Genomic DNA, 110,658 nt, shown 5'->3' on the forward strand with positions numbered 1-110,658 from the left:
GGGTGCCGGCGGGCTATCCGTTCCGCCGGCCCCACTTCTCTAATGTCGTCGTGCCTGGCGCTCAGGCGTAGGTGACCGGCAGCTCCTTGATGCCGTTGATCCAGGCGTGACGCAGGCGGCGCGGGGCGCCGTTGGGCTTCAGGTCGGGCATCCGGTCGGCGATCACGTCGAACATGATCCGCACCTCCATCCGGGCCAGGTTGGCGCCGATGCAGTAGTGGGCGCCGTGGCCGCCGAAGGCGAGGTGGGGGTTGTGCTCGCGGGTGATGTCGAAGGTGTCGGGGTCGTCGAAGACGTCCTCGTCGTGGTTGCCCGAGGCGTAGTAGAGCCCGACGCGCTGCCCGGCCTTGACGAGCTGACCGCCGACCTCTACGTCGTTGATCGCGGTGCGGTGGAAGACGGTCACCGGGGTTGCCCAGCGAATCACCTCGTCGACCATCGTGTCGGGGCGCTCGTTCTTCCACAGCTCCCACTGGTCGGGGTTCTCGAAGAAGGCCTGCATGCCGTGGGAGATCGCGTTGCGGGTGGTCTCGTTGCCCGCGACGGCGAGCAGGATGACGAAGAAACCGAACTCGTCATCGCCCAGCGCGCCGCCCTCCAGCTCGGCGTTGACGAGCTTGGAGATGATGTCGTCCTTGGGGTCCGCCTTGCGCTCGGCGGCCAGCGTCATCGCGTACGTCAGGATCTCGATGGAGGCGGCCTCGGGATCCGCGTTGTAGTCCGGGTCGTCGTAGGCGAGCATCTGGTTGGACCAGTCGAAGAGCTTGCGCCGGTCCTCCTGCGGGACGCCGAGGAGCTCGGCGATCGCCTGGAGCGGGAGCTCGGCAGCGACCTCGGCGACGAAGTCGCCCTCGCCCTTGGCCAGCGCATCGTCGACGATGCTGTTGGCCCGCTCGACCAGACGATCCTTGAGAGCGTTGATCGCACGCGGGGTGAAGCCACGGCTGATGATCTGGCGCAGCTTGGTGTGGTCGGGAGCGTCATGGTGGATCAGCATCGCGCGCTGCAGCTCGACCTGCTCGCGGGTCATGTCCGGCGCGAACCGGATGATGACGCCGTTCTCGTTGGTGCTGAAGTTCTCGCTGTCCTTGGAGACGGCGAGGATGTCCTCGTGCTTGCTGACCGCCCAGAAGCCGGTGTCGAGGAACCCTGCTCGCGCCTCGGGCTTCTGCTCGATCCAGAAGACCGGAGCCGTACGCCGCAGCTCCATGAACTCCTGGAGCGGGACGCGCTCCTCGTTGAGCACGGGATCAGTCGGATCGAAATCCACGGGGAGAGCGGTCACGGGTGTGCTCCTTCGAGGTCTTTTCTGTAACACGTTCTAGTTTATGTTCACACAGTGCCCAGGATCACACAAGGGTTGCGCCAAACGAGAACACGTTCTACTTTGGAACAATCGAGTGTAACCGGTGTCGCGTCATCAGGCGTGACGGTGCGCGCCCGCGCACCAGCGACTTGTCGAAACCCCCGAAGAGCGAGGTTCCATGGGCACGCCCGTCATCGTCGAAGCCGTCCGTACCCCCATCGGCAAGCGCAAGGGCTGGCTCGCGGGCCTGCACCCGGGCGTCCTGCTCGGCGCCGCCCAGGTCGAGGTGCTCAAGCGCGCCGGTCTCGACCCTGACCTGGTGGATCAGGTCATCGGCGGCTGCGTCTCCCAGGCCGGCGAGCAGTCCAACAACATGGTCCGCCGTGCCTGGCTCCACGCGGGCCTGCCGATCCACACCGGCTCCACCGTCATCGACGCGCAGTGCTCCTCGGCCCAGCAGGCCACGCACCTGATCAACGCGATGATCGCCTCCGACCAGATCAAGGTCGGCATCGCCTGCGGCATCGAGTCGATGTCACGCATCCCGCTGGGCGCCAACGTGCCCAAGGGCGCCGGCGATCCACGTCCCGAAGACTGGAACATCGATCTGCCCAACCAGTTCGAGGGCGCCGACCGGATCGTGAAGAACCGTGGGTTCTCCCGCAACGAGGTCGACGAGTTCGGTCTGTGGTCGCAGGTCAAGGCTCGCCAGGCGCGCGACGCCGGTCACTTCAAGAGCCAGATCTTCGCCGTCGAAGCCCCCATGCTCGACGACGAGGGCAAGCCCACCGGAGAGATACGCACCGTCACCGAGGACCAGGGCATCCGCGACACCTCGCTCGAGAAGCTGGCCGGGCTCAGCCCGGTGCTCGAGGGCGGCACCCACACCGCCGGCACCTCCTCGCAGATCTCCGACGGCGCCTCGGCGCTGCTGCTCATGGACTCCGCGGTCGCCGCCTCGCTGGGCCTGAAGGCTCGGGCACGGATCGTGACGTCCAACCTGGTCGGCTCGGATCCCTACTACCACCTCGACGGCCCCGTCCAGGCGACCGAGAAGGCGCTGAAGGACACCGGGATGACAATCGGCGACATCGACATCGCCGAGGTCAACGAGGCCTTCGCCGGCGTGGTCATGTCGTGGGCCGCGGTGCACCAGGTCCCCGAGGAGAAGATCAACGTCAACGGCGGCGCGATCGCCCTCGGCCACCCCGTCGGCTCCACCGGCACCCGGCTGCTCACCGCCGCGCTGCACGAGCTCGAGCGTCGCGACGCGAGCACCGCCCTGGTCTCGATGTGCGCCGGCGGCGCTCAGGCCACCGCCACGATCATCGAGAGGATCTGATCGTGCCCAAGTCCAAAGTCACCGAGGCCGAGTACGTCGTCGTCGGCGCCGGCTCGGCCGGCTGTGCCGTCGCCGGCCGCTTGGCGGCGGCGGGGAAGTCGGTCATCCTGCTCGAGGCCGGGAAGAACGACAGGCGCAACTACCTGGTGACCAAGCCAGGCATGATCGGCCCCCTCCACGCCGAGCCGCGGCTGAAGAAGCTCGTCGACTGGGGCTACCACACGGTCCCCCAGCAGCACGCCCGCAACCGCGAGCTCCCCCAGCCGCGCGGCAAGGTGCTCGGCGGCTCCTTCTCCATCAACGGCCTGCTGTGGGTCCGGGGCAACCGGGCCAACTACGACGCCTGGGCGGCCGAGGGCAACACCGGCTGGGACGCGGACTCGGTCAACGAGGCGTACCGGCGGGTCGAGGACTACGAGGGCGGTGGCTCCGACTACCGCGGCACGGGCGGGCCGATCAAGGTCATGAAGCACCCGCGGCCGACCGAGGCGTCCCTCTCCTTCCAGCGCGCCGCCGCCGAGACCCTCGACGTGAAGGTGCTCGACGACTACAACGGCGCCGAGCAGGAGGGCGTCTCGACGTTCCAGCAGAGCGCGATCGACGGCCTGCGCTACTCGGCCTCGCGGGGCTACCTCCACGACCAGGAACTGCCGAGCCTGACCACGCTGACCCAGGTGCACGTCTCGAGGATCCTGATCGAGAACGGCCGGGCGAGGGGCGTCGAGATCCTCACCAGACAGGGTCCGCAGACGATCTCGGCGACCCAGGAGGTCATCGTCTCCGCGGGCGTCTTCGGCTCCGCGCAGCTGCTGATGCTCTCCGGAATCGGTCATTCCGCCCACCTCGCCGAGCACGGGATCACCGCGATCCACGAGCTGCCGGTCGGCGACAACCTGCACGACCACATGTTCGTGCCGACCACCTGGGAGATGCCGACCGCGCTGCACCACGGCACCGCCGGCTACTTCGGCAAGGCGGTCCTCAAGGAGCAGACGGTCGGTCGGTCGATCCTCGGCCACACCGTCTTCGAGACGGTCGGCTTCGTCCGCACCTCGCTGGCCACCGACGTACCCGACCTGCAGCTGCACGTGCTCCCCTGGGCCTATCCCTCCCCCAACCAGGACGCGCCGATCCGCCACGAGGTCGATCCGCGGGCGGCCCTGACGGTGATGTCGTCGCTGATCTACCCGCGCTCACGCGGGACGCTGCGGCTGCGTAACGCGGACCCGACCGCCGAGCCGCTGATCGACTTCAACTACCTCGCCGAGCCCGACGACAAGCGCGTCCTGCTCGAGGGCGTGGAGATGATCCGCGAGATCATGGCCTCCCCGGCATTCGGCGACCAGGTCAAGTCGGAGATCCATCCCGGCAAGGCGATCGACGCAGAGGCGATGAAGGACGAGGTCACCAACCGCGCGACCTCGATCTACCACGGTGTCGGCTCCTGCCGGATGGGCGTCGACGAGCGGGCCGTGGTCGACCCGCAGCTCCGCGTACGCGGCATCGACGGCCTCCGCGTCGCCGACGCCTCGATCATGCCGTCGATCATCGGCGGCAACACCAACGCTCCCGCGGTCATGATCGGTGACCGTTGCGCAACCTTCGTCCTTGACGAAAATCTGTAGAGCCGTCCTCGACAACCGCTGATCGGAAGCAGACATGAGCACTGACACCGCGAAGACAGCAGACGTACGCCGCCCCGACTGGATCACCGAGGAGCTGCTGGCCGAGCTGGTCTCCCGGGTCCCGTCCTCGACGGGTGCGTCCTGGAAGCTGACCGAGGTCTACACCGGTGAGGTGCTGGTGGCGCTGCCGCAGTCCTCGCCGGCAGACGTGGAGCGGGCCGCCGAAGCCGGCCGGGCTGCCCAGCAGGCGTGGGCGGCGACCCCGCTCCGGGAGCGACTGGCCGTCTTCAAGCGCGCCCACGAGCTGATCCTGCGCAACCAGCACAAGATCGCCGACCTCATCCAGGCCGAGTCGGGCAAAGCCCGCCGGATCGCGTTCGAGGAGGTCTGCGACCCGCCGATGGTGATCTCGCACTACCTCAAGCGGGCGCCGAAGCTGCTCAAGGACAAGAAGCGCCCGGGCGTGATGCCGGTGCTGTCCAGCTCGATCGAGCGCCACCCGCCGCGAGGCCTGGTCGGGATCATCGCGCCGTGGAACTTCCCGTTCGCGACCGGTCTCTCCGACGCGATCCCGGCGCTCATGGCCGGCAACGCGGTGCTCCTCAAGCCCGACAACAAGACGGCGCTCTCGCCGCTGTTCGGGATCTCTCTGCTCGAGGAGGCGGGCCTGCCCAAGGGCCTGTTCCAGGTGGTCTGCGGCGAGGGACCGGACGTGGGCCCGACGATGCTCGACAACGTCGACTACGCGATGTTCACCGGCTCGACCGCGACCGGCCGGTTGATCGGCGAGCAGGCGGGGCGCAACCTGATCGGCGCCTGCCTCGAGCTCGGCGGCAAGAACCCGATGATCGTCCTCGACGACGCCGACATCGACGAGACCGTCGGCGGCTCGATGTTCGCCGTCTTCGGCAACACCGGCCAGATCTGCATGCACATCGAGCGGATCTACATCCCCGAGGCGATGTACGACGAGTTCCGCGACAAGTTCGTGGCCGCCGTCGAAAGGATGCGGATCGAGGCGGCGTACGCCTTCGGGCCCGACCTCGGGGCGCTGGTCTCCCCCGACCATCTGGCGCGGGTGCAGTCGCACGTCGAGGACGCGGTCGCGAAGGGCGCCACCGTGCTGACCGGCGGCAAGGCGCGTCCCGACATCGGGCCGACCTTCTTCGAGCCCACCATCCTGGAGGGCACCACGAAGGAGATGCTCCACGGGGTGACCGAGACGTTCGGGCCGGTGGTCTCGCTGCACCGCTACTCGACCCTCGAGGAGGCGATCGAGCTGGCCAACGACACCGACTACGGGCTCAACGCCTCGGTGTGGACCACGAACTTCAAGCGCGCCCAACAGGTCGCGGCGCGGATCGAGTCGGGCAACGTCAACATCAACGACGGCCTCGCCACCGCGTACGCCTCGAAGTCGACCCCGTCGGGCGGCATGAAGCAGTCCGGAGTCGGTGCCCGCCACGGCGACCAGGGACTGCTGAAGTACACCGAGACCCAGAACGTCGCCACCCTGAAGAAGCAGGTCATGGGGCCGCAGGGCAAGCAGACCTTCGACGACTACGCCAAGCAGATGCAGGCGTCGCTACGCTGGATGCGGAAGCTCCACATCCGTTGACGCCCGTCTCCCGCTATGCCGAGCTGACCCGGGAGGAGCTCGCCGAGGTCGTCCGCGAGCTCCTCCTGATCGGCCAGCTGATCGACCGCTCCGGGATGGCGTGGTGCATCTCCGCCTTCGGGCGCGAGGAGATGCTCCGGATCGCGATCGTCGAGTGGGCCGCCGCCTCGCCGATCTACACCCGGCGGATGCAGACCGCGCTGGGCTACGCGTCGGCGGTGCCCGGGCAGGGCGACGTACCGACGATCTTCAAGGGCCTCCAGCTCGACATCGGCGCGCCCCCGCAGTTCATGGACTTCCGCTACACCGTCCACGACGCCCGCCACGGTGAGTTCCACCTCGACCACTGCGGCGCGCTGATGGACGTGGAGCCGATGGGCGAGGAGTACGTCCGCGGGATGTGCCACGACATCGAGGATCCGACGTTCGACGCCACCGCGATCGCGACCCACCCTCGGGCCCAGGTGCGTCCGGTCCACCGGCCGCCGCGGACGCCGGCCGACCGCACCCCCCACTGCCGCTGGACGGTGACCATCGACGACGCCCATCCCGAGGCGGTGGCGATCCCCGAGCTGGCCGTCAACGAGCGCTCCCGCGCGGCCGGGCTCGAGCTCGCGCCGATCGATCCGTCCGAGGACGGCGCGGCCGACTACGCCGGACCACTGGTCTCCGACCTCGACCTGGCCGGTTTCTCCCACTCGGCGCTGGTGCGCATCGCCGACGAGGTGTGCCTGCAGATGGCGCTGCTCGACCGCGGCTTCACCCTCGCGCTGGAGTCCCGGGTGACCTCGCCCGAGCAGCTCCTCGAGATCCGCCGCAAGCAGCTGGTCGGGGTCGCCGGCATCGCCGGCGCGCGCCTCGCCCGGGCGCTCTCGCTGCCGCCTGACACCAAGGGCGCCCTGCGGCTGCTCGCGCTCCATCCGATGCTCAACCCCGCTGCGTACGTCTCTGTCGAGGTGGAGGCCGACGCGCTGACCGTCCGCCCTTCGGCGGCCGACGAGGACGGTGCCTGGGTCTCGCTGATCGGGCCGGAATGGTCTGTTCCGCTCCGGGTCGCGGTGCAGGCTCTCGACCCTCATCTCGACGTCGAGGTCCGGTCCATTGGAGACGCGGTCGATGGCGGCTGGCGGGTCGAGATCGTACGCCGCACCGAACCCGCTCCCGAGGCCGACGAGGTCGCGGTGGTGAGGTTCAGCACCGGCGCGGACTTCGCCTTCGAGCCGCGCCGGTCGCTGCCGATCACGCCCGTCTGAGGTTCAGCGGCGGCGCAGCGCGAGGACCGGGATCACCCGGTCGGTCTTCGCCTCGTACTCGCCGAAACCAGGGCTCATCGCCTTGAAGCGATCCCAGGCGGCGTCGCGCTCGGCGCCGGTCAGCTCGGTCACCTCGACCTCAACGACCCCTTCGTCGGGCGTCTCGATCTTGGTCTCCGGGTGAGCCAGCAGGTTGTGGTACCACGCCGGATTCTCGGGCGCGCCGGCCTTCGAGGCGGCGATCAGCCAGGTGTCGGGATCCGGGTGGAGGTTGGCCACCGGCGAGACCCTCTCGGTGCCGGTCTTGGCGCCGGTGTGGTGCACGAGCACGAGCCCGCGCCCGAACGGCACCGAGGTGACGTTGCCGTCGTTCGAGCGGAACTCGTCGATGATCGACTGGTTCCAGTCCTTGTAGTCGCTGCCTGACATGGAGTGCCTTTCCCCCGAGGAATCGGTTTTCACCCACTCTCGCAGACCTCCCCAACGAGCACCGGTCAAACCGAACGCCGAGTCGGCTCGTCCTGACCGAAATCCCTGCCGAGTCGGCTCGTCATGACGCGCCGACTCGGCGTTGTTTTCTGTCAGGATGCGCCGGCTCGACCTGGGGGGCGGGTCAGACTCGGGCCAGAGCCGCGATGCGGACCTGCTCCTCCCGGTCGGTCACCTTCGCGCGCGGCCGGCCGATCTCCTTGCCGGACTCGCACTCGTGGGTGTCGAGCGTGTTCCAGCCGGTCTGGTCGACGATGACCACGCCTCGCTCGGCGAGGAGATCGTCGAGGGGCTCTCCGGTGGGGTCGGCGAGCGAGCCGGCGGCGTAGTCATCCAGGAGGGTGCGTACGGTCTCGGCGGCGCAGGCGCGGTTGGTGCCGATCACGCCGCTGGGACCACGCTTCGCCCAGCCCGCGGTGTAGGTGGCCTCGGCACCGATCACCCGGCCGGCCTCGTTCGGGAACCGGCCGGTGCCCGCCTCCGTCGGGACACCGTCGACCCCTGCGGAGCGGTAGCCCGTGGCCCTGACCACCAGCCCGGCCTCGACCTCCTCGCCGCTGTCGAAGCGCACCCCGGCAACGGTCTCCGTGCCGAGGATCTCGGTGGGCGTGAGGCCGAAACGGAGGACGAGCCGCTTCGCGGCGTCGCTACGCGGCCGGGTGGCCAGGTCGCGCAGCAGGTCGGCCTTCTGGAGCGCCCCGAAGGTGGCGGCATTGCGTTCGGTCGCGTCCGTCTCGGTCGGCAGAGCGGTCAGGTCCGCCTCGTCGACGACGACGTCGATGCCTGGGGCGTCGGCCAGTGCCCGCAGCTCGGGGCTGGTGAAGGCGGCGTGCTCGGCACCCCGGCGGGCGGTGACGACGACCTCGCGGATGCCGCTGGCCGCCAGGGCCGAGAGCGCGACCGGAGCCAGGTCGGAGGCCGTCAGAGCCGCCTCGTCGGCCAGCAGCAGCCTGGCCAGGTCGAGGGCGACGTTGCCGTTGCCGATGACGACGGCCCGCTCGTGCGCGAGCGGGAAGGTGAGCTCGGCACGGTCGGGATGACCGTTGTACCAGCCGACGAGCTCCGCCGCGGAGGTCGAGCCCGGCAGCTCCTCCCCCGGCAGGCCGAGGCTGCGGCCCTCGCAGGCGCCGGTGGTGTAGACGACCGCGTGGTGGGCGCCGAGGAGCTCCTCATGGGTGACGTCGCGCCCGATCTCGACGTTGTAGCGCGTCCGTACCCGGCGGTGGCGTGCCGTCTTCGCGAAGCCGGCGACGATCTCCTTGGTGTCCAGGTGGTCCGGCGCGACGCCGTAGCGGACCAGACCGTAGGGGGTCGCGAGCCGGTCGATGACGGTGATCTCGACGTCGCAGCGGCGGGTGGCGGCGAGCTCCTCCGCGACGTACCAACCGGCCGGGCCGGCTCCGACCACGGCCACCTTGAGCGGCCCGCCCGGGATCTTCGGGCCCGGCGACGGCAGCGGCGCGGGCTCCTCCTGCTCGCCGGTGAACTCGAAGAAGGCGGCGTTGATGTCGACGTAGGGCGCGAACGCGTCCGGGACCTCGTAGTCCGGGTAGATCGCGTTGACCGGACAGGCGTCCTCGCAGGCTCCGCAGTCGATGCACTCGTCGGGGTGGACGTAGAGCATCTCGGCGGCGCCGAAGCCCGGCTCGTCGGGTCCGGGGTGGATGCAGTCGACGGGGCAGACCTCCACGCAGGAGGCGTCGTTGCAGCACGACTGGGTGATGACGTACGTCATGAGCGCTGAGCCTTTCCCTGGGCCTCTTTCTCGGCCTTCCTCCGGGCCTTCCCGATGGTCTCCTCGACCACCGTGTTCATCCTGGCACCGTTCGGCCAGCCCGCGTAGTGACTCAGGAACACCACGATCTCGCGCAGCTCGTCCTCGGAGAGCTCGCCGTTGGCGTACGCCGCGGGGATCTGGATCCCGAGCACGTCCGCGGCACCCTGGCCTGCGAGCAGGCCGATAAGCAAGAGCCGGCGGTCGCGGGTGGTCAGGCCCGGGCGCTGCCAGATGTCCCCGAAGAGATGGTCGGCGGTGTAGCGGAAGAAGTCGCCCTCGCCGTCGGCCATGTCGAAGCCGTAGACCTCCTCCATCTTGCGCAGGCCTCGGGCGCGCTGCTCGGGGAGGTCGGCGAACTTGTCGGTGTCGTCGTTCATGATTCCGTGTTCCTCGTTCAGTCCTTGGGGAGCCCGAGCCCGGGTGCCAGCCGGTCGAGGGCGAGTCGGGCGAGCGGCACCTCGACGCCGAGCTCTTCAGCGAGCTCGATCGCGAAGCCGAGATCCTTCTCCCCCAGCGCGACCACGTGGCCGAAGACGCTGTGCCAGAAGTCGTCGGGAGCAATCGGGGCGGTGGTGTCGCGGTAGAGGATCGCGCCCGGTCCGCCGGTGATCGCGTCGGTGTGGCGTACGACCTCACCGAGCGCCACCAGATCGAGCCCGGCCGCCTCGGCGAGCCGCTGGGCCTCGGTGGCGGCGGTGAAGGAGGCGAAGTGGAGCAGGTTGCGGGCCAGCTTGAACCTCGTCCCGGCGCCGACCGGGCCGGCATGGACCACCTTGGAGCCCATCGCGGTCAGGACCGGGCCGGCCGCAGCGTACGCCTCCGGGGTGCCGCCCACGAGGATGGCCAGGGTGCCTTCGGCGGCTCCCATCGGGCCGCCGGAGACGGGGGCGTCGAGCACGTTCACCCCGTGCGGCTCGGCGGTCTCGGCCAGCTCGGCCGGCGTCTCCGGGGCGACGGTCGAGTGCACCAGGACCGTCAGCGGGTCGTGCCCAGGACGGTCACCGACGGACGTGAGCACCTCGGCGAGCACCTCGCGCACCTGGTCGTCTTCGCGCACCATCACGCTGAGTACGTCGACGGCCGAGGCCAGCTCGGCGACCGAGCCCGCCGCCTTCGCACCGGCGGCACCGAGCTCGGCGACGGGCTCCTCGGCGATGTCGTGCACCCACAGCTCGATCCCGTCCGTGCGGGCGAGCTGGAGCGCCATCGGCTTGCCGATGTTGCCGAGGCCGATGAACCCCGCACGTGTCCTGGGCGCCGCGGTCACAGTCGGAACGTCCCGCCGCCGTCGACGGCGATGATCTGGCCGGAGATCCACGCGGAGTCCTCGGAGAGGAGGAACTTCGCGGTTCCGACCATGTCCTCGGTGGTGCCGAGGCGCTTGATCGCCATGCCCTTCGTCATCTCTCGCGCCGCGTCGCCGGCCTGGACTCGCGTCGCCTCGGTGTCGGTCGGCCCCGGCGCGATCGCGTTGACCCGGATGTTCATCCCGCCGAGCTCATGGGCGAGCTGCTGGGTCAGCCCGTTGATGCCGACCTTGGCCAGTCCGTAGAAGCCGGAGTAGAGGTAGGCCGCGGTGGAGGACTGGTTGACGATCGCCCCGCCGCCCCGCTTCTGCATCGCCGGGTAGACGGCGCGGGTCATCACCAGCGCACCGTTGAGGTTCACGCTCATGAACCTCTCGTAGTAGTCCCAGTCGACGGTGATCAGCAGGTCGAAGGCCATGTCGCCGTAGATCGCGGCGTTGTTGACCAGCCCGTCGATCCCGCCGTACGCCTCGGTCGTCTCTTCCACCAGCGCGGCCGCCGACGCGTGGTCGGAGACGTCGCAGCGTACGAACCGGGCGACTCCGCCCGCCGCCTCGATCTCCTTGGCGACCTGCTGCCCCTTCTCCTCGTTCAGGTCGGCGACGACGACGGCGGCCCCCTCGGCGGCCAGCCCCTTCGCGTACGCCTCACCGATCCCCTGCGCCGCCCCGGTGACGACGATGACCTTGTTCTCGAACCTCATCCGTCCGTCCTCTCCCGCGCCGAGTCGGCGCATCCTGACATCAGTCCCTGTCGAGTCGGCGCGTCATGACGAGCCGACTCGGCGTCGGTTTTCGTCAGGATGAGCCGGGTCGGCTTCATGCGGGCTCCGCGATGAGCTTCGTCTCGAGGTACTCCTCGAAGCCTTCGACACCCATCTCCCGGCCGAGGCCGGACTGCTTGTAGCCGCCGAACGGCGCATCGGGGCCGAACCACTGGCCGCCGTTGACGCCGATGGTGCCGGTGCGGATGCGGGCGGCCACCGACTTCGCGCGCTCCAGCGACCCCGACTCCACGGAGCCGGAGAGGCCGTAGGGCGAGTCGTTGGCGATGCGTACGGCATCGTCGTCGCCGTCGTGCGGGATCACCGTGAGCACGGGGCCGAAGATCTCCTCGCGGGCGACGCGGGCAGTGTTGTCGAGGCCTGCGACGACGGTGGGCTGGATCCAGAAGCCGCCGGCGAGGTCGCCGTCCTGGACCCCCACGGCTCCGCCGGTGGCAATGCGGCCACCCTCCTCCTCGGCGAGCGCGAGGTAGCCGAGGATCCGGTCACGCTGGACCGCGGAGATCACCGGTCCGCAGATCGTGCCGGCATCGGCCGGGTCGCCCGCGCCGAGCGACGACATCGTCGCGGCGGCCGCCTCGACGGCCGCTTCGTAGGACTCCCGAGGCACCAGCAGCCGGGTGGTCAGGGCACAGCCCTGACCCGCGTGAACGGCCACCGAGAAGGCCGCCATCGAGGCGGCGGCGGCGATGTCGGCGTCGTCGAGGACGATCGCCGCGGACTTGCCACCGAGCTCGAGGAAGACCTTCTTCAGGCTGGGCGCAGCGGCCGCCATGATCGCTCGCCCGGTGGCCGTCGACCCGGTGAAGGAGACCAGGTCGACCCGCGGGTCCTCGGCCAGCATCGCGGCCACCCGGTTGTCGCGCGGGGTGACGACGTTGAAGACGCCCGGCGGCAGATCGGTGTGCTCGGCCGCCAGCCGGCCCAGCTCCGCGGCCAGCCACGGCGTGTCCGGGGCGGGCTTGAGGATCACCGTGTTGCCCGCCGCGAGCGCCGGGCCGATCTTGGCCAGGTTGATCTGGTTGGGGAAGTTCCACGGTGTGATCGCCGCGACGACCCCGACGGCCTCACGCCGCACGGTCCGCCGCGACGAGATGCCCATCGTGACCCCGATGCCGAGGTCGCGTTCCCACTCGAAGGACTCGGCCAGGTCGATCGTCCACTTCAACGTCTCGACCGGGGTGTCGAACTGCGGCCCGGAGACCAGGAACGCGGGCGCGCCGACCTCGGCGGTGGTCAGTTCACGCAGCGCCTCGGCGTTATCGAGGAGCGCCTGGTGGAGCTGGCGCAGGCACCGGACCCGCAGCGCCACGTCGGTCGACCAGTCGGTCTCGTCGAAGGCCTTGCGGGCGGCGGCGATGGCGGCGTCCATGTCCTGGGCCGTCGAGTCGGGCGCGCGCCCGATCTCCCGCCCCGTGGCGGGGTTGAGAATCGCATAGGTCTCGCCGGATGCGGCCGCGCCGAGCTTGCCGTCGACGAGCTGCTGGGCGGCTGGGTTGGTGGGGTTTCGGGTCGTCACACGGGCTCCTGGGTCACGAAGTTCCCGGCCGCGACGGGCGGCGGCCAGACGGTCGAGGGCAGGTCGGCGAGGCGGTAGTGGCCGGGCTGCTCCATGCCGTTCAGCGACATCCGCTCCAGCAGCCCGGCGGTGGCCTTCTTGGCCTTGACGATGTCGAGGAAGGTGGTCGCGGTGGACCCCAGGTCGAACCAGTCCCGCTGCCAGGCGAACTCCAGCCCGTCGCCGTCGGGCCGCGGTGCGACCCCGAACCAGGAGCCACCGATCCCGAGGATCTCGTACTCCTCGCCGGTCGTGTCGTCGACGATCCCGGCCCGCTGCCGCCAGAAGCCGATCACCATGGCGTTGACGTCGTCGATGACCGTCGCCTGGTAGTCGTAGTGCCAGCCCTCGAGCCCGGCCATCTCGGTCCCGAGCGCCCACTCCCGGATCTGCTCGCGGCCCACGGCCATGAAGTGCTCGTCGGGGGTGTACATCCAGCCGTACGTCGCGTCCTCGGCGTACACGTCGGCGAGCGGCGACCAGTTGCCGTCGGCCTCCGCCTTCCGGTTGAGGTCGAGCCAGTGAGCCCAGAACCTCTCGATCTCGGCGCGGTCCATTCAGTCCTCCAGGGTGAGAGCGAAAGCGGGGCAGTACTTCACGGCCGCACGCGCGGCGGGGAGCTGCTCCTCGGACGGTTCGGTGATGCGTACGACCACCTGGTAGCTGTCGTCGTCGAAGCCGAAGAGCTCCGGGGCCTCGGCGAGACACTCCTGATGCCCCTGGCAGAGCCCGAGGTCGGCTGTCAGCTTCATGCTCTGCCACCACCCACGGGCCGCCGCCGGTAGCGCACACGGCATGGCTGCTGGAGCTGAATCACCATCTTGGTGAAGTCGTCGGCGTACGACTCCAGCGGCTGCGCCGCCTCGAACGAGTAGTCGCGCAGGATGACCGAGAAGATCGCCTTCATCTGCATCATCGCGAACGCGTTGCCGACGCAGCGGTGCTTGCCGGCGCCGAACGGGATCCAGGTCCAGCGGTTCTGCATGTCCTCCTGGCGCGGGTCGATGTAGCGGCTCGGGTCGAAGGAGTCCGCCTTCGGGAAGTCGGCCTCGATCCGGTTGGAGACCCGTGGCGACGCGGCGAGCAGGGTGCCGGCCGGGATGGTCTCGCCGAGCAGCTCGAAGTCCTCGCGCACCAGCCGCATCAGGATGATCAGCGGAGGGTGCAGCCGCAGCGTCTCCTTCAGCGCCGCCTCGAGCACCGGGATGGAGCGCAGCGCTTGGAAGGACACCTCGCTGCCGTCCGCGTAGAGCTCGTCCAACTCGCCGACGACGTCGGCCATCACCGACGGGTTCCGCAGCAGCTCGATCATCGCCCACGACGCGGTGCCGGAGGAGGTGTGGTGGCCGGCGAACATCATCGAGATGAAGACGCCGGTGATGGTGTCCGTGTCCATGTCGATCGAGATGAGCACGTCGAGGAGGTCGCGCTCCTCGCGAGCGACCTTGCCCCGCGCGACCCGCTTGTCGATGATCGCCTGGACCAGCGCGACGAGCTTGTCGCGGGCGGCATCGCGCATCCGGAAGCTCTCGATGTCGGCGTAGGCGTCGACGTACGCGATCGCGTCCGTGCCGTGCTCCAGCTCGTGATAGTGCTGGGCGAAGGACGAGTCGAGCTCCTCACGGAACGGCTTCCCGACCAGGCACGCCGAGGTGGTGTAGATGGTCAGCTCGGCGAAGAAGTCGAGCAGGTCGATCTCTCCCTCCTCGCCCCAGCCGGCAATCATCCGGCGGATCTCGGCCTCGATCGTCTGCGCGTGTCCGCGCATCATGTCGCCGCGCAGCGCCTGGTTCTTCAGCATCTGCTGTCGCTCCTCCGGAGAGGCGTCGAAGACGACGCCCTTGCCGAAGATCGGCGTCATGAACGGGTACGCCGCCGCCTGGTCGAGCACGTCGTCGGGCGCTCGGAAGAACGCCTCGTTGGCCTCGGCACCGGTGACCAGGACGACGTCCTTGTCGGCGAGGCGAAAGCGCCCGAGGTCACCGCACTCCTCGCGGACACGGGAGAACAGCGAGATCGGGTCGACCCGCATCTCGGGCAGGTGCCCGGTGCCGCGGATGATCTCGGGGACGCTCGGGTCCTGGTCGTCCAGGACGGTGGAGACGGTGGGGATCGTCATCGTGCCTCCTGCACAGGGGCTTCGGGGTTGACGTCGATGGTGCTGATGTGGACCCCGCGCTTGGCGGTCACGACCGACGTGATCGCGTCGGCCAGCGCCCGGGCCTTGAGGAAGTGCGGATGGCGGGCGAGGCCCCACCTGACCCACTGCTCCAGCACGAACCCGCCGAGCTCGGCGGGCCACTCGTTGCCGATGTCGGAGTGGGTGGGACCGGGTCGCACGATCGAGGCCCGGACCCCGGTGCCCTCGAGCTCCATCTGGAGCGCGTTGACCATGCCTTCCAGACCCCACTTGGAGGCTGCGTACGCTCCCATGAACGGTCGCGGCTTGAGCGCCACGTCGGAGGAGAGGAAGACCAGGTCGCCGCGCCGCCGCTCGATCATCCCGGGCCCGAAGGCGCGCAGGATCCGGTGGGCGCCGAGCAGATTGATGTCGACCTGGCCGCCGAAGGTCTCCGTGGAGACGTCGACGGTCGCGCCCGGATGGGTGACGCCGGCGTTGCTGACCACGACCTCGATCTCGCCCAGGTCGGCGACCGCCTTCGCGGCGAACTCGGCGACCGACTCGTCCGAGGTCACATCCAGCGGGTGGGCGACCGCCTCTCCCCCGTAGGCCCGGATCGCGGCCGCGATCTCCTCGACCCGGTCGAGCCGCCGGGCGCCGAGCGCGACCGGGAAACCGGCGGTCGCCAGCGCCTTCGCGGTCTCCGCGCCGATCCCGGAGGAGGCGCCGGTGATCACGGCCGGACGGCGGTCGGGCTGTGCGTACTTCATGCGTCCTCCAGGAATGCTGACCGAGGTAGCTCGGCGAATGCGTACTGACCTCGCGGAACTCCACGAAGTCGGTGGCTGCCGACCGAGTTACCTCGATGAGCATCCGCCCCGCTCATCGCGCCCTCCAGGTGAAGGTGACAGGCAGCTCGGCGAACCCGCGCACGCTGGTCGAATGGACCCGGACCGCGCGCTCGCGATGGACCTCGAACCCGGACGTACGCCGCACGAGCTCCGCCAGCACGACCCGGGCCTCGAGCCGGGCCAGGTTGGCGCCGAGGCAGAAGTGCCGGCCGACGCCGAAGCTCATGATCCGGCCGAGCTCGTCGGACGGGCGATGGATGTCGAAGACGTCCGGGGCGGTGAAGACGCGCTCGTCGCGGTTGGCCGAGCCCAGCAGGACGAGCAGCTTCGACCCGGCCGGGACGACCTGGCCGTGGAGCTCGACGTCCTCGGCGACGTAGCGCGCCAGCATCTGGCTGGAGGTGTCGTGCCGCAGGGTCTCCTCGATCCACGAGCCCACCGGCGCGGTGTCCTCGGGTTCGGCGAAGACCTCGGCGAGCTGTGAGGGGTGGGCGCCGAGGTGGAAGAGCGCGTTGCCGAGCAGCTTGGTGGTGGTCTCGTTGCCGGCCACGACCATCAGGAACAGGAACGCGATCACCTCGTGGTCGAGCAGCCGGTCGCCGTCGACCTCGGCCTCGACGAGTGCCGAGGTGAGGTCATCGCTGGGCTGCTTGCGCCGCTGCGCGACCATCTCGGCGTAGTAGCCGATCAGCTCGAGCGCGGCCGTCATCCCGGCCTCCGGCACGTCGCGTACGCCGTCCTCCCGGTGCACCACCAGGTCGGCCAGGCGGCGCACCTCGTCGCGGTCGGCGACGGGGACGCCCATCATCTCCGAGATGACGTCCATCGGGAGCTTGCCGGCGAGCTCCGCGATCCAGTCCGCCTCGCCGGTCTCGGCGCAGGTCGCGATCAGCGCGTCGAGGTAGTGGTCGGCGAGCGCCTGGATCTGCGGGGTGAGCTCGCGTACGCGGCGCGGCGTGAAGCCGGCCGAGACCAGCTTGCGCAGCCGGGTCTGCTCCTTGCCGTCCAGGGCCAGGAAGGACATCACCCGGTGGGCGTCGGCGTTCCAGGCGCTGGCGTCGAGCGAGACCCCCATCCGGTTGGAGAAGGTGACGTCGTTCTTCACCGCGGCGTGGACGTCGGCATGCCGGGAGAGCGCCCAGAAGTCGTCGGAGGCGTTGTAGTAGAGCGGCGCCTCGTCCCGCAGCCGGGCATAGACCGGGTAGGGGTCCTCGTGGAAGTCGTAGTCGTAGGGGTCGAAGATCTCGGTCGTCGCGCTGGTCATCTCACTCTTTCCCGACGATCACGGCGACGACCGGGGCGAGCCGGTCGGCCATCTCGTCGTAGGTCATCAGGCCCATGCCCGCCTGCAGCAGCGCGCCGGAGAAGGCGAGCAGCAGGGCTTCCCGCTCCGCCTCGACAGCACCGTCGCCGAGCGCCGCCTCGAACCGGGCGGCGAACTCGGCTCCGATCCGCAGCCGCAGCCGCTCGACATCGGCATCGCTGCCCAGCAGCGCCGGCGTGACCGCCGCGGCGAGCGCAGGCTCCTCAGCGATCCGGGTCGTCAGGCTGCGTACGGCCGCCTGCACCCGCTCCGCGCGGGACCCGGTCTCCTCGACCGCCGGCGCCTCGGCCAGGTGGCGCCAGAAGAGCTCGGCGAAGAGATGGTTCTTGGAGGCGAGGTAGGTGTAGGCCGTGGCCGGGGAGACCCCGGCCCGGGCGGCGACCGAACGGACGGTGAGTGCCTCGTGCCCGACCTCGCGCAGCTCCGCCAGACCTGCCGCGAATACTCGCTCGACCGTCTCCGTCTGGCGGGTGCTCGTTGCGCTGGACACGTGTCCAGATTAGAACACGTTCTCGTTTCGGGCAAGGGGTGAAGGCGACCGAATCGGGGTACCGCACCAACATGTCGAGAACAGACGTGCTGGGCGAGGAGCTCCAGCGACAACGCGACGTCCTCAAGCTGGTCGGTGCGACCTTGAAGGCCGCCGAGATCCCGTTCGCACTCGCCGGCGGGTACGCGGTGTGGACCCGAGGCGGGCCGGAGAGCACCCACGACGTGGACTTCGTACTCCCCGAGGAGTGCGTCGAGGACGCCGTGCGCGCACTGGTCCTGAACGGGATGGATCCGGTCGGCGCCCCGGAGGACTGGCTGGTGAAGGTCGGGCGCGACACCGTGGTCGTCGACCTGATCCACCGACTCCCGACCGGCCCCGTCGACGACGAGCTGCTGGCTCGGTGCACCGACCTGCCGGTCGACTCCGTCACCATGCCCGTGATGTCCGGGACCGACCTGCTCATCTCGCGGATGCTCGCCCTGAGCGAGCACGCCTGCGACCTCTCCCCGATTCTCGGCGCCGCCCGCGCCCTGCGCGAGCAGATCGACTGGCGGCTGGTGCGACAGGAGGCGAAGCGGAGCCCCTTCGCACAGACCGCGATCTGTCTGCTCGACGCGCTCGCCATCATGGAAGGAAGCAGTATGGGAGGCGACGATGGCTGACCCGATTCGCGTGGCAGCAGTCGGTGACGTACATCTGGCCGACGACCTGCGCGGCCGCTACGCGCCGCTGCTCACCGACATCTCCGAGGAGGCCGATGCGCTGCTGGTCGCCGGAGACCTCACCCAGCACGGGACGGTCGAGGAGGCGGAGGCGTTCGCCGACGAGTTCGACGCCGCCGACGTACCGGTCCTCGTCGTGCTCGGCAACCACGACTACCACTCCGGCGCCGAGCGCGACATCGTCCACCTGCTGCAGGACCGCGGGGTGACCGTCCTCGAGGGCACCTCGACCACCGTCGAGACCGATGCCGGCCGCCTCGGCGTCGCCGGCATCAAGGGCTTCTGCCTCGGCTTCGTCGGCCGGTGCGCGGCCGACTTCGGCGAACCCGAGATGAAGGCCTTCACCGGGCATGGCATCGAGACCGCCAGCCTGCTGCGTCAGGCACTCGACGACCTCGCCACCGAGGAGCCGGACGTCACGGTCGCGTTGTCACACTTCGCCCCCGTCGACGACACGCTGATCGGCGAGCCGAAGGAGATCTGGCCGTTCCTCGGCAACTACCGGCTCGGCGAGGCGATCGACGAGACGGGAGTGGACCTGGCGCTCCACGGCCACGCCCACGCCGGACGCGAGAAGGGTCTCACCCCGGCCGGGGTGCCCGTACGAAACGTCGCCCAGCCCGTCATCCAGGCAGCGTTCCGTGTCTACGACGTCGTCCCCAGGAGGTCGGCATGAACGAGCAGCAGACGCGAGATCTCGAGCGCGCGATCGCGACCGACCCGCGCACCCACGAGCTGGGCATCCGGCTCCAGGTACGCGGTGACCACCTCGTCGCCTCCGGCGAGGTGGCCTCCGAGGAGCGCCGCGCGACGGTCCTCGAGGTCATCAGGGAGCACGACCCCGGGATCGACATCGTCGACTACATCGTGCTCAGCGCCGAGCCCGGGCCGGGCGGACCGCAGCACGAGCAGATAGACCCACCACGAAGGAGCTGATCTTCGATGAACGGCACCATCGTCGCGGTCGTGATCGGGGTGATCCTGTTCTGGAGCGTCCTGACCCTCATCGCCGCGCTCCTCGACCGGCGCCGCGGCCGCCAGATCGAGGACGACCTGACCGAGATGGAGCGCACGTACCATCTCGACGGCAGCGACCGGTACGGGAGCTTCGACCAGCGAGCCCCCGGAGCCCACCGAGCGCGCTGAGCCCGCTCAGGCCCCGGGCGGAAGCCTGGTGAAGTCGGGCTCGCGGCCCTCGGCGAAGGCGACGAGCGCCTCGATGTTGGCGGGCCCGCCGAGCAGCTCGGCGAACTTGGCATTCTCGAGCTCCCGGGCGGCCTCGATCCCGGAGCGCAGCGACGCGGTCATCGTCTCCTTGACCGCGACCAGGCTGCTGATCGGCCTCGCGGCGAGCGTGGCGGCGTGGCCCCAGGCGACCTTGAGGAGCTCCTCGGGCTCGGTGACCCGCCAGACGAGCCCCATCTCGTGGGCCTCCTCGGCGCTGCACCACTCCCCCGACATCAGCATCCAGGCGGCGTTCTGGCGTCCGATCAGCCGCGGGAACAGGAAGCTGGAGGCCGCCTCCGGCGCGACCCCGAGCGTGGTGAACGGTGTCTTGAACCTAGCCTTCGTCGAGGCGAGGACAAGGTCGGCGAAGCCCAGGAGCGTCACGCCGATGCCCAGACCCAGTCCGTTGACGGCGACGACCAGCGGCTTGGAGAACGCCGCCAGGGAATCGACCAGCCCGATGAACCCGTGGGCGGCGCTCTCGTCGCCACCCGAGGCGGTCTCCTTCATCTCGACGAGATCGGTGCCCGCCGAGAAAGCACGGCCGTTCCCGGTCAGCAGCACGACGGCCACCTCCGGGTCCTCGTCGGCCTCGCGCAGCGCCTCGGCCAGGGCGACGTAGAGCGCCTGGCTGAACGCATTGAGCTGGTCGGGACGGTTGAGGGTGAGCGTACGGACGCGGGCGCGGTCCTGGCTCAGCAGCAGGTCGGACATGCGGGGGTCTCCTATCGACCCAGGATCAGGTCGGCGGCACGCTCACCGATCATGATCGAGGGCGCGTTGGTGTTGCCGCCGGTGATCGAGGGCATCACGCTCGCGTCGGCGACGCGCAGGCCGTCGATGCCCAGCACCCGCAGAGACGGGTCGACCACCGCGCGCTCGTCCGACCCCATCCGGCAGGTGCCGACGCCGTGGTAGACGCTGTGCACGATGTTGGGCAGCAGCTCGCGGGTCGCCTCCGGGGTGGCGTACGACGGGCCGGGCGAGATCTCGCCCTGGTTGTCGCCGAGACCCACCATCATCTCGCGCACCTTCGCGATCCCGTCGAGGAGCACCTCGGCGTCCTTGCCCGACTTCAGGTACGCCGGGTCGAGCAGCGGGTGCGCGAGCGGGTCGGCGCTGGCCAGGCGTACGGTGCCCCGGCTCTCGGGGTAGATCAGCGTCGGCAGGATGCACAGGCCGGGCTTGCTCGTCGGCGGCCGGATGGCCTTCTCGCCGTCCTGGTTCGGGAACGGGTAGACCCAGTAGAGGACGTGCAGCTGCAGGTCGGGGACCTGACCGGCCAGGGCGCTGCGTACGAAGCCGAAGGCCTCGAACTGCGAGCCGGCCGCCCAGCCCTTGCGGGTGAGCCGCGACTTCGCGAACCCGGCGGCGAAGTAGGCGGGCGTGGGCCGCCGCAGCGCCGAGTCCATCCGGAACGAGACCGGCACGAAGAGGTGGTCGTGGAAGTTGTCGCCGACCGGGAGGTCCGCGTGGACCTGGATGCCGTGGTCGCGGAGGTGGTCGGAATGACCGATTCCGGAGAGCATCAGCAGGTGCGGCGAGCCGTAGACGCCGGCGGCCACGATGACCTCGCGCGAGGCTTTGATGGTCTGCTTGTCGCCGTCGGCGCCGACCACCTCGACACCGGTCGCGCGCGAGCCCTCGATGCGTACGCGAGTGACCTGCGCCTTGGTCAGGACCAGCAGGTTGTCCAGCGGGTCTTCGCGCAGGTAGGCCTTCGACGCGGAGTATCTGCGTCCCTCGGACGCAGAAAGCTGGACGACGCCGACGCCCTCCTGCTCCTTGCCGTTGTAGTCGTCGAGCGCGCTGACCCCGAGCCGCTTGGGCGCCTCGTCGAGCCAGGTCTGCGCGGCCGGGGTGAGGTCCTTCTGGTAGCGCACCTTGACCGGCCCACCCTGGCCGCGGAACTCGTCCGCTCCGCCCTCGAAGTCCTCCATCCGCTTGAACGCCGGCAGCACGTCGTCGTAGGACCATCCGGTCGCGCCGTCGGCCGCCCAGTCGTCGAAGTTCTGGCGGTTGCCGCGCACCCAGAGCATGCCGTTGATCGAGGACGAGCCGCCCAGCACCTTGCCGCGGGTCATCGGGATGACCCGGTCGAGGGCGGCGCTCTGCGGGACCGACTTGTAGCCCCAGTCGACCAGCTTCTTCAGCTGTGGCGTGGAGAGCATCGCGGCGACCGCGCCGGGGAGCTCGAGGAGGTTCTTGATCCCGAAGGCGGTGTCCTTGGTGCCCGCCTCGATCACGATCACGCTGGCACCGCTCTCGGCCAGCCTGCGGGCGGTGGCGCAGCCCGCACTCCCGGCGCCTACGACGATGTAGTCGGCTTCCATGTTCACTTCTCTCTCCCGGCGATCCCTTCCGCAAAGACTAGAACACGTTCTACTGTTGTGTCATGCGCCACGGCATCGTCCTGTTCACCTCGGACCGCGGCATCGCGCCCGCCGAGCTCGCCTCCGCCGCCGAGGAGCGCGGTTTCGACACGTTCTACGTGCCCGAGCACACCCACATCCCGGTGCGCCGCGACGCCCTACACCCCACCGGCGGCACCGAGCTCCCCGACGACCGCTACCTGCGTACGCTCGACCCCTGGGTCACGCTCGGGACCTGCGCCGCGGTGACCTCGCGGATCGGGCTCTCCACCGCTGTCGCGCTGCCGGTCGAGTCCGACCCGATCACGCTCGCCAAGACGATCGCGACCCTCGACCACCTCTCCGGCGGCCGGGTCTCGCTGGGAGTCGGGTTCGGCTGGAACACCGACGAGCTCGCCGACCACGGCATCCCGGGCGACCGCAAGCGCACCGCGCTGAAGGAGTACCTGGAGGCGATGCGGGCGCTGTGGACCGAGGAGGAGGCGGCCTATGCGGGCGAGTTCGTCTCCTTCGGCCCGTCGTGGGCCTACCCGAAGCCACCGCAGGGCCGGATCCCGACGATCGTCGGCGCCGGCGGCGGCCCCAAGACGCTGCGCTGGATCGCCCGCAACGCCGAGGGCTGGATGTCGACCCCGACCGAGGCCGGCATCGGCGACAAGGTCAAGACGTTGCAGGACGAGTGGGAGTCGGCGGGGCGCGAGGGCAAGCCCGAGGTCCGCGTCCTCGTCGCGAATCGGCCCACCCCCGACGATCTGGCCGAGTGGTCGGTGGCCGACGAGCTGATCTGGGGCGTCCCCGACACCGAGCCGGCCGGCGTGCTCACCTACCTCGACAAGCTCGCGGGCAGGCTCGACCTCGGCTGATCAGCCCAGCCGCTCGCGCAGGAAGCCGACGATCCGCGCCAGGCCGGCTCGCGAGGCCGGCGAGATGCCCGGCAGAGTGAGATAGGCATGGGTCGCCAGCCGCGGGCGGTGAACGGCGACCTCCACCCCAGCCGTACGCAGAGCGTCGGCGTAGCGCTCGGCGTGCGAGCGCATCGGGTCGAACCGCGCGGTGAGCACCAGGGCGGCCGGCAGACCCGCATGGGACCGCGCTCGCAGCGGCGAGACCGACCACTCCTCGGCGAGTGACACGTCGTTGCCGAGGTAGTGCTCCACGATCCCGCCCAGTCCCGGGCCACGCAGGCCCACGAGATCGACGAGCGGATAGATCAGCACCTGGCCGCGGATCCGAGACTCACCCTCGTCCCGGGCGCGCACCGCCAGGACCGCGGCCAGCGTGCCGCCGGCGCTGTCGCCCAGCACGGCGATCCTCGTCGCATCGGCGCCGAGCTCGTCGGCGTTCGCCACGACCCACGTCAGCACGGCCCAGCAGTCCTCGACCGCCGCCGGATAGGGATGCTCCGGGGCGAGCCGGTAGGCCGGCGCGACCACGATCGCCCCGGTGCGGGCCGCGATCCGGCCGGCCATCCAGCGCGACTGCTCGGGCGATCCCCAGCACCAGCCGCCGCCATGGAAGGCCAGCACGATCGGCCGCAGCCCGGCCGAGCGGGCTCGCGGGACGTGGACCCGGAGCCGGATCTCACCGGCCCAGGCCTCGTGCACCACCACCCCCGGGTCGTCAGCTCCGAACACCCAGGTCAGGCGGCGGTTCGCCAACAGCGCCGCCCGCCGCTCGCGCAGCTCCACCATCCCGTCCACACCGCGATCCTGCACCTCGGCGGCGGTCTTCGTCATGACGTACGGCCGACCGGTGGTCGAACGTCACCGCACAGCTCACGCAGAGACCACCCAGAATAGAACACGTTCTACTATGATCGGCCCATGAGTGACATCAGCGACATCGAGCAGCTCAAGTACCGCTACATGCGCCTCCTCGACACCAAGCAGTGGGACGAGTTCGCCACCTGCTTCAGCGACGACGCCACCGCCGACTATGGCGGGATCACCTTCAGCTCACCCCGCGAGCTGGTCGACTACATGCGCACCAACCTGCCCGCGGAGATCATCACGATGCACACCGTCCACCACCCCGAGATCACCGTCGTCGACGGGGAGGCCACTGGTTGCTGGTATCTCCACGACAAGGTCTTCGCCCCCGCCTTCGATTTCGCCCTCGAGGGTGCCGCCTTCTACGAGGACCGCTACGTCCGTACGCCGCAGGGCTGGCGCATCGCCCACACCGGCTACCAGCGCACCTGGGAGCTCACCACCAGCCTGAAGGACCAGCCCAGCGCCAAGCTCAAGGGTGCCGGTGGGCCCACCACCCACCCCTGAGAAATGGCGGTAGGTTCGGCATCATGCGGATCGCCTTCGGAAGCGACGACGAGAACGAGACGACCAGGGCCGTGCTCGCCGAGCTGCGGGAGCGTGGGGACGTCGAGGTCATCGAGACCGACTCCTGGCCCGACCTCGGCGCCGGCATCGGCCGGGCGGTCGTCGAAGGCCGCGCCGACGTCGGCGTGGTGATGTGCTGGACCGGCACCGGCACGGCGATCGCCGCCAACAAGGTCGCCGGCGTACGCGCCGCCCTCGCCTGGGAGCCCTGGATCGCGCGCAACGCGCGCCTGTGGAACGACGCCAACGTCTTGGCGATGAGCCTCAAGCGCCTCGCCCCCGACGTCGCCGTAGAGGTCACCCGGGCATTCCTCGACGAGACCGAGCCGGATCCCGACGAAGCCGCCGCGATCAGACGTCTCGGCGAGCTGTGAGCGCCGCGTCGGACACTCGGTCAGCAGCAGGCGCAGCCGCTGTCGCAGCCGTCGTGGTCGTCGAGGCGCGCCCCGGCCGGTGAGCAGCAGACGTCGCCGCGCCAGGCGTTGACACCCTCCCCCACCGCCAGGGCGGCGATGACGAGCGCGGCTGCCGAATCCGCCCACCACCAGCCCAGGACGCTGTTGGCGAGCAGCCCCAGAAGCAGTGCGGCGGACATGTAGCTGCACAGCAGCATCTGCTTGGAGTCGGCCACGGCGGAGTGGGAGCCGAGCTCGTTGCCGGTACGGCGCTGGATCCAGGAGGCGGCGGGCATGACGAGCAGGCTCAGCGCGGCGATGCCGATGCCGAGACCGGAGTGGTCGGCAGCATGCCCGGCGATCAGGCTGGTGACCGCGTCGTAGGAGACGAAGGCGGCCAGGCCGAAGAAGGAGAAGGCGATGATCCGCAGCGCGGTCTTCTCGCGGGCCTCGGGATCGCGGCCGGCGAACTGCCAGGCGACCGCGAGGGCGGAGGAGACCTCGATGACCGAGTCGAGACCGAAGCCGAGCAGTGCCGCCGAGCCGGCGATCGCTCCGGCCGCGATCGCCACCACCGCCTCGATCACGTTGTAGGCGATGGTGAAGGCGACCAGGAGGCGGACCCGTCGCACCAGGACAGCTCTGCGGGACGGATCGGGGCCCGAGACCGGCGACGGTTCTTCCTCGCGTCGGCCGATGACATGGATCGGAAGCTCGGAGCTCACCAGTTCACCTCATGGCACTGCCGGGTCGGGGCGGTCTCGGTCTGAAGGGTGGCGTGCTCGATCTGGTGCCGGGTGGCGAGCGCGGTCTGCGCCTCGGCCAGCACGGTTTGGGCATCGGTGCCCGCATCCAGGACGAGATGCGCGGTGGCGACGTGCATCCCGGAGGTCAACGTCCACACGTGCAGGTCGTGGACGTTGTCCACGCCCGGGACCGCTTCGAGGTCGGCGACGACCTGGTCGACCTCCATGCCCTCGGGGACGTGCTGGCCGAGGACCGCCAGGACCTGACGGCCCAGTGCAACGGCGCGTACGGCGACGAAGACCCCGATCGCGACGGCGACGGCGGTGTCCCACAACGGCTGCCCGGTGGCGGCGACGAGCAGCCCGGCCACGATGACGCCGACGCTTCCGGCGGCGTCGGCGACGACCTCGAAGTAGGCGCCCTTGAGGTTGAGCGACTCGCTGGCGCCCGCGCGCAGGAGCAGCATCGAGACCAGGTTGATGACCAGGCCGATCGCGCCGACCACGAGCATCGCACCGGTCTGGACCTCGGACCCCTCGCCGATGCGGCCGATCGCCTCGAGCACGACGTAGACCGCGACCCCGAGCATCACCAGGACGGTCAGGCCGGAGGCGAACACCTCGACCCGGTAGGAGCCGTAGGTGCGGCGACCGGTGGTGTCGGCGCGGGTGGCGATCCGGGTCGCGACCAGCGCCGCGCCCAGTGCGACGACGTCCGCGGTCATGTGCCCGGCGTCGGAGATCAGTGCCAACGACCCCGACCACAGGCCTGCGACGAGCTCGACGATCAGGAACGCCGCCACCATGGCGAAGGTGACGGCCAGTCGCCACCGGTGCCTGCCGCCGGCGTGGCCCACAGCGGCGCTGTGCCCGTGTCCGTGTCCGTGGCCCATCAGCAGCAGCCCTGCTCGGCGGAGTCGCGGCACGCTTCCGGGTCGGTGACCAGGATCAGGTCGTGCAGGTCAGCCAGCGCATGCGCGAGGCGACTGTCGGCGAGCTCGTAGCGCGTCCGCCTGCCCTCGGGGACGGCGACGACCAGGCCGCAGCCGCGCAGGCAGGCCAGGTGGTTCGACATCGACTGACGGGTCACGCCCAGCGACTCGGACAGCTCGGCCGGATAGGCCGGCCCCTCGCGCAGCTGCATCAGGACCCGGGCTCGGGTGGCGTCGGAGAGGGCGTGCCCGAACCGGGCGAGCGCGTCGAGGGACGAGGCGGTGGCGGTGACCATGCCGTGACAGTACATCGAAACATGTATTCAGCAAAAGCTGAACCATGCAGGGATCGGTCAGTCCAGCTCCCGGTAGTTGCTGCGGAAGAACAGCAGCGGCTCGGTGGCGGCGCCCTCCTCGAGGTCCAGGACGCGGCCGACGACGAGATAGTGGTCGCCCTCCTCGTGGACCGAGTGGACCGCGCAGTCGAGATAGCCGACGGCGCCGTCGAGGTGCGGGTCACCGTGGTGGGCCGACGGGGTCCAGGAGATGTCGGCGTACTTGTCCGCGGCGCGCGAGGCGAACTGGTTCGAGACCGCCTCCTGACCGGCCGCGAGGATGTTGACCGAGAAGTGCCCGGCGCGACGGATCCGGGCCCAGGCGCGCGAGGACTTGGTCGGCGCGAAGAGGATCAGCGGCGGCCGCAGCGACACCGAGGAGAACGACTGGCAGGTCATCCCGACCGGGCCTTCCGCGGTCTGCGCCGCGATCACGGTGACCCCGGAGGCGAACCGGCCCAGCACCGTACGGAACCGGGCGTCCGCCTCCGCGTCGGCAGGGGTCTCAGGTGGAGACGGTGGCGCTTCGAAGTCGAAGCGACCGTGGAAGGACTCGATCAGCTCCGGATGCGGCCAGCTCTCGGCGGCATCGGGAGACATCCCATCAGGCACCTCTATACGCATACCCGATCACTGGCCTACGCCGAAGTCGTGACCCCAGTACGAGACGGCCGTGGACTCCCGGGCGACCCACTTCTGGTCGTCGACCTGCAGTCCCTCGGTGCCGAACTCGATGTCGAAACCACCCGGCGACTTCACGTAGAAGGAGACCATCTCGTCGTTCATGTGCCGCCCGAGCGTCGCCGAGAGCTTCGCGCCGTACTTCTTCACCCGCTCCAGCGCCCGGCCGACGTCGTCGAGCTTGTCGACCTCGAGCATGATGTGGACGCACTTGGAGTCGTTGGGGAACGGCAGGAACGCCAGCGAGTGGTGACGCGGGTTGATCCCGAGGAAGCGCAGCCAGATCTTGGTGCCGGGCTCCTTGCCGGCGAACTCGCCGGGCATGCTCATCGAGTCGCGCAGCCGGAACCCGAGCGTGTCGCGGTAGAACTCCAGCGCCTCGACGTCGTCGGAGACCGGGATCACCACGTGGCCCATCCCCTGCTCGCCGGTCACGAAGGTGTGGCCGTAGGGGGAGACCGCGGGGCGTCGCTCGTAGGTGATGCCGTGGAAGAGCTCGAAGACGTTGTCGAAGGGGTCGCGGAAGCGCAGCATCTCCTGCACCCGCCGCTCGGCGAGCTCCTCGGGGGACCCGTCCTCCACCTCGACGCCGGACTTCTCCAGGTGCTCCCGGGCCTGCGCCAGCGCGGTGTGGTCGGCGACCTCCCAGCCGACGCAGCTGAGCTGGTCCACCTCGCCCGGCTCGATCACCATCCGGGCCGAGACCTCGTCGATGCGGTAGTAGAGGTGCTCCGGGTTCGGGCCCTTCGCCTCGATCAGACCGAGGACCTTGCCGGCGAACGTACGCCACGCCTCCAGGTCGGTGCTGGTGACGCGTACGTACCCCATGGACTTGATGTCGATCATGCTGTGCCCTCTCGTGGGACCGAACGCTCCTTGTGCCTCTTCAAGAACGAGACCGCGATCTCGCGGAACTCGTCGGCGGCCTCGATCTGTGCCCAGTGCCCACAGCGCGGAAAGACATGCAACTGCGCCTTCGGAATCAGCTTCAGGGCGGGGAACGCTCCGTCGAGCGGGTTGACCCGGTCCTCACGACCCCAGGTGAGCAGGGTGTGGTGCTTGAGCCGGTGCGCCTCGCGCCACAGCATGCCGTCCTCGGCGGTCTCGGGGTTGTAGAACGACCACCCCATCGACGCCATCGCCTCACGCGCGCCGGGTGCGGTCGCGTCGGCGAACCGCTCCTCGACCAGCTCGTCGGTGACCAGCTTCTGATCGACGACCATGGTCGAGATGAACGCCTTGAGCGCCTCCCGGGTGGGGTCGCCGGAGAAGTCCATCAGGCGTTGTACGCCCTCGGTGGGATCGGCATGGAAGAGGTTGAGCGAGAGCCCGCCCGGCCCCATCAGCACCAGCCGCCCCACCCGGTCGGGATAGGTCAGCGCGATCCGCATGGCCGTCCCGCCGCCGAGCGAGTTGCCCAGCAGGTGCACCTTCTCCAGGCCCAGCTCGTCGAGCAGCGCGATCACCGCATCGCCGGCGAAGCGGTAGTAGTTGCCCACCACCTCCGGCTTGTCGGAGGCGCCGAAACCCGGCTGGTCGACCAGGATCGTGCGGAAGTCGGCCGCGAAGCCCTCGAGCGCCGAGCCGAAGTTGGACCACGACGAGGCCCCGGGACCCCCGCCGTGAAGCATCACCAGCGGTAGCCGGTCGTCCCCACCTGAACCCAGGTCGTAGTAGCGCAGCGAGATCTCGCCCGCGGCCTCGGTCTTGATCGCGACGTCGTGAGCGACGTCCTCTTTCACCAGTGCCATCAGTACATCCCCGGGTCGACCTTGTGCCCGAACTCGGAGGCGCCGTACATCTGCAGCGCCCGCTCGGGATCGTTGGCGGCATGGACACGGCCCGCGTGGGCATCGCGCCAGGCGCGCTGGAGCGGGGTGCCGTTGGCCAGTGCCCGGCCGCCGGAGGCCTCGAAGAGCAGGTCGATCGCGTCGATCGCGCGCTGGGTGCCGAGGACCTGGTCACGGCGGATCCGCAACCGCTGGGTGATCGGGATCTTCTCGCCGCGGGCGACGTAGGCCTGCTGCTCGCGGATGTTGCTCATCAGCAGCGCCCAGGCGGCGTCGATATCGGAGGAGGCGGTCGCCACGCGCACGGCGGCGAAGGGGTCCAAGGATGCCTTCTCCCCGTAGGAGGCGCGGACCCGGTTCTGCTGCATGGTCACGTGCTCCTCGTAGGCGCCGCGGGCCATGCCGATGATCGGCGTGGTGATCGTGGTGGTGAAGAGCGAGTGGAACTGCAGCTTGTAGAGGTCACCGGTGTTGACCGCCTGCCCGGGACCCTTGCAGCGTCCGGTCTCGGCCATCGAGAGCGTGAAGGTCTCCGGGATGAAGACGTCCTCGACCACGATGTCGTTGGAGCCGGTGCCGGCCAGGCCGACGACGTTCCAGACGTCGACGATCTCGTAGCGCTCGCGAGGCACCAGGAACGTACGGAAGTCGACGACCTGGCCCTCGTCGTTGAAGACGAGGCCGCCGAGCAGCACCCAGGTGGCATGAGCGCAGCCGGAGGAGAACGACCACCGGCCGGAGAGCGTGAAGCCGCCCTCGGTGATCGCCGCCTTGCCCATCGGCGCGTAGGACGAAGAGACCCGGGTGTCGGGGTCCTCACCCCAGACCGCCTGCTGGGCCTCGTCGTCGAAGAGCGCGATCTGCCAGGGGTGGACACCCAGGACGCTGGAGACCCAGCCCGTCGACCCGCACGCCGAGGCGATGTCGCGCACACAGGTGTAGAAGTCGACCGGGTCCGCCTCGAGACCGCCGAACCGGGCCGGCTGCAGCAGCTTGAAGAAGCCGACCTCCTCCAGCTCCTTGACGCTCGACTCCGGCACGACCCGGAGACGCTCGGTCTCCTCGGCGCGCTCCCTGATCGTGGGCAGCAGGTCCTGCACCCCGTCCCTGACGGTCTGTGCGTCCTTGTGGGGGCGCTGTGTCGGTTCGCTCACCGCTCTGCCTTCCTGCATGGTGTCCCAATGTCCTCGGACGGCGCGGTTCGTGCGCTGCCGATGGATCAATACTAGAACACGTTTCAGTTTTGTCGAGTCCCCGGGCGTGTTTCGTCGACTGTCGTCTATGGTAGAACGTGTTTCAGTTCTGGGACAGTCGAAGCTGAGGGAGCACCATGGGACAGACCGACGAGACGTACGACGTCGTGGTCGTGGGCGCCGGGGGCGCCGGGATGACCGCCGCGCTCGCGGCCGCCCGCCGCCACGGACTCGAGACCGTCGTCATCGAGAAGAGCGCCTACTTCGGCGGGTCGACGTCGCGCTCGGGCGGCGGGGTCTGGATCCCGCGCAACCACGCCCTCGAGGCGGCCCACCAGAAGGACTCCCCCGAGGCCGCCAGCCTCTACCTCGAGTCGATCGTCGGCGACGTCGTGCCCAGCGACCGGCGCGAGACGTTCCTGGACCGCGGCCCGGAGGTGCTCTCCTTCGTCTGCGAGAAGACGCCGGTGCGGTTCAACTGGGTCCCGGACTACGCCGACTACCGCCCCGAGGCCCCCGGCGGTCGCGGCGCCGGCCGCTCCGTCGAGCCGGCCCCACTCGATGCCCGGGTGATCGGCGAGGAGGTCTCGCGGCTGCATCCGCCCTATACGAAGTCGCCGGCCAACATGGTCGTGACCCAGGCCGACTTCCGCAAGATCAGCCTCGGCATGCGCACGATCAAGGGCCCGATCACGATGGTCAAGATCGCGGTCGCGCGGATCCTCGCCGGACTCCTCGGGAAGAAGATGTACGCCATGGGCGCGGCGCTCGCGATCGGGCTGCGCAAGGGGCTCCTGGATGCCGGCGTCGAGATCCGCTACCAGACCGAGCTCGTCGGCCTGATCACCGAGGGCGGCCGCGTCGTCGGCGTCGAGGTGCGCCATGGGGAGTCCGGTCCGACGACGGTGATCCGGGCCCGGCGCGGCGTGATCCTCGGCTCGGGCGGGTTCGAGCGCAACCTGGAGATGCGGGAGAAGTACCTGCCCGCGCCGACCTCGGTCGAGTGGACCACCGGTGCCTTCTCCAATACCGGCGGCGGGATCCTCGCCGGGATCGCGGCCGGTGCTGACACCGACCTGATGGACGAGTCCTGGTGGGGTCCGACGATCCCGTTCCCCGGGCGGCCGTGGTTCGCGCTCGCCGAGCGCAACCTGCCGGGGTCGATCATCGTCAACGGCGCCGGCAAGCGGTTCATGAACGAGGCGCTCCCCTACGTCGAGGCCGTCCACGAGATCTACAAGGGTCACGAGACCGGCGTCTCGCACGTCCCGGCCTGGCTGGTCTTCGACCAGCGCTACCGCAACCGCTACATCTTCGCCGGCCTCGGCCCCGGGCAGCCGTTCCCGGGCCGTTGGCTCAAGAGCGGCGTGGTGGTGAAGGCCGCCACGGTGGAGGCGCTGGCCGAGAAGATCGCGGTGCCGGTCGACCGCCTGCGCGAGACGCTGACCCGGTTCAACGCCTTCGCCCAATCCGGCGTCGACGAGGACTTCCACCGCGGCGAGTCGACCTACGACAAGTACTACTCCGACCCCACCGTCAAGCCGAACTGCTCGCTCAACGTCATCGACCAGGCGCCGTTCTACGCCGTCAAGATGGCTCCCGGCGACCTCGGCACCAAGGGTGGTCTGGTCACCGACAAGCGGGCCCGGGTCCTGCGACCGGACGGCTCCGTGATCGAGGGCCTGTACGCCGCCGGCAACGTCTCGTCCGCCGTCATGGGCCGCACCTACGCCGGCCCCGGCGCCACCATCGGCCCCGCCCTGGTCTTCGGCTATCTGGCCGCCGAGGACTGCGCCCTGAAGGCTGTCTCACCCGAGGAGGGCAACTGATGCCCATCGACCCGACCAAGGCCATCGGCGCGGAGCTCCCGTCCCAGTCGTTCTCGTGGACCTCGTCCGACGTGCTGCTCTACCACCTGGGCATCGGCGCCGGCTCACGTCCCGGCGACGCCACAGACCCGGCTGCGCTGCGCTACACGCTCGACTCCGACGCCCTGACGGTGCTGCCGTCCTTCGGGGTCGTGGCGCCGACCTTCCACGTCACCGAGCCGCCCTCGCTCGACCTGCCGGGCTGCGACATCGACCTCGCCTCGGTGCTCCACGGCTCCCAGGAGATCCACGTCGACGGCCCGATCCCCACCTCGGGAGAAGCCGTCGTCTCGACCCGGATCGCCGAGGTCTGGGACAAGGGCAAGGCCGCCGTCATCGTCCAGGAGGGCGTCGCCACGACCCCGTCCGGAGATCCGTTGTGGACGGTCAGGAGCTCGATCTTCGTACGCGGGGAGGGTGGCTTCGGCGGCGAGCGCGGGCCGTCGACGTCGCTGCCGGTTCCCGACCGCGCACCGGATGCCGTGGGTGCGTACGACGTCACCGAACAGCAGGCGCTGCTCTACCGGCTGTGCGGCGACCGCAACCCGCTGCACGCCGACCCCGCGTTCGCCACGAAGGCCGGCTTCCCGAAGCCGATCCTGCACGGGCTGTGCTCCTACGGGATCGTGCTGCGCGAGGCGACCGGCCTTCTCCTGGACGGCGACGCGACCCGGGTCGCCGGGTTCGGGGCGAGGTTCGCCGGGATCGTCTTCCCCGGCGAGACGATCTCCATCGAGGCGTGGGACGAAGAGCCGAGGATCCTGGTCAAGGCCACGATCTCGTCGACCGATCCGGCCCGTGACGGCGCCCCGGTGCTCGCCGACTGCTACTTGGAGGTGCGATGAGCCGCGCGACTTGTAACACGCTGTTCGTAGTACTACTCGCCCTATTGGAACGACCGGATAGTGCTACGAACGACGTGTTACACGGGAGGACGGCATGAGCGGCGGCACGGCACTGCCCGACGTACTCTCCCCTGCCGACGTCGATGAGCGCTTCGGTGGCTGGTCGGAGGAGACCGACGTGATCGTGGTCGGCTTCGGCGTGGCGGGCGGGGCCGCGGCGCTGGAGGCGGTCCGGGCGGGCGCCCGCACGATCCTCCTGGAGCGGGCCGCAGAGCCCGGCGGCACCTCGGCGATGGCCGGTGGCCACTTCTACCTCGGCGGCGGCACCGCGGTGCAGAAGGCGACCGGGATCGAGGACTCCGCCGAGGAGATGTTCACGTACATCCACGCCGTCTCCAAGGAGCCCGAGGACGACAAGATCCGGGCCTACTGCGACGACTCGGTGGAGCACTTCGACTGGCTCGAGGCGCTCGGCTTCGAGTTCGAGCGCACCTTCTGGCCGGGCAAGGCCGTAATCCAGCCCGGCACCGAGGGGCTCATGTACACCGGCAACGAGAAGGTCCACCCGTTCCGCGACCTCGCCGTCCCGGCGCCGCGCGGCCACAAGGTGCCGGTCCCGGGTGACACCGGCGGCGCGAAGCTGGTGGTCGACCGGATGGCCGACCGGCTGGCCGAGACGTCGGCGGTGGTCCGCTACGAGACCGGTGCCGCCAACCTGGTGATGGAGGGCGACCGGGTCGTCGGCCTGGCCTGGCGCCGGTTCGAGGAGCGTGGCGCGATCCGGGCCAAGGCGGTGATCCTTGCCGCCGGCGGGTTCGTCGGCAACGCCGACATGGTCGCCGAGCACACGCCCCGGCTCGGCGAGAAGCTCTTCCCGCTGGCATCCACCTACGACGACGGCCTCGGACTGCGCCTGGGCGCCTCCGCGGGCGGCCGCTGGCGGTTCATGGACGAGCCGTTCCAGACCGCGCCGTTCTACCCGCCCTCGATCCTGCTCACCGGGATCATCGTCAACAAGCACGGCAAGCGGTTCGTGGCCGAGGACTCCTACCACGCACGTACGGCCGCCTTCGTCATGGAGCAGCCGGACTCGGCCGCGTTCCTGATCGTCGACTCGGCGCACATCGAGCACCCGAAGATGCCGCTGTGCCCGTTCATCGACGGCTGGGAGACGGTCGAGGAGATGGCGGCCGGCCTGGGCGTACCCTTCGACGCCCTGAACGCGACGCTGACCTCCTACAACACCCATGCCACCGACGGCGAGGATCCCGAGCTCCACAAGGCACCGGAGTGGACCGAGCCGCAGGACACCGGCCCATGGGGCGCCTACGACCTCTCCCTCGGCAAGGCGATGTACGCCGGGTTCACCATGGGTGGTCTGGCGACCACCGTCGAAGGAGAGGTACGCCGCGAGGACGGCTCCGCGATCGCTGGCCTGTACGCCGCCGGTGCCTGTGCGGCCAACCTCGCCCAGGACGCCAAGGGCTACGCCTCCGGCATGCAGCTCGGCGACGGCTCCTACTTCGGCCGCCGCGCCGGGCGACATGCCGCCGGGCTGGACTGACCGGCATGGGTGACGGGCCTCACAACCTCGGCGCGTCCGGCGAGACCGATCGCCGGGCGACGCCGGGTTCCGGCTAGTCTTTGCAGACGCGTATCAAGCGGACTGTTGCCATATCACATATCTCTTCAGAGGTGAATGGCTTCGGTAAAAATTGGGACTTCGTACCCTACGCGCGTCGTGAGCCGGGCTGGTTATGTATACGCGACGCCACGGGCATCGCCGGTGTGGCCCTCCCGACGCGTCCGCAGGCCATCGTCCCCACTCGACGCCTGTCGCCGAACTAGCCGAAAGGAATCCCCATGTTCGACTTCCGGAGCCCGGCCGGCCTCATGGTCATCGCCGCCCTGGTTGTCATCACGCTCGTGGTGGTCGGCGCAATCGCCGGCAACAGCCCTTCCTGATCCTGACGCCGAGCTTCCCGACCAGGAAGCCGCAGGCCCCGGCTCGATGAGCCGGGGCCGCGTACGTCTCACGGTCGATCGTCCCGCTCAGCGGGTGAAGACCGCCACCGTCCGGGCAGGCACCGTGAAGCTGCCCGAGCCCGCCTCGAACGTGGCCGTCTTCACGACCTCGTCCGAGCCCTCGGCCTGGATCGGGTGCAGGCGGTAGCCGGCGCCCTCGGCGTCCTTCACCGTCTGCTGCCGCGTCGTCGTGGTCGCGTTGAAGACGACCACGAGGTCACCGAGGCGCATGGTGATCACACCCGGCGTCTCGTCCTTCCCCGAGAGCGGGAACGCGAGCTTCTCCTGGACCTGACCGGTGGTGGACAGGTGGAAGGCCGGCTCGTCCGTACGGATCCTCAGCAGGTCCTGGTAGGCGGCCGAGGCACCATCGATCTCCGAGCAGCCCGGCGCCGAGGTCGAGGCCAGCAGCGGCTTGGCGAAGGGCCACTTGTCCTCGTTGTCGCCCGCCGGCGGCAGACCGCGACCGAAGCCGTTGCCGGCGTCGCAGTCCCAGTGGATGGCGTTGAACCAGTCGCCGGAGTCGTAGGAGTTGCGGTCCAGCGACTTCGAGCGGAGCAGGTCGGTGCCGGCCTGGGACAGCGCCGGACCCTGCGAGAGCGCGGCCGTGGCCATCGCGAGCACCTGCATCCGGGAGCGGTCCGCGGTGCTGGTCGAGGCGGGCAGCTTGAAGGTGAGCGCGTCGTAGAGCGACTCGTTGTCGTGGGCGTCGGCGTAGGCGAGCGCGTCTCCGGGCGCCTCCGCGTAGCCGGCCGGCGAGCCGTTGTAGTCGACCTGCGAGCCCTTCACCTGGTTACCCGCGGTGTCGGTGAACGAGTAGTCGGCGAGGTTGCCGGACAGCCCGACCTTGATCAGGTCCTGGTAGTGCAGCAGCCGCGCCCGCTGCTCCGCCTCGGTGCCGTTGGCGGCCGAGGAGTTGGGGTCGGTGTAGAGGCCGCTCGCGAAGCCCTGGACGCCCGGGTCGGCGTCGAACGGGCCACCGCCGCGTACGGCATCTCTGGCGCGGTCGCTGAACGTGGCGATGCCGGTGCCGGCCATGTTCTTCTGGGTGGCCTGCACGAAGCGGGCGTCGTCGGCGATCTCGCCGAAGTTCCAGCCCTCGCCGTAGAGGATGATCTTCTTCCCGTCGACACCGTCCTTCTCGAGCGTGAGGGTGTCGAGGGCCTTGCGGACGGCCAGGATGTTCGCCTTGGGGTGGTGCCCCATCAGGTCGAAGCGGAAGCCGTCGACCTTGTACTCCTTGGCCCAGGTGAGGATCGAGTCGACGACGAGCTTGCCCATCATCGCGTTCTCGGGGGCGGTGTTGGAGCAGCAGGTGGAGTTGGCGACGGAGCCGTCCGCGAGGAGCCGCTGGTAGTAGCCGGGCACGATCTTGTCGAGCACGGAGGTCTTCGCCTGGCCGCTGCTGGTGGTGTGGTTGTAGACCACGTCCATGACGACGCGCAAACCGTCCTCGTTGAGCGACTTCACCATCTGCCGGAACTCGACCGTCCGGTCGGTGCCGTCCGGGTCGGTGGCGTAGGAGCCCTCCGGGACCGTGTAGTGGTAGGGGTCGTAGCCCCAGTTGTACGCATCCTTCGCCGCTGCCGCGGCGACACACTCCTGCTGCTCGTCACTGTCCGGCGCATAGGACGCCAGGTCGCAGTCGGGCGTGGTCTGGTCGCTCCTCCTCTCCGGGATCGTGGCGATGTCGAAGGCCGGCAGCAGGTGGACGTACGACGTACCGGCCTCGGCCAGCTTGCGCAGGTGCCTCACTCCATCGCTGTCCTCGTCGGCGAAGGCGAGGTAGCCACCCGGGTGGTCGCTGGTCTCGTCCTCGACGGAGAAGTCGCGGATGTGGAGCTCCTGGATCTGGGCGTCCTTCATCGCCAAGGCCTGCGGCTTCTTCAGGGTCGTCCAGCCCTTCGGCGCGAGCGACCTGTCGCCGAGGTCGACGACGAGGCTGCGCTCGGAGTCGGCGGTGAGCGCGACCGAGTAGGGGTCGGTGACCTTGTTCGTGACGAGCTTCTGCACGCTCGGCGCCCACACGGTCACGGCGTAGCGGTACTCCTTGCCGCGCCAGGCCGTGGCGGAGCCGGTCGCCGACCAGACGCCGCTGGCGTCGTCACGGCGCATCGAGACCTTCTTCGTACCGAGCTCGAGCTTCACGTCGTGAGCGGTCGGCGCCCACACCGACAGGGTGACCCTGCCGTCCTTGAACACCGGTCCGAGCGACGCCCTCTCGGCCTTCGCGGCGTAGAGGTCGTCGAGGATCCCCTGCGTCTGCACGCCGGTGCCCGTGACCAGGGCGCCGTTGCCGATGCGCTGGGCCAGCAGAAGCTGGCCCTCGAGCGCTTCCCGGATCCGGTCACGATCGCGGGGGTCCACGGTGAAGGCGGCGTAGTCCCGCAGGTGCGGGAACTCCGCCTTCTGCTCCTCGGTCAGCGACGCGTTCTGCAGCCGCAGCCAGCGGCCCTCGCTGCTCAGCGCACCGTCCTCGACGGTGATGCCGCCGTCACGGTCGTAGACCAGCTGCGTGGACAGCACCGAGCCGCTCGCCATCTCCTTGGGCAGCACCACGGTGGTCTCGTCGATCCATTGTGCGTGCGCCTTGGCCAGGTCGAGCTCGGGTGCCGAGCCGACCGACGGCAGCAGGTAGCCGGTGTCGCCGGAGTTGAGCCACACCTCGTGGCCGTAGGTGGTCAGGTCGAGCGAGCGGTCGTTGGGGATGTCCTTCTCGTCGCCCTTGTGGACGATGTAGTTGAGCGAGGTGGCGCCGTCGACCAGCGGCACCTCGAAGGTGACGCCGTAGGCGTCCTCGCCGCTGGGCTGCAGCGGCTTGGACCATTCGGTCGGCTGCGCGGCGCCGGTCCAGGTGTGCAGGCCCCAGCCGTCGTAGTCGCCGTCGGCGCGGTGCAGGTGGATGATCGCCTTGGACGTGTCGGGCGCCGGGTAGACGCCGTCGGGCCTGGTGGTCTGCTGGCCGTCACCGCCGGCCTCGACCCAGACCTCGCCGGTCTCGGCGAGATCGATCGTCCGCTCGCCGCCATCGGCGGTGCCGTCCTTCTCGACCGTGTACGTCACCGAGGACGCGCCGTCGGGGAGCTTGACCCAGGCGAAGGCGCCGTAGGCGTCGCGGCCGACGAACTCGCCGCTCTGGTCCCCGGCCCGTAGGGTCCAGCCGGCGTAGTCGCCGTCGGCCCGCCGGTAGTGCACGACCGCGTAGTCACGGTCGACGGCGCTCGGGTTCTCGGCCTCGGGCGCCTGTCCGGCCGTGGTCTCGGCCAGGTCGCTCGCGGTGCGCCCGTCGCGGTCGACCACCACCGCCTTGTAACGCAGCGCGGTGCCGGCGGCGACGGTCTCGGGGACGTACTGGGTGATCTTGTACGGGGCGTGGTCGACCGAGCCGAGCGTGCGCCACTTGCCGTTGCCGACCTGGGCGGCGAAGACGACGCGGGCTCCGTCGGTCTCCCCCGGGTCCGCGGAGAGGGTGACCGTGCCGGTGGCGCCGGTGTCCGGCGCGGTCAGCGACAGGGTGGGCTTCACGGTGGCCTTCGGGAGCTCCGCGTCGGCGCGCAGTACGACCGAGGAGAGCGCCGGGACGGTCACCTCGATCGCGCCGTCGGCCGCGGTCTCGGTGGCGTCGCCGCCGTAGATCGTCGTGAAGGCGGCCGACTCCACGGGCAGGGTGACGGTCTTCGCCTCGGCGGCGTTGTTGACCGCGACCACGTACTCGCGGTCCTCTCCGGTGCGCGAGAACGCGTAGACGGAGTCCTGGGCGTAGAGCTCGTGCTGGGTGCCGTCGGTCAGCGCCGGATGGTCCTTGCGCAGCTTCGCCAGGGCGGCGATTGCGCCGTAGAGCGGGTGGGTGGTGTCGTACGCGTCGTCGGCATGCGTGCGGTCGGTGCCGATCTGGTCGTCGTCGAGGTAGTCGGCGACCTCGGAGCCGAACAGCGTCTGGCGGGCGTCCTTGTCGCCGCCGGCGCCGGTGAAGCCCTGCTCGTCGCCGTAGTAGACGACAGGGTTGCCGCGGGAGAGGAACATCAGCTCGTTGGCGAGCCGGGCGCGCTGGACCAGCTCGGCATCGGTCGCGTCGGGGTGGTCGGCGGCGAGGAAGGTGCCGATCCGGCCCATGTCGTGATTGCCGAGGAAGGTGACCTGCCCGTAGGCGTTCGCCTTGTCCGTGGCGTACTTGTAGTCGTCCGCGAAGACTCCGGCGAGCCGGTCGGCCGGAGCGCCCAACGAGGCGTAGGCACGGGCCGCGTCCTGGAACGGGAAGTCCAGGGTGGCGTCGAGGCGGCCGCGGGTGACGTACGGCGAGGTGACGTCGCTGTCGGCGGAGTAGACCTCGCCGAACATGAAGAAGTCCTCGCGACCCTGCTTGGCGGCGTACGCGTCCAGGGCGGTCGCCCACTCGGTCCAGAAGTCCAGGTCGACGTGCTTGACGGTGTCGATGCGGAAGCCGTCGATGTCGAAGTCGCGCACCCACCGCTGGTAGATCCTCGTCATCCCCTCGACGACCTCGGGACGCTCGGTCCACAGGTCGTCCAGACCGCTGAAGTCACCGTAGGTGGTCGACTCGCCCTCCCAGGTGGAGTCGCCGCGATTGTGGTAGAGCGTCGGGTCGTTGAGCCAGGACGGCACCATCTCGCCGGTGTTGGCCGGGGTGTACGGGAACGAGTCCTCGTCGACCTTCGCGGCGTCCGAGCCCGGCTCGGCGTCGTCGAAGGGACGGCCCTCGACATCCAGGTACGGGAAGGCGCCCTTGGGGCGGTAGCCGTACTTCTTCTCGGCGTAGTCGACGGTGTCGGCGGTGTGGTTGGTGATGACGTCGAAGAAGACCTTCATGCCCTTGGCGTGGGCCGCGTCGATGAGCTTCTCGAGGTCCTCGTTGGTGCCGAAGTGGGGGTCGACCTGGGTGAAGTCGGTGATCCAGTAGCCGTGGTAGCCGGCCGAGGCGTTAGCGCCCTCGCCCTGGACGGGCTTGTTCTTGAAGATCGGCGCCATCCAGATCGCAGTGGTGCCGAGGCCCTTGATGTAGTCGAGCCGATCGGTGAGACCCTGGAGGTCGCCACCCTGGTAGAAGCCCTTGTCGGCCGGGTCGAAGCCTGTCGAGGTGCGGCTGCCGGTCAGGCCGCCCTTGTCGTTGGAGGTGTCGCCGTTGGCGAACCGGTCGGGCAGCACGAAGTAGAACTGCTCCTTCGTCGCGTCGTGACGGGCCGGCTCGGCGGCCAGCTTGGCGTCCGACGGCGGCTTCGGTGCGGCGGCGGTCGCCGGCGTCGACGTGGCCGTCTGCAGCACCGTGGCGAGCAGTGCGGTCGCGACCACGGTCGCTGCCAAGCGGGGCGCGCCGTGTGCGCCACTTCTTCGATTCACCTGTGAGGGCCTCTCTGGATTGTGCGGGGGCATGCGGTGGAGACCGGCCGTCCGGCGCCCATGGGGGTCGGCGCCGGACGGTCGGCAGGGCGGAGATCAGCTGCAGGTCGTCGCGCCGACGTGCAGCGCGAGGGCGGTGTTGGCCCCGAGGGTGGCGGTGAACTGGCCGGAGCCGTTCACCGTGACGCTCCTGTTGGTCTGTACGTCGCAGTAGGTGCCCGCTGCCAGCGACGTCTGGAAGATGCGGGTCAGCGACGAGGACTCGTGGTTGATCGCGACGTACGCCTGGCTGCCACGCCCGAAGGCGATGGCGTCGGCGCCGTTGTCCCACCAGTTGGTGACGGCCTGGCCGCGAGCGGTGTTGCGGAAGGCGACCATCTTCTTGATCTCTGGCCAGGCGTGCTGGCACTTCCAGCCGTCCTGCCAGCAGGCGTTGACAGCGCCGGCGTTGGGCGGGCCGGCGTCCTTGTCGCTCCACTCGTAGCCGGAGTGGATGTCGGGCGAGCCGTATGGCCAGGCCAGCATGAAGACGTTGGCGAGGGTGTAGTTGGCGCCGTCCTTGTAGTTGAGCGTGTCGCCACCGCGCTCGGTGTCGTGGTTGTCGACGAAGACGGCCGAGCTGCCCGAGGACATGTAGCCCCAGCCCTCGCCGTAGTTCTTCAGGTAGGCGAGGTTCTCGTTGTTGAAGACCCGCTTCAGATCGCGGGCGTAGCGGAACTCCTGGACGTCGCCGTTGCCCAGGTACTCGCTGGGCGAGACCGCCTCCCCCGCGCCGTAGATCGCCTCCTGCTTCCAGTAGACGTTGGGGTTGCTCAGCCGGGACTTGATGTTGGCCAGGTCGGAGGCGGCCATGTGCTTGGCGGCGTCGATCCTTAAGCCGTCGACGCCGAGCGAGAGCAGATCGTTCAGGTAGCCGGCGATCTTGCCGCGGACGTACTCCTCGCCGGTGTCGAGATCGGCGAGGCCGACCAGCTCGCACTCCTGGACGTTGGTGCGGTCCTGGTAGTTGCTGATCTGTGCGGTGCAGTTGTCCAGGTCGAAGGAGGAGTAGAGGCCGGGGTAGTCGTACTTGCTGTAGGACGAGCCGCCGGTGCCGGTGCCGGAGCCCGCGGACATGTGGTTGATGACGGCGTCGGCGACGACCTTCACGCCGGCGGCGTGACAGGTGTCGATCATGTTCTTGAAGGCGGTGCGGTCACCCAGACGGCTCGCGATCTTGTAGCTGACGGGCTGGTAGGACGTCCACCATTGCGAGCCTTGGATGTGCTCCTGCGGCGGGGACACCTGGACGTAGCCGTAGCCGGCCGGGCCCAGCGTGGTGGTGCATTCGCGGGCCACCGAGGCGAAGTTCCATTCGAACATCACCGCGGTGACGTCCTTGTCTCCCGGTGGCGCGGCCTGTGCCGGGGCCGAGACCGGGATCGTGAGCGCGACAGCAGCTCCCGCCGAGAGGGCAAGTGCGGCAGCCATGGCCCTGCTGGAAGTGGAGGGTTTGACCATGGTTCCTCCTGCGTAGGGGATATGAATCTTGCTGCAAGATCTTGCAGTGCGACCGTATAAGTGATGTCTGTCACACGTCAACCCCTAGGGCATGGGCGTCTCAAAGCAGCACCCCCAGGCGTGGCCCGGGGGTGCAAGAGTTTGCGCAAAATTTCAGCGCGTTCAGGGGGACGTCAGCACCAGTCCGCTCGTCGGTACGCCGGTGCCCGCGGTGACGAGCACATGGGCGGCGCCGGCGACCTGGTTCACCGAGGTGCCGCGCACCTGGCGTACGCCCTCGGCGATGCCGTTCATGCCGTGCAGGTACGCCTCGCCGAGCTGGCCGCCGTGGGTGTTGACGGGCAGTCGTCCCCCGAGCTCGATGGCCCCGTCGCGTACGAAGTCCTTCGCCTCTCCCCTGCCGCAGAAGCCGAGCTCCTCGAGCTGCATGAGTACGTAGGGGGTGAAGTGGTCGTAGAGGACGGCCGTGTCGATGTCGGCCGGGGTGAGGCCGGACTGGCGCCAGAGGTCCTTGGCGACCACGCCCATCTCGGGGATGCCGATCTCGTCGCGGTAGTAGGAGGTCATCACGTACTGGTCGGCGGCGCTGCCCTGGGCGGCCGCGGCGATGCTGACCGGCGGATTCGGCAGGTCGCGGGCCCGCTCGGGGCTGGTGACGACGATCGCGACGGCGCCGTCGGACTCCTGGCAGCAGTCGAGCAGGTGGAGCGGGTCGGCGATCATCCGGGAGGCCTGGTGGTCCTCGAGCGTGATCGGCTTCCGGTAGAAGAACGCGGCAGGGTTGGTCGCGGCGTGGCGCCGGTCGGCGACCGCCACGGCGCCGAAGTCTTCGCTGGTCACGCCATAGTCGTGCATGTAGCGCCGCGCCTGCATGGCGACCGTCGCCGCAGGGGTCGAGAGACCGAGCGGGTAGGTCCAGGCGTTGTCGATGCCGTTGGTGTTGACCTGCTGGGCGGCCCAGGGCTGCACCTGGCCGAACCGCTGGCCCGAGCGCTCGTTGAAGCCGCGGTAGGCGACCACGACGTCGGCGACGCCGGTCGCGACCGCCATCGCGGCCTGCTGGATCGTCGCGCAGGCCGCGCCGCCGCCGTAGTTGATCCGCGAGAAGAACCTGAGGTCCCCGAGTCCGAGCTCGCGCGCGAGGGCGATCTCCGAGCTCGTGTCCATCGTGAAGGTGGTCAGCCCGTCGACGTCCGCGGGCGTGAGGCCGGCGTCCGCGAGCGCGGCTCTGGTCGCCTCGACGCTCAACTGAAGCTCGGAACGGCCGGACTCCTTGGAGAACTCCGTCGCCCCGATACCGACGATCGCGGCGCTGTTGCTGAGGGTGGTCATGCGCTCTCCAGAGGTCGCGATCGGGGTAGTCCGGTAGCGAACTGCCTATTACCGACGAGTATTTGGGCAGTTCGCTCCCGGACTACCCCGCCGCCGGCCTTCATGCGGCGACCCTCACGGTCCCGGTCACATGGGCACCGAGGGAAACCCATCCGGTGACCTTGATGGTGGCGACGCCGTCCGCCACCTCGGTGACCTCACCGGAGAACGACAGCGTGTCGTAGGGGTAGGCCGGGGCGCCCAGCCGGATCGCGATGCCCTTGATCTGCACGTCGGTGCCCGCCCAGTCGGTGACGTAGCGCTCGCACAGCGCCGTCGAGGTCAGGATGTTCATGAAGATGTCCTTCGAGCCGGCCGCCTGGGCACGGTCGCGGTCGTGGTGCACGTCTTGGAAGTCCCTGGTCGCGAGCGCGGTCGAGACGACCAGCGTCGGGGTGATCGGGAGCTCCCAGACCGGGATCTCGTCGCCGACCTTCATCATGGCCTCCTCCAGATCGGGAGCGTCAGCTCCTCATCGATGACATTCCAGTCGACGACGAGCCGCTCGCCGATCCGCAGAGCGTCCTCGCCCTCAGGTGGCACGCCGGTCACCTCCGCCACGATGCGTACGCCCTCAGGCAGGTCCAGCAGGGCGACCACCAGCGGCAGCTCCTTGCCGGGCAGCTTCGGCGCATGGATGACGGTGAACGAGTAGACCGTCCCCTCGCCGCTCGCGACGACGTAGCCACGGTCGTAGGCGTCGCACGCCAGGCATGCTGGGCCGGGCGGGTGGCGCAGGGTGCCGCAGGCGTTGCAGCTCTGGATGCGGAGCTCCTGTTTGGCAGTGCCCTCGAAGAAGTACGCGTTGTCCCGGCCGATCACCGGCCGCACCGGGCCGCTCATGCCGTCACCTTGGGGATGAACTTGAGGACACGGAACAGCATCGTCGCCACTCGCTCCTCGCCGACGTACCAGGTGCTCTTCGAGGTCACGAAGTAGCCGACGCCCATGCCGGTCTGCTTCGGACCGACGACGGAGTCGAGCGCGGTGGTGACGCGAACCTGCTCGCCGACGCGCAGGTAGCGGTCGTAGCTCTGCTCGGAGTTGGTGCCGAGGACGCCGTGGAAGCCGGCGTCGGTGAGCACGTTCATCATCGCGTGCAGCGGATCACGGTCGGGATGACGACCGCCTTGGCCGTACATGGTCCATACCTGCGCCATCGACGGCGGCGCCTCGCCCTGGTGGAACCGCTCGGACTCCAGGCCCATCGCCTCGAGCCAGTTGTTGATCGTGGGCTGGTTGACCAGGTCACGGGCGTTGCGCTCGGCGGCCTCGCCCCATGCCGTGATCTCCTCGGCGGCGGCCATGATCTTCTCGTGGACGGCCTCGTCCACCAGCGTCTGCTTCTCGGGCCCGGTCATCGGGCCACCTCCGTAGCGCGAGCGCCATAGTACGGACGCGGCCCGATGACAGATCCGACGGTCGCTCGCTGACGCTCGCTCATCGCGGCACCCTCGGCATCCCGAGCCCGAACATGGCGATCAGCTCGCGCTGGACCTCCTGAACGCCGCCGCCGAAGGTGAGCACGAGGTTCCGCTTCGCCTGGGCGTCGAGGTAGTCGAGCAGGCTCTTCGTGGCGGGATCCCCGGGGTCGCCATGGCGATGGACGAGTGCGATCAGGTCTGCGAGCAGATGCTGGACCTGGTCGGCGGCGAAGACCTTCGACGAGGACGCGTCGGCGACCTCGATGTCGCCGGCCTCCGCAGCCTTGGCGACCTCCCAGTTGAGCAGCTCGTTGACCCGGAAGACGGCGGTGGTCTCCCCGATCAGCGCGCGTACGTCCGGGCTGTCGGTGATGCCCTGGGACTGTGCCCAGCGCAAGACGCGGTCGCGCAGACCCTCGATCCGGCCGGCCGGGCCGAGCATGACGCGCTCGTGGTTGAGCTGGGTCGTGATCAGCTTCCAGCCCTTGTTCTCCTCCCCCACCAGCATGTCGGCGGGGACGCGGACGTCGTTGAAGTACGTCGCGTTGACGTGGTGGGAGCCGTCGGCGGTGATGATCGGGGTCCACGAGAAGCCAGGGTCGGTGGTGTCGACGATGAGGATCGAGATGCCCTTGTGCTTGGGGGCGTCCGGGTCGGTGCGCACGGCCAGCCAGATGTAGTCGGCGGCATGGCCGCCGGTGGTCCACAGCTTCTGGCCGTTGACGACGTAGTGGTCGCCGTCGAGCCGGGCCGTGGTGCGCAGCGAGGCCAGATCGGTGCCGGCCTCGGGCTCGGAGTAGCCGATCGCGAAGTGCACCTCACCGGCGAGGATCCGGTTGAGGAACATCTCCTTCTGCTTGTCAGTGCCGTAGCGGATCAGCGTCGGGCCGACCGTCTGGAGGGTGACCGCAGGCAGGTGGACGTCGGCGTACTGGGCCTCGTTGGCGAAGATCGTCTGCTCGACCTCGCCGAGGCCGTGGCCGCCGTACTCCTTGGGCCAGCCGACGCCCATCCAACCGTCGTCGCCGAGCTGCTTGATGAGCTTCTGGTACGACGGGCCGTGGCGGTCCCACGATCCCTCGGGACCGGGATCGCCGGGTTCACCGTCGTGCGAGAGCCCGGCGAAGTAGGCCCTGACCTCGGCCTTCAGCGAACGCTGCGCCTCGGTGAGCTCGAGGTTCTTGGCCTCGGCGGTCTCGACCGGGACGTCGGCTGCCGAGGTGTTCAGCTGGTGGGCGATGTCGGTGCCCCAGGTCGTGAACGCCAGCAGCGGGTAGGTCACATCGACACCCATGCCGCCGTGGAGATGGTGGCAGGTGCGGAAGGCGTACGGCGCGACCTGGCTGGCCCAGTAGGCGGCGACCTTCAGGTCGACCGCGGCAGCTCGCCCGTCCGCGATGGCGGCGATCGCGTTGTCGGCGGCGAGGTCGAGCGTGCGCGAGGTGACGTAGACGTCGGCCAGCTGCAGCGCGACCGCCTGGAACTCGGCGAGCGTACGGCCGAACTGCTGCCGGTTCTTCACGTAGCCGGCGGTCAGGTCCCGGGCACCGGAGAGCACGCCCGCGGCGCTCACCGCCAACCCGGCGGCCGCGAGACCGGTCAGAGCCTCGAAGGCCCCAGGGCCCAGCGGCTCTGCCGGGGCGTCCTCGAGCACGACGGTGTGCTGGGGCACCTCGCCCGACGCGCTCGCTGCAGCCAGCGTGACGCCCGGACCGCTCGGGTCGACGAGCACCACGACCGGTTCTCCGGTGTCGGCGGCAGTCGCGGTGACCAGGAGGCGCGAGCTCTCGGCGGCGTACGTCACCCCGGTCTTGCGGCCGCTCACGGTGCCGTCGCGGAAGGTCGCCGCCGGGGTCTCGGGTCGTCCCGGCTCCAGCCATGCCGGGGTCAGCAGCGTCTCGCCGCTCGCCACCCCGGGCAGGATCGCGTCCTGCTGCTCGGGCGTCCCGTGGCCGGCGACCGTCAGCGCGCCGACGGCGAGGGTCTCCCAGACCGGCACCCGCACCGCATGGCGCCCGACCTCCCGCAACAGGACCGCGATCTCGGTCAGACCGAACCCCTCACCGCCCTTGGCCTCCGGCACGGGCAGTGCGGTCAGGCCGGCGCTCGCCCAGGCCGACCAGTCGCTACGGTCGGACTCTCGGGCGAGGACCTCGGCCACCACGCTGCGTACGGCATCGAGTGTCTCGTCTCCCATGAGCCAAACTGTAACGTGTTCTAGTTCTGATCGCGAGAGGGCTCGCTGTCCTATCGCGGCAGACCGAGGATCTGCTCGGCAGCCACGTTGCGGAGCACCTGGGTGGTGCCGCCCGCGATGGAGAGGCAGCGGGTGAGCTGGGACTGGTGCAGATCCTCGCGGACCTGCGGGTCATCGGTGAGCGCCAGCGGGCCGAGGAGGTCGACGACGAGCTCGGAGGCGTCCTGGCGGTTGCGTACGGTCAGGAGCTTGGCCACCGAGGACTCCGCGCCCGGTCCTCGCCCGGCGAGCGCCTTGAGCGTGGAGCGGACGCCGAGCAGCGCGCAGACCGTGGAGAGTGCGACCGCATGGCCGACCCTGGCGAGATCGGCCTCACCGCGACCGCCGGCGAGCACCACCGCGCGCTCGACACTGCCGCCGAGGTTGGTCGAGGCCATCGCGACCCGCTCGTTGGCCAGCGTCGTACGTGCCAGGCGCCAGCCGCCGTCGACCTCACCGACGACGAGCTCGTCGGGCACGAAGACAGCGTCGAGGAAGACCTCGTTGAAGAGAGCGTCACCGGTCAGCTCGCGCAGCGGACGGACGTCGATCCCCTCGCTGCGCATGTCCACCAGGAAGTAGGTGATGCCCTTGTGCTTGGGGACGTCGGGGTTCGTACGCACCAGGCAGATCGCCCAGTCGGCGTCGGCCGCGAGCGAGGTCCACACCTTCTGGCCGGTGAGCCGCCAGCCGCCCTCGACCCGCTCGGCGCGGGTCGCCAGAGAGGCCAGGTCGGAGCCGGCGCCGGGCTCGCTGAAGAGCTGGCACCAGACGATCCGGCCGCGCAGCGAGACGTCGACGAACTGCTCGCGCTGGGCGTCGGTGCCGTGCTTCAGGATGGTCGGCACGGCCCACCCGGCGATCTTGATGTCGGGGCGCGACACCCCGGCCGCGGCGAGCTCCTCGTCGATGACGAGCTGCTCGACAGGACCGGCACCGACCCCGTACGGAGCGGGCCAGTGCGGCGCGAGAAGGGCCGCGTCGACGAGCGCGTCCCGGCGCTCCGCCTCGGGAAGCGCCGCGATCGCGGCAACGGCTTCCCGCACTCGGGGACGGATCGCGTCGTCCTTGCCGTCGAGGTCGACACGGACCGAACGCCGGATGCCGGCCACGGCGTGCTCCGCCAGCGCGACCGCATGGGCGTCGCCACCGCCGAGAAGGCTCCGCAGGGCGACCGCGCGGCGCAGGTAGAGATGGGCGTCGTGCTCAAAGGTGAAGCCGATGCCGCCGAGGACCTGGATGCAGTCCTGGGCCGCCCGGACCGCTCCGTCCAGCGCGGTGACGCCGGCCACCTCTGCCGCGAAGGCCCACTGGTCGACGTCGCCACCCTCGGCCGACGCGGCCGCGTCCCACGCGGCAGCGGCCACCGCCTCGGCGGTCTCCAGCATCTGGGCGCACAGGTGCTTGATCGCCTGGAACGAGCCGATCGGCGCCCCGAACTGCTCGCGCACCTTCGCGTACTCCACGGCCGTCGTCAGGCACCACTGCGCGATCCCGGACGCCTCCGCGGCAGCGAGCGTGAGGGCCGTACGCCGCACCGCCTCGGCGCGCAGGCCCGCGACCTCGACCGCCTCGCGGGCATCGATGTCGACCCGCACCTCGGCGACCCGCCTGGTCAGATCGGGACCCGCCTGAGGGCGTACGTCCGCCTGCTCCGCCGCCACGAAGAACCAGCGCTCCTCGCCTTCGGCGCCGCGGGCACCGAGCAGCAACCGGGCGGCTCCGCCACCGTCGTAGACGACAGGAACCGTTCCCCGGAGCCTGTCGCCGAGCTCGAGGTCCGGGTCGAGCGCGATCCCGCAGCCGCCTGCGGTGACGGCCCCGACCATGTCGCCGAGCCCGGCCGCTCCCGCATGGAAGGCGGCGACCGTGGTGCCGAGCAGCGGACCCGGAAGCAGCTCGTGAGCGACGGCCTCGAGCGCGACGGCCGCATCCAGCAGCGTCCCGCCACCGCCGCTCGGCTCAGGCGCCGCGATGCCGGCGACGCCGTACTCCTCGACACCTCGCCACACCTCGTCGAAGTCCGCGGATGCGGTGCCCTCGGCGGCGCGAGCGATCGCGATGCCACCCAGCCCCTTGGCCCAGTCCCGCAGGCTCTCGCTGAGGGCTTGGTGTTCGTCGGTGATGCCGATCGGCACAGGGACCTCCTACTATTTCCGCCTGGTTCCGCGGCCTTCAGGAATAGAGACTGATGTAGAACGTGTTACAAGTCTAGACTCACGAAGGAACGTGTTTCACTCTCGGGCGCCGTTGCGGTTAGCCTGAGAGCCACAGATCGAGATCCGGTCATAGTCCTAGGGGGACCACAGTGACGTCCGTCAGCACGGAGCCACGCGACACCGATGGCCCGAGTCCGGCCACCGCACCCACCGGCGGTTCCGCAGCCCAGCGAGAGCGCCGTCGGCGCATCCTCGACGCCACGATCACCCTGGCAGCCGAGGGCGGCTTCGACGCCGTGCAGATGCGCGCCGTCGCCGAGCAGGCCGAGGTCGCGCTCGGCACCCTCTACCGCTATTTCCCCTCGAAGATCCACCTGCTGGTCTCCGCGCTGGCGCGGGAGTTCACCAAGGACGTCGACCGCTCCGCCGCCCGTGCGACGCCGGGCGACACCGCCCACGAGCGGATCATGTACGTCCTCAACCGCCGCACCCGCGCGCTGCAGAAGCAGCCCAAGCTCACCGAGGCCTTGGTCCGCGCCTTCATGTTCGCCGACCAGTCGGTGACCGGCGAGATCCACGAGGTCGGCACGAGCCTGACCACCGTCATCGCCCGCGCCATGCACGGCACCCCCGACCACGGCGAGGTCACCGAGGAGGAGGCCGCCATCATCCGGATCATCTCCGACGTATGGCTCTCCGCGCTCATCTCCTGGGTCACCGGCCGCATGGACGAGAAGGACGTCGAGAAGTCGATCGACGTAGCCGTACGCCTGCTGCTGCGCTGACGGATCACCTCGGGCAGTAGTCCTTGTCCTTCTTCCGCTCAGCCCAGTCCTCGGGCCTCATCGCCCGCCCGCACTCCAGGCTCCAGGTGAGCCCATAAGGGTGCCCCTCGGGGGTGCCGGTGATCCCGAACTCGCGGCCGCCAGGAGCCTTGATGATCATCGACTCGCGCTTGCCGTGGTCGACGTAGTCGACCTCGAGCACCCAGCGGCAGGTCGGCCCCGAGCTCGACGCGGTGATCGGGATGACCACCGTCTCTCCCTTGGAGAGGGTCACCGTCCGGCTGGTGAAGTAGGGCGAACCGTCCTCCTCGGAGGTCAGCGCCGGCACCGGCGCGCCCACGTCCGTCCGTAGCAGGATCTTGTCTCCCCCTCCACCTTGGCGAATGTCTTCCACCACCGTGCCCTGGCGCAGGATCGACGTGCACGGCCCGGAACGCTTCGGCCGCAGATCGGTGATCACCACGTCCTCACTGTGCCGGCCGACCAGGGTGACCTCCCAGGTCACGTTTCCTACGGCGTACCACTCGTGCTTCGCCTGCCAGTCGAGATCGTTGACCGCGCTGATCGCCTGGTCGAGGTTCTTGAACGGCGCGGCGCTCGCGCCCTCCGGGATCAGCACCGGCCCGCTCATCGCCTGCCTGCGCACGTCCACCAGGTGGATGCCCTTGCCCGGATCGCTCCACCCTTCGGGGAGGAGCCCGGTGAAGAGATTCTGCAGGCCGGAGCCGAACGTCGCCCCCAGCGAGACCAGGACCACGCCGACGACCCACGCGGCCGGCTTCTTCAGCAGCGACACCGTCCACGGCAACACACCCCGGCGGCGTATGTCTCCGGCCGGTGCCGACGCCTCCGTCGCAGCCTCCTCGGGCTCCTCAGCCCTCTGCCTGGTCATCGGTCCATGCTCCCCTCGGGTAGACGCTCAGCCGGCTCCGGCTCGGTCACGGATCCGCCGGACAGCCGCAGCGCGAGCGCCACGGCGACTCCGGTCGCCCAGCCGAAGCAAGCAGCGAAGCGAAGCGCGTCGGCGACGTTGTCGAACGCCCGGGTGTAGGCCGGCAGGGCGAGCTCGGGAGCCGGGAAGACGGTTCCTTCGACCAGACCAACGACCACGGCGAGCACCGCGACCATGCCCCAGCACCGCATGACGATGCCGAGTACGCTCGGCTCGACGCCCCGCTGCCAGCGCGCCATCATCAGACGGATCGCGAGCCAGATGAGTGCCACCAGGACGACTGAGCTCAGCGTGCGCGGCAGCCAGATCAACGTGTCGAACGTGCCACCGAGCGAGTAGGGGTCATCGGGCGCCGCAAGGCTGGCGTGGGCGAACCAGACCACCTGTACCCAGGCCTGGCGCGCACCGACGGCGGCGTCGGAGTAGACGTCGGGACCGTAGTCCCAGGCGAAGCCGCCGACGAGCGCGAGAGCCAGCGTCGGGAGCGCACCCCAGGTGGCGACCCGAACGGCCCGCGCTCGTCCCCGCGCAGGGCTCAGCCTCGGCGTCTCCACCGGCGCGGGCGAGTCGTCACGTTCGCCCTGTTCCATCGCAGCGGCCGTGAGCTGGGCCAACGCCACCACGTGCGCCGCCACCACGCCGCCGACCAGTCCGAGGCTGAGGCCGAGCCAGATCCCGTCGTCCGGGAGCGACCACACCATCCCCGACAGCATCGCGGCCCCGTCCGGGGAAGCCGTGACGTCCCCGAGGATGACGAACAGGTTCGTCAGTCCGCCTGCCAGCAGGGACGCACCCAACACCCGGCCCGCGACCGCGTAGGGGCCGTCCGCTCCGGTTCGGAGGCTCGCGTAGACCAACACGGAGAGGAGGACGACGAAGACCAGCACCGGCCACGCGGAGTCGGGCGCGACGGCGTACTCGTAACGGATCACCGATCCCCAGAGGAACGACAGGCCGTCGAGCATCCGAGCCAGGAACGCCCCGAACCACTCGTGTCCGCGCGCTTGCCAGAGCGCGGACACGCTGCCGGTGTCGATCGGGACCGCCAAGGCGAACGAGTAGAACCAGGCAAAGACGGCGACCACGGCCGTCGTGGCGAACGCACTGCGTCGTCGAGACAAGTTCTGGTGGCTTTCGGTTCGTCCCCGGTGACTGAAAATCTTCGCGTCGCAGTATGCCGGAGACGTGCCCCTCGTGTGGCCGACTCACCCATGCCAGGGCAGCCGACCTCCCGCCCGTCAGCCCCCGTAGGCGTGCGTGGCGGTGGCACCGCCGTCGATGGCGATCTCGGCACCGGTGACGAAGCTGGACTCGTCGGAGGCGAGGTAGACGTACAGCGGGGCGATGTCCTCGGGGTGGCCGACGCGCTTGAGGGCGACCTTGGAGGCACCGAACTCCATGGCGGCATCGTCGGCACCGACGCCGCGAGTCATGGGGGTGTCGATCATGCCGGGATGTACGGAGTTGACTCGGATGCCGCTGGGGCCGAGCTCGAGCGCGGCGGCCTTGGTCATGCCGCGGATGGCGAACTTGGTGGAGGTGTAGCCGGCCACGAACGCCATCCCGGCCAGGCCCTCGATCGAGGAGGCGTTGATGATCGAGCCGCCGCCGTTCTCCTTCATCGTCGAGATCACCGAGCGCATCCCGAGGAAGCAGCCGAGGGTGTTGACCCGCCACAGCAGCTCGAACTCCTCGACGGGCTGGGTCAGGATCTCACCGAAGCGGAGGATGCCGGCGTTGTTCGCCAGGACGTTGACCGGGCCGTACGTCTCCGCGGTCTGCGCCACCAGCGCGGTCCAGGACTCCTCCGAGCTCACGTCGTGATGCACGAACAGCGCGGCGTCGCCGAGCTCGTCGGCGAGCAGCTTGCCGGGCTCGTCGGCCACGTCGGCGATCACCACCTTCGCGCCCTCGGACACGAAGGCCCGCGCGATGGCGGCTCCCTGCCCTTGCGCACCACCGGTGACGATCGCGGTCTTGCCCTCGAGACGTGCCATCACTGCTCCTTCAGCTTGAGCTGCATGATCGAGTCGGCCGAGAACCCGGCCGCGGGGTCGCGGTCGGCGAACCAGCCGCCGACCTGCTTGTCGAGCGAGTCCAGGTCCCAGGCGGCGTTGTCGAAGCGCTCGGCCACCGTGGGCGGCGCGAGGACGGCGATCATCCCGCCGTAGACGACGAAGACCTGCCCGGTGATCGCGGCGGCGGCCGGCGAGGCGAGGTAGGCGACCAGCGGCGCCACGTGCTCGGGCCCGTAGGAGTCACCCGAGAGCACGCCCTCGGTCATCGCGGTCGCGGCCCGCGGGCAGATCGCGTTGGCCCGTACCCCGGAACGGCCCATCGCGCGCGCCGTCGACATCGTCAGCGCGGTGATCCCGGCCTTCGCGGCGCCGTAGTTGGCCTGTCCCGGTGGCCCGGACAGGAACGCCTCCGAGGAGGTGTTCACCACGGCGGCGTCCACCGGCGCACCCGTCGACTTCGCGACCGAGCGCCAGTGGGCCGAGGCGTTGCGGGTCAGCAGGAAATGGCCGCGGAGGTGCACGCGCACGACGAGGTCGAACTCCTCGTCGGACATGTTGAAGAGCATCTTGTCGCGGGTGATGCCCGCGTTGTTGACCACGATGTCGAGCCCGCCGAGGCCGTCGACCGCCGCAGCCATCATCGAGTCGGCCGTGGCACGCTCGCTCACGTCGCCGGCCGCGATCACCGCCTCGCCGCCGAATCCGCGGATCTCCTCGGCCGCCTCCTCGGCAGCGCCCGGCAGGTCGTTGAGCACCACCCGGGCACCGGCCCGGGCCAGGGCGACCGCCTCGGCGCGCCCGAGACCGGCGCCCGCGCCGGTGACGATCGCCGTCTTTCCGTCCAGGTCAACGCTCACGTGGTGCTACTCCTCGATCCTCAGGGCCGCCTTGGGGCAGCCGGCCACGGCCTGCTCGACGCGGCCGCGGTTCTCGTCGGTCACCGTCGGGTCCTCGATCTGCAGGTAGTCGTCGTCATCGATCTCGAACACGTCGGGAGCGAACGCCTCGCACATCCCGTTGGACTCGCACAGGTCGAAGTCCGCGATCACCTTTGCCATGTCCGTCTCCTTTGTCCTCACGCCGTCGTCGAGCCGTCATTCACCAGAGCCCTGGCCGGGCAGCGCGCCCAGCTTGCGGTGGTCCCAGCTTGCGACCTTGTCCGGCTCTATGACGATGCCGACGCGCTTGTGCGCCTGCTTCGAGACCAGGTCCTCGCCGAGCTCACCCAGGTCGGCTCCACCGGCCATCCGGGTCATCACCCGCAACCCGATCCCCTTGATCTCGTCGTACTCCTCGACGAGCCGCGCCTTGCCGGTGATGCTCACCCCGCGCAGCTCGAAGTAGTCGACGCCGTCCTCGACCAGGCACGTGACCCGCGGGTCACGCCTCAGGTTGCGGACCTTCTGCGAGGACCCGTAGGTCCAGAAGACGATCTTGCCCTCGTCGAGCACGTAGAACAGCGTGGTCAGGTGCGGAGCACCGTCGGGACCGACGGTCGCGACCTGCACCTTCATCTGCGAGCCGAGGAAGTCCTCGATCTCGGCGTCGGTCAGCTGTACGGACTGGCGGGACCCGGCCATGTGCCCTCCTAGAGCATCAAACTAGAACACGTTCTACCATATCAGGGACGGGCGTCCCCCTTGAAGTGACCCTACGGCGCGGGCTAGGAGGCGGCCTTCATCTCGGAGATCAGCCAGCCGCCGTCGTGCTTGACCAGCGTCAGCACCTCCCAGGTCGGGCTGACCACGGTGTTCTTCGTCTTCGGCGCGGTCGCGCTCTGGTTGACGAAGAGCAGCACCTGCGCGGTCTCCTCGGTGGCCGAGATGATGGAGGCGGCACAGTCCTCGTCGACGCACGCCTTGCCCTCCTCGGCGGCCTGCGCACCCTCCTCGGAGAGCGGCGCCACCTCGGCGTCGACCTTGATGCCCAGCTCGGCCTGCTCCTTGCGCTTGTCCTCTCCGGGCAGCGTCTTCTCATAGTCCTTCTGCATCGCCGGCGTCATCAGCTTCTTCGCCGCCGCGATGTCCTTCTCCGCACTGGCGGCCTGGTAGGACATCACCGTCTGCGCCAGTCCGACCGAGTGCTCCATGATCGCCGCTCGGGACCCGGCCGCGGTCAGCTCCCCGCTCGGCGCCACGTCGTCCTTCGACGCCATGTCGACGGCCAGCCACAGCAGGCCGCCCGCGACCAGGACGAGTACGCCGAGAACGGCCGTCAGCACCCGGCTACCGTCACCCAGCCACCGCTCGGCGAACCCGGCGCGCGCCTCCGTTTCACCCTCACCCTCAACCTCAGCTTGAGGCTCTGCGGGGTCGGTCTCGACGTCCTCGGACTCGGCCGCGCCGGCCTCGCTCTCCTCCGGAGCAGCGACCTCGTCACGTACGTCCTGGTCCTGGTCGTCGGCCGGAGGAAGCAGGTCGGAGCCGCAGTAACGGCACTTGATCGCGGCTGCCTTGATCGTCTCCGCGCAGAAGGGGCACTCCTTCTGGCCGGTGGAGACCGATCCGTTCGCTCGTACGCCTGTCATCAGTTGACTCCTGCCAGGTCGGACATGCGCCATCCGTCCTTCGTCTTGGCCAGCGACACCTTGAAGCGGTACTTCGAGCACCGCGCACCGTCGTAGGGGCAGGTGTCGCTCTTCTTCAGCTCAGCGGTCTGGCTGCTGGTGACGACCGAGTCCACGGCGACCAGCACGACCGCCTTCTTCGACCCGATCGCGCGGATGCCGACCTGCTTGACCTTGCCCTTGGAGATGGTCTGGGCGGGGATCGCGGCCTGCCGGATCTGCTCGGCGATGGCGGTGTACTCCTTGCCGAAGGTGCCGGTGGAGATCTCCTTGACGGCCTGGATCCGCGGGTCCATGTCGCGGTAGTCGACGTCGAGGAAGGCGATCACGCCGTCCTCGGCGACCGCCTTCACCTCGTCGTAGTCGGCGGCCGCGGCCTCGGCGGGCGTCGTCCAGGGCAGCACCCGGGCACCGCCGATGAAGACGGCCGCCGCCAGCACGACCAGGATCACGACCACCGCCGCGAGCACGGTGTTGAGCCGCCCCAGTCTCGCCAGGGAGAGCTTGACGTCGAGCGAGTTGTCGGATGGCATCTGGCTCACTCCTCTCCCAGGATCATCGATCGCCAGGAGTCGTCGGACAGGGCGGAGACCAGGCCTCCGTCATCGGTCGGGGTGGACATCGTGACCGTCTTTCCATCGGGGAGCTTGGTGCGCCCGGTCTTCGGGTCGTAGGTCGTGACGTACTTCCCCACGCCCTCGGGCTTGGGGACCATGTTGACACCGCGCTGCATGATCGGGTTGTCACCCTGGTAGCCGGGCTGGGCACGCTCGTCGGTGCACTTGGCTGGATAGAGCGGCTGGTCCTCCATCACGGTGCCGGGGATCCACTGGTCGGCGGGCTTGTAGCCCTCCTGGCACGGCGGTGTGGTGTAGACGAAGCCCATCGACAGGTGACCGTAGCCGTCGCCCGGCGAGCCGGTCCACCCTGTCGCCACGACGCGCGGGAAGGTCACCAAGGTCTGCTCGATCGCGGGCAGCCGGGCGGTGAGCACCTCGTTGACGGTGCTGAGGTTGGCCAGGAAGACCGGCAGGAGCGGTTGCAGACCGTCGAGCAGCGACTGCACCTGGACCGCGGTCGCCTCGCCGCCCTGCAGGATCTCGCGCAGCTCCGGGTCGCGCTTGTCCAGCGTCGCGGTGACCTGCTCGAGCCCGTCGGCGAACTCGCGGATGTCGCCGCTGTGCTCCTTCTGCGTCTGGAGCACCGTCTGGCTGGTGTTGAGCAGCCGCACGGTCTCCTTCTGGTGGGCGGAGGCCTGGTCGACCAGGGTGGAGCCCGAGTCGAGCAGCGTACGCAGGTTCTCGGCGTTGCCGCGGAACAGCGTGCCGAGCTCGGCGACGACGGTGCTCAGGTCCTGGCCGTTGATCGAGGTGGTGAAGCTGTTCAGCTCGGTGAGCAGCTCGTCGGTGGTGCCGGGCATCGACTCCGGCCCGGCGGTCACGACGTCGCCCTCGGCGAGGTAGGGCCCGGCAGCGGAGTCGGGGATGAAGTTGATGTACTGCTCCCCCACCGCCGACAGGTTGTGGACCTCCACCTCGGCGTCCCGCGGCACCTCGGTGCCGGGGTCGAGCTCCAGCTCGGCGCGTACGCCCTCGTCGGTGACGGTCATCGAGGCGACCCGGCCGATGCTGACGCCGCGGTAGTTGACCTCGCTGCCCTCGTAGAGGCCACCGGAGGCGGGCAGGTCGACCGAGACGTCCACGTGGCGGCCCAGGACCCGGTCGACGACGCCGAGGTAGGCGGCCGAGACGTAGAAGATCCCGACCGCGGCGAGGATGAGGAAGATGACCAGCTTGTTGCGGACGCTCCGTGTCATCAGTTGCCGCCTCCCAGCAGTCCGAGGAGGCCGAGCAGGCCTCCGGTGGTCGGCTCGGCCGTAGGTGACTCGGTGTCGGTGGGCGTCGAGAGCCCTTCAGCGATCTCCGGCACCAGGTCGTTGAGCCCCGGCGTCTTGGTCGAGGTCTCGCTCTTGGGGAGCAGGTCGGAGATGTCGGGCAGCTTCGGCGCCTTCTCCCCTGGCTTCAGCGGGGTGTCCTCCTTGCCGACGACCGAGCAGACCATCTGCAGGTTGGTCAGGTCGCACAGAGACTTGGCCAGCGGCTGGATCGCCGCGCACCCCTTGGAGTAGGACAGGCAGATCTGGAACACCTGCGGCAGACCGCTCGACTCGCCGTTGGTGAGGCTGCCGACCAGCTTGCCGAGGTCGAGATCCATGTGGAACAGCGCGTTGGAGTAGTCACCCATCGCCAGCCCGGAGGCGTTCTCGGGGAACGGGAAGCTTGCCGCCATCATCAGGCCACGCGGCAGCGAGTCACCGGCGTCGGCGAGCTCGCGCAGCGTCGGTGCCAGCTCGTCCAGCGCCGTGGTCAGGTTGGCGCCGCTCTGGTTGATCACCCGGGTCGCGACGACCCCGAGCCGGTCGAGCGCTTTCATCATCTTCAGCAGGTCGGCGTGCTGCTGGCGGAGCACCTCGAGCGCCGGGCCGAAGGAGTCGATGGCCGCCTCGATCTTCTCGGACTCCTTGTTGAGGGTGCGGGTCAGCCGGTCGACCTGCTCCATCGCCCTGATGATCGAGCCCTTCTGCTGGTTGAGCGAAGCGACCGTGGTCTCCAGGTTCCCCAGCAGCGCCCGCATGTCGCCGGTGCGCCCGTCCATCATGGTGTTGAGCTCGTCGCTGATGGTCTTCAGCTGCCCGACTCCGCCACCTGCCAGCAGGAAGGAGAGCGCGCCGAGCACCTCTTCGACCTCGGGGTTGCGGTTGGTGCGGTCGAGCCCGATCGTGGCGCCGTCGCCCAACCTGCCGGCGCTGGCGACGGTGGACCCCTCGGGCGCCACCAGGGCGATGTACTTCTCCCCCAGCAGGCTGGTCTGGCGTACGTTGGCCAGCGCGTCGGCAGGGAGCTCGATGTTCTTGCGGAGGGTCATGGTGACCTTCGCGTGCCAGCCCTCCCGCTCGACCTTGTCGACCTGGCCGACCGGAACGTCGTTGGCCATCACCTTGGTGCGCGGCACCACGTCGACGACGTCGTTGAACTCCGCGGTGACGACATAGCCGTCGCCCTCGCCGACCTCCTTGCCGGGAAGCGGCAGGTCATAGGCCTGTACGCCGCACCCGCTCGCCATCGCGACGAGGCCGGCCATGGCCAGGAAGACGCGCGTCCTCATCTCTTGCCTCCCGACATCAGTTCCTGGAGCGAGCCGCTGAGCTCGGTGATGCCGCCCTGGGTGACCACCTCGGGCTCCGCCTCCGGCTGCTTGGCCTGGGTGCCGGTGTCGAGCGGCAGCCCGGTGGCGGTGTCGCGGTCGGTCGGGGCGCTGGCCTCGGTGAGCGCCTCGCCCGCCGGCGCGGTCGACCCGGTCGGCAGCAGCGCCTTGAACAGTGCGCAGATCTCCTTGGCTCCGGGGATCTTGTCGTTCTCCACCACCATGCAGAGGATGTTGGACAGATCCGACCCGATCGGCCCGACCTGCAGCCGGAAGCCGACCGAGCCCGACGCCGGGTCGAAGGACTCGGCCAGGTTGCCGATACCGAGCGGCGCCAGGTCGATGACGGTGCCGAGGGTCTCCTTCTCCTTGGCCAGGATGTTGAGCGTCTTGTTGAGCTCCTTGACGTCGCCGACCAGGGCGTCGCGGTTGTTCTCCACGAAGGACTTCGTCACCTTGACCGCCTGCGCGATCGCGGCGAGCGCCTGGTCGAGCTCGTCGCTCTCACCGGCCAGCTGGGTGGAGACGGTCCCGAGGTCGGTCAGGAACTTCTCGGTGGTGTCGTCGTTGCGGGCCAGCGTCCGGGTGACCTCGGAGAGCTGGGAGAGGGTGCTGAAGAGCTGCTCGGAGTTGCCGCCGAGCACCTGGGCCGCCTCGGACATGTCGGCGATCGCCTGGTTGCCGATCTTGCCGTTGCCCTCCAGGGCGTCGGCGCCCTCGCGCAGGACGTCGCTCAGTGCCCCGTTCTTGTTGGCGCCGTTGGGTCCCAGCGCCGTGGTGAGCTCGGAGAGGCTGGCGTAGATGCGGTCGAGCTCGACCGGGACCGCCGTGCGCTCGATCGGGATCTCCCCGCCGTCGGCCATGGCCGGCCCGCCGGTGTAGGCCGGGGTCAGCTGTACGAACCGGTCGGCGACCAGCGTCGGGGTGACGATCGCCGCCTTGACGTCCTTCGGGAGCTTGTAGTCGCTCTCGTACTCGATCACCGCGTCCACGTGGTCGCCCTTCGGCTCGAGCGAGGCGACCTTGCCGACCTTGACGCCCATGATGACCACGTCGGATCCCTCGTAGATGCTCACCGCCTGCGGGAAGCTGACGGTCACCAGCTTGGTGTCGGGGGCGGCGACCTCGGAGACGAGCAGCAGCCCGCACATCACCACCAGCGCGATGGGCAACGCGGCCCATTTTCGGCCCCAGAAGTTCTTTGTCATTGCACGATCCCTGGTCGTCGTCCGGGCACGAACTCGCCGCTCACGATGCCGGTCAGGTTGGCGAGGTAGGCGTCGAACCAGGGGCCGGTGCCGATGATGTTGATCAGGATCGACGCGTACGGCCCGTAGTTCTGGATGGTCTTGGTCAGGTCCTCGTCGCGGGCGTTGAGGAACTTCAGCGCCTGGTTGAGTGCGTCCAGCGCGGGCCCGATCTGCTTCTGGTTCTCCTTCACCAGGGCCTGCAGCTGCTCGGCCAGGGCGGTGGCGTTGACCAGCAGCTGGTGGATCGCCTGGCGACGCTGGATGAGCTCGGCGAAGACCTGGTCGCCGTTCTCCATCACGCTGATGATGTCCTGCTTGCGCTGGTTCACGAGCTGGACGACCTTCTCGGCGTCCTCGAGCAGCGACTCCAGCTCGTCGCCGCGGGCGGCGATCGTCTGGGAGAGCGCGGCGATTCCCTGGAAGGCGCCCTGTACCTCGGGCCCGGCCTTGTCGAGCGTGCCCGACATCGTGGTCAGCGCCTTGGCCAGCTGCTGGGTGTCAATCGCCTCGGTCGTCTCGGCGAGATCGCCGAACGTGCCGACGATGTCGCTGCCGGCGCTGGTGCGGGCCAGCGGGATCTTCGAGCCGGCTTCGAGCGTGCGGCCGCCCTGCGGGGTGATGTCGAGGTACTTCTCCCCCAGCAGGTTGAGCACCCCGATCTTCGCCTCGCTGCGATGGCCGATCTCGGTGCCCTCGACCGAGAACGAGACGACCACCTTGGCGCCCTCGATCTCGATGTCGCTGACCCGGCCGACCCGGATGCCGGCGATCTCCACCCGGTTGCCCACGTGCAGGCCGCTGGTGTCGGAGAACTCGGCCTGGTAGGTGGTGCCGGCGAACCACGGGAGCTTGCGCAGGTTGAACGCCGCGGTCAGCGCCAGCGCGATCGCCACGATCGTGATCACGCCGGTGCGCTTGAGCTGCGTATCGCTGTGGTGTGCCATCAGAGCTTGCACCTCTCAGCCCGGCTGTAGAAGGCCACGTTGTCGAGCTGCTTCTGGATGGCCTTGACGGCGGGCGAGTTGTCGAGCAGCTCACCGAGCGAGGGCAGCTTGATCGAGAAGTCGAGGTCGCAGAGGTAGTAGTTGTACCAGGAGCCGTAGCTGCCGATCCGCGCCTGCGACTCAAGGGTCTCCGGGAGCCGCTCGAGCGTCCTGTCGAGCAGCTTCTGGTTGCCCGGCTTGTTGAGGATGTCCACCACCCGCTTGAGCTGCTTGATGTCCTCCTTGAGGAACGGGCGTACGTCGGTGAGCAGCCCGGCCAGCTCGTCGGTGAGGTCGCCGATCGAGGAGATCGAGTCGCCGATCGCCTCCTTGTCACGCGCCAGGTCCTTCATCCAGCCGCTGAGCTGCTGGATGAGCTCGGCCAGCTCGGTGTGGTGCTCGTTGACGGTGTTGAGGGTCTTGGAGAGGTTGGTGATCACGTCGCCGATCAGCTGGTCGCGCTCGGCGAGCGCACTGGTCAGCTCGGCCGTCTCCGAGAGGAGGCTGGCGACGGTGCCGCCCTCCCCCTGGAGCACCCGGATCAGGTTGAGCGAGAGCTTGTTGACGTCCTTGGGCTGCAGCGCCTGGAAGAGCGGCTGGAAGCCGTTGAAGAGCTCGGTCAGGTCGAGTGCCGGGGTGGTGTTGGCCATCGCGATCGCCTGTCCCTGCCGCAGCGGGGTGCCCTCCGATCCCGGCTCCTGCTGCCCGGCGTCCTGGGTCAGCGCCAGGTAGCGGTCGCCGACGAGGTTGAGGTAGCGCACCTGGGCGCCGCTCGCGGTTGTCAGCGGCACCGTCTTGTCGACCCGGAAGGTGACCATCGCGTGGTCACCGCCCTCGATCTCGACGGCGAGCACCTCGCCCACGGTGATGCCGGCGACGCGTACGTCGTCTCCCTCGCTCAGGCCCGAGGCGGTGGTGAACTCGGCGCGGTAGGGCACCCGGTCGCCGAAGCCGACGTTGCCCATGATCGAGGCCAGGGTGCCGGTGACGAGGATCGAGAGGACGGTGAAGATGACCAGCTTGGTCCCGGCCACCGCGGTCTTCAGATCGCGCTTGTTCACTGCAGACCCCCGTTCCCCGGTGCCCACGGGACGTCCTCGGTGCCGTTCTCCAGCTCCTTCGGCCCGGCAGGAACCTGCGGGGTCGGCAGGCCGTCGCACCACGGGCCGTGGCCGATCTCGCCCCACTCGGGGCGGTCGTCGCGGCCGTACGCCGGCTTCTGGGTGCCGTCGAGGACCATCGTCTGGCGCACGCGGTTCTGCTGGAAGACGGTCGCCAGGAGCTCGGTGTAGTCGTCGAGGCCTCGCAGCAGGCAGGTGTACTCCGGCGAGTAGTCGGAGAGCAGCTTGAGCAGCGGGACGGCCAGCTCGGTCTCGTACCTGATCGCCTTCTCGTTCGCGGCGAGCAGGTTCTCGGAGGTGTCGGCGACTCCGGTCACGGAGGTCAGCAGGCCGCCGAGGCGGGCGCGCTGCTCGGTGACGGTGTTGGCGGTGGTCGTGGTGTTCTCGAGGACCTTGACGAGGTCGGGCGCGGCCATGGAGTAGGTCTCGGCGACGTCGGCCATGTCCTCGAGATCGCGTTCGAGTGTGGGGAGGTGGACGTTCATCTCTTCGAGGTAGTCGTTGAGCTGGACCAAGGTCTCGCCGAGCTTCTCCCCGTTGCCGGAGAGCGCGGTGGCGAGGGCGTGCAGGGTGCTGTTGAGGTCCTGGGGACGGATCGACTTCAGCAGCGGGAACAGCCGGGCCAGGATCACGTCGAGCTCGACGCTGGTGCGGACCCGGTCGGCGGGGATCACGGTGCCGTCGCTCAGGGCGCCGGTGCGCTCCCCCTCGGGGTCGATGAACTCGACGTACTTCTGCCCGAACAGCGTCGTCGGCTTGATCGCGACGCTGACGTTGGCGGGGATCTGCTCGGCCTGCTCCGGCTCCAGGCCGAGCTCGATGACGGCCTTCTTGCCGTCCTGGTCGATCTCGCGGATCTGGCCGACGATGACGCCGTGCATGCGTACGTCGCCGTAGCGAGGCAGCTGCAGGCCGGCCCGGTCCGCCTCGACGCTCACGGTGGTGAACTGCACGAACGCCTTCTGGTAGATCGCGATGCAGAGCGTGATCAGCAGGGCGAGGGTCACCGTGAAGGCGATCCCGGAGACGAAGAGCTTGGTGTGCTCGGCGCGGGTGTCGCGCTGGATGCCCATCAACATCTGGCGCTCACCCCGTGATCCGGACCGTGGTCGTCGAGCCCCAGATCGCGAAGCTCAGGAAGAAGTCCGCGACGACGACGGTGACGATGGACGTACGGATCGCCTTGCCGACCGCGATGCCGACCCCGGCCGGGCCGCCGGAGGCGGTGTAGCCGTAGTAGCAGTGGATCAGGATGATCGCGACCGCGAGGATGATCAGCTTCAGGAAGCTGTAGAGGATGTCGATCGGGGGCAGGAACGCCAGGAAGTAGTGGTCGTACGTCCCGCCCGACTGCCCGTACATCAGCGTGGTGATCAGCCGCGGGCTGAGGTAGGAGGCGCACAGGGCGACGATGTAGAGCGGGATGACGGCCAGGAACCCGGCGATCATCCGGGTGGTCACCAGGTAGGGAAGGCTCGGCACCCCCATGGCCTCGAGCGCGTCGATCTCCTCCGAGATCCGCATCGCGCCGAGTCTCGCCGTGTAGCCGCAGCCGACGGTCGCGGCCAGCGCGATCGAGGAGATCAGCGGGGCGACCTCGCGGGTGTTGAAGAAGGCCGAGATGAACGCGGAGAACTTCGCGACACCGATCTGGCTCAGGCTGGCGTAGCCCTGGATGCCGACCTCGGAGCCCGCGAAGAAGGCCATGAAGGCGATCACGCCGACGGTGCCGGCGATCATCGTCAGGCCACCGGCGCCGAAGGCGACCTCGGCCAGGATGTTGAGCACCTCCCGCTTGTAGCGGCGGATGGTGCGGGGAGCCCAGGCCAGGGCCTTGACGTAGAAGAGCAGCTGGTCGCCATATCCCTCGACGGCCTGGCGCTGCTCCTTGACGATCTGGTTGCCCACCTGGGCGAGCGTGTTGGTCACCGGGGGATCACAACCCGTCCTGAGGAACGATCTGGAAGTAGACAGCGGTCATGATGGAGTTGAGGACGAACAGCATCATGAACGCGATGATCACGGCCTCGTTGACCGCTCGGCCGACGCCGCTGGGACCACCCTGGGCGTTGAGGCCGTTGTAGGCGCCGATGATCGCCGCCAGGAACCCGAACAGGGCCGACTTGACCATCGAGATGTAGAGGTCGGGAAGGCTCGCCAGCGCGGTGAAGCTCGACAGGAAGGCGCCGGCCGAGCCGCCCTGGACGATCACGGTGAAGAAGTAGCCGCCACCGATGCCGGTCGCGATCACGATCCCGTTGATCATCACCGAGACGAACAGGCATGCGAGGACCCGCGGGATCACCAGCCGGATCACCGGGTCGATGCCCAGCACCTCCATCGCGTCGATCTCCTCACGGATCTTGCGCGACCCCATGTCGGAGCAGATCGCCGACCCGGCTGCCCCGGCGATGATCAGCGCGGCCGCCATCGGCGCCGCCTCCCTGACCACCGCGAGCACCGCCGTCGCCCCCGCGAACGACTGTGCTCCGAGCTGGCCGGCGAGGTTGCCGACCTGCAGCGAGATGACCGCCCCGAACGGGATCGAGACCAGCACCGCGGGCAGCAGCGTGACGCTCGTGATGAACCAGGCCTGCTCGAGGAACTCCCGCATCTGGAACTTGGTCGTGAACGTCCCCTTGACGACCTCTCCGGTCATCAGGCCCATCCCGCCGACGCCTCGGACCAGCGAGGCGAACTGCACTGCCATCCTGCACCTTTCGGGTGGTCTTGTGACTCGGCTCACGTTTCAAGCCTGTAGTAGAACATGTTTCAGTTCTGAGGGCAACGACCCGCCGCGACATGCCCGGGAACAGGGTGGGAGGTATTCCAGTCCAACGACTTACCCGCCGGTAGGTGACGCGGATCACAGGATCCTCCATGCCTCCGCCGCGGTCGGAAGAAGGTCGGCTCTCGCATGCCGGTCATGAGCGTGATCGCACGCGCCGTGGCCCGGTGCGTGGGGGCCAGAAGTCCGCACCGGTGTGTCTCGCCGCGCCGAGCCGGTTAGATTGGGAACTGTGATGAGACTGTCGCCGGGGGGCGTCATGAGGTTCCTACGCCGCCTGCTCCTCGCCGTGTTCGGCGTGCCGGTGGCGCTGGCCGTCGTGATGAGCCTCGTCGACGGCTACCGCAGCCGAGGAAAGCGAGGCCTCAGGGGCAAGCCGTTTCCGGTGACGCCACCGCTGACCAACAGCGTCGGCGACGGCACGGTCACCACTTACACCTTCGGCAACGACCTCTACGAGGACATGATCGCCGCCATCGACGGCGCGAAGAAGCAGATCTTCCTCGAGACGTACATCTGGAAGGGCGACGAGGTCGGTCAGCGGTTCAAACAGGCGCTGGCCTCGGCGACCGAACGAGGTGTCGACGTCTACTGCATCTACGACGAGCTCGCCAACCTCGTGGTGCCCTCCCGGTTCAAGCGCTTCCCCGAGGGGATGCACGTCCTGCGCTATCCCACCTACGCGGCGGGGTGGCGCTTCTTCGATCTCTCCCGCTACGGCCGCGACCACCGCAAGATCCTGGTCGTCGACGACACGGTCGGGTTCGTCGGTGGCTACAACATCGGGACCGCGTACGCCACCGAGTGGCGCGACACGCACGTGCGCATCACCGGCCCCGGGGTGTGGGACCTGCGGCGCGCGTTCGCCGACTTCTGGAACCTCAACCGGCGGCGGCCGCACCCGCTGACCCACGCGAACGCCGCCGAGGGGCCGCTGCTCATCGAGACCGCACCGTCGTGGGAGCCCGATCTCCGGTTCCACCGCAACGTGCCCCGGTTGTGGATGTTCCCGATCCGGTCGATGTACCTGGAGGCGATCAACCGGGCCTCCCGCAACATCTACCTGACCACCGCCTACTTCGTCCCCGACGAGGACTTCGTGGACGCGCTCAAGGCCGCGGCGCAGCGCGGCGTCGACGTACGCATCCTGCTGCCGCTGAAGTCGAACCACATCGTCGTCGACTGGATCTCGCGTGGCTACTTCTCCCAGCTGCTCGGATCGGGTGTGCGGATCCTGCGGTTCAAGGACGCCATGATCCACGCCAAGACCGCCACCGTCGACGGCTTCTGGTCGACCGTCGGCACCGCCAACATCGACCGGCTCTCGCTGACCGGCAACTACGAGATCAACCTGGAGATCTTCGACCAAGACGTCGCCAAGCAGATGGAGGAGATCTTCTCCCGCGACGAGTCCAACGCGATCGAGCTGACCGCCGACGAGTGGGCCTCCCGCGAGATCCACCGCAAGTTCACCGAGCTGGTCCTCACCCCTCTCCGACCCCTGCTCTGACCCGCGGGCCTGCCGAGTCGGCGGATCTGCCCCCGTGCCTCGCGAAGCGAAGCGAGCGAGAGGGTGCGGATGTGCCGACTCGGCAGTGAAATCAGGTGGTCAAGACGGCAGATGCGTCCGCGGCGACATCTTCGGCCCCCGCCGAGGCCGCTTGCCAGCCCCGCGATAGATCAGCGCGACAACACGAGCACGATGGGGCCGAAATGCCTCCAGATAGTCCCGCAGCCGGTCGTCGTCCCAAGCCTGGTTGGTCAGCGCCCAGCCGACGTCCTTGGCGAGGTGGTAGTCACCGAAGCTGACGGCGTCAGGGTCGCCGAGCGCCCGCTGCCGCACCTCGGCGACGGTCCACTCCCCGATGCCCGGGATGGTGGTGAGCCGCCGCTCGACCTCCTCACCCGGGAGACCGGCGGTGCGCTCGACCGCCGTCGCGACCCGGGCGGCCTGGAGGACGGCCTTGGACCGGGCCGGGTCGACGGGCAGGCGCAGCCAATCCCAGCTCGGGATGGTCCGCAGCGCCTCCGGAGTCGGCTGCAGGCGCAGCCCGTGGTCGGCACCCGGACCCGGGGCGACCTCACCGAAGCGCCTGACCAGGTTGCCGAAGCCACGGAAAGCCTCGTTGTTGGTCACCTTCTGCTCGATGATCGAGGGCACCAGCGCCTCCATCACCAGGCCCGTACGCCCGAAGCGCGGCGTCTCGAAGCGCTCCAGCAGGCCCGCGAGCAGCGGGTCGTCGGTGTGGAACTCCTCGGGGCGGTCGCCCGCTCCGAGCAGTCCGGGCACGTGCTCCAGCGCCCACTCCGCGCCTTCACCCCATGCCTCGGACTCCACCTCGGCGTCGCACTGGCGCAGCCTGAGCGTGGCAGGGCCCTGCGGCGTACGGACGGCTCGCCAGTGGTCCTCGCCGAGGATCTTGTACGTCGGGTCGCCCAGCCCACGACGAAGCGGCCGCAGCATCGAGGCGAGGCCCACGGCGTAGCCCGGGCGAACCGTCCGCTGCTGACTCATGCCCCGAGGTTAGCCCGCGGGAAGACCCTGCTGGTGGTCAGATGGGTCGCCCGGCCGGCAGGGTCGCGGCCGGTGAAGCCGAAGACCCGGTGTGCGCCATGGAGGGCGTCGGCGGTGACGACCTGGTCGATGGCGTACGGAAGGACCTCGTAGCTCTGCGGCTCGTCGCCGATGGCGACCCCCTCAGGGCCGGGGATCTCCTCGACCCACAGCCGGCCGTCGGGGTTCTGATGCAGCGTCCAGTCGACGATGCGTGCGCGGTAGGTGCCGAGGAGCCGGCCGGTGTCGAAGCCGGCGGGCGGCTCGGACGGTGGCACCGGGTCGGGCGCGATCCGGACGCCCGCGAGGTCGTCGAGGAGGTGGCCGACGACGTCGTGGTAGAGCCCGTAGGTGTCGCCGCCGTTGGTGAGCAGCGCGACCGCCAGCCCGTGCTCCGGCACCATCCTGAAGAAGGCCGACTGCCCGATCGTCTGGCCGTCGTGGCCGACGATCCCCTGACTGAGGTCGTCGAGGGACCAGCCCAGCCCGCGCGCGTCGGAACGGGTCGATGCGGGATGGTCGACCTGTCGGGTGAGCATCTCGGCGCACGAGGCCGCCGAGACGACACGGGTGCCGCCAGGAGCCGTCCCGCCGGCAAGATGCATGGCGGCGAAACCGAGCAGATCGCGTACGCGCATCGACAGCATCGCGCCGACCGGGCCGCTGGCCCGGGCCATCCCCCACGCCGGTCCCGGACGGAGGACATGCTCGGGAGCGGGGTCGATGTGGCCCATCGCCGCACGGAACCGGATCGCGTCGTAGGCCGTGGTGGCGATGTGGGTGAGACCCAACGGGGCGGCGAGACGCTCCTGGAGGGCCCGGTCCCAGGTGGTGCCGCGCAGCACCTCCACCAAGCGCCCGAGCACCGCGAAGCCCGCATTCGAGTAGGAGAACCGCTCCCCCGGGGCGAATATCTGCGGCAGGTCGCCCATGGACGCGATGAACCGCTCGACCGCGTCATCGCCCGGCCCGTGGTCGGTGAAGACGTCGCCCTCGAAGCCGGCCGTGTGGGAGAGCAGCTGACGGATCGTGATCGTCGCGGCCGCCTCCTCGTCGGCGACCGCGAACCCCGGCAGGTGGCGCCTGATCTCGTCGTCGAGACCGACCCGGCCCTCGTCGACGAGCTGCATCACCAGATCCGTGGTCCACAGCTTGGTGATCGAGCCGACCTGGAACAGCGAGTCGGTGGTCGCCTCCACGCCGGTCGCGAGGTTGAGGATGCCGTAGGCGTGGTCGAGGACCTGGCCGTCCTGGAGAACTCCGACAGCGGCCGCCGGCACGCGGCGACGCGCCATCAGGGCGGGCAGCTCGGACTCGATCCAGGAGCGGGCAACGGCAAGCGGCATGGGGCGAGGATAGGTCGGAGCGGTTCAGCGCCCGATGTCGGCGAGAGCTGTCAGGGCGCGCTCGAAGGCCACCCGGTCGGCCGGGTCGAGATCGGCCAGCAGCTCGGTCTCCATCGCCGCGATGGCCTCGCGGCAGCTGCGGAGGACCCGAGCGCCGGCCGGGGTCAGGGACACGATCCGGTTGCGGCGGTCGGCCGGGTCGGGCTCGCGCTGGACCATGCCCTGGGTCTCGAGGCGGTCCAGGTTGCCGATCAGGCGGGTCTTGTCGCGGCCGGTCGTGGCGGCGAGCTGCGCCTGGGTGGGCGCGTCGGAGTCGGCCAGCGAGCTCAGTACCGCGTAGTCCCACATCTCCAGGCCCGCGGCGTCGAGGATCGGCTTCTCACGGGCCATCACCTCGCGCATCAGACGGGACAGCAGGAAGCCGAGCTCGGGTCGATCCACCGCAGAATCCTAACCGCTCGACATATCGTCTACATGTGCTTACGATCTACTAATGCTTACTTTTTCACAGACGCTCGCCGCCTACGGCCGCGCCCTCGACGACACCACCGCGCTCGCCACTGCGGCCGGCGATCTGACCGTTCCCACCCCCTGTGCGGGCTGGGACCTCGCCGACCTCTTCGGCCACATGATCGGACAGAACCTCGGCTTCGCCGCCGCGGTCGCCGACGGCGACGCGCCCGTGGCTGCGTACGAGTCCGTGGCGGTCACCGGCGACGACGTCGCGCGGAGGTGGCAGGACTCGGCCACCCGGGTGCAGGACGCGTTCGGTGCCGCCGACCCGGAGGCGACCGTGCACCTCGCCGAGTTCGGCTTCCGCCCGACCGTCGCGGTCGCACTTGGCATGCAGCTCCTCGACGCCGCCGTGCACGCCTGGGACGTCGCCACGGCGCTCGGGCAGACCTACCGCCCGGCCGACGCCACGGTCACCTTCGTCCTCGACCTGGCCCGGCAGATCGCCGCCAGACCGGGCGAGACGCCGGTGTTCGCCGCACCGCTCGCCGAGGACGGCAAGGACCCCTGGGGCGACGCGCTGCGCCTTCTCGGCCGCGATCCGGGGGCCAGCTGAACGCGTCGCGCGACGTGGGTCTCGACCCGCTTCGCGGGTTCGCGGGCTCACCCGCTGCGCTCGCTCGACCTCCTCCCGTTTGCCCGGCGCAAGCGCCGGGCAAGGCTCGGATGTCGGTGGCGTGATGTTCACTGGAGACATGCTGCTCGCCGACATCGTCTCCACCTCGAACGCCGTCGCCGCGACCCGGTCACGGAAGGCGAAGGTCGCCGCGCTGGCGGAGTGCCTCGGCGCGGCCACGCGCGACGAGCTGCCCGTGGTGACCGCCTATCTCGCCGGCACGCTGCTGCAGCGGCGTACGGGGCTGGGGTGGCGCTCGCTCACCACGCTCCCCTCCCCCGCGGCGGAGGCGACCCTCACGGTGGGCGACGTGCACGAGGCCTTCGAGCGGACGTCGCTGCTGGCGGGCTCGGGCTCGCAGGTCGCCCGGGCTGCCGAGGCCGAGACGCTCTTCGGCGCGGCGACCACGGCGGAGCAGGTGTGGTTGCGAGGCGTCATCACCGGAGAAGTACGGCAAGGAGCACTGGACTCACTCGTGCAGGAGGCGCTCGCGGTGGCCGCCGAGGTGCCGTTGCCCGCCGTACGCCGCGCCGCGATGCTGGCCGGCTCGACCGTCGTGGTCGCCGGGCTCGCCTTCGACGGCGAGGAGGCACTCGCCGAGGTCGGCCTGGTCGTGGGGCGGCCAGCGCTGCCGATGCTCGCCTCGTCGGCCGGCTCGGTCGAGGAGGCCATGGCCAAGCTCGGCGAGGCGGTCGTGGTCGACACCAAGCTCGACGGCATCAGGATCCAGGCCCACAAGTCGGGCTCGGAGGTACGCATCGCGACCCGCACCCTGGAGGACATCACCGCACGGCTGCCCGAGGTGGCCGAGATCGTCGCCTCCTTCCCGGCCGACACGCTGGTACTGGACGGCGAGGCCATGACTCTCGGACCGGACGGACGACCGCGGCCGTTCCAGGAGACCGCCTCGCGCACCGCGACCCGGTCGGCGGCGGACACGGTCGTCGTGCCGTACTTCTTCGACATCCTCCACGTCGACGGCCGCGACCTCATCGACCTCGCGCTCGACCAGCGGCTCACCGAGCTCGACCGGGTCGTCCCCGAGCGGCATCGGGCACCGCGGCTGGTCACGGTGGACACCGAGGAGGCGGAGCGGTTCGCCACGGACGTGCTCGCCGCCGGCCACGAAGGCGTCGTCGTCAAGGGGGTCGGCCTGCCCTGGGAGGCGGGGCGGCGCGGCTCGGGCTGGATCAAGGTCAAACCCGTCCACACCCTCGATCTGGTCGTCATCGGCATCGAGTGGGGCTCGGGACGCCGCAAGGGCTGGCTCTCCAACATCCACCTCGGCGCCAGGGGCGCCGACGGCGAGTTCGTGATGATCGGCAAGACGTTCAAGGGCATGACCGACCAGATGCTGGCCTGGCAGACCGAGCGGTTCACCGAGCTCGCCATCGGCGGCACCGACGACTGGCAGGTGAAGGTCCGCCCCGAGCAGGTGGTCGAGATCGCCTTCGACGGGGTGCAGCGCTCGACGCGCTATCCGGGCGGCGTCGCGCTGCGGTTCGCCCGGGTGGTGCGCTACCGCGAGGACAAGACGCCGGCGGAGGCGGACACGATTGATACCGTCAGAATGTATCTTCAGTGACCTGATCGGGATACCGGGTGCAGGTGGCCCCGACCGATCCTTTAACCTCACTGCGCGTGCCCCCACACGCCTATGCCCGCCTCGTTGCGTTTCTCGCGACGCTGACGCTGATCCTGGGGTCCGCCGCCGTCAACCCGGCCCCCGCCGCCACCGGCGCCTCCGCCGACCAGTCGGTCGCCGCGCCGAACGCCAGCGTCTCCCGGCCGATCCTGGGTGAGTCGTTCACGCTGAGCGGCTCGCTCGGGCCTGGCGTGAGCCGGGTGGTCTGGCTGGAGCGCTACCACGACGGCGACTGGCAACGCGTACAGAAGCAGATCGCCGACCGGACCGGCCGCTACTCCTTCGTCGTGAGCCAGTCCTCGTGGCGTATGCGCTGGCGGGTTTTCGCCCCCGCCGTCGAGCGGGAGGGGCGGAACTGGGCGGAGCTGGCCACGGCGCCGCGTACGCTCTTCGGGCAGCCGCAGGCCGTCACGACCAGCATGGCGAGGTCGGTGCGCGCCGGGAGCGCGGTGCGGCTCACCCTGTTCGCCGCCCCGGCCCGCCCCGGCCGAGTGCTCACGCTCCAGCGCGACAGCGGCAAGGGATGGACGAACGTCGCCAACCTCACCACCGGCCCGACCGGCCATGCGACGTACGTCTTCAAGACCCGGGAGGTGGCGAAGACGCGGTTCCGGACGGTCGCCAGGGCGCATCACGGTGCGCCGGCGTTCGTGGGATCCTCGGCGGCCGTCTACGCCCTCGGGAGCAGGCCGGTCGGGGTGATGGCCTGGCGCGGCGACTCGCTCAACCATCCGGAGAACACCCTGGACGCGTTCCGCAGCGCCGTGCGGCAGCGGGCCGACTTCATCGAGATGGACTTCCAGCCGACGGCCGACGGCGAGTGGGTGCTGCTGCACGACGGCGACTTCAGGCGTACGACCGATGTCGAGGACCGCTTCCCCGAGCGCCGGCGGGCGAGCCCGCGGGAGTTCACCCTCGCCGAGGTGCAGTCGCTCGACGCGGGCTCGTGGATGGGGCCGCAGTTCCGCGGCGTCCGGGTGCCGACCATCGAGGAGACCTTCGACGCCATCGACGTGGCGGAGCGGCTCTACGGCCACCGGGTCCGGCTCGTGGTCGAACTCAAAGGCGAGAGCGCCGCCGAGATGCGTGCGCTCTACCGCAAGGTCGTCTCGCTGCGTCCGGACTGGGTCTCCAGAAAGGGGCACGGCGACAAGGCGATCTTCATGAGCTTCGACGCGAGCCACTTCGACTTCCCCGGCTTCGAGCGGACCGGGATGGAGACCGTCGCCGTCAAGGACGAGCCCGATCCCGCGGACCTCCACGATGACGAGTTCACCCAGGTGCACCTCCACACCCGGCTGCTCGACGCCGCCCTCGTGGACCGCTACCGCAACCAGGGCGCCGAGGTCGGCACCTGGCCCGCGGTCAACACCGCATCCGTGCTCCGCGCCGCGGTCGCGGGGGTCGACTACGTCACCACCGATGACGTCGCGGGTGCTCGGCGCGCACTGCTCCACTAGGCGGATGTGAGGACTGTGAGGACTGACACTGACAGTGCAACTCCGAGTTGCACACCGCGTACAGTGTGCGTGTGAGCAGCCGATCAACCAGTTCCCACTCCCCCTCGGGCTCCGCTTCGGCCCGCGGCACCGAGCCCGACGGACGCCGCTCGGCCGCCGCCGCCCGACGCCGTGCCCGCGAGGCAGACATCGTCGCCGCGACCCGCAAGCTCTTTGACGAGCGCGGAGTGAGCGACGCCCAGATCGAGGACATCGCCAAGGCGGTCGGCATCAACCGCGCGATCGTCTACCGGCACTTCACCGGCAAGGACGAGATCTTCGCACTGACCCTGGTCGGCTACCTCGACGAGCTCCGCGAGCGGATGCTCACCGCAACCGAGGGCGACAGCGCACCCACCGACGTGGTCCGTGACGTCGTCGGCACCTTCGTCGACTACGGGATCGAGCATCCCGCCTTCGTCGACTGTGCCCAGACGCTGATGCGCCGCAGCGGCTCCGACCTCCTCGACGAGCTCTCCGAGAGCGCCCTGTTCCGCCTGGGCCGGGCGATGAACGGCTGCCTCACCATCCTCACCACTGTCTTCGAGGACGGTGCCGCCTCCGGCGAGCTCCACGTCAAGGACGCCAACCTGCTCGCCAACACCCTCTACGCCTCCGGCCTCGGCGCCCTCCAGCTCGCCCGCGTCGGCATCCTGGTCTCGGAGTCCGCCCCCGGCGTACCCACCGTCGGCTCCGTCTCCCCCGACCAGGTCCGCGACTTCCTCGTCACCTCCGCCCTGGCCCTCACCGCCAAATAACGCCGAGACGTCACGTACGTCGGCCGAGCCGTCAGTTCTGGCGCGCGAGAAGGTAGTTGTGGGCGACGAAACTGGAGTCTCGTCGCCCACAACTACCTTCTCGGCCGCCACTTCTACCGATTCGGCGGATCAACATCGCGAGACGTCACATGCGTCGGCCGAGTTGGCAGTCGGGTGCCAACTCGGCCGACGGGGGTGACGTCTCGGGCTACTTCTCCAGGATGGCGACGACGCCCTGGCCGCCGGCGGCGCAGACGGAGATGAGGCCGCGGCCCGAGCCCTTCTCGTCGAGGAGCTTGGCGAGGTTGTTGATGATCCGGCCGCCGGTGGCGGCGAAGGGGTGGCCGGCGGCGAGGCTGGAGCCCTTGACGTTGAGCTTCTCGCGCGGGACGGTGCCGAGCGGGGCGTCAAGGCCGAGCTTGTCCTTGCAGAAGTCCGGGGACTCCCAGGCGGCGAGGGTGGAGAGGACCTGCGACGCGAACGCCTCGTGGATCTCGAAGAAGTCGAAGTCGTCGAAGGTCAGGCCGTTGCGGGCGAGAAGGCGCGGGACGGCGTAGGCGGGAGCCATCAGCAGGCCCTCGCCGCCGGCGACGTAGTCGACAGCGGCGACCTCGGCGTCGACGAAGTAGGCCAGGACCGGCAGGTTCTTGGCGGCGGCCCACTCCTCGCTCGCGAAGAGCACGGCGGAGGCGCCGTCGGTCAGCGGCGTCGAGTTGCCGGCCGTCATGGTCGGGTTCTCGCCCTTGACCCCGAAGACGGGCTTGAGGGTCGCGAGCTTCTCCACGGTCGAGCCCGGGCGGAGGTTGTTGTCCTTCTCCAGACCGCGGAACGGGGTGATCTGGTCCTCGAACCAGCCGGCTTCGTAAGCGGCGGCGAGCTTCTGGTGGGAGGCGGCGGCCAGCTCGTCCTGGGCCTCGCGGGTGATGCCCCACTCCTGCGCGGTCAGCGCGGCGTGCTCACCCATGGAGAGCTTGGTGCGCGGCTCGACGTTGGCCGGGATGTTGGGGATGACGTCGGCAGGGCGGAGCTTGGCGAAGGCCTTGACCCGGTCGATGTTGGTCTTGGCGCGGTTGGCCTCGAGCAGGACCTTGCGGAGCTTCTCGCCCAGCGCGATCGGCGCGTCAGAGGTGGTGTCGGTGCCGCCCGCGATGCCGGAGTCGAGCTGGCCGAGCGCGATCTTGTTGGCGATGTAGGTCGCGGCCTGAAGACCGGTGCCGCAGGCCTGCTGCAGGTCGACGGCGGCCGTCTCGGGGGCCAGCTTGGAGCCGAGCACCGACTCGCGGGTCAGGTTGAAGTCGCGGGAGTGCTTGAGCACCGCGCCGGAGGCGACCTCACCGATGCGCTCGCCCTCGAGGCCGAAGCGAGCGGCGAGTCCGTCGAGGACGGCGGTGAACATCTCCTGGTTGGACGCGGTCGCGTACGCACCGTTGGAGCGGGCGAAAGGAATGCGGTTGCCGCCCACGATGGCGACACGACGAGTGGTGGTCATGAGTTCATCCTTGTCTGATGAAGCGCTTTGGAGAAGGGTATGTCAGGGAGATCACGAAAAGTGGACACCGAGTTACACGCCTAGTTACAACTGGCCAGTAACATACCAACGTACGCCTCAGAGACCACGTCCAGAAGGATCAGAGAGACCATGAGCGACAAGTACCAGAGCTTCACCCAGTCGGCGATCGGCAAGGTCCTCGTCAAGAACCTCGGGCTGCCGAGCCCCGCCAAGCTCGAGCGGTACGCAGCCGGTGCCCCGCTCGTGAAGGGCACCGTCCTCGTCGGCGGGCGTGGTCGTCTGGCGGAGTCGCTGGGCGGGCTCCTCGGCGAGCTGGACATCACCTCGACCGACACGGCGCAGGCCGGCAACCGGTTCAAGGGGCTGGTCTTCGATGCCACCGGCCTCACCTCGACCGCCGACCTGGTCGCGCTCCAGGAGTTCTTCACCCCGGTGCTGCGCAGCCTGGAGAACAACCCGCGTGTGGTCGTGATCGGCACCCCGCCCGAGCAGCTCAAGGGCGCGGAGCGGGTCGCCCAGCGCGCGCTGGAGGGCTTCACCCGCAGCCTCGGCAAGGAGATCGGCAAGGGCGGCACCGTCCAGCTCGTCTACGTCGCCGAGGGCTTCGAGGGCTCGCTGCTCTCCACGCTGGCCTTCCTGCTCTCCCCGAAGAGCGCCTACGTCTCCGGCCAGGTCGTGCGGATCGGCACCAAGAACGCCTCCCCCGCGGCCGAGCAGGTGGACCCGAAGAAGCCGCTGACCGGCAAGGTCGCGCTCGTCACCGGCGCCGCGCGCGGCATCGGCGAGGAGATCGCCAAGGTCCTGCAGCGCGACGGCGCGACCGTCGTCGGTCTCGACATCCCGCCGGCCGAGGACGACCTGAAGAAGGTCACCCCCGACTACATCACCGCCGACATCACCTCCGCGGACGCACCGGCGACGATCGCCGCCTACCTCCAGGAGAAGTTCGGCGGCGTCGACATCGTCGTGCACAACGCCGGCGTCACCCTCGACAAGAAGCTGGCCAACCAGAAGCCCGACCGCTTCGGCACGGTGCTCGAGATCAACATCACCGCACCGGAGCGGATCACCGCCGAACTGCTCGAGCAGAAGCTGGTCCGCCCCAACGGCCGCATCATCGGCGTCTCCTCGATCGCCGGCATCGCCGGCAACGTCGGCCAGACCTCCTACGGCGCCTCGAAGGCCGCCGTCATCGGCTTCGTCGACTCGCTGGCCGAGGAGCTTCCCGACGGGATCACAATCAACGCGGTCGCGCCGGGCTTCATCATCACCCAGATGACCGCAGCGGTGCCGTTCGCGACGCGTGAGGTCGGCCAGCGGCTCAACGCGATGGCCCAGGGCGGCCTGCCGGTCGACGTCGCCGAGACCATCGCCTGGTACGCCTCGCCGGCCTCCACCGGCGTCAACGGCAACGTCGTGCGGGTCTGCGGCCAGATGATGCTGGGGGCCTGATGAGCACGCCGAAGACCGAGCCCAGCTTCACCGGCAGGTCCGGTCCCGCCCTGCTCGTCCGGGCGGCGCTGCCGGCCATCCCGGGCATCAACGCGCTGCCGGGGATCAAGAAGACCGGCGTCGCCTACGAGGAGCTCAGCCTCACCCGCGAGCCGGTCGCTCTCGAGCGGAAGGCGGTCGACGCGTACGCCGAGCTGTGCGGCTTCCCGATCAAGGACACCGTGCCGCTCCCCTACCCGCACATGCTGGCCTTCCCGCTGCACATGGCGCTGATGTCCTCGCCCGACTTCCCCTCGCCCGCGATGGGGATGGTCCACATCGAGAACTCGATCAGCGGCTACCGCCCGATCTCGGTCGGCGAGGCGGTCGCGGTCACCGCGACCGTCGGCCAGCCCGAGCCACACCCCGTCGGCAAGGCGTACCGGTTCCTGACCGTCGCCACCGTCGAGGGCGAGGTCGTGTGGGAGTCCACGTCGACGTACCTCGTCCGCGGGAAGCGCAACCCCGACGTCTCCTGGAAGTCTGATCTGATCGAGGTGGACCCGTCCGGGCCGGTCTTCCCGCTCAAGGCCGATCTGGGCCGGCGCTACGCCAAGGTCGCCGGCGACTACAACCCGATCCACCTCTACCCGCTGACCGCCAAGGCGCTCGGGTTCAAGCGTCAGATCGCCCACGGGATGTGGACCAAGGCGCGCTGCATCGCGGCGCTGGAGAACCGGTTGAGCGATGCGGTACGCGTCGACGTGGCGTTCAAGAAGCCGGTCTTCCTGCCCTCCTCGGTCGCGTTCGGGTCGCTCAAGCACCTGGACGGTTACGACTTCTCACTCCACAAGCGGGGCTCGGACACGCTCCACCTGGTGGGACGCACCACCACCCTGTGACGTCGAGGGCCGCCACGATTTAACCCGTGGCGGCCCTGGTCTCGCAGGTGAGACGGTGCTCGCATGCCTGCCCCACTCCAGCTCCCGCCGCGCTACACCGAGCGGCCGTTGACCCTCGCCGATGCCGCCGCCGTGACCCGCGTGATGGCGGCGAACGAGCTGGCCACCGTGGGCGAGGTCCTCATCGAGGAGGCCGACATCGTCGCCGAGTGGCAGCGGCCCTCCTTCGACGTCGGTGCGGCCACCGTCGGCGTGTTCGGACCCGACGGCGACCTCGTGGGGTACGCCGAGTGCTCCGGCGGCGCCCGTGCCGACGCGGCCGTCCACCCCGAACACTGGGATCACGGGATCGGCACCGCCCTGGCCGGCTGGATCAGCGCCCGCGCGGCCGAGCTCGGGGAACCGGTCATCGGCATGCCGGTCCCCCAGGGCTCGCCAGGCGACCGGCTGCTCGAGTCCCTGGGCTGGTTCCCGCGCTGGGAGTCCTGGGTACTGGCGCTGCCGCAGGACGCGGCGATCCCGGTGCGAGAGCTGCCGGAGGCGTACGCCATCCGGGCTGCCACACCGCAGGACCACGAGCAGGTGTGGACCGTGATCGAGGACGCCTTCCTGGAGTGGTCCGAGCGCGAGCGGGAACCCTACGCGGACTGGGTCGCCACGACCATCGAGCGGCCCGGTGCCGAGCCGTGGAACGTCCGCGTGGTGACCGGCCCGGACGGTGCCGTGGTCGCCGCCGCGGTGCTGGTGATGACCGAGGACGGCCGGGAGGGGTACGTCAGCAGGCTGGCCACCCGCAAGGACCAGCGCAACCGCGGCCTGGCCCAGGCGCTCCTCGCCGACGCGTTCGGCGTCGCCCGTGCCCACGGAGCGAGGCGCGCGACCCTGTCGACGGACTCCCGCACCGGCGCCCTCGACCTCTATCTCCACGTCGGCATGGAGGTCGAGTCCACCTGGGTCCACCGGGCGACCCGGCCCTGATCCCACTTCGACACCCCAGCCTCGGCTACCATCTTGCGTCCAGGAGGTGGACAGACATGTCCGACGTACTGATCCGAGGGCTCTCGGATGACGAGCTCGCGCGCATCGACACCGAGGCGACGCGGCTCGGGCTCACCCGCAACGAGTATCTCCGCCGATGGTTCACGCCCGACGCGCTGCGTCCGCTGCCACCGGCGCGCCCCGTGGCCGGCGGCGACTTCGCGAAGTTCGCTCCGCTCGCCGACCGGGGTCTGATGCGTGACGCATGGTCGTGAGGCGACCCTGGCTGATGCACCGGTCGGCACTCGCCCGGATGTCCACCAGCCCCGACGCTGAGAAGTGGTCCCGCCTGATCGAGCTGGGACAAGTACGCATCACCACCACGACACTGCTCGAGATCGGCCACCTGGCCCGCTCAGAGCGGGAGTGGTCCGATCTCGTCGAGGACGTGCCGGTAATCCACATGCCGCTCGCGACGCTCACCCCGCGTACGGAGGCACGCGCGCTGGAGATCCAGCGCATCGTGCTGCGCGACGGCCGCCACCGGGCACCGTCGGTGCCGGACCTGCTGGTGGCCGCGGTCGCCGAAGAGGCCGATCTCACCGTCCTCCATGCCGACAACGACGTCGACCTCATCACCCGTACCACCGGCCAGCCGGTCGAGCGACTGCGAGCCTGAGGCTCAGAAGAGCTCGCGGACCTTCTCGATCGGCCGGGCGAGCACGCCGCGGTCGCCCTTGATGACGATCGGGCGCTGCAGCAGGGCAGGGTGCTCGACCATCAGCGCCACCAGCTCATCCTCGGAGAGGTCGCGGTTGGCCAGCTCGAGCTCCTTGTAGACCGGCTCCCGCTTCCGCAGCACGTCACGAGCACTCAGGTCGGTCTTGGCGAGGATGTCCTTGACCTCCTCGGTCCGCAGGCCGAGCACGTGGTAGTCGACCTTCTCGAAGTCGACGCCCTCCTCCTTGAGGAGAACGAACAGGTTCCGACACGTCGTGCAGGTCGGCTTCTCGTACACGGTGATCTGGTCCACGCCGCCACCCTAGCCCGCTGATCGGTGCGCTATCGCGGCGGGCGACAACCGTGTGCGATAGTGCGCCGACCTACTTCAGGAGCGGAAATGGGACAGTTGCGCCGACTCGAGCCTGGATGCTGAGACAGTCACGCCGAGTCGGCTCGTCATAACGAGCCGACTCGACGAAAAGGGTCAGTCGCGAGGCGGGCGGATGAGGCCTTCCTGCGCGACCGTGGCCGCCAGGATGCCGTCGGCGGTGAAGACCCGGCCGATGGACAGGCCGCGGCCACCGTACGCGGAGGGGCTCTCCTGGTCGTAGAGCCACCACTCGTCGGCGCGGAAGGGTCGGTGGAACCAGATGGTGTGGTCGAGCGAGGCCATCTGGATGCCCTTGTGGTCCAGCGAGTGGGCGGCCAGGGAGGCGCCGAGGAGCGAGATGTCGGAGGCCCAGGCGAAGGCGCCGCGCTGGATGTTGTCATCGTCGGGAAGCGAGGCGCCCAGCCGGATCCAGAGACGCTGCTGCGCCGGACGTGCCGGGTCGGGCTCGATGCCGAGCATGGAGTTGCCGACAGCGCGGATCTCGACCGCCTCCCACTCGCGCGCCAGCGAGACGGCCTCGGGGCTGCCGGAGTCGGCCATCATCTTCAGGAAGTCGATGCACTTCTCGGGCGGCGGGACGGACGGCATCGCGTCCTGGTGCTCGAATCCGGTCTCCTCACGCTGGAAGTTGGCGGTGAGGTAGTAGATGTCACGCCCCTTCTGACGCGCCCGGACCCGCCTGGTCTCGAAGGAGCGCCCGTCGCGGATCCGCTCGACGTCGTAGACGATCGGGTAGGACGGGTCGCCCGGCAGCAGGAAGTAGGAGTGCATCGAGTGCACCGTGAAGGCCGGGTCGGCCGACCGCACCGCGGCCATCAGCGCCTGGGCGGCCACCTGGCCGCCGTAGGCGCGCCCGCGCGAGTTGCGGGTCGTGGTGGCACCGTGGAAGAGGTCCTTGTCGATCTCGACCAGGTCGAGCACGCCTACCAGCTCGGCCACTGCCTGATCCGCCGCTACGGCGTCGGTCGTCATGCGTTGAGTTTCTCTCAATCCTTCTCAGGGTTGTCATCGGGGTCGGGACCGTTGAGCCCGGCCAGGAACTGCTCGAACTGCTCACCGAGCTCGTCACCGGTCGGCAGCGGCTCGTCGGGCGCCAGGAGCGAGCGTCCGGACTCCTCGCCGCGCTGGAAGGTGTCGTACTGCTGCTCGAGAGCGGCCACGACCTCCCGCACCTCGGCATTGTCCTCGATGTAGGACGCGATCTCCTCCTCGCGGCGCTGCGCCTCGGCCTCCAGGTCGGAGACCGGGATCGTCAGCCGAGCCGCACGCTCCAGCTCCTCGACGAGCACGACCGCCGCGGCCGGGTAGTCGCTCTGGGCCAGGTAGTGCGGCATGTGCACCACGAAGCCGCCCGCCGGGTGCCCCCACTCCCCCAGGCGTACTTCCACCAGGGCCTGGGCGGAGGCCGGGATCCTGATCTCGCCCTTCCAGGGGCTCTCCCAGACCTGGCCGGCGAGCTCCTGCGCGGGGTCGTTGGCGTGCCGGGTCGTGGTCAGCGGCCGCGTGTGCGGCACCGCCATCGGCACCGAGGCAAGCGCGATCACCTCGGTCACGCCGAGGCGCTCGATGACCTCGCGTACGGCACCGGCGAAGGCCTCCCAGCGGTTGTCCGGCTCGGGGCCGTGCAGCAGGAGGTAGGGGTTGTCACCGGTGTCCTTGAGCAGCCGGACGACCAGCCGCGGCGCGTCGAAGGACTCGTAGTGGTCACTGACGAACGAGATCGCCGGGCGTCGGGCCCGGTAGTCGTGGAGCTCGTCGACGTCGAAGGTCGCCACCACCGGCGCTCGCCTCGACGTCTGGATCAGATGGGCCGCGGCACGCTCGGCGGCCTTGCCCGCGTCGAGGAAGCCGTCCAGGACGACCACCAGCGGCAGCCGCTCGCCTCCGGCAAGGATGATCTCCTCAGGCAGGTCGTCGACGATGTGCACCAGTCGTGATCCGGCCATCGGTGTCTCCTCCCGTTGCGTACGGCCCTCGCGGACCTCGTCGTCGCTCGCCTCGCCAGGGATCGCGACCCTGGGGCTCAACCTTCTCAATACACGCTTCCACATGACGACAGCGCAGCATCCTGGACGCCCACGTTATTCCCAAGCCGACGCGCGGAGACCGGCGACCTCCCCTCCGACAGCCGGTGTGACCTCCCCCTCGGTGCGGCCGTTGTTACTAGCGGGTAATGTACTCGACGGGCACCACCCGTGCCCGCACCAACAGCGCCGCCAGGCGACAACCGACCGGCAACCCACATGGAGTGACACGGTGACCCGACAGCTGCGAGAAGTCGTCTTCGTCGACGGCGTACGCACACCTTTCGGCAAGGCCAAGGGCCAGTACGCCGAGACCCGCGCAGACGACCTGGTCGTCAAGCTCATCCGTGAGCTCACGCGCCGCAACCCCGAGCTTCCCCCCGAGCGGATCGACGAGGTCGCGATCGCCGCGACCACGCAGATCGGCGACCAGGGCCTGACGATCGGCCGCACCGCCGGCCTGCTCGCCGGGCTCCCGCAGTCCGTCCCCGGCTACGCGATCGACCGGATGTGCGCCGGCGCGATGACCGCCGTCACCACCACCGCCGGCGGCATCGCGTTCGGTGCCTACGACGTCGTCATCGCCGGCGGTGTCGAGCACATGGGCCGCCACCCGATGGGTGAGGGCGTGGACCCCAACCCGCGGATCATCTCCGAGAAGCTCGTCGACCCCTCGGCGCTCGTCATGGGCAACACCGCTGAGAACGTCCACGACCGCTACCCGGCGATCACCAAGGAGCGCACCGACGCGTTCGCCGTCCGCTCCCAGGAGCTGGCGGCCAAGGCGTACGCCGACGGCAAGATCCAGCCCGACCTGGTCCCCGTCGCCACCCGCTCGGCCGAGAACGGCTGGGGCCTGGCCACCACCGACGAGCCGATGCGTCCCGGCACCACCACCGAGGACCTGGCCAAGCTGAAGACCCCGTTCCGTCCGCACGGCCGCGTGACCGCGGGCAACGCGGCGGGCATCAACGACGGCGCGACCGCCTCGCTGCTGGCCTCCGAGGACGTCGCCCGCGAGCTCGGTCTGCCGATCAAGATGCGGCTGGTGTCGTACGCCTTCGCCGGCGTCGCCCCCGAGGTCATGGCCGTCGGCCCGATCCCGTCGACCGAGAAGGCGCTGGCCAAGGCCGGTCTCACGATCGACGACATCGAGGCGTTCGAGGTCAACGAGGCGTTCGCGATCCAGGTGCTCGCGTTCCTCGACCACTTCGGCATCGACGAGAACGACTCCCGGGTCAACCCGTACGGTGGCGCGATCGCGTTCGGTCACCCGCTGGCCTCCTCCGGTGTGCGGCTGATGATCCAGCTCGCGCGCCAGTTCGAGGAGCGCCCCGAGGTCCGCTACGGCCTCACCACCATGTGCATCGGCCTGGGTATGGGCGGCACGGTCATCTGGGAGAACCCGAACTGGAACGGCAAGGAGGCCTGACATGACGGACATCAACTCGCTCCTCGCCGACGTGGAGAAGCTCTACTCCGACGACGAGGTCGTCACCGCGGCGAAGCTGCAGAAGGTCAACCTGCCCTCCGGCAAGGTCCTCGGCCTGGTCACCCTCGACAATGGCCACGACCACACCCGCCCGAACACCTTCGGGCCGAAGTCGCTGGTCGAGCTCAACACGGCGTACGACGCGGCCCTGGCCGACCCCGAGATCGACGCGATCGCGGTGACCGGCAAGCCGTTCATCCTCGCGGCCGGTGCCGACCTGACCTCGCTGCAGGCGGGCGGCCCCGACGGGATCCGTACGATCGCCGAGCTCGGTCACGCGGTCTTCCGCAAGCTGGGCGACGGCGACGGCACGACGAAGAAGCCGTCCTTCGGCTTCATCAACGGGCTCGCGCTCGGTGGCGGCCTCGAGGTCGCGCTGCACGCCGACTACCGCACGATCCAGGACTCGGTGCCGGCCGTCGGCCTGCCCGAGGTCATGCTCGGCCTGATCCCCGGCTGGGGCGGTGGCTACCTGCTGCCGAACCTGATCGGTCCGGCGAAGGCCGCCAAGGTCTTCATCGAGAACCCGCTCAACAACGGCAAGGTGCTCAAGGGCACCGAGGCCTACGAGCTGGGCATCGCGGACGCTATGTTCGGCGGCGCCGACTACCTCGAGCAGTCGCTGCTGTGGGCCGACGGCGTCCTCTCCGGGACCGTCGAGGTCTCCCGTGAGGAGATCGACCGCGGCGCAGCCTGGGACGAGGCCGCCAAGAACGCCGGCTTCTTCGCCTGGGCCAAGACCGGCGACGCCTCCCCGGCCGCCAAGAAGGCCGTCGAGCTGCTCACCCTGGCCAAGACCGCGACCCGCGACGAGGGCTTCGCCGCTGAGGACGACGCGCTCGTGGCGATGTCGAAGACCCCGCAGCTGCTCGCCTCGCTCTACTCCTTCGACCTGGTGCAGAAGCGCGCCAAGCGTCCGGCCGGTGCCCCCGACAAGGCGCTGGCGCAGAAGGTCACCAAGGTCGGCATCATCGGTGCCGGTCTGATGGCCTCGCAGTTCGCGCTGCTCTTCGTCCAGCGTCTCAAGGTGCCGGTCGTCATGGTCGACCTGGACCAGGAGCGCGCCGACAAGGGTGTGGCGTACGTCCACGCCGAGCTCGACAAGAAGCTCGCCAAGGGCCGCGCCTCGCAGGACGCGACCAACCGCCTCAAGACGCTCGTGACGTCGTCGATCGACTACGCGGAGGCCTTCTCCGACGCCGACTTCATCATCGAGGCCGTCTTCGAGGAGATGGGCGTCAAGAAGACCGTCTTCGCCAACGCCGAGGCCGTCGCGCCGGAGACCGCGGTCTTCGCCACGAACACCTCGAGCCTCTCGATCACGGAGATGGCGGCCGACCTGAAGAACCCCGAGCGGGTCGTGGGCTTCCACTTCTTCAACCCGGTCGCGGTGATGCCGCTGCTCGAGATCATCCGCGGCGAGAAGACGTCGGACGCGGCCCTGGCCACGGCGTTCTCCGTCTCGAAGTCGCTGAAGAAGACCTCGATCCTGGTCAAGGACAGCCCGTCCTTCATCGTGAACCGGCTCCTGGGCCGCTTCATGGGCGAGGTCTCCAAGGTCGCCGACGAGGGCACCCCGGTCGACGTCGTCGAGTCCGCCTTCGCCGGTGTCGCGCCGATGGGCCCGTTCGCGCTGATCGGCCTGGTCGGTCCGGCGATCGCGTACCACAACAACGAGACGCTCGCGAAGGCCTTCCCGGACCGGTTCTACCTCTCCGAGAACCTCCACCGGGTCGTCGAGGCCAAGAAGAGCTCCTTCTTCGGTCCCGACGGGCGCACCCTCGACCCCGAGGTCGAGGCGCTGCTCGTCTCCGGCGACGTGGTCAAGACCGCCGAGGAGGCTCGCCAGCAGTCGCTGGAGGCCATCGCCGACGAGATCGGCCGGATGCTCGAGGAGGGCGTCGCCCAGGCCGCCGAGGACATCGACCTGGCGATGATCACCGGTGCCGGCTTCCAGTTCTGGAACGGCGGCATCACCCAGCTCCTCGACCGTGAGGGCATCTCCGAGAAGGTCACCGGCAAGAAGTTCCACTGACCGAACCAAGTCCGCCCCCGACCGATCTGATCGGTCGGGGGCGGTCCATGCTGGGCCGGGGTCAGTCCCGGACGCACCTCAGCAGGGACTCAGGCCTTGTCGGTGGCCACCTTGCCGCCTCCGACCGCCGACTCCGGCGTGCCCATGTTCTGCCGCGCGCGGGGTCGCTGCTGGCGACCCGAGGCCTGCGCCGATCCGCGCCGGCCCTCGATCCTCTTGCGGATCTGTTCGTCCGCCGCTCTGAGATCGAACGGCGCCGACATCTGCTCAGGTGACCAACGGAACTCGGCCACGAGGTCGTCATAGAGCATTGAATCCCCCGAGTGCTGTGTGGTGACGTTACCGAGGGCCCTCGTCGCCCCCGACGGATCCCACTCTAAGCCCAGAACGATCGATCTTCGCCAGGGGCTCGACCAGAGAGACCAACCCCGTAGGGTCAAAATTCGGCCCTTCAGGGCGTCAGAGGCTGACGTCCCGGGGCAGCGGGCTCGGGGTCAGAGCGCCCAGGCGCTCGATGGTGTCGAGCGCGACCGCCTGGGGGGTCAGGCCGATGCTCTCCAGGATCTTGGGCCGCTTGGCGTGGTCGAGGAACTCCTGCGGGATGCCGTGGATCTTCACCGGGGTGCGTACGTCGGCGGCGGTCAGCGCCTGCAGGAAGGACGCGCCCACACCGCCGGCGACGCCGTTGTCCTCGATGGTGACGACCAGGCTGTGGTCGGCGGCCGCCTCGATGAGGGCCGGGTCGATCGGCTTGACCCAGCGCGGGTCGATGACGGTGACGCCGATGCCCTGGGCGGTGAGCCGCTCGGCGACGCCCACGGCGACCTCGGCCATGGAGCCGACGCCGACGACCAGGACATCCTTGGTGCCGTTGCGCACGAGCACGTCGGCCTCGCCGAGCTTGGCGATCGTGGGGATGTCCTCGGGCGGCGGGCCCTTCGGGAAGCGTACGACCGTGGGTGCGTCGTCGACCTCGACGGCCTCGTCGAGGAGCTCGTTGAGGCGCGCGATGTCGCGCGGCGCGGCCAGGCGGAGCCCGGGGACGACCTGGAGGAGCGACATGTCCCACATGCCGTTGTGGGAGGCGCCGTCGTCGCCGGTCACGCCGGAGCGGTCGAGGACGAACGTCACCCCGGCCCGGTGCAGGGCGCAGTCCATCAGCACCTGGTCGAAGGCACGGTTGAGGAAGGTCGCGTAGACCGCGAAGACCGGGTGCAGGCCACCCATCGCCAGGCCGGCGGCCGAGGTGGCGGCGTGCTGCTCGGCGATGCCGACGTCGAAGGTGCGCTCGGGGAACCTGGCCTGGAACGCGTCGAGGCCGACCGGGTGCATCATCGCCGCGGTGATCGCCACGATGTCCTGGCGGCTGTCTCCCAGCCGCACCATCGCGTCGGAGAAGTGGTCGGTCCAGATCCGGCCCTTGGGCTTCTCGGCGCCGGTCTGGACGTCGAAGGGACCCGGCGAGTGGAACTGGTCGGCCTCGTGGCGCTCGGCCGGGTCGTAGCCGTAGCCCTTGCGGGTGATCGCGTGCACGATCACCGGACCGCCGAACCGCTTGGCCGAGGTCAGCGCCTGCTCGACGGCGTGCCGGTCGTGGCCGTCGACGGGGCCGACGTACTTCAGGCCGAGGTCCTCGAAGAGGCCCTGGGGCGCGACCGCGTCCTTGAGCCCCTTCTTCACCGCGTGGAGCGCGTCGTAGGCCATCGCGCCGATCCCGGGCACCGCGTTGAGGCGGCGCTTGACCATGTCGAGGACCAGCTCGTAGCGCGGGTTCGTACGCAGCGCTGTCAGCGCCGTGGCCAGGCCACCGATGGTCGGGGTGTAGGAGCGGCCGTTGTCGTTGACCACGATGACCAGCTTGGAGTCGTGCTGGATCGCGATGTTGTTGAGCGCCTCCCAGGCCATCCCGCCGGTCAGCGCGCCGTCACCGATCACCGCGACCACGTGGCGGTCCTCGCCGCGGATCGTGTAGGCCTTGGCCAGCCCGTCGGCGTAGGAGAGCGCGGTGGAGGCGTGGGAGTTCTCGACCACGTCGTGGTCGGACTCGGACTGGCTCGGGTAGCCGCTCATCCCGCCCTCGCGGCGCAGCGTGCCGAAGTCGCCGGCCCGGCCGGTGACGAGCTTGTGGACGTAGGACTGGTGGCCGGTGTCGAAGACGATCTTGTCGCGCGGGCTGTCGAAGACCCGGTGCATGGCCAGGGTCAGCTCGACCACGCCGAGGTTCGGCCCCAGGTGGCCGGTGTTGGTGGCCACCGTCCGGATCATCAGGTCCCGGATCTCGCTCGCGAGGAGCTCCAGCTGGTCATCGGAGAGATCACGAAGATCCTGCGGCGCGGCGATGCGTTCGAGGAGACCCATAGGAGAGGATTCTACGGCGCGGTCCTGAGGGCCGCCGACCCGGATAGGGCCGCGTGCTGCGGCGATCCGAGGAAGGGTGTCAGCCCGATCCGAGCAGAGTCGCTGAGGTCCAGGTCAGGCGCCTTCGCCGGGTCGACAAAGACGATCTGACGGCCCTCGTGACACACGATGTCGGCGTCGGCGAGATCGACGGCCGCGGCGTACAGGTGGATCTTGTCGTCGGTGCCGGTCTCGGGGTGGCGGAGCTCCTGGACGGCGACCAACTGGAGGTCCTCGGGAGCGAGCCGCACCTCGGTCTCCTCCTCGAGCTCGCGCACGGCGCCGGCCAGCGGGTCCTCCCCCGGCTCCAGGTGGCCGCCGCAGAAGGCCCACTTCTCCGGCGCGATCACGGGGCGTTCGTCACGCTCCTGGAGCAGCACCCAGCCACGACGGTCGACAAGGATCACAGCGGCGAACTCGGTCATGATCCGCGAGCCTAGTTGCTGCCTGGACGCACCGAGGCCCGTGGTCTACCCAGCTCGCTCGTCAGTACGTCCCCGACGCGGCCGAGCCCGACGGGCTCCTCCACCAGCTCCGCCCATGGACGCTTCGACGCGGCGAGGAAGGCGACCGCCTGTTCCAGGTGCCGCGGCTCGTAGTTGTGTACGCCGCTGACCGACCGCCAACCCCGCACGATCGCCTCCGGGTCGACCGAGACCGCGCGGCCCGGGGAGACCGAGCCCACCAGGACGAGGGAGCCACCGATGTCGAGAGCCCCGAGCGCCGCCTCGACCGCCGCGGCGGCGCCGGAGAAGTCCATGGCGACATCGACCGGCGCCAGCGCCTGCCCCGCGGAGAGCGTCGACGTCGCACCGAAGCCGACGGCCAGCTCCAGCCGAGCGGGGTCGATGTCGCTCACCACGACCGCGGCCGCCCCGGCGTCGGCCGCGGCGGCCACCGCGGTGAGCCCGAGCATCCCCGCGCCGATAACCAGCACTCGCTTGCCGCGCAGCGAGCCGGCCCGCTCCAGGGCCGCCATCACCGTCGCGGTCGCGCACCCGGCCGGCGCGGCGACCTCGTCGACCAAGGTGTCGGGGACGGGCACGACGGCGGTGCCGGCGGGCAGCAGCACGTGGGTCGCGTAGGTGCCCGACAGCGGCCAGGCCGGCTCGTACGGCTCGTGGCCGAGCTTGCGCACCGAGCGGCACTTCGCGGTCAGCCCCCGGCTGCAGCGGTCGCAAGTTCCGCACGAGACGGTCACGCCCCAGACCACGCGCCGGCCGGTGCCCACGATCCGGCCGACACCCTCGTGCCCGAGCACGCTCGGGCAGGCTCCGGGACGCCGACCGGAGACCGTGTGATGGTCGGAGCCGCACACCGTCGCGAGGTCGATCTCGACCAGCGTCTCCCCCGGCCCCGGCACCGGCAGTTCCACGGTCTCCAGCGTCACCTCGGCGCCACCGCGCCACACCGCGAGCCGCGCCATGGGCCGTGCCATCAGAGCGCGCCGACCTTCCGGCGCAGCCAGGCGCTGAACAGGTCGATGACGATGATCAGGACGATCACCATGCAGACGTACGTCATCATCGTGTCGAAGTGGAAGCTGTCCACCTCGGTCTTGATGAAGAACCCGATGCCGCCGGCACCGACCGTGCCGAGGATGACCGAGCTGCGTACGTTGGTGTCGAAGCGGTAGAGCAGCAGGCCGAGCAGCGACGGCATCACCGCGGGCAGCACAGCGTGCGCGGCCGACTGCGCGGGCGAGGCTCCGGCCACCCGGAGCGCCTCGACGGGTCCCTGGTCCACCTCGTCCATGGCCTCGGACCAGAGCTTGCCCATGACCGCGACGTTGTGGATCGCCAGCGCGATCACACCCGGGAACGCTCCGAAGCCGACCGCGGCGATGAACATCAGCGCATAGACCGTCTCCGGGATGGCCCGCAGCACCGACATCACCGCGCGACCCAGGAGCCACAGCGGCACGAACCGGTTGGTCGTACGCGAGGAGATGACCGCGAACAGCAGCGCCACCGGTATCGACAGGGTCGTGCCGAGCAGGCCGATCCAGATGGTGAGAAGGCAGTACTCCAGGCCGGGCCGGATGGTCTCCGACCAACGCAGATCGAGCGGGAAGGCACCGTCCTGATGGATGGTCTTGCCGTTCGGGTAGGTGCGGTCGACCCCGAACAGGAAGTTCCACAGCCCCCGCCAGCCCTCGAGCAGCTCCTTGGGCGAGGTGTTGGTCTGCACCGCGGCGTACCAGTGCACGAGGACCAGGGCGACCGTGATGGCCGCCCCGACGGCGATCCCGGACGGCCGGAACCGGGGTGGGATGTCGAGACGTGGTTCCGGGGCCTTGGTCACGCTGCTCATGCGAACTCCCTCATCTCGGCCGCCGAGGCGACCGCGGCCGCCTCGGCGGCCTCCAGCGCTTCGAGGGCCGGCCGGTAGAGGCCCGCGACGGTCTCGTCGGTGACCTCGGCGCTGCTGCTGTCGAAGACGAGCCGGCCGCCGGCCAGCCCGAGGATCCGGTCGGAGAAGCGGCGCGCCAGGTCGGGCTGGTGGAGCACCGCTGCCACCGCGAGACCATCGTCGTCGGCCAGCGATCGGAGCAGGTTCATCACCTGCTCGGAGGCGGCCGGGTCGAGCGCCGAGACCGGCTCGTCGGCGAGCAGCACCTTGGCGCGCTGGCACAGCGCGCGGGCCACCGCGACCCGCTGCTGCTGGCCGCCGGAGAGGCGACCCGCCTTCTCCCGGGCCCGGTCGGCGAGACCGACCCGGTCCAGGCAGGCCATCGCCTCGGCCTGCACCTCGCGAGGGAAGGCCAGCACCGACCACGACCGGCTCAGGCTGAGCCGCCCGAGCGCACCCGCGCAGACGTTGTCGAGCACGCTGCGACGGGGCACCAGATGGATCTTCTGGAAGATCATCGCCACCGTCGGCACCGCCTCCGCGGGCTTGGCTCTGACGCCGTCGACCGTGATTGTGCCACCGTCGGGACGCTCCAGGCCGACCACGCAGCGCAGCGAGGTGGACTTGCCGGAGCCGTTGGCTCCGAGGAGGCTGACCACCTCCCCGGAGGCGACCTCGAAGGCCAGGCCGTCCAGGACCGTCTTCTCCCCGAACGCCTTCCTCAGGCCGTCGATACGCAGCATGGCCGCCCCGGGAAGGTGGTCAGCGCCCATCAGAGGTCGTCCGTGGTCAGGTCGAGGGCCTCGGCGAGGTCGGTCACCGGCTGGTAGTCCTCGTCGGTGACCGCCACCAGCGCCGGCTTGCCGGCGGGCGGGGTGAAGTCGAGGTACTCGCCGATCTCCGCGACCGAGTCGGCGGGCAGGTTCGACAGCGCCTCCTGGACGGCCTTGGACACCTCGGGAGTCATGTTCGGGCCCGCCGCGATCGGGTCGTTCAGGATCGGCTCGGACTTCCAGATCTGGCGGAAGGCGGACTCGTCGAACTGGCCCTCGGCCGTCGCCGAGGCCAGGGTCTGGCTGTTGATCTCGGCGGCGTCGACCTTGCCGTTGACCAGGGCCAGCAGCGCCTCGGTGTGGCCGCCGGCGTACTCGGCCTTGACGTCCTTCTCGATCCCGGCGTCGATGAGCGCCTTGCGCGGCACCGCGTCACCGGAGGTGGAGCCGGACTCGGACAGCGCCAGGGTCTTGCCTGCGAGGTCCTCGACGGACTCGATCGGCGAGTCCTTCGGCACCCAGATGCCGCCGGTGTAGGAGGAGACCTGGCCGTCCTCGCCCGCGAAGGAGGCCAGCGGCGTGGCGCCGGCCTGCTTCTGGGCGAAGACGTAGCCCAGCGGCCCGAACTGGCCGATGTCGAGCTTGCCGTTCTGCATGGCCAGGATCTCGGCGACGTACGTGTCGGAGATCTGGACCTCGACCTCGCAGCCGAGCTCCTCGCCGAGGGCCTTGCCCAGGGTCTCGTAGACGGGGATCAGGTTCTTGGGGTCCTCGAAGGGCTCGACGCCCATCGTCAGGGTGCCGTCGGGGCAGATCTGGTCGGGACCGACCTCGCCGCCCGCGGCGGCCTTGTCGGTCCTCGCCTCGCTGCCGCAGGCGGCCAGGGCGAGAGTCAGGGTGGCGGCGCCGGCGAGGGCGGTGAGGGAGCGCAGGGGGGACATGTTCGGGTTCTCCTGTGGTCAGAACAGCTGGTCGAGGACGGTGGGTGCGAGGCCCAGTGCGGTGGTCATGCCGATGCCCGACGTCACCGAGACGACCCGGAGGCCCGGGAACTGCTCGGTGTCGAGGAAGTCGGTCCGCGGGGAGTCCGCGTAGACCCCTCGCCAGCGACGTCGGACGGTGAGCGGAGCCCCGAGCAGCCGCGCCCCTTCCCGCAGCACCAGCTCGGCGACGTGCTCGTCGTCGAAGGGCAGGTGGGTGCGGTCGTAGTGGTGGGTGTCGCCCAGGACGATCGAGCCGGGTCGGCCGCCGCTCCCGGGACGCTGGGTGAGCATGAGGTTCATGACGACGTCGAGGAGCTCAGGAGCGGTGGCCTCGAGCTCGTCGCGTACGCTGGTGGCCGCCGTCGTCTCGGCGAGCCCGCCATAGCGCAGCATCGAGAGTCCGGTCAGCACCGCCGGTCCGATCTCGACATCGCCCGGAGGCACGACCTCGAGCATCTGCAGCCGGCAGCGGCGTACGGCTGCCTCCTCGGCGACCTGCGGGAAGAGCCGGTCGATGTCATGGCCGGCGGCGTGGACGACCCGGGCGGAACGGATCGTTCCGCGGCTGGTGCGGACGTCGATCCCATCGGCGACCGGGTCGATGGCACCGACATGGGTCGCCCAGCTGAACCGGACGCCCTCGGACTCCAGCCATGCGGCGATCACCGGCAGCGCCTCGCGCGGGTCCACCCTCAGGTCGAGCGGCAGATGTGCGCCGGCGAGGATCTCTCCGGTGGCCGGCGGGAACAGCTCGCGGGTGGCGTCGGCGTCCAGCAGGCGGGCCTGCTCGGTGCCACGGATGCCGGCGAACTCCTCGAGCACGGCCATCTCGGCCTCGGTCCGCGCGACGACGACCGTACCCGTCTCCCGGAGACCGAAGCCCGCCTTGGCGGCGAGGGTCAGCCAGCGCTCACGGGCCGCGAGGGCGAAGGCCAGCGCCTGGCCCGACTGGGCGGTGGCGCAGATGTGCCCGAAGTTGCGGATCGAGGCGCCGACGGCGCGCTCGTCGCGCTCGATGACGTGGACCTTCAGGCCGCGCGCGAGCCCTTCGACGGCATGCGCGAGGCCGACGATCCCGGCACCGACGACGACAAGGTCGGCGGCACCGTCAGGGGTGGTCGTATGAATTGGCACGGCCCGAACACTTCTGTCTCGCGGCAGCGCCGGTCAACAGGATCGACAAACATGTACATACAAGTTAACCGGTCGTTTTCCTGCGCCCCGTTTGGTCCTCTGAGCGTTATCCAGGCGTTCACGAAGCGCTTCATCACACTTGTCTGATCAAGTTGTAACCTGCTGCCCATGAGTAGCCCGCTGCACGTCCAGGTCGCCGAGGCCATCCGCGCCCGGATCATCGCCGGCGAGCTGCCGACCGGCGCGCCGATCCCGTCCGAGGCGCAGCTGTGCGAGCAGTTCGGCGCCTCCCGCGGCACCATCCGTACGGCACTGGCGAGCCTGCGCCGCGAGGGCCTGCTCAGCGGCGGCCAAGGACGACCTCCGACCGTGCGCGACACCGCGCTCGGGCAGCCCTTCGAGCAGCTGATCTCGTTCAGCGCGTGGGTGCAGCAGATCGGCCACACCGCCGGGCAGCGCACCATCGAGGTCGCCCGGCGCGGCGCCACCGCCGCTGCTGCCGAGGCGCTCGACATCGATGAGGGTGACCCGGTGGTCGACGTGCTCCGGCTCCGTCTTCTCGACGGTCATCCCGCGATGCTCGAGCGCAGCACCTTCGTCGAACGCGTCGGGCGGCTGCTCTTCGACTTCGACCCCGACACCGGCTCGCTCTACGGATATCTGACGGCCGCAGGCGTCGACCTGCACGCCGCGCGCCACACCATGGACGCGGTCGCGGCCGACGAGACCGACGCCGACCTGCTCGACATCGCGGTGGGCAGCCCGCTCCTGCGCGAACGCCGCCGGGCGACCGCCACCGACGGCACGCCGCTGGAGTACGCCGACGACCGCTACCGGCCCGACCGGGTCACGTTCACCATCGACAACACCCGCCCGTCCGCGGCGGGGATCCGCACCGACGTACGCATCCTCAAGGAGATCTCGTGACCACCGCCTTCCAGCTTGCCGCCCTCGACATGGCCGGCACCACCGTCGACGAGGGCGGACTGGTCTACGACGTGCTCGAGGCGACCGTCGCCGACGCCGCCGGCGAGCCGGTCCCCCACGACCTGCTGCTGCACTGGAAGGGCACCTCGAAGTGGGAGGCGATCCAGGGGTTGCTGCGCGGACTCGGCCAAGACCCGACCACCGCCCAGGTCGACAAGATCTTCGACGGCTTCGGCGAGCGCCTCGTCACCGCCTACAGGGAGACCCCGCCGCAGCCGTTCCCGGGCGTCCCCGAGATGTTCGCGACGCTGCGCTCGCGAGGGGTCAAGGTCGCCCTGCAGACCGGCTACTCCACCGAGATCGCCGCGGCCATCCTCGACGGCCTCGGCTGGACCGTCGGCCCCGGCCCCGACTCGACCGTCGACGCCCTCATCACCTCCGACCTCGTTGCCGCCAGCCGCCCCGCTCCCTATCTCGTCTTCCACTGCATGGAGGCCACCGGCGTCTGGGACGTACGCCGCGTGCTGGTCGCCGGCGACACCCCCAACGACCTCGGCGCCGGCACCAACGCCGGGGCCGGCTTCGTCGTCGGCGTCGCCACCGGCTCCTTCACCCACGACCGGCTCGCCACCGAACCCCACACCCACCTCCTCCCTTCGACCGCGGACCTGCCGACACTCCTGTGAGACCTACCGTCCTTGACTGGACACAAGCCAAGGCAAAGACTGACTCCATGGCACTGACCAAGAAGCAGAAGACGATCCTGACCACCGGCGCGCTCGTGGCCCAGGCGGCAGTGGCTCCGGTGATCCTTCGCGACCTGCAGACCCGCTCCGACGACGAGATCCGCGGGCCGCGGACGCTGTGGCGGCTGTGGGGCAGCACCAACCTGCTCGGTGCGGCGGTCTACTGGTTCTACGGTCGCAAGCCGGCCGCCGCCTAGGCCCTCGCCACGCCGCGAGGCTCGGTGAGGAGCCGGATCGCGAAGATCAGCTCCTCGACGTCGGCGAACCGGCGCAGGTCGCAGCCGGTGCGCTCGGCGATCCGCTCGAGCCGGTGGTAGGCGGTGTTCACATGGACATGTAGACGCTCGGCGGCCAGCTTGGCGTTGAGGTCGCAGGCGACGTACGCCAGCATGGTCTCGATCATCACGCAGTCGCGCGCGAGGTCCTCCTCGACGAACTGGCGCAGCGCCGGGCGCACCAGCCGGCGAGCGGTCGGATCCTCGCGCAGCACCAGGTAGTCGATCGTCGAGATCATCGGCAGGGCCACCACGCCCGGATCCGCGCCGAGGACGTCGCGGGCGATCACCGCCTCCGCATGCGCGGCGGGCACCGCACCCAGGCCGGAGTGCACCGTACTCGCGCCCACGGCCAGCTCGAATCCCTCTCGGGCGAGCTGTCGGTAGATGCGTCTCAGGTCGGGCACGATCGTCCTGACGTCGTCGGTGGCGACGGGCAGGATCCCGACGAGCTGCTCCTGACGGATCACCGTGACCCCCTCCCGCGCCGGGCCCAGCTCGGTGCGTACGTGCCTCAGCGCCTCCCGCAGGCTCCGTCCCGGGCGTAGCGGCCGCACCGGCACCGCGACCACGACGATGATCCGGTCCTCCGGCTCGAGCCCGCACCGGCGGGCGACCTCGAGCATCGGGCCCGGCCGGACCCCGCGCCCGGCGAGCAGGTCCTCGACCAGATCCCGGCGGATCCGGTCGCCCTCGGCGAGCTCGACCTGGTGGGCGGCGAGGTAGGCCTCGGCCGCGACCGTGCTGCCGACCTCGATCACCTGCATCACGTGCGAGGCCACCGGGAGCGCCGCGCGGCTGGTCTCCGGGTCGGCGGCAGCTATCTCGACGATGCGCTCCCACAGCGCCACCTGGCCGATGCGGAAGGCCTGCAGGAAGTCGGCGAGCGCCACCCCCTGGCGAACCCGGCGGGTCGCCTGGTCCACGGTGAACTGGAAGTCCTCGCGTACGGCCGCGCGTCCCTCCTCCAGCGTGGTGAGCACCGCCAGGAAGACCGCCTCGGCGTGGTCACCGACCTCCTTGCGCAGCTCGGGATCGGGGCTGACCGCATAGGCCGGCACCTGGTCCCAGTTGTGCTTCAGGAACAGCTCCACGGTGTGCGGGAGGTCCTCCCTGATGCCCGCGACGATGCGTCTGATCGGCTCCATGCTCATCGCGCTCCCTCGGTGTGTCGCTGGCGGTTGCGGCGTCAACCAGATCAACGCACGAGTGTGGCGACGGTCACGCTCCAACTCGTTTGTGATCGGTCTCCATCCGGGGTGTCGGGCCCTCACACAATTCCCGACGCGCCCTTCCCAACCCAGATCTGGCTGGTGAATGGTGCTATGTGTCGGTGGTCACAAAACTCGGACCCTGCCCACGCCAGGAGTGAATACACATGGGGACGCACAACTCGGAAGGCCCTGCTCGGGTCTCCAGACGATCGTTCGTCGGATATGTCATCGGCGGCACCACGCTGATCGTGGCCGCAGACCTGGGCCTGGCTCCACCGGCCGCCTCCGCAGCGGTGGTCCCGTCGGTGCCACAGGTCCCCGAGGCCTATGACCTCAACGACTTCCTGACCCACTGCGCGATGCCGACCTCGAACCTGATCGCGATCGAGGTCGACGAGAAGGGGCACGCCCACTTCGCACTCCCGCGGATGGAGGTCGGTCAGGGCATCACCACGGCCGTGGCCATGCTGATCGCCGAGGAGCTCGACCTTCCGGTCGACCACGTGCATGTCACCCTGGCGCCGGCCCGCCCCGAGCTGCTCTTCAACCAGCTGACCGGCGGCTCCAACACCATCATCTCGATGTACACCCCGGTCCGAGTCGCCGCCGCCATCGCACGCAAGGCGCTGCTCGAGGCGGCCGCGATCCTGCTCGGGACGACCGTGGCGCAGCTGGTCGCCAAGGGCGGCGTGATCAGCGTCCCGGGTGGCTCCTCGGTGACGTACGGCGAGGCGGCGGCCAAGGCGGCACAGCCGACGACCGAGAAGGTCGAGGTCGAGCTGAAGGAGACCTCCGAGCACACCGTTGTCGGCAAGCCCCACCGCCGCGTCGATGCGCGCGACGCCGTCACCGGCAAGAAGAAGTTCGCGATGGACCTCGACGTCCCCGACGCTCTGCCCACAATGGTCTGCCGCGCCCCCGAGCTCAACGGCACGCCGGACTCGATCAACAACAAGGCCGACATCGAGAAGATGCCCGGCGTCACCCATGTCGCGATCATCCCCACCGGCGTCGCGGTCCGGGCCAAGACCTTCGGTCAGTGCATCGACGCCGTACGTGCGCTGGACGTCACGTGGAACTCGGGCACCGTGACCACGATGTCGGCCAAGCACATCAAGGCAGAGCTCAAGGCCGGGCAGATCCCGCTGGCAGTGCCGAAGATCGGGGCGACCTCGGTCGACGGCGAGTTCACCTTCCATTTCCGCAGCGGCTCGGCTCTCGAGCCCAACTGCGCCGTCGCCGACGTACGCGACGGCAAGGCCACCATCTGGGGTGGCTTGAAGTCGCCGATCACGGCCCAGGAGAAGATCGCCGCGGCTCTCGACCTGCTGCCGACCGATGTGACGGTGAACGTCGTCCAGGGCGGCGGCTCCTTCGGGCGCAAGCTGTTCTTCGATGCCGCGCTCGAGGCCGCCCACGCGTCGAAGGCGTTCGGCGCACCCGTCAAGCTGATGTGGCACCGCGCCGACGAGCCCCGCCAGGGTCGGGTGCACCCGATGGCCGTCTCCCAGGTCCGGGCGACGGTGCTGGCCGGCAGCATCCTCACCTTCGAGCAGCGCCACGCCAGCGTGGCCTGTGACTTCACCCATGGGCTCGGCGAGCGACTGACCGCCGAGGTGGCGGCGCTGCCGACCGGTCTGTCGAACCTGAGCTTCTCGGAGACGATCTTCATGCTCGCCACCGAGCTGCCCTACAACTTCGGGGTCGTCACCCAGCTGCTCAACGAGCCGAAGCCCGCGGTCGACCGGTTCAACACCAGCTCGGTGCGCAACATCTACTCCCCCGACGTCGCCACCGCCAGCGAGCTGATGGTCGACCAGCTCGCCAAGAAGCTGAAGCAGGACCCGGTCGCCTTCCGGCGCAGGTACCTCAAGAGCGACACCGTCAAGCGGGTGCTCGACCGGGCCGCCGAGCTCGGCGACTGGGGCCGCTCGATGCCCGCCGGCACGGCGCAGGGCATCGCCATCCATAAGGAGTACAAGGGCGCCACCGCCGTCCTCGTCGAGATCGACTGCCGCCCCGAGACGGTCAACCGCGAGGTGCGCGACGCGGTCACCGGACCGCGGGTCACCAAGGCCGTCGTCGTCGCCGACGTCGGCCTGGTGATCAACCCGGCCGGGGTCAAGGCCCAGATGATGGGGGGCTTCTCGGACGGGATGTGCCAGGCGCTGACCTACAGCAACCACCTGGTCGACGGTCAGTTCCTGGAGGCCAGCTGGGACAACTCGGCCTACACCCGGCAGTGGAACGTGCCGTTCGAGTTCGAGTGCGAGGTCATGGAGTCGCACGGCAGCCAGCCGGGCGGTGTCGGCGAGGCCGGTGTGGCCGCCTCGATGGCCGCCGTCGCCTGCGCCTACACCCGGGCCACCGGGAAGATGCCGACCGAGTTCCCGATCAACTTCCACGAGCCGCTCCACTTCGAGCCCAAGTCCTTCATCCCGTCCGTTCCCGAGTCGCCGACCGACGGCCTCGCCTACACGTTCTGAGGTCTTCGATGCCTTCTCACACCTTCCAGCTCAACGGCGAGACCGTCACCGTCGACGTCGAGGACGACGTACGCATCCTGTGGGTGCTGCGCGATGTCCTCGGCGTCACCGGCCCGAAGTACGGCTGCGGCATCAACGTCTGCAAGGCCTGTACGTCGCACATCAACGGCAAGGCGTTCAACCCGTGCTCGGTGCGCGTCGCCGACATCGGCGCCGACGACGAGATCACCACCATCGAGGGCCTCGCCGACACCGCGCCGGGCGACGGCCTGCACCCGATGCAGGAGGCCTGGCTCGAGCACGACGTCGCCCAGTGCGGCTACTGCCAGCCCGGTCAGATCATGACCGCGGTCGCCCTCGTCAACAAGGTCCGCAAGGAGGGCCGCGCCATCACCGAGGCCGACCTCGACACGATCCGCAACGTCTGCCGCTGCGGGACGTACTCCCGGATCCGGGAGGCCATCAAGACCGGACAGGACGCGATGGCCCGGGGTCTCTAGCCTCGGTCAGTCTTCGGAGAGCTCCTGCTCGATCCGCTCGACCTTCGCGGTGAGCTGGCCGGTGTAACCGGGCCGCATGTCGGCCTTGAGCACCAGCCCGACCCGCGGGGAGACGGCGGCGACCGCGTCGACGCACTGCTTGATGACACCCATGACCTCGTCCCACTCACCTTCCAGGTTGGTGAACATGGCGTTGGTCTCGTTGGGCAGTCCGGACTCGCGGACGATGCGGATCGCCTCCGCGACAGACGCGGCCACCGAGCCGTCGGGGTCGTCGGTGGTCGTGGGGGCGATCGAGAAGGCGACGAGCATGTCGAAACACTATCCAAACGTTTCGGCGGACTGCATATAGTGGCGCCGCCGGGGCCGAAGGCGCACCGCCGGCGGGAAGGAAGGCGATGAGTGAGGGACTCGACCGGCTCGCTGCCACGCTGGGCGTGCCGGCCACGCGGCTCGCGCCGCTGGAGGCGTACGACGACCAGCAGCTGGGCCGGTTCAACGATCTGGTCCAGGGCGCGATGACCGCGGAGGACAAGGCGTTCGACGCCTCCCTCGACGAGGCGCTCAAGCTGGTGCCGAAGATGCTGCGCGGGGTCGTCCAGAGGATGCTCGGAGGTAGCCGATGACCGCCCTGACCAGCGCCCTGGAGATCACCAAGCTCGCCCACGAGATGCACGTGGACGAGGCCGAGCTCGCCGAGTTCGCGACCACCTCCCCCGATGACCTCCGCGACCTGCGCGGGATCGTCTCGCACGCGATGTTCAGCCGTCACGAGTCTCGGGTGAAGGGGCTGGCCGCGGTCAGCAAGAAGCTCCCCGCAGCCGTCACCGCCAAGATCACCGAGATCGCGATGGGCCCCATGCTCAGCGCCCGGGTCGCGGCGGTGATGGACCCGGCCGATGCCGCCAAGCTGGCCGGCCACCTGAAGCCGGAGTTCCTCGCCGAGCTCTCCGTACACCTCGACCCGAGCCGGGTCGAGGGCATCATCGCCAAGCTCGACAGCGCTCTCGTCGTCGAGGTCGGCCGCCGCCTGCTCGCCGAGGGACATCTGCTCACCCTGGCCAGGTTCACCGGCGTCGTACGCCCCGAGACGTCGCTCGAGGTCGTCGACGGCGCCTCCGGCGCCGAGATCCTCCAGCTCGCACTCTTCATCGACGAGCCCTCCGTGGTCGACCCGATCCTCGCCGGGCTCTCCGACGAGACCGTCGCGGAGATCGCTGCCGCCACTACCGAGCACGGCGAGGCCGCCGATGCCCTTCTCGCCGCGCTCCACGAGGACAGCCGAGCCAGGATCGCCTCACTCACCTGAGAGGCCGAGACGTCACCCGCGTCGGTCGAGTCGGCACACCGCTGCCACCTCGACCGACGTACGTGACGTCTCGGCCGACCTGGCTGACGGCTCGGCAGGAGGGGGAACGGCCCGCCACCCACTCGGGGTGACGGGCCGTTCGTCAGGTCAGGCTCAGGCGTTGACCAGGCTGCGCAGGACGTACTGCAGGATGCCGCCGTTGCGGTAGTAGTTGGCCTCACCGGGGGTGTCGATGCGGACGACCGCGTCGAACTCGACGCCCGTGTCGGTGGTGACCTTGACCGTCTTCGGGGTGACGCCCTCGTTGAGCGCGGTGATGCCGGAGATCGAGAAGGTCTCCTCACCGGTCAGGCCGAGGCTGTCGGCGTTCTCGCCCTTGGGGAACTGCAGCGGGATGACGCCCATGCCGATGAGGTTGGAGCGGTGGATGCGCTCGAACGACTCGGTGATGACCGCCTTGACGCCCAGCAGCGAGGTGCCCTTGGCGGCCCAGTCGCGAGACGAGCCGGAGCCGTACTCCTTGCCACCGAGGACGACCAGCGGGGTGCCGGCCGCGGCGTAGTTCTGCGCCGCGTCGTAGATGAAGCTGACCGGAGCGTCGGGCTGGGTGAAGTCGCGGGTGTAACCACCCTCGGTGCCCGGGGCGACCTGGTTCTTGATCCGGATGTTGGCGAAGGTGCCGCGGATCATGATCTCGTGGTTGCCTCGGCGCGATCCGTAGGAGTTGAAGTCCCGCTGCTCGACACCGTGCTCGATGAGGTACTTGCCGGCGGGCGAGTCCTTCTTGATGTTGCCCGCGGGGCTGATGTGGTCGGTGGTGACCGAGTCGCCCAGCTTCAGCAGCACGCGCGCGCCCTCGATGTCGGTGACCGGCGCCGGGGTCTTGGCCATGCCCTCGAAGTAGGGGGCCTTGCGGACGTAGGTCGACTCGTCGTCCCAGGTGAAGGTGTCACCGGTCGGGGTCGGCAGGTTCTTCCAGCGCTCGTCGCCCGCGAAGACGTCGGCGTAGTCCTTGGTGAACATGTCCGAGGAGATCGCGGTGGCGATGGTCTCCTCGACCTCGGCCGGGGTCGGCCAGATGTCCTTCAGGAAGACGTCGTTGCCGTCCTGGTCCTGGCCCAGCGGGTCCTCGAACAGGTTCAGGTTCATGTTGCCGGCCAGGGCGTAGGCGATGACCAGCGGCGGCGACGCGAGGTAGTTCATCTTCACGTCGGGGTTGATGCGACCCTCGAAGTTGCGGTTGCCGGAGAGGACCGAGACGACAGCGAGGTCGTGCTCGTTCACCGCGGCGGAGACCTCGGGGATGATCGGGCCCGAGTTGCCGATGCAGGTCACGCAGCCGTAGCCGACGAGGTTGAAGCCGACCTTCTCCAGGTAGGGCGTGAGGCCCGACTTGTCGTAGTAGTCGGTGACGACCTTCGAGCCCGGCGCGAGGGTGGTCTTGACCCACGGCTTGCGGGTCAGGCCCTTCTCGACGGCCTTCTTGGCCAGCAGCGCCGCGCCGATCATGACCGACGGGTTGGAGGTGTTGGTGCAGGAGGTGATCGAGGCGATCGTGACCGCGCCGTTCTCCAGCTCGAACTGCTGACCGTCGGCCAGGGTGACCGGGATCTTCGCGTCGGTCGCCTTGGAGGTGTACGTCGGCAGGTGACCCTCGAAGGAGGTCTTGGCGTCGGTGAGCGAGACGCGGTCCTGCGGGCGCTTCGGGCCGGCGATCGAGGGGACGACCGTGGAGAGGTCGAGCTCGAGCTTCTCCGAGAAGCGCGGCTCGGCGGCCGGGTCGTGCCAGAGGCCCTGCTCCTTGGCGTACTTCTCCACCAGCGCCAGCTGCTCCTCGGAGCGGCCGGTGAGCTTGAGGTAGTTGATGGTCTCCTCGTCGACCGGGAAGATCGCGATGGTGGAGCCGAACTCCGGGCTCATGTTGCCGATGGTGGCGCGGTTGGCCAGCGGCAGCGCGGTGACGCCGTCGCCGTAGAACTCGACGAACTTGCCGACCACACCGTGCTTGCGCAGCATCTCGGTGATGGTGAGCACCAGGTCGGTCGCGGTCGACCCCTCGGGCAGGTCGCCGTTGAGCTTGAAGCCGACCACGCGCGGGATCAGCATGGAGACCGGCTGGCCGAGCAGCGCGGCCTCGGCCTCGATGCCGCCGACGCCGAAGCCGAGGACGCCCAGGCCGTTGACCATGGTGGTGTGGGAGTCGGTGCCGACGCAGGTGTCGGGGTAGGCCTGGAGCTCGCCGTCGACCTCACGGGTGAAGACGGTGCGGGCCAGGTGCTCGATGTTGACCTGGTGGACGATGCCGGTGCCCGGCGGGACGACCTTGAAGTCCTCGAACGCGGTCTGGCCCCAGCGCAGGAACTGGTAGCGCTCGCGGTTGCGCTCGTACTCGATCTCGACGTTGCGCTCGAAAGCCTCCGGGGTGCCGAAGACCTCGGCGATCACGGAGTGGTCGATCACCATCTCGGCGGGCGAGAGCGGGTTGATCTTGGTCGGGTCGCCACCGAGCTCGGCCGCGGCCTCGCGCAGGGTCGCCAGGTCGACGATGCAGGGCACGCCGGTGAAGTCCTGCATGATCACGCGCGCCGGCGTGTACTGGATCTCCTTGTCGGGCTCGGCGGTCTCGTCCCAGCCCGCCAGCGCCTTGATGTCCTCGGCGGTGATGTTCGCGCCGTCCTCGGTGCGCAGGAGGTTCTCCAGCAGCACCTTCAGCGAGAAGGGCAGCGACGCGACGTCGAGGCCCTCACCCTTGACCGCATCCAGGCGGAAGATCTCGTAGGACTTACCGTCCACGTCCAGGGTGCTCTTGGCACCGAAGCTGTCCTTGCTGGCCAACGCGTTCATCTCCTTGCTCGCGTCTACAGACGTACGAATTCAAGTCTTTGAGGCCCATCCTGCCCCGGCCACCCGGGCCGGGAAAACAAAGGCTCACCTAACCTTTTACGACGGACATGCCGTCGATCTCTTGATATCAAGATACATGATGTCGAACGACATTTCGAATCACCCCCGCGCGCCGTGTTGTGACCACCGCCGCTGACAGCGATCCTCGGATGCTCCATGATTGGCCCGACCCCGATGAACTGAGGAGAGCCTTGAGCACCCTGATCGCCGTCGTGGCGCTGGTGATCGCCGTGGCCGCCGCCGCTGTCGCGTGGCGCCTGCGGCGCGCCAACAAGGCGCTGCGTGCCGAGACCATCGGTCTGCGGTGGCGACTGGAGCAGGCCGACATCTCGGCCCCGCGCACCGCCTACGCCGAGCTTCCGCCCGAGGACCGGCTGCTGAGCATCCGCATCCTCAACCCGCTCGAGCTGGCCTCCGCCCAGACCAAGGCGGCGACGATGCTGCACAAGGTGCGGCCGGCGCTGCTCTCGAAGATGGTCTACGACCAGGCCGCCGAGTCGCTGCGCGAGCGGCTCGCCGACGAGGGCGTCGTGGCGGAGGTCAAGGTCCATGCTGGTCGCTAGCCTCGCGCTGCTCGGCGTGCTCGGCGCCGGCGTCGTCGTCGCTCGCGCCTTCCTGGAGCAGCGGCGTCTGGAGCAGGCCCTGGAGGACGTACGCCTCGCGGACCTGAAGGCGCGCACCTCGCTCGCCGAGGCCGAGCGTGCCGCCGACTGGCTCAGTCCCATCACCGACCCGATCACCGCACCGTTCGCGGAGGCGACCCGGTCGGTGGCCGGTGCGCTGGCTCGGGTGGTGCCCTACTCCGGGCGCCGTACGCCGCGCGTGCTCAACGCGATGCCGGCCACGACCACCGGCGAGCTGCTCGGCACGCTCGGCCCGCACCTGGACGAGGCCGTCCTGGACCGCCGGCAGCTGATCACCGATCTCTCCGACGACCCCACGATGGCGTTGCAGATCGTCCGCGACGTCTAACGGCTCATCTCGAGCCATTCGCTGGGCGACATCCCGTACGTGGCCCGAAATCGTCGCCCGAAATGGGAGAGGCTCTTGAAACCCCAGCGATGCGCGACGCCGGCGACCGAGACACCCGTGATGGAGGCGCGGGCAAGCTCTTCGTGCGCCCGGCCGAGCCGTTGACGGATGATCCACTGCTCGAGGTGCATACCGGAACGCGCGCACACCTTGTAGAGCTGCCGGACGGAGACGTGGTGGTCCGCCGCGATGCGCGAGGCATCGAGGTCGGCCTCCCCCAGATGCTGGGAGACGTACGCCTTCACGCTCATCAACAACGCGTCCTCGTGCTCCTCACGACCCAGCTCGTCGCCGACCGCACTGGCCAGCAGGGCCCGCGTGAGAGCGACCGTCGATGTCCCCAAGGAGGTCGCGGCGGCGGCGTTGAGATCGTCCGCCACGCGGCGTACTCCGGCGAGATGGTGCCAGAACAGCGGCGCCAGCGGACTGGTGCCGATGAGCCTGAGGGCGGGCGCGACCATGCCCTCGGGCATGCCGAGCAGACGCAGCGGGACCTTGACCGTCAACGTGCGGGTGTCGGTCACATGGTGGAGATAGGGCTCGGTGACGAGCGTGGCCCAGATACCAGAGGGCGCGACCGAGATGTCGTGACCGAGATGCTGATGCATGCCGCGACCCTCCAGACCGCACGTCACGAGCACCGCGTCCTCCTCGGGGGCGGGGCTACGCCGTGAACGACGCAGGGTGTGGGCCGAGCAGCGCGTGTCGAAGACGGTCACCCCGCCGACGTCCCACACGTCCATGGCCATGTGGAGGCGCTCGCCGGCGCGGTCGGGGGTCATGAACGTCGCGGACGCCGCACTGGTGATGGTCTCGGTGATCGCCGAGCGTCGCTCGCGCACCGGCACTGAGGCACTGTCGAAGACGAGCATGACAGCCTTCCGGAGGTGGGGACGGGCTGACGGGAGCCCGAGGTGCCCGACGTGACGACGATATCCCGGAATCCGCGTCCCTGGGTGCACAGCGCATGCCCCTACGCGCCCTCCGTGGCCGCGACGGGCGCGTAGGGCGGCCGCCGGCGCCACGATCGAGGACAGGCACCGATCGGGTGGTGTCGACGCAACGCATCCGACCCAAGGAGCATTCGATGTCACGACCTCACTTCTCACCCAGGCCGGCCCGTGCAGCGGTGCTGGCACCGATCCTCGTCCTGCTGACTGCTCTCCTGACCGGCGCGACCCAGCCCTCGGTGGCCGGCACGGCTCTCCCGGCGGGAACCTCGGCGGCCAAGCCGACCGTCGTCCTCGTCCACGGCGCCTTCGCCGACGCGTCGGGCTGGAACGACGTCGCGGCCAGCCTGGCCGCGAAGGGATACCCCGTGGTGGCGCCGCCCAACCCGCTGCGCGGGCTGACCTCCGACACCGCCTACCTGGAGACATTCCTCTCCACCATCTCGGGACCGATCGTCCTGGTCGGCCACTCCTACGGCGGCGCCGTGATCACCAACGCCGCCACCGGCGACCCGGACGTCAAAGCGCTCGTCTACGTCGCGGCGTACGCCCTGGACGAGGGCGAGAACGTCGCCGCGGCCAACGAGCTCGGCGGCGGGCACTCCGACCTGCTCGAGCACATCGTCGTACGTCCCTACCCGGGCGCCCCCGAGGGCGACGGGGACGTCTACGTCGACCCCGCGGCGTTCCGCTCGATCTTCGCCCATGACCTTCCGCGCGCGCAGACCGTGGCGATGGCCGCCGGGCAGCGGCCCGCGACCTTCGGAGCGCTGGTCACGCCGTCGGCCGAGCCCGCCTGGCGGACGGTGCCGTCCTGGTACCTCATCGCCGGCGACGACCACCTCATCCCGCCGCTCGCCCAGGCGGCGATGGCCGAGCGCGCCGGGGCTCGGACCCGCACGGTGGACAGCTCGCACGTCGCGATGATGAGCCACCCTCGGGCCACGACCGAGATGATCCTCCAGGCCGCCTACGCCACCAGCCGGTCCGGCCGGCCATGAGCACCGTGATGAACGCGATCATCACCGACGACGGCACCGAGATCCACTACCGCGACTGGGGCAGCGGCAGGCCCGTCGTGCTGTCGCACGGCTGGCCGCTCAACGCCGACAGCTGGGAGTCGCAGCAGCTGTTCCTGGCCGAGCACGGCTACCGGGCGATCGCCCACGACCGGCGCGGCCACGGCCGCTCGACCCAGACGTGGGAGGGCAACGAGATGGACACCTACGCCGACGACCTGGACTGCCTCATCTCGACCCTCGATCTGCGCGAGGTGACCCTGGTCGGCTTCTCCACCGGAGGCGGCGAGGTGGTCCGCTACCTGGCCCGGCACGGATCCGCCCGGGTACGCCAGCTCGTCCTGGTCTCGGCCGTGCCGCCCTTCATGCTCCGTACGCCCGACAATCCCGAGGGCCTGCCGGTGGCTGGCTTCGACGCGCTGCGCGCCGGCTCGCGGGCCGACCGCTCCCAGCTCTACCGCGACCTCGCCGACGGCCCGTTCTTCGGCAACAACCGTGCGGGCGCGACCGTCTCCCACGGCGTACGCGACTCGTTCTGGCTCCAGGGGCTTCAGGCGAGCGCGCGGAGTGCCTACGAGTGCATCGCGGCGTTCTCGGCGACCGACTTCCGCGCCGACCTGACGGGGCTCGACGTACCGACCCTGGTCATCCACGGCGACGACGACCAGGTCGTCCCGCTCGCCGTGGGTGGCGCCCGGTCGGCCGAGCTGGTCGACGGCGCCGAGCTGGTCGTCTACCCCGGCGCCCCGCACGGCATCACCGACACCCACAAGGAGCAGCTCAGCGCCGACCTGCTCCGGTTCCTCGACTCATCACCGACATCGCTCGACAGACAAGGAGCACACCATGCCTGACCACCCGAACACCGAGCCCGACACCGTCGTCCTCGTCCACGGACTGTGGATGACTCCGCGCAGCTGGGAGGGGTGGGTGGCGCACTACGAGGCCAAGGGCCTCACCGTGCTCGCCCCCGCCTACCCCGGCTTCGAGATCGAGGTCGAGGCCCTGCGCGAGAACCCCGACATCATCGCGAACCTGACCGTGACCGAGACCGTCGACCACCTCGCGAAGGTCATCGAGTCGCTCTCCGCGCCGCCGATCATCATGGGTCACTCCTTCGGTGGAACCCTGACGCAGCTGCTGCTCGCCCGGGGCCTCGGCGCCGCCGGGGTCGTCGTGGACTCGGCACCCACCGAGGGCGTACGGGTCAACCCCATCTCGCAGGCCCGCTCGCTGTTCCCGGCCCTGAAGAACCCCGCCAACCGGCACAAGGCGGTCGCGTTCACACCCGACGAGTTCCACTACGCCTTCACCAACACGCTCACCGAGGAGGAGTCGCTCGCGGCCTGGGAGCGCTACGCGATCGCGGCTCCTGGCAACTGGGTGTGGGAGTACGGGCTCTTCGCCAACTTCAAGCCGGGCCACCAGGACACCTGGGTCGACTACGGCGCCGACCGGGCACCGCTGCTGTTCATCGCCGGGGAGAAGGACCACATCATGCCACCGTCGGTGAACAGGTCGAACGCCAAGCACTACGCCAAGTCGCCCGCGCTCACCGACTACCGCGAGTTCCCGGGCCGCGATCACTGGATCTGCGCGGCTCCAGGGTGGGAGGAGGTGGCCGACCACGCCCTGGACTGGGCGCTCCGGAACGCGTCGCCGGTGACGGGCGCCGTCACGAGCTGAGGCCGGCCAGCCTCTCGCGCAGGCGGTCCCGCTCGTCGTCGCTGAGCGGGACCGCGAGCTCCTCGAGGTAGGCCATCACCTCGTCGAGCCCGATCTCGCGGTGCTCGGTCTCCTCGCCCTGGCGGCGGATGGTGACGGTGTTGTGGGTGAGGCTGAGGTGTCGGTCCTCGAGGAGCTTGGTGGCGATCATCCGGTGACGGAAGTGCACCGTCGGGTGGGTGCTGGTGTAGTGGTGGCCGAGCGCGACGTCGCTGGGCACGACCAACGCCTCGTCATGGGTGTGCATGAGCTCCCAGCCGTCGTCCTTGGCCCGCTCCAGCGCCCAGCCGTGCTCGCCCCACCGCACCCGGTGGCTGATGCCCCGGACCTCGTCGACCGCGCCGTCGACCATCGGGATCGGCCGCCAGACGCTCAACCCGAACCCCGGATCGGCCAGCAGCCGCTCGCCGTCGAGATCGACGATGACCACCAGATGCGTACGTCCGGCCGCGGTCGGGTCGGCGCCCACCCGCGCCAGCCGCCGCTCGACGGCGAAGCCCAGCCGGTCCAGCACCGCCGCGAACAGCGTGCCGTGCTCGAAGCAGTAGCCGCCTCTCCCCAGGCCCACGAACTTCCCCTGCACGTCGGGCAGGTCGACCCCGGGATGCTGGTCGAGCAGCACGTCGATGTTGTCGAAGGTGAAGGTACGCAGGTGGGCGTCGTAGATCTCCTCCAGCGCCTCCCGCGACGGGCCGGGCGGCTCGGTCACGCCGATCCGCTCCAGGTAGGCGTTCAGGTCGAGCCGGTCGGTTCCCCACAGGTCATCGCTCACAGGATGCATCTGTACCGGCATCTCGCCGGACCCGCAACGGACTAAGTGCGCGAGGCACCCGCGTTGCCGACATGGGCGCTGGGCGGCACTCCGTACTGTCGCCGGTACTCCCGGCTGAACTGCGAGGCGCTCTGGTAGCCGACCGCATGGGCGACACCGGTGACGTCGCCGGCCCTCGCGGCGAGGATCAGCCTGGCCTCGTGCAGGCGCAGCTGCTTCTGGAACCGGATCGGGCTCATCCCGGTCACCGCGCGGAAGGTCCGGTGAAAGGCCGACTCGCTCATCTGGGCCATCCGCGCCAGCTCCGCCACGGAGATCGGCTCGGCGTGGTGGTCGCGCATCCAGCTCACCGCTCGTCCGACGTCGTGCAGGCGGCTGTCGGCGAGGCCGAGCTGGCGGACCGTGGCTCCCTGCTCCCCCGTGATCAGCCGCCAGAGGATCTCGCGCTCCACCAGCGGGGCCAGCACCGGCAGGTCCCGCGGGCTGTCCAGGAGCCTCAGCATCCTGACCGCCGCGTCGACCAGGTCGGCGTCCGCGGTGCTCACGGCGAGAGCCGGCGCCGTGTCCGAGGACCGGCGCCAGACCGGCTCGGCCGCCGGATCGAGCAAGAGCTCCGCGATGATCGAGGGGCGCAGGCGCAGGCCGAACCCGAGAGCGGGATGCCGAGTGCTCGCCTCCGTGTACTGCCCGCGGACCGGCAGGTCCAGCGACGTCACCAGGAACTGTCCCGGCCCGTAGTCGTGGACCCGGTCGCCGATGGAGAGCGTCTTGCGACCCTGGGCGATCAGGGCGAACACGGTGCCGGAGAGCGACACCTCGGACGGGTCGCCGGGAGCGGTCGCCGCCGACACCATGACACCCTCGGCGACCGTGGTCACGCCTCTTCTGGCGTGCCGTGCGATCAGGCTGCGCAGTTGCTCCATCGACATGCTTCCAGTGAAGCAGGGACGTGCCGTTTCGTGCCATCATGAGCAGGATCAGGCAAGGGATCGGCTGGATCCGCCTTTCGGAGGCGCGCTCCTGAGGGTTGTCTGGGAGATGTCCTTCCCGACCGATCAGAGAGACCGATCAGATGCCCACCTCCTCGAACCCCGTCGCCGTCGTCACCGGAGCCAGCTCCGGGATCGGACGTGGCGCCGCCGTCCAGCTCGCCCGTCGCGGCACCGGCGTCGTCCTCACCTACAACCGCAACCCCGACGGCGCGCGCGAGGTCGTCGACGAGATCGCCGGCCGCGGCGGCGTCGCCGTCGCGCTCCCGCTGGACATCGTCCGGCCCGAGTCCTTCCCTGCGTTCCGCGACCAGGTCAGCGAGGCGCTGTCCGAGCACTGGCAGACCGACCGGCTCACCGCGCTCGTCAACAACGCCGGCGTCGGCGGAGCCCCGTTGATGTTCTCCGACACGACCGAGGAGCAGTTCGACGCCTTCATGCAGGTCAACCTGCGTGGCCCCTACTTCCTCACCCAGACGCTGCTGCCGCTGATCGCGGACGGCGGGGCCGTCGTCAATGTCACCAGCAACGCGACCGGGGCCGGCCTCACACCTGGCTACTCGGCGTACGCGATCTCGAAGGGTGGCATGGCGACCCTGACCCGCTACCTGGCCAAGGAGCTCAGCCCGCGCGGCATCCGGGTCAACGCGGTCTCCCCCGGCGTCACCCGCACCCGCCTCGGCGGCGACACGTTCTCGAGGCATCCCGAGATGATCCCCGCGATCG

At 69.6% G+C, this 110,658-nt stretch carries 109 protein-coding genes (2 of these 109 cut by a window edge); 41 read left to right on the plus strand and 68 right to left on the minus strand.

Features of this window, described 5'->3' with window-relative positions:
* Positions 1-71, plus strand: partial view of a GNAT family N-acetyltransferase gene (locus ACIO3S_RS11515; protein ID WP_400463188.1) — the end only. 439 nt of this gene lie to the left of the window's left edge; the window shows 71 of its 510 coding nt (coding positions 440-510); its start codon lies beyond the left edge, outside the window; it ends in the stop codon at positions 69-71.
* Here ACIO3S_RS11515 and ACIO3S_RS11520 read toward each other — a convergent pair.
* Complete coding sequence (locus tag ACIO3S_RS11520; RefSeq protein ID WP_160023311.1) at positions 62-1,285, minus strand: cytochrome P450; 1,224 nt, start codon at positions 1,283-1,285, stop codon at positions 62-64. The genes ACIO3S_RS11515 and ACIO3S_RS11520 overlap by 10 nt on opposite strands.
* Before the next feature lie 199 nt (positions 1,286-1,484).
* Here ACIO3S_RS11520 and ACIO3S_RS11525 point away from each other — a divergent pair, with 199 nt between their 5' ends.
* From ACIO3S_RS11525 to ACIO3S_RS11540, 4 genes are read left to right on the plus strand one after another with little or no spacing between them, the layout of a single operon-like run.
* A complete protein-coding gene (locus tag ACIO3S_RS11525; RefSeq protein ID WP_160023309.1) occupies positions 1,485-2,648 on the plus strand; it encodes a steroid 3-ketoacyl-CoA thiolase in 1,164 nt (387 codons plus the stop codon).
* 2 nt (positions 2,649-2,650) lie between these two features.
* Positions 2,651-4,273 carry a GMC family oxidoreductase gene (locus tag ACIO3S_RS11530; RefSeq protein ID WP_400463193.1) on the plus strand — a complete coding sequence of 541 codons (1,623 nt, stop codon included), beginning with the start codon at positions 2,651-2,653 and terminating at the stop codon, positions 4,271-4,273.
* Positions 4,274-4,307: 34 nt separating this feature from the next.
* Positions 4,308-5,891, plus strand: coding sequence for a succinic semialdehyde dehydrogenase (locus ACIO3S_RS11535; protein ID WP_400463196.1), 1,584 nt, complete (start codon positions 4,308-4,310; stop codon positions 5,889-5,891).
* On the plus strand, positions 5,888-7,144 hold the full coding sequence (locus tag ACIO3S_RS11540) for a hypothetical protein (RefSeq protein ID WP_400463199.1): 1,257 nt from the start codon (positions 5,888-5,890) through the stop codon (positions 7,142-7,144). Before ACIO3S_RS11535 ends, ACIO3S_RS11540 begins: the two co-directional genes overlap by 4 nt.
* Positions 7,145-7,147: 3 nt before the next feature.
* Here the strand turns inward: ACIO3S_RS11540 and ACIO3S_RS11545 are convergent, their stop codons facing one another.
* The 12 genes from ACIO3S_RS11545 to ACIO3S_RS11600 form a co-directional block, all read right to left on the minus strand.
* Positions 7,148-7,573 carry a nitroreductase/quinone reductase family protein gene (locus tag ACIO3S_RS11545; protein WP_400463202.1) on the minus strand — a complete coding sequence of 142 codons (426 nt, stop codon included), beginning with the start codon at positions 7,571-7,573 and terminating at the stop codon, positions 7,148-7,150.
* A gap of 184 nt (positions 7,574-7,757) precedes the next feature.
* On the minus strand, positions 7,758-9,368 hold the full coding sequence (locus tag ACIO3S_RS11550) for an FAD-dependent oxidoreductase (RefSeq protein WP_400463205.1): 1,611 nt from the start codon (positions 9,366-9,368) through the stop codon (positions 7,758-7,760).
* Positions 9,365-9,787, minus strand: a complete 423-nt coding sequence (locus tag ACIO3S_RS11555; RefSeq protein ID WP_400463208.1) for a carboxymuconolactone decarboxylase family protein — start codon at positions 9,785-9,787, stop codon at positions 9,365-9,367. The genes ACIO3S_RS11550 and ACIO3S_RS11555 overlap by 4 nt, the downstream gene beginning before the upstream one ends.
* A 17-nt stretch (positions 9,788-9,804) precedes the next feature.
* The gene (locus ACIO3S_RS11560; RefSeq protein ID WP_400463211.1) at positions 9,805-10,677 is read right to left on the minus strand and encodes an NAD(P)-dependent oxidoreductase; all 873 of its coding nucleotides are present in this window, start codon (positions 10,675-10,677) and stop codon (positions 9,805-9,807) included.
* The gene (locus tag ACIO3S_RS11565; protein WP_400463214.1) at positions 10,674-11,420 is read right to left on the minus strand and encodes an SDR family oxidoreductase; all 747 of its coding nucleotides are present in this window, start codon (positions 11,418-11,420) and stop codon (positions 10,674-10,676) included. The genes ACIO3S_RS11560 and ACIO3S_RS11565 overlap by 4 nt, the downstream gene beginning before the upstream one ends.
* 115 nt (positions 11,421-11,535) lie before the next feature.
* A complete protein-coding gene (locus ACIO3S_RS11570; RefSeq protein WP_400463217.1) occupies positions 11,536-13,020 on the minus strand; it encodes an aldehyde dehydrogenase in 1,485 nt (494 codons plus the stop codon).
* Positions 13,017-13,616, minus strand: coding sequence for a hypothetical protein (locus ACIO3S_RS11575; RefSeq protein WP_400463220.1), 600 nt, complete (start codon positions 13,614-13,616; stop codon positions 13,017-13,019). The genes ACIO3S_RS11570 and ACIO3S_RS11575 overlap by 4 nt, the downstream gene beginning before the upstream one ends.
* Entirely contained in the window at positions 13,617-13,811 is a 195-nt protein-coding gene (locus ACIO3S_RS11580; protein WP_400463222.1) for a ferredoxin, read from the minus strand.
* Complete coding sequence (locus tag ACIO3S_RS11585) at positions 13,808-15,178, minus strand: cytochrome P450 (RefSeq protein ID WP_400463225.1); 1,371 nt, start codon at positions 15,176-15,178, stop codon at positions 13,808-13,810. The genes ACIO3S_RS11580 and ACIO3S_RS11585 overlap by 4 nt, the downstream gene beginning before the upstream one ends.
* Positions 15,175-15,951 (minus strand): SDR family oxidoreductase, encoded by a 777-nt coding sequence (locus ACIO3S_RS11590; protein ID WP_400463228.1) that lies wholly within the window; start codon positions 15,949-15,951, stop codon positions 15,175-15,177. The genes ACIO3S_RS11585 and ACIO3S_RS11590 overlap by 4 nt, the downstream gene beginning before the upstream one ends.
* A 112-nt stretch (positions 15,952-16,063) precedes the next feature.
* Positions 16,064-17,296 (minus strand): cytochrome P450, encoded by a 1,233-nt coding sequence (locus tag ACIO3S_RS11595; protein ID WP_400463231.1) that lies wholly within the window; start codon positions 17,294-17,296, stop codon positions 16,064-16,066.
* Between the two features lies 1 nt (position 17,297).
* Positions 17,298-17,846, minus strand: a complete 549-nt coding sequence (locus tag ACIO3S_RS11600; RefSeq protein WP_400463234.1) for a TetR/AcrR family transcriptional regulator — start codon at positions 17,844-17,846, stop codon at positions 17,298-17,300.
* A gap of 71 nt (positions 17,847-17,917) precedes the next feature.
* On the opposite strand from ACIO3S_RS11600, the gene ACIO3S_RS11605 reads away from it, so the two are divergent.
* From ACIO3S_RS11605 to ACIO3S_RS11620, 4 genes are read left to right on the plus strand one after another with little or no spacing between them, the layout of a single operon-like run.
* Positions 17,918-18,511 (plus strand): hypothetical protein, encoded by a 594-nt coding sequence (locus tag ACIO3S_RS11605; protein ID WP_400463237.1) that lies wholly within the window; start codon positions 17,918-17,920, stop codon positions 18,509-18,511.
* A complete protein-coding gene (locus tag ACIO3S_RS11610; protein ID WP_400463240.1) occupies positions 18,504-19,247 on the plus strand; it encodes a metallophosphoesterase in 744 nt (247 codons plus the stop codon). Before ACIO3S_RS11605 ends, ACIO3S_RS11610 begins: the two co-directional genes overlap by 8 nt.
* Positions 19,244-19,507: a hypothetical protein gene (locus tag ACIO3S_RS11615; protein WP_400463243.1), complete on the plus strand. Its 264-nt coding sequence runs from the start codon at positions 19,244-19,246 to the stop codon at positions 19,505-19,507. The genes ACIO3S_RS11610 and ACIO3S_RS11615 overlap by 4 nt, the downstream gene beginning before the upstream one ends.
* Before the next feature lie 6 nt (positions 19,508-19,513).
* Positions 19,514-19,717, plus strand: coding sequence for a hypothetical protein (locus tag ACIO3S_RS11620; RefSeq protein ID WP_400463246.1), 204 nt, complete (start codon positions 19,514-19,516; stop codon positions 19,715-19,717).
* A gap of 6 nt (positions 19,718-19,723) precedes the next feature.
* On the opposite strand, the gene ACIO3S_RS11625 is transcribed toward ACIO3S_RS11620, so the two are convergent.
* Together ACIO3S_RS11625 and ACIO3S_RS11630 are read right to left on the minus strand one after the other, a co-directional pair.
* Positions 19,724-20,512 carry an enoyl-CoA hydratase-related protein gene (locus tag ACIO3S_RS11625; protein WP_400463248.1) on the minus strand — a complete coding sequence of 263 codons (789 nt, stop codon included), beginning with the start codon at positions 20,510-20,512 and terminating at the stop codon, positions 19,724-19,726.
* A gap of 11 nt (positions 20,513-20,523) precedes the next feature.
* The gene (locus ACIO3S_RS11630) at positions 20,524-22,131 is read right to left on the minus strand and encodes a GMC family oxidoreductase (RefSeq protein WP_400463251.1); all 1,608 of its coding nucleotides are present in this window, start codon (positions 22,129-22,131) and stop codon (positions 20,524-20,526) included.
* A gap of 62 nt (positions 22,132-22,193) precedes the next feature.
* On the opposite strand from ACIO3S_RS11630, the gene ACIO3S_RS11635 reads away from it, so the two are divergent.
* Positions 22,194-23,033, plus strand: coding sequence for an LLM class F420-dependent oxidoreductase (locus ACIO3S_RS11635; RefSeq protein WP_400463253.1), 840 nt, complete (start codon positions 22,194-22,196; stop codon positions 23,031-23,033).
* Here ACIO3S_RS11635 and ACIO3S_RS11640 read toward each other — a convergent pair whose 3' ends face one another.
* The gene (locus ACIO3S_RS11640) at positions 23,034-23,906 is read right to left on the minus strand and encodes an alpha/beta hydrolase (RefSeq protein ID WP_400463256.1); all 873 of its coding nucleotides are present in this window, start codon (positions 23,904-23,906) and stop codon (positions 23,034-23,036) included. It lies immediately after the preceding gene.
* 87 nt (positions 23,907-23,993) lie between these two features.
* Here ACIO3S_RS11640 and ACIO3S_RS11645 point away from each other — a divergent pair, with 87 nt between their 5' ends.
* Together ACIO3S_RS11645 and ACIO3S_RS11650 are read left to right on the plus strand one after the other, a co-directional pair.
* Positions 23,994-24,446, plus strand: coding sequence for a nuclear transport factor 2 family protein (locus ACIO3S_RS11645; protein WP_400463259.1), 453 nt, complete (start codon positions 23,994-23,996; stop codon positions 24,444-24,446).
* Between the two features lie 23 nt (positions 24,447-24,469).
* On the plus strand, positions 24,470-24,880 hold the full coding sequence (locus tag ACIO3S_RS11650; protein WP_400463262.1) for an RpiB/LacA/LacB family sugar-phosphate isomerase: 411 nt from the start codon (positions 24,470-24,472) through the stop codon (positions 24,878-24,880).
* A gap of 20 nt (positions 24,881-24,900) precedes the next feature.
* Here ACIO3S_RS11650 and ACIO3S_RS11655 read toward each other — a convergent pair whose 3' ends face one another.
* The 7 genes from ACIO3S_RS11655 to hsaA are packed head-to-tail and all read right to left on the minus strand — an operon-like array spanning position 24,901 to position 30,539.
* Positions 24,901-25,626 (minus strand): cation transporter, encoded by a 726-nt coding sequence (locus tag ACIO3S_RS11655; RefSeq protein WP_400463265.1) that lies wholly within the window; start codon positions 25,624-25,626, stop codon positions 24,901-24,903.
* Positions 25,623-26,540 (minus strand): cation diffusion facilitator family transporter, encoded by a 918-nt coding sequence (locus ACIO3S_RS11660; protein ID WP_400463268.1) that lies wholly within the window; start codon positions 26,538-26,540, stop codon positions 25,623-25,625. The genes ACIO3S_RS11655 and ACIO3S_RS11660 overlap by 4 nt, the downstream gene beginning before the upstream one ends.
* Entirely contained in the window at positions 26,540-26,875 is a 336-nt protein-coding gene (locus tag ACIO3S_RS11665; RefSeq protein ID WP_400463270.1) for an ArsR/SmtB family transcription factor, read from the minus strand. The genes ACIO3S_RS11660 and ACIO3S_RS11665 overlap by 1 nt, the downstream gene beginning before the upstream one ends.
* A gap of 57 nt (positions 26,876-26,932) precedes the next feature.
* Positions 26,933-27,514: a flavin reductase family protein gene (locus ACIO3S_RS11670; protein ID WP_350720171.1), complete on the minus strand. Its 582-nt coding sequence runs from the start codon at positions 27,512-27,514 to the stop codon at positions 26,933-26,935.
* 30 nt (positions 27,515-27,544) lie between these two features.
* Positions 27,545-28,441 (minus strand): iron-dependent extradiol dioxygenase HsaC, encoded by an 897-nt coding sequence (hsaC, locus tag ACIO3S_RS11675; protein ID WP_400463274.1) that lies wholly within the window; start codon positions 28,439-28,441, stop codon positions 27,545-27,547.
* Entirely contained in the window at positions 28,438-29,346 is a 909-nt protein-coding gene (hsaD, locus tag ACIO3S_RS11680; protein ID WP_400463277.1) for a 4,5:9,10-diseco-3-hydroxy-5,9,17-trioxoandrosta-1(10),2-diene-4-oate hydrolase, read from the minus strand. Before hsaD ends, hsaC begins: the two co-directional genes overlap by 4 nt.
* Complete coding sequence (hsaA, locus tag ACIO3S_RS11685) at positions 29,346-30,539, minus strand: 3-hydroxy-9,10-secoandrosta-1,3,5(10)-triene-9,17-dione monooxygenase oxygenase subunit (protein WP_400463280.1); 1,194 nt, start codon at positions 30,537-30,539, stop codon at positions 29,346-29,348. The genes hsaD and hsaA overlap by 1 nt, the downstream gene beginning before the upstream one ends.
* Positions 30,540-30,715: 176 nt before the next feature.
* Here hsaA and kstD point away from each other — a divergent pair, with 176 nt between their 5' ends.
* The 3 genes from kstD to ACIO3S_RS11700 all read left to right on the plus strand — a co-directional run bounded on the left by kstD (position 30,716) and on the right by ACIO3S_RS11700 (position 34,855).
* A complete protein-coding gene (kstD, locus tag ACIO3S_RS11690; protein WP_400463283.1) occupies positions 30,716-32,407 on the plus strand; it encodes a 3-oxosteroid 1-dehydrogenase in 1,692 nt (563 codons plus the stop codon).
* Complete coding sequence (locus ACIO3S_RS11695; RefSeq protein ID WP_400463286.1) at positions 32,407-33,291, plus strand: MaoC/PaaZ C-terminal domain-containing protein; 885 nt, start codon at positions 32,407-32,409, stop codon at positions 33,289-33,291. Before kstD ends, ACIO3S_RS11695 begins: the two co-directional genes overlap by 1 nt.
* A 94-nt stretch (positions 33,292-33,385) precedes the next feature.
* Positions 33,386-34,855, plus strand: a complete 1,470-nt coding sequence (locus ACIO3S_RS11700) for an FAD-binding protein (RefSeq protein WP_400463289.1) — start codon at positions 33,386-33,388, stop codon at positions 34,853-34,855.
* 488 nt (positions 34,856-35,343) lie between these two features.
* On the opposite strand, the gene pulA is transcribed toward ACIO3S_RS11700, so the two are convergent.
* The 8 genes from pulA to ACIO3S_RS11740 form a co-directional block, all read right to left on the minus strand.
* The gene (gene pulA / locus ACIO3S_RS11705) at positions 35,344-40,635 is read right to left on the minus strand and encodes a pullulanase-type alpha-1,6-glucosidase (protein ID WP_400463292.1); all 5,292 of its coding nucleotides are present in this window, start codon (positions 40,633-40,635) and stop codon (positions 35,344-35,346) included.
* A gap of 132 nt (positions 40,636-40,767) precedes the next feature.
* A complete protein-coding gene (locus ACIO3S_RS11710; RefSeq protein ID WP_400463295.1) occupies positions 40,768-42,141 on the minus strand; it encodes an alpha-amylase family protein in 1,374 nt (457 codons plus the stop codon).
* A gap of 192 nt (positions 42,142-42,333) precedes the next feature.
* A complete protein-coding gene (locus ACIO3S_RS11715) occupies positions 42,334-43,503 on the minus strand; it encodes a lipid-transfer protein (protein WP_400463298.1) in 1,170 nt (389 codons plus the stop codon).
* Between the two features lie 100 nt (positions 43,504-43,603).
* Positions 43,604-43,981 (minus strand): MaoC family dehydratase, encoded by a 378-nt coding sequence (locus ACIO3S_RS11720; protein ID WP_400463301.1) that lies wholly within the window; start codon positions 43,979-43,981, stop codon positions 43,604-43,606.
* On the minus strand, positions 43,981-44,385 hold the full coding sequence (locus ACIO3S_RS11725) for a Zn-ribbon domain-containing OB-fold protein (RefSeq protein WP_400463304.1): 405 nt from the start codon (positions 44,383-44,385) through the stop codon (positions 43,981-43,983). Before ACIO3S_RS11725 ends, ACIO3S_RS11720 begins: the two co-directional genes overlap by 1 nt.
* Positions 44,382-44,903, minus strand: coding sequence for a MaoC family dehydratase N-terminal domain-containing protein (locus ACIO3S_RS11730; protein ID WP_400463307.1), 522 nt, complete (start codon positions 44,901-44,903; stop codon positions 44,382-44,384). The genes ACIO3S_RS11725 and ACIO3S_RS11730 overlap by 4 nt, the downstream gene beginning before the upstream one ends.
* A gap of 79 nt (positions 44,904-44,982) precedes the next feature.
* On the minus strand, positions 44,983-47,163 hold the full coding sequence (locus ACIO3S_RS11735; protein WP_400463310.1) for an acyl-CoA dehydrogenase: 2,181 nt from the start codon (positions 47,161-47,163) through the stop codon (positions 44,983-44,985).
* A gap of 50 nt (positions 47,164-47,213) precedes the next feature.
* Positions 47,214-49,340, minus strand: a complete 2,127-nt coding sequence (locus ACIO3S_RS11740) for an acyl-CoA dehydrogenase family protein (protein ID WP_400463313.1) — start codon at positions 49,338-49,340, stop codon at positions 47,214-47,216.
* A gap of 170 nt (positions 49,341-49,510) precedes the next feature.
* Here ACIO3S_RS11740 and ACIO3S_RS11745 point away from each other — a divergent pair, with 170 nt between their 5' ends.
* Complete coding sequence (locus tag ACIO3S_RS11745; protein WP_400463316.1) at positions 49,511-50,146, plus strand: TetR family transcriptional regulator; 636 nt, start codon at positions 49,511-49,513, stop codon at positions 50,144-50,146.
* Between the two features lie 4 nt (positions 50,147-50,150).
* Here the strand turns inward: ACIO3S_RS11745 and ACIO3S_RS11750 are convergent, their stop codons facing one another.
* The 16 genes from ACIO3S_RS11750 to ACIO3S_RS11825 all read right to left on the minus strand — a co-directional run bounded on the left by ACIO3S_RS11750 (position 50,151) and on the right by ACIO3S_RS11825 (position 64,908).
* Complete coding sequence (locus tag ACIO3S_RS11750; RefSeq protein ID WP_400463318.1) at positions 50,151-51,038, minus strand: hypothetical protein; 888 nt, start codon at positions 51,036-51,038, stop codon at positions 50,151-50,153.
* On the minus strand, positions 51,035-52,219 hold the full coding sequence (locus ACIO3S_RS11755) for a hypothetical protein (RefSeq protein WP_400463321.1): 1,185 nt from the start codon (positions 52,217-52,219) through the stop codon (positions 51,035-51,037). Before ACIO3S_RS11755 ends, ACIO3S_RS11750 begins: the two co-directional genes overlap by 4 nt.
* A 117-nt stretch (positions 52,220-52,336) precedes the next feature.
* Positions 52,337-53,095, minus strand: coding sequence for a glucose 1-dehydrogenase (locus ACIO3S_RS11760; RefSeq protein WP_160023228.1), 759 nt, complete (start codon positions 53,093-53,095; stop codon positions 52,337-52,339).
* Positions 53,095-53,973, minus strand: coding sequence for an SDR family oxidoreductase (locus tag ACIO3S_RS11765; protein ID WP_400463324.1), 879 nt, complete (start codon positions 53,971-53,973; stop codon positions 53,095-53,097). The genes ACIO3S_RS11760 and ACIO3S_RS11765 overlap by 1 nt, the downstream gene beginning before the upstream one ends.
* A gap of 6 nt (positions 53,974-53,979) precedes the next feature.
* Complete coding sequence (locus ACIO3S_RS11770; protein ID WP_160023224.1) at positions 53,980-54,174, minus strand: ferredoxin; 195 nt, start codon at positions 54,172-54,174, stop codon at positions 53,980-53,982.
* A gap of 36 nt (positions 54,175-54,210) precedes the next feature.
* Entirely contained in the window at positions 54,211-54,696 is a 486-nt protein-coding gene (locus ACIO3S_RS11775) for a pyridoxamine 5'-phosphate oxidase family protein (RefSeq protein ID WP_160023222.1), read from the minus strand.
* An 83-nt stretch (positions 54,697-54,779) separates the two neighbouring features.
* Positions 54,780-55,643, minus strand: coding sequence for a hypothetical protein (locus ACIO3S_RS11780; protein ID WP_400463328.1), 864 nt, complete (start codon positions 55,641-55,643; stop codon positions 54,780-54,782).
* Complete coding sequence (locus ACIO3S_RS11785; RefSeq protein ID WP_160023220.1) at positions 55,643-56,215, minus strand: hypothetical protein; 573 nt, start codon at positions 56,213-56,215, stop codon at positions 55,643-55,645. The genes ACIO3S_RS11780 and ACIO3S_RS11785 overlap by 1 nt, the downstream gene beginning before the upstream one ends.
* A gap of 5 nt (positions 56,216-56,220) precedes the next feature.
* Positions 56,221-57,498: an MCE family protein gene (locus ACIO3S_RS11790; RefSeq protein ID WP_400463331.1), complete on the minus strand. Its 1,278-nt coding sequence runs from the start codon at positions 57,496-57,498 to the stop codon at positions 56,221-56,223.
* On the minus strand, positions 57,498-58,847 hold the full coding sequence (locus ACIO3S_RS11795) for an MCE family protein (protein ID WP_400463334.1): 1,350 nt from the start codon (positions 58,845-58,847) through the stop codon (positions 57,498-57,500). Before ACIO3S_RS11795 ends, ACIO3S_RS11790 begins: the two co-directional genes overlap by 1 nt.
* Entirely contained in the window at positions 58,844-60,094 is a 1,251-nt protein-coding gene (locus ACIO3S_RS11800; RefSeq protein WP_400463337.1) for an MCE family protein, read from the minus strand. Before ACIO3S_RS11800 ends, ACIO3S_RS11795 begins: the two co-directional genes overlap by 4 nt.
* Positions 60,091-61,080, minus strand: a complete 990-nt coding sequence (locus ACIO3S_RS11805) for an MCE family protein (protein ID WP_350839233.1) — start codon at positions 61,078-61,080, stop codon at positions 60,091-60,093. Before ACIO3S_RS11805 ends, ACIO3S_RS11800 begins: the two co-directional genes overlap by 4 nt.
* Positions 61,080-62,180: an MCE family protein gene (locus ACIO3S_RS11810; RefSeq protein ID WP_400463340.1), complete on the minus strand. Its 1,101-nt coding sequence runs from the start codon at positions 62,178-62,180 to the stop codon at positions 61,080-61,082. The genes ACIO3S_RS11805 and ACIO3S_RS11810 overlap by 1 nt, the downstream gene beginning before the upstream one ends.
* On the minus strand, positions 62,177-63,319 hold the full coding sequence (locus ACIO3S_RS11815) for an MCE family protein (protein WP_400463343.1): 1,143 nt from the start codon (positions 63,317-63,319) through the stop codon (positions 62,177-62,179). The genes ACIO3S_RS11810 and ACIO3S_RS11815 overlap by 4 nt, the downstream gene beginning before the upstream one ends.
* Positions 63,320-63,326: 7 nt before the next feature.
* Positions 63,327-64,169 carry an ABC transporter permease gene (locus tag ACIO3S_RS11820; protein ID WP_160023206.1) on the minus strand — a complete coding sequence of 281 codons (843 nt, stop codon included), beginning with the start codon at positions 64,167-64,169 and terminating at the stop codon, positions 63,327-63,329.
* 7 nt (positions 64,170-64,176) lie between these two features.
* A complete protein-coding gene (locus ACIO3S_RS11825; RefSeq protein ID WP_305367616.1) occupies positions 64,177-64,908 on the minus strand; it encodes an ABC transporter permease in 732 nt (243 codons plus the stop codon).
* A 379-nt stretch (positions 64,909-65,287) separates the two neighbouring features.
* Between ACIO3S_RS11825 and ACIO3S_RS11830 the strand changes: the two genes are divergently transcribed.
* Positions 65,288-66,538 (plus strand): phosphatidylserine/phosphatidylglycerophosphate/cardiolipin synthase family protein, encoded by a 1,251-nt coding sequence (locus tag ACIO3S_RS11830; RefSeq protein ID WP_400463345.1) that lies wholly within the window; start codon positions 65,288-65,290, stop codon positions 66,536-66,538.
* Between the two features lie 99 nt (positions 66,539-66,637).
* Here the strand turns inward: ACIO3S_RS11830 and ACIO3S_RS11835 are convergent, their stop codons facing one another.
* Genes ACIO3S_RS11835 through ACIO3S_RS11845 form a run of 3 tightly spaced genes read right to left on the minus strand, consistent with a single transcriptional unit; the run spans position 66,638 to position 69,369 of the window.
* The gene (locus tag ACIO3S_RS11835; protein ID WP_400463348.1) at positions 66,638-67,543 is read right to left on the minus strand and encodes a DNA-3-methyladenine glycosylase family protein; all 906 of its coding nucleotides are present in this window, start codon (positions 67,541-67,543) and stop codon (positions 66,638-66,640) included.
* Complete coding sequence (locus tag ACIO3S_RS11840) at positions 67,540-68,928, minus strand: serine hydrolase domain-containing protein (protein ID WP_400463350.1); 1,389 nt, start codon at positions 68,926-68,928, stop codon at positions 67,540-67,542. Before ACIO3S_RS11840 ends, ACIO3S_RS11835 begins: the two co-directional genes overlap by 4 nt.
* Positions 68,929-68,952: 24 nt before the next feature.
* Positions 68,953-69,369, minus strand: a complete 417-nt coding sequence (locus tag ACIO3S_RS11845; RefSeq protein ID WP_400463352.1) for a MarR family winged helix-turn-helix transcriptional regulator — start codon at positions 69,367-69,369, stop codon at positions 68,953-68,955.
* Between the two features lie 52 nt (positions 69,370-69,421).
* Between ACIO3S_RS11845 and ACIO3S_RS11850 the strand changes: the two genes are divergently transcribed.
* From ACIO3S_RS11850 to ACIO3S_RS11865, 4 genes are all read left to right on the plus strand, one after another.
* Positions 69,422-69,997 carry a TIGR03086 family metal-binding protein gene (locus ACIO3S_RS11850; RefSeq protein ID WP_400463355.1) on the plus strand — a complete coding sequence of 192 codons (576 nt, stop codon included), beginning with the start codon at positions 69,422-69,424 and terminating at the stop codon, positions 69,995-69,997.
* A 124-nt stretch (positions 69,998-70,121) separates the two neighbouring features.
* On the plus strand, positions 70,122-71,642 hold the full coding sequence (locus ACIO3S_RS11855; RefSeq protein ID WP_400463358.1) for an ATP-dependent DNA ligase: 1,521 nt from the start codon (positions 70,122-70,124) through the stop codon (positions 71,640-71,642).
* 56 nt (positions 71,643-71,698) lie between these two features.
* Positions 71,699-73,162, plus strand: coding sequence for a glycerophosphodiester phosphodiesterase (locus tag ACIO3S_RS11860; protein ID WP_400463360.1), 1,464 nt, complete (start codon positions 71,699-71,701; stop codon positions 73,160-73,162).
* Between the two features lie 71 nt (positions 73,163-73,233).
* Positions 73,234-73,959 (plus strand): TetR/AcrR family transcriptional regulator, encoded by a 726-nt coding sequence (locus ACIO3S_RS11865; RefSeq protein ID WP_160023192.1) that lies wholly within the window; start codon positions 73,234-73,236, stop codon positions 73,957-73,959.
* Positions 73,960-74,167: 208 nt separating this feature from the next.
* Here the strand turns inward: ACIO3S_RS11865 and ACIO3S_RS11870 are convergent, their stop codons facing one another.
* Positions 74,168-75,448 carry an acetyl-CoA C-acetyltransferase gene (locus tag ACIO3S_RS11870; protein ID WP_160023190.1) on the minus strand — a complete coding sequence of 427 codons (1,281 nt, stop codon included), beginning with the start codon at positions 75,446-75,448 and terminating at the stop codon, positions 74,168-74,170.
* Between the two features lie 150 nt (positions 75,449-75,598).
* Here ACIO3S_RS11870 and ACIO3S_RS11875 point away from each other — a divergent pair, with 150 nt between their 5' ends.
* From ACIO3S_RS11875 to ACIO3S_RS11895, 5 genes are all read left to right on the plus strand, one after another.
* Entirely contained in the window at positions 75,599-76,921 is a 1,323-nt protein-coding gene (locus tag ACIO3S_RS11875) for a 3-oxoacyl-ACP reductase (protein WP_400463364.1), read from the plus strand.
* Positions 76,921-77,802, plus strand: a complete 882-nt coding sequence (locus tag ACIO3S_RS11880; RefSeq protein WP_400463367.1) for a MaoC family dehydratase — start codon at positions 76,921-76,923, stop codon at positions 77,800-77,802. Before ACIO3S_RS11875 ends, ACIO3S_RS11880 begins: the two co-directional genes overlap by 1 nt.
* Before the next feature lie 63 nt (positions 77,803-77,865).
* Entirely contained in the window at positions 77,866-78,780 is a 915-nt protein-coding gene (locus ACIO3S_RS11885; protein WP_400463370.1) for a GNAT family N-acetyltransferase, read from the plus strand.
* Positions 78,781-78,836: 56 nt separating this feature from the next.
* Positions 78,837-79,055 (plus strand): hypothetical protein, encoded by a 219-nt coding sequence (locus tag ACIO3S_RS11890; RefSeq protein ID WP_091041496.1) that lies wholly within the window; start codon positions 78,837-78,839, stop codon positions 79,053-79,055.
* 14 nt (positions 79,056-79,069) lie between these two features.
* Positions 79,070-79,459, plus strand: a complete 390-nt coding sequence (locus ACIO3S_RS11895; protein WP_400463373.1) for a PIN domain-containing protein — start codon at positions 79,070-79,072, stop codon at positions 79,457-79,459.
* Between the two features lie 3 nt (positions 79,460-79,462).
* Here the strand turns inward: ACIO3S_RS11895 and ACIO3S_RS11900 are convergent, their stop codons facing one another.
* The 3 genes from ACIO3S_RS11900 to ACIO3S_RS11910 all read right to left on the minus strand — a co-directional run bounded on the left by ACIO3S_RS11900 (position 79,463) and on the right by ACIO3S_RS11910 (position 81,840).
* A complete protein-coding gene (locus ACIO3S_RS11900; RefSeq protein ID WP_400463376.1) occupies positions 79,463-79,813 on the minus strand; it encodes an arsenate reductase family protein in 351 nt (116 codons plus the stop codon).
* A 174-nt stretch (positions 79,814-79,987) separates the two neighbouring features.
* Positions 79,988-80,866, minus strand: coding sequence for an acyl-CoA thioesterase (locus ACIO3S_RS11905; protein WP_400463379.1), 879 nt, complete (start codon positions 80,864-80,866; stop codon positions 79,988-79,990).
* Between the two features lie 14 nt (positions 80,867-80,880).
* On the minus strand, positions 80,881-81,840 hold the full coding sequence (locus tag ACIO3S_RS11910; RefSeq protein WP_400463382.1) for a proteasome assembly chaperone family protein: 960 nt from the start codon (positions 81,838-81,840) through the stop codon (positions 80,881-80,883).
* A 310-nt stretch (positions 81,841-82,150) separates the two neighbouring features.
* On the opposite strand from ACIO3S_RS11910, the gene ACIO3S_RS11915 reads away from it, so the two are divergent.
* Entirely contained in the window at positions 82,151-83,350 is a 1,200-nt protein-coding gene (locus tag ACIO3S_RS11915; protein ID WP_160023174.1) for an acetyl-CoA C-acyltransferase, read from the plus strand.
* Between the two features lies 1 nt (position 83,351).
* On the plus strand, positions 83,352-85,445 hold the full coding sequence (locus ACIO3S_RS11920) for a 3-hydroxyacyl-CoA dehydrogenase NAD-binding domain-containing protein (RefSeq protein ID WP_400463384.1): 2,094 nt from the start codon (positions 83,352-83,354) through the stop codon (positions 85,443-85,445).
* 89 nt (positions 85,446-85,534) lie between these two features.
* Here the strand turns inward: ACIO3S_RS11920 and ACIO3S_RS11925 are convergent, their stop codons facing one another.
* The 8 genes from ACIO3S_RS11925 to ACIO3S_RS11960 form a co-directional block, all read right to left on the minus strand.
* Positions 85,535-85,756 (minus strand): hypothetical protein, encoded by a 222-nt coding sequence (locus ACIO3S_RS11925; RefSeq protein WP_160023170.1) that lies wholly within the window; start codon positions 85,754-85,756, stop codon positions 85,535-85,537.
* Positions 85,757-85,904: 148 nt separating this feature from the next.
* Entirely contained in the window at positions 85,905-87,803 is a 1,899-nt protein-coding gene (dxs, locus tag ACIO3S_RS11930; protein WP_400463388.1) for a 1-deoxy-D-xylulose-5-phosphate synthase, read from the minus strand.
* Positions 87,804-87,814: 11 nt separating this feature from the next.
* Positions 87,815-88,267, minus strand: a complete 453-nt coding sequence (locus ACIO3S_RS11935; protein WP_400463391.1) for an NUDIX domain-containing protein — start codon at positions 88,265-88,267, stop codon at positions 87,815-87,817.
* A gap of 11 nt (positions 88,268-88,278) precedes the next feature.
* On the minus strand, positions 88,279-89,280 hold the full coding sequence (locus tag ACIO3S_RS11940) for a zinc-binding dehydrogenase (protein ID WP_400463394.1): 1,002 nt from the start codon (positions 89,278-89,280) through the stop codon (positions 88,279-88,281).
* Complete coding sequence (phnE, locus tag ACIO3S_RS11945) at positions 89,280-90,155, minus strand: phosphonate ABC transporter, permease protein PhnE (RefSeq protein ID WP_400463397.1); 876 nt, start codon at positions 90,153-90,155, stop codon at positions 89,280-89,282. Before phnE ends, ACIO3S_RS11940 begins: the two co-directional genes overlap by 1 nt.
* Entirely contained in the window at positions 90,152-90,967 is an 816-nt protein-coding gene (locus ACIO3S_RS11950) for a phosphonate ABC transporter ATP-binding protein (RefSeq protein WP_400463400.1), read from the minus strand. The genes phnE and ACIO3S_RS11950 overlap by 4 nt, the downstream gene beginning before the upstream one ends.
* On the minus strand, positions 90,967-91,908 hold the full coding sequence (locus ACIO3S_RS11955; protein WP_400463403.1) for a phosphate/phosphite/phosphonate ABC transporter substrate-binding protein: 942 nt from the start codon (positions 91,906-91,908) through the stop codon (positions 90,967-90,969). Before ACIO3S_RS11955 ends, ACIO3S_RS11950 begins: the two co-directional genes overlap by 1 nt.
* An 18-nt stretch (positions 91,909-91,926) precedes the next feature.
* On the minus strand, positions 91,927-93,084 hold the full coding sequence (locus ACIO3S_RS11960) for a TIGR03364 family FAD-dependent oxidoreductase (RefSeq protein WP_400463406.1): 1,158 nt from the start codon (positions 93,082-93,084) through the stop codon (positions 91,927-91,929).
* Between the two features lie 168 nt (positions 93,085-93,252).
* Between ACIO3S_RS11960 and ACIO3S_RS11965 the strand changes: the two genes are divergently transcribed.
* The 3 genes from ACIO3S_RS11965 to ACIO3S_RS11975 are packed head-to-tail and all read left to right on the plus strand — an operon-like array spanning position 93,253 to position 94,954.
* A complete protein-coding gene (locus tag ACIO3S_RS11965) occupies positions 93,253-94,011 on the plus strand; it encodes a GntR family transcriptional regulator (RefSeq protein ID WP_400463409.1) in 759 nt (252 codons plus the stop codon).
* On the plus strand, positions 94,008-94,697 hold the full coding sequence (locus tag ACIO3S_RS11970; protein ID WP_400463412.1) for a phosphonatase-like hydrolase: 690 nt from the start codon (positions 94,008-94,010) through the stop codon (positions 94,695-94,697). The genes ACIO3S_RS11965 and ACIO3S_RS11970 overlap by 4 nt, the downstream gene beginning before the upstream one ends.
* Positions 94,698-94,744: 47 nt before the next feature.
* Positions 94,745-94,954 (plus strand): hypothetical protein, encoded by a 210-nt coding sequence (locus tag ACIO3S_RS11975; RefSeq protein WP_355230830.1) that lies wholly within the window; start codon positions 94,745-94,747, stop codon positions 94,952-94,954.
* Here the strand turns inward: ACIO3S_RS11975 and ACIO3S_RS11980 are convergent.
* Entirely contained in the window at positions 94,951-96,180 is a 1,230-nt protein-coding gene (locus tag ACIO3S_RS11980) for a PucR family transcriptional regulator (protein ID WP_400463417.1), read from the minus strand. The genes ACIO3S_RS11975 and ACIO3S_RS11980 overlap by 4 nt on opposite strands.
* 230 nt (positions 96,181-96,410) lie before the next feature.
* Between ACIO3S_RS11980 and ACIO3S_RS11985 the strand changes: the two genes are divergently transcribed.
* Complete coding sequence (locus tag ACIO3S_RS11985; RefSeq protein WP_400463420.1) at positions 96,411-98,732, plus strand: molybdopterin cofactor-binding domain-containing protein; 2,322 nt, start codon at positions 96,411-96,413, stop codon at positions 98,730-98,732.
* Between the two features lie 8 nt (positions 98,733-98,740).
* A complete protein-coding gene (locus tag ACIO3S_RS11990) occupies positions 98,741-99,232 on the plus strand; it encodes a (2Fe-2S)-binding protein (RefSeq protein WP_350720292.1) in 492 nt (163 codons plus the stop codon).
* A 6-nt stretch (positions 99,233-99,238) separates the two neighbouring features.
* Here ACIO3S_RS11990 and ACIO3S_RS11995 read toward each other — a convergent pair whose 3' ends face one another.
* Positions 99,239-99,544: an MTH1187 family thiamine-binding protein gene (locus ACIO3S_RS11995; protein WP_400463424.1), complete on the minus strand. Its 306-nt coding sequence runs from the start codon at positions 99,542-99,544 to the stop codon at positions 99,239-99,241.
* An 86-nt stretch (positions 99,545-99,630) separates the two neighbouring features.
* Here ACIO3S_RS11995 and ACIO3S_RS12000 point away from each other — a divergent pair, with 86 nt between their 5' ends.
* A complete protein-coding gene (locus ACIO3S_RS12000) occupies positions 99,631-99,858 on the plus strand; it encodes a hypothetical protein (RefSeq protein WP_400463427.1) in 228 nt (75 codons plus the stop codon).
* Positions 99,855-100,541, plus strand: a complete 687-nt coding sequence (locus ACIO3S_RS12005) for a hypothetical protein (RefSeq protein ID WP_400463430.1) — start codon at positions 99,855-99,857, stop codon at positions 100,539-100,541. Before ACIO3S_RS12000 ends, ACIO3S_RS12005 begins: the two co-directional genes overlap by 4 nt.
* A 153-nt stretch (positions 100,542-100,694) precedes the next feature.
* Here the strand turns inward: ACIO3S_RS12005 and acnA are convergent, their stop codons facing one another.
* On the minus strand, positions 100,695-103,385 hold the full coding sequence (gene acnA, locus ACIO3S_RS12010) for an aconitate hydratase AcnA (RefSeq protein ID WP_400463433.1): 2,691 nt from the start codon (positions 103,383-103,385) through the stop codon (positions 100,695-100,697).
* A 251-nt stretch (positions 103,386-103,636) separates the two neighbouring features.
* Between acnA and ACIO3S_RS12015 the strand changes: the two genes are divergently transcribed.
* Positions 103,637-104,008 (plus strand): hypothetical protein, encoded by a 372-nt coding sequence (locus ACIO3S_RS12015; protein WP_400463436.1) that lies wholly within the window; start codon positions 103,637-103,639, stop codon positions 104,006-104,008.
* Positions 103,995-104,417: a hypothetical protein gene (locus tag ACIO3S_RS12020; protein ID WP_400463438.1), complete on the plus strand. Its 423-nt coding sequence runs from the start codon at positions 103,995-103,997 to the stop codon at positions 104,415-104,417. Before ACIO3S_RS12015 ends, ACIO3S_RS12020 begins: the two co-directional genes overlap by 14 nt.
* On the opposite strand, the gene ACIO3S_RS12025 is transcribed toward ACIO3S_RS12020, so the two are convergent.
* Entirely contained in the window at positions 104,414-105,349 is a 936-nt protein-coding gene (locus ACIO3S_RS12025) for a helix-turn-helix domain-containing protein (RefSeq protein ID WP_400463441.1), read from the minus strand. The genes ACIO3S_RS12020 and ACIO3S_RS12025 overlap by 4 nt on opposite strands.
* Positions 105,350-105,564: 215 nt before the next feature.
* Between ACIO3S_RS12025 and ACIO3S_RS12030 the strand changes: the two genes are divergently transcribed.
* Genes ACIO3S_RS12030 through ACIO3S_RS12040 form a run of 3 tightly spaced genes read left to right on the plus strand, consistent with a single transcriptional unit; the run spans position 105,565 to position 108,132 of the window.
* Positions 105,565-106,428, plus strand: coding sequence for an alpha/beta fold hydrolase (locus tag ACIO3S_RS12030; protein WP_400463444.1), 864 nt, complete (start codon positions 105,565-105,567; stop codon positions 106,426-106,428).
* Positions 106,425-107,300: an alpha/beta fold hydrolase gene (locus ACIO3S_RS12035; RefSeq protein WP_400463447.1), complete on the plus strand. Its 876-nt coding sequence runs from the start codon at positions 106,425-106,427 to the stop codon at positions 107,298-107,300. The genes ACIO3S_RS12030 and ACIO3S_RS12035 overlap by 4 nt, the downstream gene beginning before the upstream one ends.
* Positions 107,293-108,132: an alpha/beta hydrolase gene (locus ACIO3S_RS12040; protein WP_400463449.1), complete on the plus strand. Its 840-nt coding sequence runs from the start codon at positions 107,293-107,295 to the stop codon at positions 108,130-108,132. The genes ACIO3S_RS12035 and ACIO3S_RS12040 overlap by 8 nt, the downstream gene beginning before the upstream one ends.
* Here the strand turns inward: ACIO3S_RS12040 and ACIO3S_RS12045 are convergent.
* Complete coding sequence (locus tag ACIO3S_RS12045) at positions 108,122-108,943, minus strand: arylamine N-acetyltransferase (protein ID WP_400463452.1); 822 nt, start codon at positions 108,941-108,943, stop codon at positions 108,122-108,124. The two genes, ACIO3S_RS12040 and ACIO3S_RS12045, sit on opposite strands and share 11 nt — an antisense overlap.
* Before the next feature lie 41 nt (positions 108,944-108,984).
* Positions 108,985-109,872 (minus strand): AraC family transcriptional regulator N-terminal domain-containing protein, encoded by an 888-nt coding sequence (locus ACIO3S_RS12050; RefSeq protein ID WP_400463455.1) that lies wholly within the window; start codon positions 109,870-109,872, stop codon positions 108,985-108,987.
* Positions 109,873-110,015: 143 nt separating this feature from the next.
* Between ACIO3S_RS12050 and ACIO3S_RS12055 the strand changes: the two genes are divergently transcribed.
* Positions 110,016-110,658: the 5' portion of an SDR family NAD(P)-dependent oxidoreductase gene (locus tag ACIO3S_RS12055; RefSeq protein WP_400463458.1), read on the plus strand. 131 nt of this gene lie beyond the right edge of the window; only the first 643 of its 774 coding nucleotides appear in the window; it begins with the start codon at positions 110,016-110,018; the stop codon falls past the right edge of the window.

Source organism: Nocardioides sp. NPDC087217, assembly GCF_044744805.1.
In the GTDB taxonomy this organism is placed as follows: Bacteria; Actinomycetota; Actinomycetes; order Propionibacteriales; family Nocardioidaceae; genus Nocardioides.

What these genes read in the sequence shown, in the direction of transcription:
- ACIO3S_RS11790 (WP_400463331.1), bottom strand. Translation starts at nt 57,498, where the DNA reads ATGACACGGAGCGTCCGCAACAAGCTGGTCATCTTCCTCATCCTCGCC.
- ACIO3S_RS11695 (WP_400463286.1), top strand. Translation starts at nt 32,407, where the DNA reads ATGCCCATCGACCCGACCAAGGCCATCGGCGCGGAGCTCCCGTCCCAG.
- ACIO3S_RS11830 (WP_400463345.1), top strand. Translation starts at nt 65,288, where the DNA reads ATGAGGTTCCTACGCCGCCTGCTCCTCGCCGTGTTCGGCGTGCCGGTG.
- ACIO3S_RS11990 (WP_350720292.1), top strand. Translation starts at nt 98,741, where the DNA reads ATGCCTTCTCACACCTTCCAGCTCAACGGCGAGACCGTCACCGTCGAC.
- ACIO3S_RS11910 (WP_400463382.1), bottom strand. Translation starts at nt 81,840, where the DNA reads ATGGCCGGATCACGACTGGTGCACATCGTCGACGACCTGCCTGAGGAG.
- ACIO3S_RS11955 (WP_400463403.1), bottom strand. Translation starts at nt 91,908, where the DNA reads ATGTCCCCCCTGCGCTCCCTCACCGCCCTCGCCGGCGCCGCCACCCTG.
- ACIO3S_RS12005 (WP_400463430.1), top strand. Translation starts at nt 99,855, where the DNA reads ATGACCGCCCTGACCAGCGCCCTGGAGATCACCAAGCTCGCCCACGAG.
- ACIO3S_RS11980 (WP_400463417.1), bottom strand. Translation starts at nt 96,180, where the DNA reads ATGGAGCCGATCAGACGCATCGTCGCGGGCATCAGGGAGGACCTCCCG.
- ACIO3S_RS11925 (WP_160023170.1), bottom strand. Translation starts at nt 85,756, where the DNA reads ATGCTCTATGACGACCTCGTGGCCGAGTTCCGTTGGTCACCTGAGCAG.
- kstD (WP_400463283.1), top strand. Translation starts at nt 30,716, where the DNA reads ATGGGACAGACCGACGAGACGTACGACGTCGTGGTCGTGGGCGCCGGG.
- ACIO3S_RS12020 (WP_400463438.1), top strand. Translation starts at nt 103,995, where the DNA reads ATGCTGGTCGCTAGCCTCGCGCTGCTCGGCGTGCTCGGCGCCGGCGTC.
- ACIO3S_RS11630 (WP_400463251.1), bottom strand. Translation starts at nt 22,131, where the DNA reads ATGGAAGCCGACTACATCGTCGTAGGCGCCGGGAGTGCGGGCTGCGCC.
- ACIO3S_RS11735 (WP_400463310.1), bottom strand. Translation starts at nt 47,163, where the DNA reads ATGGGAGACGAGACACTCGATGCCGTACGCAGCGTGGTGGCCGAGGTC.
- ACIO3S_RS11725 (WP_400463304.1), bottom strand. Translation starts at nt 44,385, where the DNA reads ATGAGCGGCCCGGTGCGGCCGGTGATCGGCCGGGACAACGCGTACTTC.
- ACIO3S_RS11610 (WP_400463240.1), top strand. Translation starts at nt 18,504, where the DNA reads ATGGCTGACCCGATTCGCGTGGCAGCAGTCGGTGACGTACATCTGGCC.
- ACIO3S_RS11565 (WP_400463214.1), bottom strand. Translation starts at nt 11,420, where the DNA reads ATGAGGTTCGAGAACAAGGTCATCGTCGTCACCGGGGCGGCGCAGGGG.
- ACIO3S_RS11525 (WP_160023309.1), top strand. Translation starts at nt 1,485, where the DNA reads ATGGGCACGCCCGTCATCGTCGAAGCCGTCCGTACCCCCATCGGCAAG.
- ACIO3S_RS11625 (WP_400463248.1), bottom strand. Translation starts at nt 20,512, where the DNA reads ATGTCCGACCTGCTGCTGAGCCAGGACCGCGCCCGCGTCCGTACGCTC.
- ACIO3S_RS11875 (WP_400463364.1), top strand. Translation starts at nt 75,599, where the DNA reads ATGAGCGACAAGTACCAGAGCTTCACCCAGTCGGCGATCGGCAAGGTC.
- phnE (WP_400463397.1), bottom strand. Translation starts at nt 90,155, where the DNA reads ATGAGCAGCGTGACCAAGGCCCCGGAACCACGTCTCGACATCCCACCC.
- ACIO3S_RS11795 (WP_400463334.1), bottom strand. Translation starts at nt 58,847, where the DNA reads ATGAGGACGCGCGTCTTCCTGGCCATGGCCGGCCTCGTCGCGATGGCG.
- dxs (WP_400463388.1), bottom strand. Translation starts at nt 87,803, where the DNA reads ATGGGTCTCCTCGAACGCATCGCCGCGCCGCAGGATCTTCGTGATCTC.
- ACIO3S_RS11950 (WP_400463400.1), bottom strand. Translation starts at nt 90,967, where the DNA reads ATGGGCGCTGACCACCTTCCCGGGGCGGCCATGCTGCGTATCGACGGC.
- ACIO3S_RS11825 (WP_305367616.1), bottom strand. Translation starts at nt 64,908, where the DNA reads ATGGGCCTGATGACCGGAGAGGTCGTCAAGGGGACGTTCACGACCAAG.
- hsaD (WP_400463277.1), bottom strand. Translation starts at nt 29,346, where the DNA reads ATGGCACTGGTGAAAGAGGACGTCGCTCACGACGTCGCGATCAAGACC.
- ACIO3S_RS11940 (WP_400463394.1), bottom strand. Translation starts at nt 89,280, where the DNA reads ATGGCACGGCCCATGGCGCGGCTCGCGGTGTGGCGCGGTGGCGCCGAG.
- ACIO3S_RS11760 (WP_160023228.1), bottom strand. Translation starts at nt 53,095, where the DNA reads ATGGCACGTCTCGAGGGCAAGACCGCGATCGTCACCGGTGGTGCGCAA.
- ACIO3S_RS11605 (WP_400463237.1), top strand. Translation starts at nt 17,918, where the DNA reads ATGTCGAGAACAGACGTGCTGGGCGAGGAGCTCCAGCGACAACGCGAC.
- ACIO3S_RS11720 (WP_400463301.1), bottom strand. Translation starts at nt 43,981, where the DNA reads ATGAAGGTCGGCGACGAGATCCCGGTCTGGGAGCTCCCGATCACCCCG.
- ACIO3S_RS11575 (WP_400463220.1), bottom strand. Translation starts at nt 13,616, where the DNA reads ATGGACCGCGCCGAGATCGAGAGGTTCTGGGCTCACTGGCTCGACCTC.
- ACIO3S_RS11640 (WP_400463256.1), bottom strand. Translation starts at nt 23,906, where the DNA reads ATGACGAAGACCGCCGCCGAGGTGCAGGATCGCGGTGTGGACGGGATG.
- ACIO3S_RS11730 (WP_400463307.1), bottom strand. Translation starts at nt 44,903, where the DNA reads ATGACCGGGCCCGAGAAGCAGACGCTGGTGGACGAGGCCGTCCACGAG.
- ACIO3S_RS11635 (WP_400463253.1), top strand. Translation starts at nt 22,194, where the DNA reads ATGCGCCACGGCATCGTCCTGTTCACCTCGGACCGCGGCATCGCGCCC.
- ACIO3S_RS11890 (WP_091041496.1), top strand. Translation starts at nt 78,837, where the DNA reads ATGTCCGACGTACTGATCCGAGGGCTCTCGGATGACGAGCTCGCGCGC.
- ACIO3S_RS11840 (WP_400463350.1), bottom strand. Translation starts at nt 68,928, where the DNA reads ATGCCGCTTGCCGTTGCCCGCTCCTGGATCGAGTCCGAGCTGCCCGCC.
- ACIO3S_RS11555 (WP_400463208.1), bottom strand. Translation starts at nt 9,787, where the DNA reads ATGAACGACGACACCGACAAGTTCGCCGACCTCCCCGAGCAGCGCGCC.
- ACIO3S_RS12040 (WP_400463449.1), top strand. Translation starts at nt 107,293, where the DNA reads ATGCCTGACCACCCGAACACCGAGCCCGACACCGTCGTCCTCGTCCAC.
- ACIO3S_RS12030 (WP_400463444.1), top strand. Translation starts at nt 105,565, where the DNA reads ATGTCACGACCTCACTTCTCACCCAGGCCGGCCCGTGCAGCGGTGCTG.
- ACIO3S_RS11550 (WP_400463205.1), bottom strand. Translation starts at nt 9,368, where the DNA reads ATGACGTACGTCATCACCCAGTCGTGCTGCAACGACGCCTCCTGCGTG.
- ACIO3S_RS11780 (WP_400463328.1), bottom strand. Translation starts at nt 55,643, where the DNA reads ATGACAGGCGTACGAGCGAACGGATCGGTCTCCACCGGCCAGAAGGAG.
- hsaC (WP_400463274.1), bottom strand. Translation starts at nt 28,441, where the DNA reads ATGATCGACATCAAGTCCATGGGGTACGTACGCGTCACCAGCACCGAC.
- ACIO3S_RS11545 (WP_400463202.1), bottom strand. Translation starts at nt 7,573, where the DNA reads ATGTCAGGCAGCGACTACAAGGACTGGAACCAGTCGATCATCGACGAG.
- ACIO3S_RS11885 (WP_400463370.1), top strand. Translation starts at nt 77,866, where the DNA reads ATGCCTGCCCCACTCCAGCTCCCGCCGCGCTACACCGAGCGGCCGTTG.
- ACIO3S_RS11665 (WP_400463270.1), bottom strand. Translation starts at nt 26,875, where the DNA reads ATGGTCACCGCCACCGCCTCGTCCCTCGACGCGCTCGCCCGGTTCGGG.
- ACIO3S_RS11535 (WP_400463196.1), top strand. Translation starts at nt 4,308, where the DNA reads ATGAGCACTGACACCGCGAAGACAGCAGACGTACGCCGCCCCGACTGG.
- ACIO3S_RS11800 (WP_400463337.1), bottom strand. Translation starts at nt 60,094, where the DNA reads ATGACAAAGAACTTCTGGGGCCGAAAATGGGCCGCGTTGCCCATCGCG.
- ACIO3S_RS11805 (WP_350839233.1), bottom strand. Translation starts at nt 61,080, where the DNA reads ATGGCACACCACAGCGATACGCAGCTCAAGCGCACCGGCGTGATCACG.
- ACIO3S_RS11580 (WP_400463222.1), bottom strand. Translation starts at nt 13,811, where the DNA reads ATGAAGCTGACAGCCGACCTCGGGCTCTGCCAGGGGCATCAGGAGTGT.
- ACIO3S_RS11985 (WP_400463420.1), top strand. Translation starts at nt 96,411, where the DNA reads ATGGGGACGCACAACTCGGAAGGCCCTGCTCGGGTCTCCAGACGATCG.
- ACIO3S_RS11815 (WP_400463343.1), bottom strand. Translation starts at nt 63,319, where the DNA reads ATGTTGATGGGCATCCAGCGCGACACCCGCGCCGAGCACACCAAGCTC.
- ACIO3S_RS11770 (WP_160023224.1), bottom strand. Translation starts at nt 54,174, where the DNA reads ATGGCAAAGGTGATCGCGGACTTCGACCTGTGCGAGTCCAACGGGATG.
- ACIO3S_RS11670 (WP_350720171.1), bottom strand. Translation starts at nt 27,514, where the DNA reads ATGTCTCCCGATGCCGCCGAGAGCTGGCCGCATCCGGAGCTGATCGAG.
- ACIO3S_RS12050 (WP_400463455.1), bottom strand. Translation starts at nt 109,872, where the DNA reads ATGTCGATGGAGCAACTGCGCAGCCTGATCGCACGGCACGCCAGAAGA.
- ACIO3S_RS11870 (WP_160023190.1), bottom strand. Translation starts at nt 75,448, where the DNA reads ATGACCACCACTCGTCGTGTCGCCATCGTGGGCGGCAACCGCATTCCT.
- ACIO3S_RS11880 (WP_400463367.1), top strand. Translation starts at nt 76,921, where the DNA reads ATGAGCACGCCGAAGACCGAGCCCAGCTTCACCGGCAGGTCCGGTCCC.
- ACIO3S_RS11615 (WP_400463243.1), top strand. Translation starts at nt 19,244, where the DNA reads ATGAACGAGCAGCAGACGCGAGATCTCGAGCGCGCGATCGCGACCGAC.
- ACIO3S_RS11850 (WP_400463355.1), top strand. Translation starts at nt 69,422, where the DNA reads ATGCTTACTTTTTCACAGACGCTCGCCGCCTACGGCCGCGCCCTCGAC.
- ACIO3S_RS11895 (WP_400463373.1), top strand. Translation starts at nt 79,070, where the DNA reads ATGCACCGGTCGGCACTCGCCCGGATGTCCACCAGCCCCGACGCTGAG.
- ACIO3S_RS11975 (WP_355230830.1), top strand. Translation starts at nt 94,745, where the DNA reads ATGGCACTGACCAAGAAGCAGAAGACGATCCTGACCACCGGCGCGCTC.
- ACIO3S_RS11645 (WP_400463259.1), top strand. Translation starts at nt 23,994, where the DNA reads ATGAGTGACATCAGCGACATCGAGCAGCTCAAGTACCGCTACATGCGC.
- ACIO3S_RS11935 (WP_400463391.1), bottom strand. Translation starts at nt 88,267, where the DNA reads ATGACCGAGTTCGCCGCTGTGATCCTTGTCGACCGTCGTGGCTGGGTG.
- ACIO3S_RS12035 (WP_400463447.1), top strand. Translation starts at nt 106,425, where the DNA reads ATGAGCACCGTGATGAACGCGATCATCACCGACGACGGCACCGAGATC.
- ACIO3S_RS11650 (WP_400463262.1), top strand. Translation starts at nt 24,470, where the DNA reads ATGCGGATCGCCTTCGGAAGCGACGACGAGAACGAGACGACCAGGGCC.
- ACIO3S_RS11700 (WP_400463289.1), top strand. Translation starts at nt 33,386, where the DNA reads ATGAGCGGCGGCACGGCACTGCCCGACGTACTCTCCCCTGCCGACGTC.
- ACIO3S_RS11710 (WP_400463295.1), bottom strand. Translation starts at nt 42,141, where the DNA reads ATGGCTGCCGCACTTGCCCTCTCGGCGGGAGCTGCTGTCGCGCTCACG.
- ACIO3S_RS11590 (WP_400463228.1), bottom strand. Translation starts at nt 15,951, where the DNA reads ATGAAGTACGCACAGCCCGACCGCCGTCCGGCCGTGATCACCGGCGCC.
- ACIO3S_RS11855 (WP_400463358.1), top strand. Translation starts at nt 70,122, where the DNA reads ATGTTCACTGGAGACATGCTGCTCGCCGACATCGTCTCCACCTCGAAC.
- ACIO3S_RS11905 (WP_400463379.1), bottom strand. Translation starts at nt 80,866, where the DNA reads ATGACGACCGACGCCGTAGCGGCGGATCAGGCAGTGGCCGAGCTGGTA.
- ACIO3S_RS11660 (WP_400463268.1), bottom strand. Translation starts at nt 26,540, where the DNA reads ATGGGCCACGGACACGGACACGGGCACAGCGCCGCTGTGGGCCACGCC.
- acnA (WP_400463433.1), bottom strand. Translation starts at nt 103,385, where the DNA reads ATGAACGCGTTGGCCAGCAAGGACAGCTTCGGTGCCAAGAGCACCCTG.
- ACIO3S_RS12025 (WP_400463441.1), bottom strand. Translation starts at nt 105,349, where the DNA reads ATGCTCGTCTTCGACAGTGCCTCAGTGCCGGTGCGCGAGCGACGCTCG.
- ACIO3S_RS11775 (WP_160023222.1), bottom strand. Translation starts at nt 54,696, where the DNA reads ATGGCCGGGTCCCGCCAGTCCGTACAGCTGACCGACGCCGAGATCGAG.
- ACIO3S_RS12000 (WP_400463427.1), top strand. Translation starts at nt 99,631, where the DNA reads ATGAGTGAGGGACTCGACCGGCTCGCTGCCACGCTGGGCGTGCCGGCC.
- ACIO3S_RS11750 (WP_400463318.1), bottom strand. Translation starts at nt 51,038, where the DNA reads ATGACCAGGCAGAGGGCTGAGGAGCCCGAGGAGGCTGCGACGGAGGCG.
- ACIO3S_RS11585 (WP_400463225.1), bottom strand. Translation starts at nt 15,178, where the DNA reads ATGACGATCCCCACCGTCTCCACCGTCCTGGACGACCAGGACCCGAGC.
- ACIO3S_RS11715 (WP_400463298.1), bottom strand. Translation starts at nt 43,503, where the DNA reads ATGACCACCCTCAGCAACAGCGCCGCGATCGTCGGTATCGGGGCGACG.
- ACIO3S_RS11920 (WP_400463384.1), top strand. Translation starts at nt 83,352, where the DNA reads ATGACGGACATCAACTCGCTCCTCGCCGACGTGGAGAAGCTCTACTCC.
- ACIO3S_RS11620 (WP_400463246.1), top strand. Translation starts at nt 19,514, where the DNA reads ATGAACGGCACCATCGTCGCGGTCGTGATCGGGGTGATCCTGTTCTGG.
- ACIO3S_RS11965 (WP_400463409.1), top strand. Translation starts at nt 93,253, where the DNA reads ATGAGTAGCCCGCTGCACGTCCAGGTCGCCGAGGCCATCCGCGCCCGG.
- ACIO3S_RS11835 (WP_400463348.1), bottom strand. Translation starts at nt 67,543, where the DNA reads ATGAGTCAGCAGCGGACGGTTCGCCCGGGCTACGCCGTGGGCCTCGCC.
- ACIO3S_RS11785 (WP_160023220.1), bottom strand. Translation starts at nt 56,215, where the DNA reads ATGCCATCCGACAACTCGCTCGACGTCAAGCTCTCCCTGGCGAGACTG.
- ACIO3S_RS11595 (WP_400463231.1), bottom strand. Translation starts at nt 17,296, where the DNA reads ATGACCAGCGCGACGACCGAGATCTTCGACCCCTACGACTACGACTTC.
- ACIO3S_RS11995 (WP_400463424.1), bottom strand. Translation starts at nt 99,544, where the DNA reads ATGCTCGTCGCCTTCTCGATCGCCCCCACGACCACCGACGACCCCGAC.